We start from the raw sequence: 113414 nt of genomic DNA on the forward strand, positions 1-113414 counted from the left end.
ACACCCCTGGACTGCACAAGCCGCGCACATTGCTCGGGCAGCGCCTCAACGACCTGGTTCGTGACACGTACTCCGAGGTCGACGTCATCTGCCTGTGCATCCCGGCCGACGAGGCCATCGGGCCCGGAGACCGCTGGATCGTGCAGCAGATCCGTCAGATGGCGCCCAAGACCAAGCTGGTCGGCATCGTCACCAAGATCGACAAGGTCAGCCGCGACGCCGTCGGAAAGCAGTTGCTTGCGCTGTCCACCTTGCTCGGTCCCGAATCCGAGGTCGTTCCGGTGTCCGCGAAGTCGGGCGAACAGGTCGAGATCCTGGTCGACGTCCTCGCCGGTCTGATGGACGAGGGCCCGGCCTTCTACCCGGACGGTGAATTGACGGACGAGCCCGAAGAGGTGCTCATGGCCGAACTCATCCGTGAGGCTGCGCTCGAGGGTCTCGGTGAGGAATTGCCGCACTCCCTGGCCGTGGTGATCGAGGAGGTCATCCCGCGCGAAGGACGCACCGAGAAGCAGGGCGAGATGCTGGACGTCCATGCGTTGCTCTACGTCGAGCGGCCCAGCCAGAAGGGCATCGTCATCGGTAAGGGCGGAGCGCGTCTGCGGGAAGTCGGTACCAGTGCGCGCCTGCAGATCGAGAAGCTGCTCGGTGTGCGGATCTTCCTGGAGTTGCACGTCAAGGTCGCCAAGGACTGGCAGCGCGACCCGAAGCAGCTCGGCCGGCTGGGCTTCTAGGGCCTCCGGCCCCGTGAGCGGTTAGGGAGTCCAGGGACTGCCTAACCACTCACAGGGGCCGGAGGACCCTGAGGATCGCCGCGCCGATGTCCTGCTCGTCGACGCCGGTGGCCAGGCGTCGGAGTTGGAGTCCAGTGATGACGGCAACGAGAGTCGATGCAATCGATTCGGGATCCGGTACGCCGAGTGCCGTCAGAATCGTGACGGTCAAATCGTCGTAGGCGGCAAAGCATTCGACCGCCACTTCATGGAGTTCGTGGTCGCGGCCGGCGGCGATGTACATCTCGAACGGCGCGATCCGCTCGGCCGAGAACGAAAGATCTCGCGTCACCTTCTCAGCTATTGCCGCGGCATCCTCGACGCTGAGACCTTTGTCGCGGTACTCCTCGGCCAAGGCGCGCAGGCGCGTCGTCTCGTCTGTCACGAAACGAGACAGAGCAGCGCGGAGCATGTCCGACTGGCTCGCGAAGTGATACGTGATCGATCCGAGTGAGACGCCGGCCTGCGCGGCGATGCGCCGGTTGCTCACACCCGGGATGCCGTCGGTACCGACGACGTGCAGAACGGCGTCGAGTATTCGCTCGCGAACGTCCCGGTTACTCATCGGGTCACCACCACGGCTCGGGTCGGACCTGATCCCAACGCAGGACCGATTCCAATTGTGAAGCGAGGGAGACCAACAGAGGTTCGGTGTTCTCGTTGCCCATCAACTGCGCACCGATGGGCAGGCCGGCCTTGCTGAATCCGGCCGGCACGTTGACCGAGGGCCAGCCGAGGACGTTCCACGGCCACGCGTACGGGCAGGCGCCGGTCATGACCTTGTCAGTGTCCCAACCACCGATGCCGTCGATCGCGGTCGCCATGATCGGTGGAGTTGCCGTCGTGGGTGCCAGGACGACGTCGTAGGTGTCGAAGATCGCTCCGATCCGCTTTCGCATCCGCGGTTCGGCCGCGCGGGCCGCGCGCAGTGGCGCACCACGAAGTAGCTTGCCGTTCTGTGCATTTCCGCGTGTTCGGGCATCGACCAGTGTCGGGTCGGGAACGCGTCCGAGCCAGTCGTGGACCCCGACGAGTGAGCGGGGCAGAAAGTTCAGGCCGAAGATCAGGCCGTATGCGGGATCGTCGACGACGACGTGGTGTCCGAGTTCCCGCAGCGTGTCGGCGATCGAATGCACGGCCAGGCACACTTCCGGGTCCAGCTTCACAGGAGTGGCGGTGAACGGATTACGAAGGGAAAGAGCGATTTTCAGCTTTCCGGGGTCGCGTCCCACCGCGTCGCTGACGGTGACCGGTGTCGGCTTGTGGAGATCGCCGTCGTGGTTGCCGGCAGCGACGTCGAGCAGCAGTGCCGCGTCGGCGACGGTGCGAGCGAGCGGGCCGTTGACCGTCAGGCCGTAGAAGGCTTCGGCGTCGGGCCAGGTGGAGATGCGCCCGCGCTGCGGCTTGATTCCGACGAGGTTGGTCCAGGCCGCGGGGATTCGGATGGAACCGGCTCCGTCGGAACCGATTCCGGCGCTGACCAATCCGGCAGCGACGGCCGCCGCGGTGCCGCCCGACGATCCGCCTGGAGTGTGGTGACGCGACCACGGATTGCGCGTGTAACCGAAGGCTGAACCGCTCGTGAGCGGCCACTGGCCCAGTTCCGGGCTGTTGGTCTTGCCCACGATCACTGCGCCGGCGTCGCGGAGGCGTCGAACCATCTCCGAGTCCTCGGTCTTGGCCGGGAAATCGCCAGGGCAACCGAAGGCGGTGGGTTCGCCGGTGATGTCGACGTCGTCCTTCACTGCGATCGGCACGCCGAGAAGAGGTAGGCGCTCGCCGAGTGCGAGACGCCTGTCGGCCTCGGCAGCTTCTTCGAGTGCCTTCTCGCGCCGCACGATCTTGAACGCATTGAGGTGAGGCTGAGTGGCCTCGATCCGGCTCAGCGTTGCCTCCGTGGCCGCGACGGACGAGGTAGCACCCGAAGCCAGACTCGCAACCTGGTCGACAAGGCCGGGGGCGAGATCGTGGTCGGTTCGAGAAGTCATCAGGTTCCCTTCGCAAAACTGTTCGTTCGAACGAACAGTAACTTGTTTCAGTATCAGCGAACTTGGGTTCCGCGTCAAGATCGCGTCAAGACGCCAGGTCAGTGCGTAAGTGGATCGTCAGAGACACGGAATCGGCCTCTCTGGAGGTCGAAGCTGAGAGAGCGCATCCGGTCGAGGGCGACCGAGCGTCATGGCTGCGATGCACAGCAGCACGGCAAAAGATTTCGAAGAGGGAAGCTCATGGCCGATCTGGCCTACGTTGCTCTGATTCTCGGTGGTTTTCTCGTGTGCGCGCTGGTGCTGCGCGCCCTACAGGCGAGCGCTCCCAAATGACGGTTGCCGGTGTGGTCAGCGTGGTTCTGATCGCCGTCGCCGCGGCATTGGTCATTTATCTACTCGTTGCACTCGTAGATCCTGAGAGGTTCTGATGTCGCCCGCTCTTGCAGCCGGCCTGCAGATCGCTTTTGTCCTCGCCGTTCTGGCAATTGCCTACGTTCCGGTGGGCGACTACATGGCACGCGTTTACACGTCGACGCGAGATCTGCGGGTCGAGAGTGTGATCTACCGCGTCGGCCGGATCGACTCGCGGGCCGAGCAGACGTGGTACGGCTACGCCGCAAGCGTTCTCGGATTCTCGTTGGCGAGCGCATTGTTCTTGTACTTTCTCCAACGGATTCAGGGTGTACTACCGCTGAGTGACGGACTGTCCGGCGTCAGCCCTGCCGTTGCCTTCAACACCGCGATTTCCTTTGTGGCGAACACGAACTGGCAGTCGTACACGCCGGAAACGACGATGAGCAACTTCGTTCAGCCCGTCGGCCTGGCGGTGCAGAACTTCGTCTCTGCCGCAGTCGGGATGGCGGTGGCCATCGCATTGGTTCGTGGCTTCATTCGGGTTGCCCGGGGCGGCGAAATCGGCAACTTCTGGGTCGATCTGACGCGTGGTTCTCTGCGCATCCTCCTCCCGTTCTCCTTCGTGATCGCCCTGATCCTGTTGAGCCAGGGAGTGATCCAGTCGTTCCACAGCGGTTTCGCCTCCACCGGCCTCGACGGCAATGCGGTGACCAATGCACTAGCTCCCGTCGCGTCCCAGGAAGCGATCAAGGAACTCGGCACGAACGGCGGCGGGATCTTGGCTGCCAACTCGGCGCACCCGTTCGAGAACCCCACCCCGCTGAGCAATATCGTCGAGATTCTGGCGATCCTGTTGATTCCGGTCTGCCTCACACGAACATTCGGAACTCTCGTCGGTGATCGTAGGCAAGGCCTCACCCTGCTCGCAGTGATGGGAATCCTGTGGAGCGGACTGCTCGCGGTGACGCTCGCTGCCGAATCCGGCGCACGCGGTGTTGCCGCCACAGCAGCTGGTTCGATGATGGAGGGCAAGGAAGTTCGCTTCGGAATCCCCGGATCGGCATTGTTCGCGGTGGCGACTACGGGAACGTCGACGGGTGCGGTGAACTCGGCCCACGACAGCATGTCGCCCCTCGGCGGCGGCGCGGTCCTGCTCAACATGTTGCTCGGCGAAATCGCGCCGGGCGGAGTCGGAACCGGCCTCTACGGGATTCTTGTGCTGGCGCTGATCGCAGTGTTCGTCGGCGGACTGTTGGTCGGTCGCACGCCCGAATACCTCGGCAAGAAGTTGGGTCGTCGCGAGATAACCCTTGCGGCGCTGTCGATCCTGGTCATGCCCGCACTGGTCCTGATCGGTACCGCCATCACCGTGATCCTCGGTTCGACCACCGGTTATCAAGGCAACGGGGGAGATCCGGGCACGCCGGGATCGATCCACGGGTTCAGCGAGGTGCTCTACGCTTTCGCTTCCGCCTCGAACAACAACGGCAGCGCGTTCGGCGGTCTGACCGTCACCAGCGACTGGTTCCAGTCGTCTCTCGGAATCTGCATGCTTCTGGGCCGATTCCTGCCCATCATCTTCGTTCTCGCTCTGGCCGGTGCGCTGGCCTCTCAGAAGAAGGTGGCGCCGACGGCCGGCACCCTCCCCACATCCGGTCCGATGTTCACCGGCCTGTTGACCGGAACCGTCGTTCTTGTTGCTGCACTTACATTCTTCCCGGCCCTCGCGCTGGGCCCGCTAGCGGAGGCTCTTCAATGACCGTGCGTATCAGTGAGAAACCCGTGGTAGCGCAAGACGCTGCCGGCAAGGTTGATCCAGGGCAGTCCCGTCAAGTACACGCAGGCGTATTCAACCCGCGGCAGATGATCACCGCGTTGCCGGGGGCCGTACGCAAACTCGATCCACGCCACTTGGCGCGTAACCCGGTCATGTTCGTGGTGTTCGTCGGTTCCGTCATCACCACCGTCATGGCGATCGCCGATCCCTCGGTGTTCTCATGGGTGATCACCCTGTGGCTCTGGTTCACGGTGATCTTCGCGAACCTAGCCGAATCCGTGGCCGAAGGGCGAGGCAAGGCTCAGGCGGCCAGCCTGCGCAAGGTCAAGCAGGACACCACAGCACATCGGATCACGATGAGCGGCGCGATCGAATCGGTTTCCGGCACCGAACTGGTGGTCGGCGACCGGGTGATCGTGGTTGCCGGCGAGGTCATCCCCGGCGACGGCGACGTGGTCGAAGGTATTGCCTCCGTGGATGAATCGGCGATCACCGGTGAATCCGCCCCGGTAGTCCGTGAATCTGGTGGCGACCGCTGCGCCGTCACCGGTGGTACGACGGTTCTCTCCGACCGGATCGTCGTGGAAATCACCGCAGCCCCGGGCAGTTCGTTCGTGGACCGGATGATCGCGCTCGTCGAAGGCGCCTCGCGTCAGAAGACACCCAACGAGATTGCGCTCAACATCCTGCTCGCGTCGTTGACGGTCATCTTCCTCCTCGCCGTCGTAGCCATCGGCCCGATGGGCTTGTACGCGGGGCACGAGCAGGATCCGATCAAGCTGATCGCACTCCTCGTCTGCCTGATCCCGACGACCATCGGAGCGCTGCTCTCGGCGATCGGTATCGCGGGCATGGACCGCCTCGTCCAGCGCAACGTTCTCGCGATGTCGGGGCGTGCCGTGGAAGCTGCGGGCGACATCGACACCCTGTTGATGGACAAGACCGGAACCATCACCTTCGGCAACCGCCGGGCGACCGCGCTCCACCCGGCACCCGGCGTATCCGCCGACGATCTTGCTGCGGCAGCGCGCTTGTCGAGCCTGGCTGACGGAACTCCCGAGGGACGGAGCATCGTCGAGTTGTGCGCAGCAGAGTTCTCTCTCGCGGCCGAACCGACGCTCGACGAGGAACGCGCCGAGTTCGTTCCCTTCACGGCACAAACGCGGATGAGCGGACTCGACCACTCCGGACGCCAAATCCGAAAGGGTGCAGCAGATGCGGTGATGAACTGGGTCGTCAGTGGCGGTGGACATGCAGAGACCGCGGTGACCGATACCGTGAACGACATCGCCGAAGCCGGCGGAACACCACTGGTAGTTGCCGTCAAGCACGGTGAGAGCACCTCGATCCTCGGCGTGATCGCGTTGTCCGACGTCGTCAAGCCGGGAATGGCTGACAGGTTCGCCGAACTCCGGGCGATGGGTATTCGCACGATCATGATCACCGGCGACAATCCGTTGACCGCGAAGGCGATTGCCGATGAGGCGGGCGTCGACGACTTCATGGCGGAGGCCACCCCGGAAGACAAACTGGCCCTGATCCGGAAGGAGCAGGAAGGCGGACGTCTCGTCGCGATGACCGGTGACGGGACCAATGATGCGCCCGCCCTTGCCCAGGCGGATGTCGGGGTCGCGATGAACACGGGAACCTCGGCAGCCAAAGAGGCCGGGAACATGGTCGATCTCGATTCCGATCCCACCAAGTTGATCGAGGTAGTGGAAATCGGCAAGCAATTGCTGATCACCCGCGGCGCCTTGACCACATTCTCGTTGGCGAACGACCTGGCGAAGTACTTCGCAATCCTGCCGGCATTGTTCAGCGGCATCTACCCGCAGCTGGACGCGTTGAACATCATGCGGCTCGCCACCCCCGAATCGGCGATCGTCTCGGCCGTGATCTTCAACGCCTTGGTGATCATCGGGTTGATTCCGTTGGCACTCAAGGGTGTTCGATACCGACCGTCGACAGCATCGCAGTTGCTCGGACGTAACCTGCTCGTCTACGGTCTCGGCGGTGTGATCACACCGTTCGTCGGTATCTGGTTGATCGATCTCGTCGTGCGTTTGATTCCTGGAATTGGGTGACCTGACATGCGTTTCACTATCGGTTTTGCCAAACAGGTGTGGGCGGGTTTGCTCGTATTACTTGCACTCACGGTCGTTCTCGGTGTGATCTATCCCGCCGCGGTGTGGGGGGTCAGCCGGATCAGCTCCGGATCTGCCGAAGGCTCACCGGTCACTGATGCCGCCGGTTGCGTGGTCGGCAGTGCCTGGGTGGGTGTTGATCCGCAGGTTGCCGAAGGGCAGCAGGACCCGTTCTTCCACAACCGCGTTGTCGGATCCGTTTCGGACGAGGATCCTTTTGCCACCGGTGATCCCGCTGCGGCACTGCCGTCCAACCAGGGGCCGAGCAGCGAGATTCTGGCCGGATTCATCATCGAGCGCCGGGCGGCCATCGCGGCACGTGAGGGCGTCGACCCGGCATCGGTTCCCGTCGACGCAGTCACCGGTTCGGGCTCGGGTATCGATCCCCACATCAGTCCGGCGTACGCCGAGCTGCAGGTCGCGAGGGTGGCGGCGAACAACGGCATCTCGGAAGACCAGGTGCGGGACTTGGTGGCTGAGCACACCGACGGTCGGCAACTCGGATTTCTCGGAGCCGAGCGAGTCAACGTCCTGGAATTGAACCTGGCACTCGGATTGACGGCACCTACGTGTGCTGCGCCGACGACTGGTGGATGATTGTCACGTGAGTTCTTCGGAGAAGGTCGGTCAATCTTTCGGTAGGGCACGCAAACGCGGTGAATTGCGTATCTACCTCGGCGCTGCCCCCGGCGTCGGAAAGACCTTCGCGATGCTCGGTGAGGCTCATCGACGTCGAGATCGTGGCTGTGACGTGGTCGCGGCCGTTGTGGAGACACACGGCCGCGCCCGCACGGCGGCGCAGATCGGTGACCTCGAGATCATTCCGCCGAAGCTGGTGGACTATCGCGGAACACGGATGCCGGAACTGGACGTCGAGGCCGTGTTGGCTCGGCGGCCGGCCCTTGTCCTCGTGGACGAGTTGGCACACACCAACACGCCGGGGAGTAAGAATCACAAGCGCTGGCAGGACGTGCAGGAACTGCTCGAAGCCGGGATCGACGTCCTGTCCACGGTCAACGTGCAACACCTCGAAAGCCTCAACGACGTTGTCGCGCACATCACCGGCGTGGTTCAGCAGGAGACGGTTCCGGACGCGATAGTGCGTAGTGCGGCGCAGGTCGAGCTGGTCGACATCACTCCGGAGGCGCTGCGCCGCAGACTTTCTCACGGCAACGTATATTCGCCGGAGCGTGTCGATGCGGCATTGGGTAACTACTTCAGACGCGGAAACCTCACGGCGCTACGCGAACTGGCTCTACTGTGGGTGGCCGATCAGGTGGACGCCGCCCTGGCGAAGTACCGGGCCGAGAACAAGATCACCGATACCTGGGAGGCTCGCGAGCGTGTCGTCGTTGCCGTGACCGGGGGACCGGAGTCGGAAACGCTGGTACGACGCGCATCCCGTATCGCGTCGAAATCGAGTGCCGAGCTGATGGTGGTCCACGTCGTGCGCGGTGACGGACTCACCGGCGTCTCGGCCCCGGAAATGGGCAAGGTGCGCGCGTTGGCCGTCGGGGTCGGCGCCACGCTTCACACCGTTGTCGGTGACGACGTACCGTCGACGCTTCTCGAATTCGCCCGCGAGGAGAACGCCACACAGTTGGTTCTGGGAACGTCTCGACGTTCTCGGCTGGCGCGCATCCTCGACGAGGGGATCGGCGCCGCGGTGGTTCAGCAGTCCGGCGGCATCGACGTTCACATGGTCACCCATGAGGAAACGACCGTCCGTCGGCGGATCTCGTTGTTCGGCCGATCCGAGTACCGCTTGCTGTCGTGGATTGCGGCAGTGGTGGTTCCGACGGCCGCAGCCGGACTCATGGGTCTGATCGACCGGATCTCCGGTGTGCAGGGCGAAAATGCGTTGTTCTTCGTGGTGGTGGTTCTGGTCGCGCTGCTCGGTGGTGTCGGGCCGGCAATGCTGTCTGCTCTGTTATCGGGACTGCTGCTCAATTACTTCTTCACCGACCCGAGGTACAGCTTCACGATCGCCGAACCCGACAACTTCATCACGACGGTGGTGCTGCTGATAGTGGCTGTGGCAGTGGCCGTTCTGGTGGACGCTGCCGCCAAAAAAGCTCGGGAAGCGAAGCGCGCTTCGGAGGAAGCGGAACTTCTGACACTGTTTGCGGGGTCGGTTCTCCGCGGTGCTGACCTGTCCACGCTGCTCGAGAAAGCTCGTGAAATCTACCGTCAACGTGGGGTTTCGGTGGTGCATCATGAGGATGGCGTAGTCGCGGCCGTGGGTGCAGAACCGCCGGCACGTGAAGCTGACGCGGATTCCGTGTGCGAGGTAAACGACGGCGAATACGCACTGATGCTGTCGGGGCCGGAGTTGAGTGCGCGTGATCGTCGGGTGTTGACCGTTGTCGCGCACCAGGCGGTCGGCATGATCCGTCAGGACAAGCTCACGGTCGAAGCGAGCAAGGCGGCTGCATTGACCGAGGCTGATCAACTGCGCCGAGCATTGCTTTCGGCTGTGAGCCATGACCTTCGGACACCGCTTGCCGGCGTGAAGGCTGCTGTGTCGAGCTTGCGCAGCGACGACATCGAGTTCTCACCTGAGGACACGGCAGAACTACTGGCCACCATCGAGGAGTCTGCGGATCAGTTGACCGCGCTGGTCGGCAACCTTCTTGATTCGTCCAGACTGGCTGCGGGAGTGGTCAAGCCGACGTTGCGGGCGGTGTACCTCGACGAAGTTGTTCACCGGGCGTTGCTTGGATTAGGCATCGGCGGCCGGTCGGACTCCCGGTCCCACAGTGTGATCGTCGACGTGGGTACTGTTGCCGTGCAAGCCGATCAGGGTTTGCTCGAGAGAGTGATCGCCAACCTCGTCGACAACGCATTGCGGTACGGCGGCACAACACCGGTGCGAGTGGGAGCAGCACGCGTCGGAGACCGCACCGTCATCACCGTCGCAGATACCGGCCCCGGTGTACCCCGTGGTGAAGCCGAATCGATGTTCGAGCCGTTCCAGCGGATGGGAGATCGCGACAACACCGGCGGAGTGGGCCTCGGGCTGTCCGTGGTTCGTGGATTTGTCGACGCGATGGGCGGAACGGTCAGTGCCACCGACACTCCGGGCGGTGGGTTGACGATGATGGTCGAACTGGCCGGTGCAGGAACGAATGGAAGCGAGTCATGAGCCGGATACTGGTTGTCGACGACGAACCGCAGATCTTGCGGGCACTACGCATCAACCTCACTGTGCGTGGATATGACGTGGTGACGGCGTCCACCGGAGCAGGGGCCCTGCGCGCTGCAGCGGAACGGCCGCCGGACGTGGTGATTCTCGATCTCGGACTGCCGGACATGGACGGCACCGAAGTACTTGCAGGCCTGCGTGGCTGGTGCACGGCGCCGGTCATCGTGCTGTCGGCGCGCACCGACTCCGCGGACAAGGTCGAGGCCCTCGATGCCGGTGCCGACGATTACGTCACCAAGCCCTTCGGGATGGACGAGTTTCTGGCCCGCGTGCGCGCAGCGGCGAGGCGTGGAACCTCGGCGGCCGACACCTCGGAACCGTCGGTCGAGACCGCGTCGTTCACGGTGGACTTGGCTGCCAAAACGGTCAGTCGGCGCGGTGAACAGGTGCACCTGACTCCGACCGAGTGGGGCATGCTCGAGATGCTTGTGCGCAACCGCGGAAAGCTGGTCGGGCAGAAGGAATTGCTTCGGGAGGTGTGGGGACCGGCTTACGACACCGAGACTCACTATCTGCGTGTCTACCTGGCTCAACTTCGTCGCAAGCTCGAGGACGACCCGGCCAACCCCAAGCATCTGATCACCGAGGCGGGGATGGGTTATCGATTCGTGGTGTGAGAAACCAGGTGTGAGAAACCAGGTCAGATCATCACCACCAATTTGCCACGAGCCGTACCGGCTTCCATCTTGGCATGCGCTTGCGCGATGTCCTCGAATGCGAACACCTCGTCGATCGGTACCACCGCCTCGCCTGACGCGACAGCGGAGAGGAAGTCTTGCAGTACGTCGGCAGGCAGGTCGGACGCGTCCCCGCCGTACGAGGTCAATCGCACTCCGCGTGGAATGTAGTCGATCGGATAGAAGTCCTTGACTGTCCACTCGTTGGACAACATGCCCGTGAAACACACGGTCCCGTGAACGCGAGTGGCGCGCAACGTGTCGGGAAGTGTTGGTGTTCCGACTAATTCGAGAGCCAGATCAACACCGTCCGGGAAAATGTCTCGCACCTGGCCTGCCACGGCACCGTCGTCGAGGACAACGTGGTCGACCCCGATCGCGGTCAACGACGACGCTTTGCTCGCATCTCGGGTGGTCGCAAGGACAGTGAGTCCCCACTGCTTCGCCAGGACTGCAGTTGCCATGCCGACCGAGGAGGTTCCTCCCCGGATCAACAAGGATTGACCGGATTTCGCATCCAGTCCCACCGTCAGAGAGCCGTACGACGTCTGCAGCATCTCGGGAACAGCTCCCACTGTCGACCAGTCCAGTTTGCTGGAGAAGGGAACGACCTGGCTGACGGGAACGCATGTGTACTCGGCATATCCGCCGTCGAAGACCCGACCCATCCCGCCCATCATGGCGGCGACCTGCTGCCCTTCGGTCAACTCGCCGCCGGGGCAGTTCACCACTTCGCCGACGGCCTCGATGCCCAGCACCCTCGGGAACGTCACGCCTTCGGCGAGGCCGAGCCTGGTGTGCAATTCGGATCGATTGAGGCCGAAGGCCTTCACACGGACCAGTACCCAGCCGGTGGTAGGCGCGGGTATGGGAATCTCCTTGATCGTCAATGCTTCTGGCGGGCCGGGGGCGTCGAGCACGATTGCGCGCATTGTGTCGGTCATGCTTTCTCCTTGGTGATGAGTGTCAGTCGGCGGTTGGCTTCGCGCAGCGTGGCCAGTGTGGCGCCGAACCGATCGAGAGCCTCGGGCGTCAGCACGGAACCGAGACGGCGTGCCAGTTCGTCGTCGAACGTGGCCTTCGCCCGCTGCAACAGGCCAATGCCGTCGGGGGTCAACGCGATGAGTGAGGATCGTTTGTCGGCGGGATTGGATTGTCGACGGCAGTGCCCCGAGGACTCGATCCGATCCACCAATTTGCTCGTGCCACCGACGGTGATCGCGAGGGCTTCGGCAATGTCGAAGACCCGACAGGAACCTAGCCTGTCGATGATCTGCATCGGCTCGAATCGACTCAGTGGCAGGTCGTGCTCGATTCGGAGTCGCTGGTCGACGGCCGTCCACAGTTCGGTTTCGAAGCGGACGAGGTTGTCGAAGTGACCGCTCAGGTCCGACCCCGTCATGAGCAGACCCCGAACCGATATGCATTCCGTGGAATCATTCTTTCACCGTACGCCCGATTCGTGATCAATTCCATGGAATCTATTTGCGGCCTTTCGTTGTGTCGGTGGCGCATGGGAACATATGTTCGTGTCGCATGAACCGCTGGATCGAGAAACGCCAGGTAATCACCCTGGCGGTGCTCGTTCTGGCGGTAATCATCCTGGGGGTGGTCGACCTACGGGTGACGCAACGATCCTCCATGCGGACCTCGATTCGTTCTACGCATCGGTCGAGCAACGTGACGACCCGACTCTGGCGGGCAGACCGGTCATCGTCGGTGGTGGCGTGGTCCTGGCGGCAAGCTACGAGGCCAAGGCATTCGGGGTTCGAACTGCGATGAGTGGTGGTCAGGCTCGATCACTGTGTCCCCAGGCAATCGTCGTTCCCCCGCGAATGTCGGCGTACTCGCAGGCGAGCAAGGACGTGTTCGACGTCTTTCACGACACGTCGCCGCTGGTCGAAGGAATCTCCATAGACGAGGCCTTTCTCGAGGTCGGCGGGCTGGCCAAAATCGTGGGAAACCCGCTGCAGATCGGGGCCAACCTCAGACGCGACGTGGCCGAGCAGGTCGGACTACCGATCACGGTCGGGATCGCACGCACCAAGTTCCTGGCCAAGGTCGCGAGTGCATTCGCGAAACCCGACGGATTGCTGCGAGTGCCGCCGGAGGGCGAGACCGAATTCCTGCATCCGTTGCCGGTCGAGAAGCTGTGGGGCGTCGGCAAGATCACGGCCCAGAAGTTGCGAAACTTCGACATCGTGACGGTGGGTGACATCGCTCGGCACGACGAATCCTCGATCGTCTCGATTCTCGGGGGCGGCGCCGGTCGCCATCTCTACGCGCTCTCGCACAATCGAGATCCGCGCCCCGTCCGCGCCTATCATGGCCGCAGTTCGATGGGTGCTCAGCATGCGCTTGGTCGCGGATCCCATTCCCGCGCAGAACTCGATGCGTCGTTGATGTCCCTTGTCGATCGTGTCAGTCGACGCATGCGTTCGGCGCAGCGGACGGGGCGCACGGTCACGCTCCGGCTTCGCTTCGCGGATTTCACGCGGGCAACTCGATCTCACACGCTGCGCCGGTCCACCGCCGACACAGCGGAATTGCTGAACGCCTCGATGGTGCTGCTGGACGAAGCGATACCGATGATCGCGGACAAGGGCATCACGTTGATCGGTGTCGCTGTCTCCAACCTGGATCGGGACCGCGCCGAACAACTCGAATTGCCCTTCGACGGTCCAGGATTCGCGGGTCCGGACACTGCCGCCCTCGACTCGGCGATGGACAGCGTCCGGAAGAAGTTCGGCTCGGCGGCTCTCACGAGGGGAGTGCTCCTGGGACGCGATCCGGACCTGTCGGTGCCGCTACTGCCGGACTAGGTGAGGTTTTCTCTCAGAGTCGCTCCCTCGTATTCGCGTCGGAACAACCCACGCGCCTGCAGCACCGGAATCACGTGATCGACAAAATCTTCCAGGCCCTGCGGATACGTCGGCGGCATCAGATTGAAACCGTCGGCACCGCGGCCGTTCAACCAGGATTCCATCTCGTCGGCAATCGACTCCGGTGTGCCGATCATCGTTGCGTGGCCACCACCCGCAGCGAGCGTCCCGAGGAGTTCCCGCACAGTCGGTGCGTCCTTCTCGACGATCCGCAGAATAGTTGCGTAGCGTCCTTGCGGCCCGCTGAATGCTTCGAGTGGAGGCAACGGGGGCACGGGCCCGTCGAGATCCCAGTCCTCGCAATCCTGTCCGGTGAACAACGAGAGTTGGCGTATCGACTGTTCGGTGGGCAGCAGGCGATCAAGTTCGGCCTTCTTGGCCCGTGCCTCGGCGACAGTACTTCCGACGTAGGTGACCAGCCCCGGCATGACGGCGACCGAGTTCGAATCCCGGCCGGCGCGCTCGATTCTCGACTTCACGTCCGCGTAGTAGCTCTGCGCGCTGGGTAGGTCGTAGGCAACCGAATAGATCGCCTCGGCGCGCTGCGCAGCCAGATCGCGACCCTGCTCGGACGCCCCGGCCTGAAACAAAACCGGTCTGCCCTGCGGGGATCGAGGAACCGTCAACGGGCCGTCGACACGAAAATGCTTGCCGTCGTGATCGATGCGAGAAATCTTGCCTGCGTCGGCAAAACGTCCCGCCCGGTCGAGGATCAGCGCGTCTTCCGACCACGAATCCCACAATGCGAGGGCCACTTCGACAAATTCGTCGGCTCGTTCATATCGGGATGCGTGATCGGGCATCGCCTCGAGTCCGTGGTTGCGCGCCTCCTGGTCGAACATCGAGGTCACGACGTTCCATCCGGCCCGTCCGCCGCTGATGTGGTCGAGCGATGCCAAAAGTCGTGCCGCGTGGAATGGCGTGTAAAAGGTCGTGGAGATGGTGGTGACCAGGCCGACGTTCGCCGTCGCTCGTGCCATGGCAGTCAACGCGGTGATCGGTTCGAGAAACCACGACGCACCAGACTCGGGTTCTCGAACACTGTGACCGTCAGCGAAGAAAACGGCGTCCAGCTTGCCGCGTTCGGCGATCTGGGCGAGCGACTCGTAATACGTGATGTCACCGAGACTTTCGACCGGTGAGTCGCGGTGTCGCCACGCCGCACTGTGATGCCCGCAACCGAGTAGGAACGCACCTATCCGTAGCTGTGCGCCCATCAGTTCTTGACGAGTCCGCCGTCGACAACCAGATTCTGGCCGGTCACGGCCCGCGACCATGGGGAGGCGAAAAAGAGTGCAGCGTCGGCAAATTCGTCCGGCGTCGTGACTCGGCGCAGGGGAGTGCTTGCCGCGATCATGTCGAACACTGCTTCCGGTGTCGCGGCACTCGCATCGGTGGTGCGGAGCAAGCCGCCGGAGACCATGTTGACTGTGATCCCGTCCGGACCGAGGTCGGCGGACAGCGTCCGTGTCAGTGCCAACAGTGCGGCCTTGGCAGCGGTGTAGTCGTGGCACGGAACTACCGGATTCTGGACCAGATTGGTTCCGACAGTGATGATTCGGCCGAAGCCGAGTTCGCGCATGCCTGGTAGTCCTGCCTGGGTGGTATTGAGTGTTCCGGCAACAGCTCCGCGTAGTTGAGAGTCGAAGTCGGCCCAGGTGATCGTGTCCGCGTTCGGCCGGGCATCGCCGTTGAACGAGAAGTCGACCAGTGCATTGTCGACCACGGTCGAGATCGGTGCGTCGAATCTCTCGCGTGCAGCGGAGAACAACTGGTCGACGGAACTGCGGTCCGTCACGTCCGCCTGGACTGCGAAGGTGCGATCCTCACCCAGTTCGGCGACCAGGGCCTCGGCGGCATCGCGGCTCTTGTTGTAGTTCACGATTACGCGGGCGCCCGAGCGGAAGAATGCTCGGCTCAGTGCGGCGCCGAGCCCGCGGGCGCCACCGGTGATCAGAACGATCTGCTCGTCGAGGTTCAATGCGCGCTGAAATTGCTGTTCGGTCATGTCGACATCCCTCCGCCAGTGCTAACTGGTCAGGTTCATCGGGTCTGATCTCAGCCGACTTTTTCGGCACCCCGTGTCACCGTCCATCAGACCACGTGAGGTGAATCGTCCTGAACGCCGGGTGTGCAGTAACGGTCGGCGCGATGAGTTTTCGATCGCTCGGGAGTCGTAATTGCAAGCGAAGTGGCAACAGGCCGCTCGCCTTCGCCCCAGGAGAATCCGATGACCACCCAGCCCGTCCACAACGAAACTGTTTCCGGTAACGCCACGACGACGACACCTTCGGCCACGGCTCGCAAGGTCGGATACGTCCTGAGTGGGCTGTTCGTCGTTTTCATGCTCTTCGACGGCATCATTCACATTCTCAACCTTCAGACCGTCAAGGACGCCTCCGCCGAACTTGGGTTGCCGGACTCGCTGGCATTGACGGCCGGGGTGGTGCAACTGATCTGCCTTGCGCTGTACGTGATTCCGCGAACGTCGATACTCGGCGCGATTCTGCTCACCGGTTACCTGGGCGGAGCCGTGTTGACCAACCTTCGAGCGGAACAGCCTCTGCTGAGCGCGACATTGTTTGCCGTCTACACCGGAATCGTCATGTGGGCGGGTCTGTATCTCCGAGACGAGAAGGTTCGCGAGATCATCCCGGTGCGGCGGGCCTGAAATCAGGCCCCTGAAGGGGTTGCGTGGGACGCGGTGTCCCATTATGTTTGACCTCATTCAAGTCCGTCGACTCCAATCGACGGACTGGCCGTGAGGAGACACCGATGGCTCGGTCAGCGTCGATCGAAGTGGAAAAGCCGTACCGCCAGGTACTGCAGACTTTGTCCGAGGGCTCAGTTGCCCGCAGTTTCGATCCCTATCTCGACATCGACTGGGATTCACCAGAGTTCGCGATCGATCCGCATGATCCGAGGTGGGTACTCTCATCCGTGTCGGATCCGCTCGGAGCGACGCAGTGGTACCAGGACCAGTCGTTGGAGCGTCGAATCGCCATGGGAATGTGGCGTCAGGCGAATGTGACCAAGGTGGGTTCGGCATTCGAGAGCATCTTGATCCGGGGAATGCTGCAATACATCATGGCGCTACCCAACCAGTCGCCTGAGTTCCGGTACTGCCTGCATGAGATGACCGAAGAGTGCAATCACATCCAGATGTTCCAAGAGCTCGTCAACCGTATGGACATCGACGTACCGGGTATGCGTCCGATGTTCCGGCGGCTGTCGCCGATCATCGGAGTGCTGGGAGCAAAGTTCCCGGTCATCTTCTTCATCGGCATTCTGGCTGGTGAAGAACCGATCGACCACTTCCAGAAGGATCTCATCCGCGAGGGTAAGGACACGCCGCCGGCGATGCTCCGCACCATGGAGATTCACATCGCCGAAGAAGCGAGACACATCTCGTTTGCTCACGAGTTCCTGCGCAATCACGTCCCCAGACTCAGTCGTACGAGTCGAGCCATCACATCGGTCGCCTTCCCCGGCACGATGCGTTGGCTTGCGGGCGAAATCATGTCACCGCCAAAGGAATTCGCCGAAGAATTCGGAATCCCGGACGAGGTGATGAAGAGCGCCTTCTGGGGGAGCCCACATTCACGCCGCATCCTGGGTAATTACTTCGGTGAAATGCGAGCCCTGGCAGACGAACTCGGATTGATGAATCCGGTGTCGAAGCGTGCGTGGCGAAAGCTGCGCATCGACGGCGACTACGCCCGCTACCGCGGCGAGCCGAAGCGTTCCGACAAGACCCGGATCTAGTCCGGCCGCGAAGTTCCTCCGTCGGAGGACACCAGTTCGGCTATGAGCGTGGACAATTCGACATGGGGATCGATCTGTAGCCCGCTCGAGCGTGCAACGCCGTCGAACATGTACCAGGTGTATTTCGCGAGGTCGGCGACGATCTCTTCGCGGCTCGGTTTCGGATCGGTGCTTCGGACCCAGTGGGTGAGCGTGCCCTCGACCATTGTCACCACTGCGAACGGTAGTGAATCGAAGGGTGAGGAGTCGATCCCCACGGATCGACCGACTTCGGTGATAGTGGTGCGGGCCGAGTCGGCGATTGTCGCCTTCAAGCTGCTGATCGCGTCGATGCTCTCGTCGTCGTAGTCGGTGGGGCCGGTACCCATGAACTCGTGAATCCGCGGATGCTCGGTGATCCACTCGGCGACGGCGCTGATGGTTCGGGTCAGGATCTGGTCGAGAGTGCCTACCGAAATGCTCATCGACGCATCCAGGGCCGCCGCAAATTGGCCGAGCACAAACGCTCGGACTCGTCGATCGAGGTCGTCTCGGCCGCTGAATTGTCGGTACACCACCGACTTGGCGAGGCCGGCACGGTCGGCGATCTGCTGGACGGACACCTCGGCACCTGCCGCGCGCTCTTCGATCAGTTCGACAGCCGAGGTGAGTATCCGTTTCTGACGCTCGGAGTTGTGTCGCTCCCACCGCGCTTCGCGACCGGTCAACTCTGCAGTGACAGGTTGCGCAATTGCGTCGCTCGGCATCGGGCCAGTCTATCCGGACGGACCCGCCGTATTTCCGACTTGTCATCGGGCGCGGCATCGGGATCGGTCGTCGGTACAACGTGGGACACTGGTCGAGTGAGGTTGTATCGAGACACGGCGGTGGTGCTGCGCCTGCACAAACTGGGCGAAGCCGACCACATCGTCACGTTGCTCACCCGTCAGTTCGGGTTGGTACGTGCCGTGGCCAAAGGTGTCCGCCGGACCACCTCCAAATTCGGTGCCAGACTCGAACCGTTTGCTCACATCGACGTGCAACTACTTCCGGGCAAGAATCTCGACATCATCACTCAGGTGCAGACGGTCGATGCCTTCGCCACTGACATCGTCGACGACTACAGCCGGTACACCACGGCCTGCGCCGTACTCGAAACTGCCGAGCGGTTGGCCGGCGAGGAACGCGCGCCGGCCCCGCAGCTCCAGCGATTGACGGTGGGAGCACTGCGTGCGATCGCCGAGCAAGCGCGGCCGGTCGAGTTCGTGCTCGACGCGTTCTTGTTGCGAGCCATGGGCTATGCGGGTTGGGCGCCTGCCCTCGAAGAGTGCGCCCGCTGCAGCGCTCCGGGACCGCACCGTGCATTTCATGTCGCCGCAGGCGGAGCCGTCTGTACCTACTGCCGCCCGGCGGGTGCTGCGACGCCGTCGCCCGGAGTGCTCGACTTGATGGAAGCCCTGCTCCGAGGGGAGTGGGAGGGCACCGATTCGGCGCCCGCGACGCTGCGGACGCAAGCCAGCGGACTGGTCGCGGCACACCTGCAGTGGCATCTCGAGCGTCAATTGCGGACGTTGCCGCTGATCGAGCGTTCGAGGCCGCATGCAGCCGTCGAGGTCGACTTGTCCGTGAGGCAGGATGGAACCCGTGATTCGACGACGCGAACCGCGAACTCCGCTTGATCCTGCTGCTGAACGGGTGATCCGGCCACCGGACCCACATCCGTCCGGGGCGACCCCGCCGATCCTGCAAACCGAACTCATCCCGCGCCACGTCGCGTTGGTGATGGACGGCAACGGACGGTGGGCACAGGAGCGCGGTCTGCCGCGAACCGCCGGGCACGAACGCGGTGAAGCGGTCTTGATGGACACGGTGTGCGGGTGCATCGAGATGGGTGTCGAGTGGCTCTCCGCCTACGCATTCTCCACCGAGAACTGGAAGCGCAGTCCCGACGAGGTTCGATTCCTGATGGGCTTCAACCGTGACGTCATCCGCCGCCGACGCGACGAGATGAACGAAATGGGTGTGCGTGTTCGCTGGGCCGGTCGTAAGCCGCGCCTGTGGGCCAGTGTGATCAAGGAACTCGAGATCGCCGAAGAACTGACCAAGAACAACACAGTCATGAACTTGACCATGTGTGTGAATTACGGCGGGCGGGCCGAAATTGCCGATGCGGTAAAGGAAATCGCGAAGCGTGTCGCGGCCGGTGAGATCAATCCGGACAAGATCACCGAGGCGACGGTTGCCAAGTACCTCGACGAACCCGACATGCCCGACGTCGATCTCTTCCTGCGTCCGTCGGGGGAACAGCGGACGTCCAATTTCTTGATCTGGCAATCCGCCTACGCCGAAATGGTGTACCAGGAGAAGCTGTTTCCCGATTTCGACCGCCGCGATCTCTGGGCCGCCTGCGTCGAATACGCCTCACGCGACCGTAGATTCGGTGGCGTCAAATGACAGGGGAGAACATGACCGACACCACCGACGAAGCAGCCCGCCTACAAGAACGCGCGGCCGCCTCGCTGGCGCATTTCGTGACGGTCGATGTGGCTGCGGACGGCTCGCTTGGTTTCCAGTACTCCGGCGCGCTGTGCTCGATCCAGGCGATGAATTTGTCCGAGGGGCTGGACGTGCTGTCCATGACGTGTGTCCTCGCGTGGGACCGACCGGTCAGCGCGGCACTGCATCGCAAGGTGGCCGAGCGGAACCGGACCATCCAATTCGGTTCGATCGCGGTATTCGGCCACGGCAGTCTGGCGGACGTGATCCTGCGATACACGTTCCCGGCGGCCGGACTGGACGACGAGGCACTGACCACGATGTTGCTACTCGCGCTGACCGGCGCCGATACCGCGCGTCAGGGTTTGATTCCCTGACGCTGTCAGCTGTCAGCCGGCGGCGCAGTCGCGGCAGGTGCCGAAGATCTCGACGGTGTGACTCACTTCGGTGAAACCGTTGTCCTCGGCGATGGTCTGTGACCACTGCTCGACCGTCGGGCCCTCGACCTCGACGGTGAATCCGCAGTTGCGGCACACCAGATGATGGTGGTGTCCGGAGGAGCAGCGTCGGTAGACGGACTCACCTGTGTCGGTGCGCAGGACGTCGATGGTTCCGGCGTCGGACAGTGCCTGCAGCGTTCGGTAGACGGTGGTCAGGCCGATGCCTTCACCGCGCTTGCGCAGTTCGTCGTGCAGTTCCTGTGCCGACTTGAATTCGTCGATGTCGTCGAGCAGGGCGGAGATGGCGCTGCGCTGTTTCGTGGAACGAACGCCGACGGTGGCCGGTCCACGTTTCGAGGTCGTACTGCCCGGGGTGTTCATGCGGTGGAATCTCATCCTTCTTCGGCGTGGGCGACAGCGTCGACGACGATGTGTGCGAGGTGATCGTCGACGAGTCGATAGAGAACTTCTCGTCCGTTGCGTTCGCCGCGGACGACGCCCGCTGCTTTGAGAACGCGCAAATGCTGGCTGATGAGTGGCTGAGTGACACCGAGAGCGCCGACGAGTTCGTGAACGCAGCGCTCCGACTCGTGGAGCTGAAGCACGATCGCGATGCGAACGGGTGCAGCCAGCGCCCGCAGAATTTCGCCGGCGGCCGCCAAAGTTTCCTTGGGCGGCACGGGCGCGGGGGGTGCGGCTTCGAACGGGTCGTGCGTGTGTCCGAGGTCGGAATGATCATGGCTTTTGTGGAGATCGCCGGTATCCGCAATGCTCACAGCGAGGCTCCTTCGAGGGGTAGATCATGATGTCCGGGCATAGCCATCTCACCACATTATTGCAAATCACTTTCATTTTGATATGCACAAGTATGCATGTCAACCTTGGACGGAAGTGCGTGGCAGCCGCCAGATAGGCTGATGGTGCGAAAAGCGCACGAAAATCATGCATCTATTACCCAGATGGAGAGCAATCGAGTGGCACCCAAGTCCAAGATCGAAGCCGTTGTCAATCTCGCCAAGCGGCGAGGCCTGGTCTACCCGTGCGGTGAGATCTACGGCGGTACCAAGTCCGCATGGGACTACGGCCCATTGGGTGTCGAGCTCAAGGAGAACATCAAGCGTCAGTGGTGGCGCAACATGGTCACCAGCCGCGAGGACGTCGTCGGCCTCGACTCCTCGGTGATCCTGCCCCGCGAGGTGTGGGTCGCATCCGGTCACGTCGGTGTCTTCAACGACCCGCTCGTCGAGTGCCTCAACTGTCACAAGCGTCACCGTCAGGATCACCTGCAGGAGGCGTACGCGGAGAAGAAGAAGCTCGACAACCCGGACGACGTCTCGATGGATGTCATCGGTTGCCCCGATTGCGGCACCGTCGGCCAGTGGACCGAGCCGCGCGACTTCAACATGATGCTCAAGACGTACCTCGGCCCTGTCGAGAGCGAAGAGGGCATGCACTACCTTCGCCCCGAGACCGCACAGGGCATCTTCGTCAACTTCGCCAACGTGCTGACCACCTCGCGGAAGAAGCCGCCGTTCGGCATCGGTCAGATCGGCAAGAGCTTCCGTAACGAGATCACCCCGGGCAACTTCATATTCCGCACCCGCGAGTTCGAGCAGATGGAGATGGAATTCTTCGTCAAGCCGGGCGAGGACGAGCAGTGGCATCAGTACTGGATCGACTACCGCCTGGACTGGTACACCGGCCTCGGCATCAACAAGGACAACCTGCGGCTGTACGAGCATGCGCCGGAAAAGCTTTCGCACTACTCGAAGGGCACGACCGACATCGAGTACCGCTTCCACTTCCAGGGCAGCGAATGGGGCGAGCTCGAAGGTATCGCGAACCGTACCGACTTCGATCTCTCGACGCACTCCAAGCACTCGGGCACCGAGCTGAACTACTACGACCAGACGACGGGCGAGCGGTACACGCCGTACGTCATCGAGCCGGCGGCAGGTCTCACGCGTTCGCTGATGGCCTTCCTGGTCGACGCGTACACCGAGGACGAGGCACCCAACTCCAAGGGCGGCGTCGACAAGCGCACGGTGCTGCGACTGGATCGTCGACTCGCTCCCGTCAAGGCCGCAGTGCTGCCGCTCTCGCGCAATGCGGATCTGACGCCGAAGGCAAAAGATCTTGCGGCGCAGTTGCGTCAGAACTGGAACGTCGAGTTCGACGACGCCGGTGCCATCGGTCGTCGTTACCGTCGCCAGGACGAGATCGGCACACCGTTCTGCATCACGGTCGACTTCGACACTCTCGAAGATCAGGCTGTGACGGTGCGTGAGCGTGACTCCATGGCGCAGGAACGCGTCGCCCTCGATCAGGTGGAAAGCTACCTGGCTGCGCGGCTGATCGGTTCCTGATTCGTTCGAAGCTGACGGGCGGTTCTTCTCATTCGAGAAGGACCGCCCGTTTTCTCTTTCCATGGTGGATCTTCAGGCGCAGGATCGAAGTTATGAGAAAACTCAGCGTGACCAACAGCGTGACTCTCGACGGTGTCATGCAGGCACCTGGCGGGCCGGACGAAGATCGTCGTGGCGGATTCGAGCACGGTGGATGGGCGGCACCCTTCAACGATTCCGTCATGGCACAGAAAATGGGGGAGGGGATGGCGAAGAAATCAGAGTTGCTCTTCGGACGCCGAACCTATGAGAACTTCGCCTCGTACTGGCCGTTTCAGACGGACAATCCGTTTACCGAGGTGCTCGACAACACGCAGAAGTACGTAGCGTCAAGGACTTTGGGTGAACCGCTGCCGTGGAAGAACTCGACTGTGTTGAAAGGCGATGCCGCCGACGCGGTCGCCGCACTGAAGGAAAGCGATGGCCCGGATCTGGTGATTCTGGGCAGTGGCGACCTGATCACGTCATTGGCCGAACGGCGTCTCGTCGACACCTACACTCTGCTGATTCATCCGCTGGTTCTCGGAACCGGGCGCAGATTGTTCCCCGACGGTGCTGCGCTCGCTCAGTTCACCCTCACCGAAAGTGTTCCTACGACAACAGGCGTCATCATCGCGACGTATCAGGTGAGTTGAATACATCAGGGAACTCGCCGAAATGCTGCTTCTGCCAGCGCTGGGTTCTGACGGCTTGCACACTGGTCGGCGTGACCCAGGGCGGATAGACCCGGATAGCGCGCTTGCCGCCCGAGAAGTTCGTCGACACGATGTCGTGTTCGACGAGAGTTTCGGTGGGAAAGACGAAGTGACCCAGATGTTCTTCGTCGTAGACCTTCACCACAAACAGCGCGACGCCGTCGCTGGTGTCGAAGGGGCGGATGGGCCCGGCCTCGGAACGGCGCCACAGGGTGACGAACTGACCGAGCTTGGTCGGCGTCGTCTTGGCGGTTCGATAGACGGAGGGAAGGCCGTTGACGGTCAGCGTGTGAGCGCTGTATTCAGCACCCTCGGACTCGGGAATCGGTGTGGACCAGGTAAATCCGTCGGCGTTCATCGGCACCGATGATGCCACGGACCACCGACAGCCTTCGTGGCGAAGGCTGTCGGTTGTAGACGCACTTCAGGCCGTAGGTACCTTGTCGAGAAACCCGAGGACAAGCGTCACCCGGCCGTCGTCGTCGCGTTCGAGTACGTCGAACCCGTCGATCAGTGACTCGGCCCCCGCCGGGCCGAGAGCCCAACCGAATCGAGCCTGTCGGTGGTGCGCGTCCACCGGCCCGATGAGGGTGAAGTGCATGCCCGGAAATTGTTGCTGCACAGCGTTGATCATCGCGTCGATCTGATCGTGTCCGGTGACGTCCGCGAGCGGATCGGTGTAGCGGCCGCCGGGTGCGAACAATTGCTCGATCCGTGCTCTACGGGCGGTGGTATCTGTTTCGTTCCACATGTCGATATAGGCGTCGGCGATTGCGTCGAAGTCGCTCATGGTCGCTCCCTTGATCAGTTCCGGTGGTGAACATCCGGCGGTCTCGCCGGCTGAGACCACTGTTCCTCCGAAACTGCTTCGGGTCGATTACCTCCGAGGTCATGGTCTCGGCTACCTCGGGTCGCTAACTTGAAAGAATGACCTTCGAGACGATGGACGTTGGCACCGAACTCAAGCGGTGGCGGGAGCGGCGAAGGCTCACTCAGTTGGGCCTCTCGGCAGCGGCAGGAGTGTCGACCAGGCACCTGAGCTTCATCGAAACCGGCCGCTCCAAACCCAGCCGGGACATGATCCTTCACCTGTCCGAATGCCTGGATGTTCCTCTACGGCAACAGAATACGCTTCTGCTGGCAAGTGGCCACTCGCCGGAGTACTCGCAAAAATCGTTGGCGGAAGCGCCGATGTCAGCGGTGAGCGAGGCCATCGATCGCATCATCGACGCGCATGACCCTTATCCGGCCGTGGTGGTCGATCAGCAATGGGAGATGATCGCCGGGAACCAGGCCGTGAGAATCCTGACCGAGGGGGCCGCTGAATTCCTCCTGGAACCACCGGTGAACGTATTGCGTTTGAGCTTGCATCCCGAGGGCATGGCGCCGCGGATCGTGAACCTCGCGCAGTGGCGGACCCACCTGCTCGCCAGGTTGGCGCGGGAAGTGGAGGTCAGTGCGGATGCGCAGTTGGCGTCGCTGCTCGACGAGTTGCGCACCTATCCGAGCGGCGGAGACTGGCACGACGACCGCGCGAATTCCCTGCTGGTTCCGTTGCGCGTACGCGCGGGCGATACCGAATTGGCGATGTTCAGCACCACCACCGTGTTCGGTACGCCGCGCGACGTCACGCTTGCAGAGATCGCGATTGAGTCGTTCTACCCGTCGGACACGCAGACCGCCGATTATTTTCGATCAGCCGCGCAGGTCAGAGAGACTTCTTGCCGAACTTGAGCTTCCACGGCACCAGAGCGGACTCCAACTGAACCGAGAGGCTCATCTTGGAGACACCTTCGGTGCGTTCCTCGAAGCGGATTGGCGTTTCGGCGATCTTCATGCCGCGCTGAACAACTCGGTAGTTCATCTCGACCTGGAATGCGTAGCCGTTGCTCTGCACCGATTCGACGTCGATGTCGCGCAAGGTCTTTGCATGCCACGCCTTGAAGCCTGCAGTTGCATCCTTGACGTGCAGTCGCAGAATAGCGTTGACGTAGAAGTTCGCCCAGGCGGACAAAGCCTTGCGATGCCACGGCCAGTCGCCGGCAACTGCGCCACCCTCGACGTAACGGGAGCCGAGAACGACTGCCGCATCGGTCGTGGTGAGGATCTCGATCATGGCGGGGATCGCTTCGGACGGATGGGAGAGATCCGCGTCCATCTGAATGACGATGTCGGCGTTCTCCGCCAGAGCCCGGCTCATGCCCGCGACGTAAGCACGGCCGAGTCCGTCCTTGACCGTGCGGTGAAGCACTCCGACCGGGATGGGTCCATCGATACCCAACTTGTCCGCAACCTCGCCCGTGCCATCGGGGGAGTTGTCATCCACCACGAGGACGTGCAGGTTCGGGATCTTCAACGCGGCGAGGCGATCGACGAGCTTTGGCAGGTTCTCACGCTCGTTGTATGTAGGTACAACGACGGTTATCTGCGGGGCGACGCTTTCCATAACACCTTCGTATGATCTGTGATCCCGACTTGCCGGATGAAGCGTACGACGAGTGCGGTCGTGAACAAAGTAGGGATTTTACTACCTCGACAGGATCCGTCAGAACCGGCCGCCGCCGCCTCGACTGGTTCGGCCGCCGCCGCCACCGCCGAAACCACCGCCGCCGCCACCGCGACCTGAGCGTCCACTGCTGCTCGGTCCGCCGTACGAGCGGGGCCCGCCGCCACCTCGCAGAATGCTGTTGATCAGGATGCCGCCGAGGATCGCTCCCGTCGCATCGCCGCCGCCACCGCGGGGTCGTTGGTTTGCTTCCCAGGTGTTGACGTCGTTCTGCGCGGCGCGAAGTGAGTGCGTCGCCAAGGTGGTCGCGGCCTGGGCGTGTTGCAGTGCCTTCGACGGATCCGAAGCCTGCAATTGCTGGGCCGCCTGCAGGTGCCGCTGAGCCTCCGCGTAGCGAGTGCGCGCCTCCGCCCCGATCGCGCCGCGCCTGGTTCCGAGGAAGTCGCCTGCAGCGGTCACCTGAGCCTGTGCGGCCAGAATGTCCTGGGCGAGGCGCTGCTGTGCACGTTCGAGCTGCTGCTTCTGCTCCTGAGCGTCGGCAAGCAGCGCGTCGAGTTGGGCGTCGGCCGCGACGATCTGGTTGAAGGCTGTCAGCGGATCGCTGTCCTTCGACGTCTGAGCATTCGCCAACGCTGCCTGGGCTGCGGCCTTCGCGTCCGCCAACTTCTGCCCGCCCTGCGCCAGGTAAGCGTCCGCAGCAGTGATGCCCTGCTGGACGTCGTCCATCGCGGACGGAAGAGTCGCGATGGCGTTTCGGATGTCGTCGGCGGCGTGATCGACGCCGTCGAGCAGTTTGCGTGCCTGATCGAGAGCCGCTTCGGCAGTGCGAATCGCGGTGACGGCAGCGCCTTGCTTACCGGCCGGCAGCGCGGTGGCATCGCGGCCTTCCTCGATCGACTTCTCGGCGAGCGTCAGGCGTTCGCTGGCCATCGTGACGTTGTTCACGACAGATGCCAGCGTCGGCGCGGGGAACTGATCCTTCAATTTGGTCAGAATTGCCTCGGATTCGGGCAAGCGCACGCTGAGAGAAACAACACTCTGCGTCAACGCATCGAGACGTGCGGGGGCGTTGATGAGAAGGTCGCGAAGCCCGTCGAACTCCTCGACGCGAGCTTCGAGTTCTTGGTCGGCTCGACCGCACGAGGAAATGATGTCGATCAGCATCTGGCGGCGTTGATCGGGAGTTTCCGGGATGGCGTCGTCGAGTCGCTGCCTGATCGCGAAGGCTTCGGCGAGGGTGGCCTTGGCCTTGTCGAATGCTGCCGAGAAGGGTGCGACGGCGGAATCTCCGAACTCGCTGCGGGCCAGATCGAGCTCCTCCTGGCTGCCGGCGATCGCGTTGTCCGTCTCGACGAGGATCTCCTTCGCGCGTTCGTCGAGCGTCGGCAGCGGGAGTGCGTTGAGGCTGGCGATGTCGTCGGGGGAGATGTTCTTCGCGGCTTCGACGCTTGCCTTGTTCTTGTCGTTCTTGCGCTTACGTGAGTACAGGACCACGCCGCCCGTCCCGACCACCACAGCGCCGCCCGCGATGAGGAGTGTTCCGACTCCCATTCCGCCGCTCGTGTTGTTCGCGTCGCCGAGTGCTCCAGCTGCAGCAATTGCCGCGCCGGTCCAATCATCCTCGGCAAGAGCCGGTTCCACCGCGTCGGAATTGATCGATTCGATGTCGGAATCCGTGATGTTGCTCAGCTCAGCGGGGACGTCGAGGTAGTAAGCACGCTCCGCCGTGGCAACTGCAAGCAGGACGGACTTGGTACTCAGCGTCGACTTCGTGGCTGTCTGCTGTGCCCACGCCTGGCCACCCAGGTTGTTGAAATCGGGGACGAACGCGACCCACAGATCGATCTGGTGGTCCTCGCTGAGTTGATCGATCGCGGCTTGTATGTCGCTGCGTTGCCCGGCGTCGAGAACCCCGGAGGTGTCGGTGATGTGATTCGGCAACACCATCGGGGCGTCTGCCGAGGCGAGCGCAGGACTGAAGACGAGCGCCAGCAAAGCGAAAATCGCCGCGACGGCGGCGGCGCTTCCCCGACGGCGAACGGGTCGGGTGATTGTCCGACTCTGCTCTACCGAGGACAACTGCGCGAAGTGTGGTGCGAGGGCCATGACGCAAATCTATCCGTTGTGGCGCGTCGGCATCGGAGGTGATCGCCGCGAACTGGCAGAATTGCGGGAGTGAAACCTGCTTTCGGTAACCGCCCCCACGACCCATCACCCTCACGGGCGGGCGGCTTCGGGGCAGGATTGGCTCGCTGGACGCGCCGACTGATCGCCGGTGCCGTGTTGATGGCCGTGGTTCTGGTCGGGGGTACTGCGTTCCGGGTGTGGCAGGTGGCGCGCATCGACGACACGCGGCCGGCCGACGCGATAGTCGTTCTGGGCGCGGCTCAGTATTCCGGCACTCCGTCGTCCGTCTTCGAGGCCCGACTCGAGCAGGCGTACAAGCTGTACAAGCGCGGAGTGGCGCCGCAGATCATCACCGTCGGCGGTAAACAAGAAGGTGACGAGTACACCGAAGCGGCGTCGGGAAAGATGTATCTGACCGATCGCGGAATTCCGTCGAGTGCGATCACCGCAGTGGAGACCGGTTCGGACACACTTCTCAGTATCGACGCGGTGAGCGCCGAGATGTCCTCGCAGGGAATCAATTCCGCTGTCCTGGTCAGTGACCCGTGGCACTCCTTGCGAACGCGGACGATGGCCCGCGACACAGGACTCCAGGCGTGGACCGCACCTACTCGTCAGGGCCCGGCTGTCTTCACCCGCGAATCCCAGTTGCACGGAATCGCTCGCGAAACCGGCGCGCTGCTCTGGTATCAGCTCACGCACTTCTCCGCAGACTTCCCCTACACGGCAGGGCAATAGCGACCATGACAGCTCACACCACCTACGGAGGCGGCACCTACTCCGAACACGACCTCGAACGTCGTGTCGTCGAGGCGCCGAAGCGAGCGGGGTTGCCGGGTTCGCAGATCGCAGCGGCGCAGCATCGTTCGGACTTCTCGCGAGATCGGGCGCGTGTCCAACACTCCGCGGCTTTGCGGCGCTTGGCCGACAAGACCCAGGTTGTCGGCCCGCGCGACGGTGACACACCTCGCACGCGGTTGACGCACTCGATGGAGGTCGCACAGATCGGGCGAGGGATCGCCGACGGACTCGGTTGCGATCCGGACCTGGTGGACCTCGCCGGTCTCGCGCACGACATCGGGCACCCGCCGTACGGTCACAACGGCGAGAAGGCCCTGGACGAAGTCGCCAAGGACTGCGGAGGTTTCGAGGGCAACGCGCAGAATCTGCGGATATTGACCAGCCTCGAACCCAAGATCCTGCGCCCCGACGGTCTGAGTGCCGGCCTCAATCTCACCAGGGCATCACTCGACGCAGCCATCAAGTACCCCTGGACCCGGCCGCAGCCCGGCGCGAAGTTCGGGGCATACGACGACGACGCAGAGGTGCTCGCCTGGGTTCGAGACGGGGCGCCCGAGCGTCGGCAATGCCTGGAAGCTCAGGTCATGGACTGGGCCGACGACATCGCGTATTCCGTGCACGATGTGGAGGACGGGGTGATCGCAGGCCGTATCGACCTTCGCTCGCTTGCCGATCCGTCCGAGCAGCGCGCACTGGCAGAACTGGGGGCCTCCGAGTTTCGGGGATTGGTAGTCGACGATCTGATCGACGCCGCTCAACGGTTGTCCGAACTCCCCGTCGTACGCGGGGTCGGAAGTTTCGACGGCACACTCGGAAGTTCCGTCGCGTTGAAGAATCTCACGAGTGAATTGGTGGGTCGCTTCGCTACCGCGGCGATCGCCAGCACCCGGCTGACACACGGTGACCGACCCCTCTCGCGGTATCAAGCCGACCTCGACATACCCGAGGCCGTCGCATCCGAGGTGGCGTTGCTCAAGACCGTGGCGCTGTACTACGTGATGTCCGACGCCGGACACAAGGCGCGTCAGGATCGGCAGCGTGATCGTGTTCATCGCGTCGCGGAATGGCTGCTGGCGACTGCGCCGGCCGGGCTCGATCCGATCCTGCTGCCCGCGTGGGAACGCGCCGCGGACGACGGTGCTCGGGTCCGGGTAGTGGTGGATCAGATCGCGTCGTACACGGAGAGTCGGCTGGAACGGGTGGACAAAGCGAGCCTGGGCGCGCAGGCCAGCTGGGGCTGAGCCGCTTACGCCTTCAGCAGGTCATCCGCGTCGACGGGTCGGTAGTGGTATCGAGCCACTTGCCGTAAGCGTCGCCGCCTGCTGCGCGAACGTCCTTGCAGATCTTCGACTCGGTGTTCCCGGATTCGCGATACACCGTGTAGATCGCCGTCCCCGAATCGGAGACTTGACGCAGTGACGGGCAGGACTGGTCTGTGCGTAGGTATTTCGAGCCGGGGAACGCGTCGAGGTAGTTCTGGATCTCGCTGGCGTACGTTGCCGGATCGGTGGCATTGGCCAACACCACGATTCCGGTTCCTTTGCACGAGGGGACGGTGATCGGCTTGCTGACCCCGAGGTCGCCATTTCTCGCGGACGGGTTCGACGCCCGGGTGGTCGTGGTCGCCTGCAGTCCGGCGGTGGGTAGCGGCTCGAGCTTGGGCGTTCTGGCCGGCTCCTGAGTGGGTGCCGGTGCCGACGTGGAGATGGAAGCTGCTGCAGTGGTGGGTGATTCGGGTCCCGAGTTCCCCAGCATTACCCAGGCCGCCGTGCCTCCTGCGGCCAGAACGAGTGCAACTCCAGCCGCACCGATCGCGATCGGGGCTCGGTTTCGCTTGGTCTTTGTCGCGATGTGCGTGTAGTTCCCGTGAGCGGGATTCGCCGTGGTGTAGATGGGCGGCCCGACGATCGTGGGGTGCAATCCGCCGGCGGAACCGGGGGTGTCGGTCGTCGAGAGGGCCTGCCGCGCTTGGAGTGCGAGCGCTCCCGTAGTCGGATAGCGGTGTGCGGGATCCTTTGCCATGCCGCGAGCCACGATGGCGTCAAAACCTTGCGGGAGCGACGGAACTGTCAGTGTGGGGCGTGGCGGCGGAGCGTTCAGGTGCGAATTGACCAGATTCTCGATGCTTGTGGTGTTGAAAGGTGTTGTTCCGGTGAGTGATTGGTAGAGGACACAAGCCAGGGAATAGACATCCGCTGCGGCCGTCGGCGTTTCGATTCCGAACCGCTCCGGCGCCATGTACGCATAGGAACCGACTGCGCTTCCCTCGGTGGTGATCTTCGTGTCCGTCTGTGAGTATGCGATTCCGAAGTCGACGAGGTAGGCGAAGCCGTTGTTCGTGAGAATGATGTTGTCTGGTTTGACGTCGCGATGGATGAGCCCGCGGGCATGTGCGGCGTCCAACGCCGAGGCGATTTGCGAGACGATGTCGACGGCTCGTACAGGCGTGAGTCGGCCGAATTCGGCCAACTCGGCGCGCAACGTATGACCTTCGACCAAACGCATGTCGATGAAGAGGACTCCGTCGATCTCGCCCCAGTCGTGTACCGGGATCACGTGCGGTTCGTTCAAGGCGGCGGTGGTGCGAGATTCTCGGCGGAAACGAGCCTGGAATGACGGGTCGGCCGCAAGTTCGCGATGGAGCAACTTGAGTGCGACCAGGCGATCCTTCGAGGTGTCGTACGCCTCGTACACTTCACCCATTCCGCCTCGGCCGAGGAGGCGACGCAACTCGTACACGCCGAATCGGGTTCCTGATCGCCCTTCGTGCGAGCTCGAGGCGTTTTCAGTCATCGTCGGTCCCATCGCTGCGGTGCAGAGTCGGCCATCAACATATCGTTGTCAGGAGGTGCCGGGGGACCGCCTAGACTGATGTACGTGGCGGGCCGAATTTCTGACAGAGACATCGCGGCCATTCGCGAACGCACTCGCATCGAGGACATCGTCGGTGAATACGTTTCACTCAAGCGTGCCGGTGGCGATTCGATCAAAGGTCTGTGTCCCTTTCACGACGAGAAGTCGCCGTCGTTCCACGTGCGACCCAACCACGGCCTCTACCACTGCTTTGGCTGCGGTGAGGGCGGGGACGTGTACTCGTTCCTGCAGAAGATGGATCACATCAGCTTTGTCGAGGCTGTCGAGCAGTTGGCGGATCGGCTCAGCTACACGATTTCGTACGAGGGTGGTGGGCCGTCCGTTCAGCGCGATCGCGGCACTCGTGCACGCTTGATCGCAGCAAACGCGGCGGCTCAGGAGTTCTACGCCGCTCGTCTGCGCGAACCCGATGCCCAGGCGGCTCGCGACTACCTCACCGAGAGAAACTTCGACGGTGCCGCAGCACTGCAGTTCGGGTGTGGATACGCGCCCGAAGGTTGGGACACTCTCACAAAACACTTGATGTCCAAGGGCTTCGAATTCAAGGAACTCGAAGCAGCCGGGCTGTCCAAAGAGGGGCGACGAGGTCCGATCGACCGGTTCCATCGCCGTCTTCTGTGGCCGATCCGCAGCGTCGCCGGTGACGTCATCGGCTTCGGTGCCCGCAAGCTTTTCGACGACGACACCATGCCGGGTAAGTACGTCAACACGCCGGAAACGATCCTCTACAAGAAGTCTCAGGTCCTGTTCGGCTTGGACCTCGCCAAGCGCGACATCGCCAAGGGGCACCAGGCGGTAGTCGTCGAGGGCTACACCGACGTCATGGCGATGCACTTGGCCGGCGTCAAGACCGCCGTCGCTTCGTGTGGAACCGCCTTCGGTGAGGAGCACCTTGCGATGCTCCGCCGACTCCTGATGGACGACAGCTACTTTCGCGGTGAGATCATCTACACCTTCGACGGTGATGCCGCAGGGCAGGCCGCTGCGATGAAGGCGTTCGAGGGTGATCAGAAGATGGCCGGGCAGACGTTCGTCGCCGTCGCGCCCGACGGAATGGACCCGTGCGATCTGCGTCTGAAGTCTGGTGACGCCGCCGTTCGCGACCTCGTGGCACGGCGCACTCCGATGTTCGAGTTCGTGGTGAAGTCCATCCTCACCGAACACGATCTGGAGACCGCTGAAGGTCGCGTCGAGGCACTGCGTCGTACCGTCCCCGTCGTTGCGCAGATCAAGGAATCAACTCTGCGCGACAGCTATGCGAATCTGTTGTGCGGATGGGTCGGTTGGGACGATCTTCCGTCGGTTCGACGACGAGTGCGTGACGAAGCTCGCAAACGGGCGTCGACGCGCGGATCTTCGCCGGCGCCCAAGCGTCGTCAGGTTGTCGAGGCACCTGCTGCCGATGCGCTCGCGCTGCCGATCGGAATTTCCAGGCCCCGGCCCAACGATCCGGCGCTCTCGACGCAGCGAGCTGTCCTCAAGGCCGCATTGCAGCACCCTGGCATCGCCGGCAGTGTCTTCGACTCGTTGCCTCCCGAGACATTCACCCACCCCGCCTACGTTGTCATCAGACAGGCAATGGCTGACGCCGGTGGAACGAGCAAGGGGCTCGGTGGCGCCGAGTGGATCGAAGTCGTCACCAAGGGCGTCGAGGACATGACGGTGGCCTCGGTTGTATCTGAGCTGGCCGTCGAACCGATGCCGTGCGACGAAGACACGGTTCCGCGCTACATCAACGGAGTGCTCGCACGACTGCAGGAAGCGTGGGTGGGCGAGCAGGTTGCCGACCTCAAATCCAAGCTTCAGCGCGTTTCACCTGCTGCGGCCCCCGAGGAATACAACTCACTGTTCGGAGACCTCGTGGCGCTGGAGCAGTATCGCCGACAGCTGCGTGAGCAGGCTGTCGGCGACCAAAGCGTCTGACCTAGCGGTTTTTCTTCAACTGGTCGTGGGGGACCAGAATCGTGGTCTCCTCGTTGATCGGCTTCATCGGCTCGAGCTTGGGCTGAGTACTCAGTGAGTCGGCCAGCTTCTGCCGTGACGCGTCCAACACCTTCTTGGTGGCCGGACTAGTGGCCACCGCCTTCGCGGCCCGGCTGATCTGCTCGTATCGTGCGCGGCCCGCTTTGGTTCCCAGGACGTACCCAGCTGCAACACCGATCAACAAACGCATCATTCCTGCTTCCCTCCAGCACCGATCGTCCTGACTCCATCCTGCCTGATGACTCGCTGGGCAGGCGATTTGGTACTTCGGTGGAGGATTCGCTACAGTTTCTCAGGCAACGCCGGAACGGGCGAAGCGAGCAAGACAATCCCCTGTAGCTCAATTGGCAGAGCTTCCGACTGTTAATCGGACGGTTGCTGGTTCGAGTCCAGCCGGGGGAGCAGCAAAGCCCCTCACCTGAGAAATCGGGTGGGGGGCTTTCTTGTATTCGTCTGACCTAGTGCGCTCGCAGCAGGTCCACCGATCGAAGTGCCGATTCGACGTCTGCCGCCTTGTTTGCTTGTTCTGCGCGAATTCCCAGCCGTCGAGCGCTGAGGACGTTCACCAGGTTGTCGTCGACGAAGAAGGTCTGCTGTGGACGCGCATCGAGAAACTCCAGCGCAGCCAGGAAGGCCGCAGGGTCGGGTTTGGTAGCTCCGAGCATGCAGGAGAAAACATGCTCGTCGATTGCCACTGGAGTTACAACACTTTCGATGGCGGCCAACAGGACAGGCCCATTGTCGTTTTCAGTGACGCCGATGGCCGCTGCACCCGTGAACGCGACGCGTAGATATTGGCGACAGATACACCAAAGCCCGACGCAAGTGTCTGCGTCGGGCTTTCGGTGGAACCGTCGAACTGTTTGACGGGTGCGCTTACTTCGCTGCGCGATCCGACGGCTCGAACAGCCGGATGATGTGGCTGGGGTTGATGTAATAGACACCATTCGGAGAATTGAGGACGAGAGTGTCTTCGGTGAAATCGGTGACGGTGCCGTTCAGCTTCGCGCCGTCGGACATGATGATCCGGATCGTGGCCTTCGAGTTCTTGAATTCGGTCAGTGCAAGCTTCATGTGGTGATCCTGTTCCGTGGGGTGTGCACTCCCACGGTATCGGCTCATCGCTCCTGTGCCGACCAACCTTGGAAGACTCGACTCGAAAGAGTGCAACGCGTCACCGCCTGCCCGATTGTGATCCGCGTCGGATGTGCCGGTAACATTCGGATTCGCCGCGATGCATCGCATCCGGATGGGGCGGTAGCTCAGTCGGTTAGAGCCGTGGACTCATAATCCATTGGTCGCGGGTTCGAGCCCCGCCCGCCCCACGTTCAGGTGCCGTGAGCCCGCGGGTCAGCCCCAATGATTTTTGTCGAAGATCATGCTGCAGACGATCGCCACGGCGACTAGTGCGCAAAGTGCAATCACCAGGACAGTTGCCCACACGTTGTTGGGATTGAATCGCCTGGCAATGCGCCTGCGATTGCGTCTGAGTCGAGCGTTCGTGGTCACACAAGGAATCGTCGCATCATGATCGTCGATCGCAGATGAGGTGAAAGTCTCGGATCCAGATGACCAATTTCCCGACAGTGTCGGATGTGCAACGCTTCTGGACGTGACCGAGACAGCGACCACTCGGAAGACGAAGGAAAAGCAGGTACCTATCCAGGTATTTCAGCGTATGTGCTCAACCAGCCGAAGTGTCACGCTCTAGATGTACTTACGCACGGCGATCGAAGGTGATTTCGACGATCGAACTCAGGGGTCACTGAACAATTGTCTGTACCTGCCGGCGCGAGCCCGGCCCACAGGTGACGACGATGCGTTCCAGTGACCCCCTGAGCGTCGACGCACGCTGGTTAAGCAGACAGCTGGCAAGAAACCATCTTCGCCTGGTGTAAGTGCAGGCAGTCGAGCCGACCCCCGCGGCTCGACTGCCCCCAACACGCGATGTGGGGTCCGAATGGCGGCGCCGAATTGGCGATTGGGGCGCCCGTCTGCGAACCGAATGTCAGTGAATGTAGAAGTTCTCGGAATTTCATTGGGAGACAGTAGGTTTGTTTGATCCCCAGGTTGAGGGAGTCTGGGGATCGCCTACCTGTGATTGGGGCACTCACGAACTGTGACGGAAAGGTCCGCTCCCGGATATTAGATTTACGGTGCGTCCGAACTGGCCGGAGATACTTGACGTGGAGTTTCCGGCGCCGACGTTCTACCGATATCGGGCCTTCTGCCCAGGACTCGCTTGGTGACCCATACAGCAGGCGCCGACAGGAACGGCAGATACACGAAGATATAGCTGTCGAACTCGATGCCCAACGCGAGATAAACCCCAAGGTGAAACCCGAGTAAGACGACGATCCCGATTCTGAACAAGACAGGGAAGAGCACGGCAACGATCAACCAGCCTTCAGCGAAGACAGTGGCGTAGTCGAGTGCCTTCCATAGCCACTCCGAATGGATGTCGAATAGTTCGTGGGTCAGCGGACCGAGCTTGGTGGGGTCAGCGACGTCTCGTGCAACGTAGCCCCGGGTTGCCTGCAATTCGGGGTTCAGCCAGCCGGACGCAGCTTTGGGTAGTGCCGCTGTAAACAGGGCGTAGGCGACCGTCACTGCCCAGATGAGCATGGGCAGTCCGCGGGTTTGAAGTGCTTTGCGTTGTGTGCGTGAACGTCGTGCGTCGAGGGACCATGCGGCGCCCCATCCAGCGGCTGCCATGGCCACCGGCAAGATTTCGAAAAGAATGAAGTGGTCGACCTTGCCGAAGGAATTGACCAACCCGCTGCCGGTCATGAGCGTGAGGGGCATTGCGATGGACGCGGCCGTCGTTCGATATCCGACCAAGATGGCGATCGCCAGGATGAATCGGGCGACTTCGAGTCCGACGAGGAAGTTCTCGGAGGGTGGTGACGACAGCAGGAAGAACGGACCGGATTGCGGATGAAACAGAATCGAGGGAACCTCGCCCGCCCACGTGTAGTCGATGGGAAACGCGATCACATATAGCGCGAAGAGAATTCGAATGACAGCGAGGAACCTCGCATCCCCGCGGTACGCCTCGCACAACTGATCGATGTGGTCGCGCAGGAACAACAGAGTTCCCGCACGGGCACTCATAGATCAACCCTTGTCGTTTCGCACGGGTCAGTTGACGCATCGGTTCCGTCGGTGATGTCGATAATTGTTTTGCGCCAGCAGAACTCGATACTGTCCGGGATGGCACCACTTCCGACTTCGACGCTGCGGTTTCGGAGCCATTCGACCAATTCAGGGTCCGCGGTTCGGGTGTTTCGGTCGCCTGCCCCGCTGGGGCGGAACGCATAATCGAGTGATGCTCTCGCGGATGAGTAGCGAATATCGCCGGCGAGATCCACTGGGTTGGGACTGATCGTGGATCCGTCGGTGTAATGGAGAGTGATATCCAAGCCACTTCCACTGAACTCGCCGTCTGCATTGGGCACGCCACCGAAGCTGGGCATGCGAATTGTCGGGTACGACTCAGGGCGGACACCGAACGAGTAGGCGCCTTGCACGAGGAGTACGACTGCGAGTGCTGCGATCGCGATCAGTCGCCGATTGCTGCGCTTTGCTTCTGTTTCCGGCATGTCGACGTTCTTCCTGGCACCTGGTGCCGGTTTCTTCGAATGAGAAAAATAGAGGGGATTGCCGAGCGAGGGGACTGGGTGTTGTCGCGCGTCCGTGCAGATGTGCCGAAAGTAGTTGAAGTGTCGACGAAATATAGCTGCGCGATTGCCGCTTGTCGCAGTGTTGATTTGAAAATGGACTTTGGTCCGTCGAATGGGGGACAGTGTGCCCTGAATGCTTTGCCGCGCCTTAACTTCCAGCAAGCTTGGCCCCAGTCTGCTGTGAGAGCGGGATTTCACTCCTTCGTCGATGGCCGATTCAAGCGGAACGACAGATGCTTGACACTCGCTCAGAGGCAACATGATTCGACCCCGTATGTTTACGGGGTGACCAAACCCAACAAGCGAACTGTCGCCGTCATCGGTGCCATGGTTTTCACCGTCGTAGCGGTGATCGTAGGATTTGCGTACGAGCAATCCCGAGACAGTCGGGCAACTGCCTCTGTGTCGCAGCCTGACAGTTCGGCGCCGGCGCTGAATGCCCCTACCGACGACTTCGACACGGTCGCAATTTTGGGGGACTCGTACTCGATTCCGAACACGACGGGAGATCATTGGCCGGCGCTGCTCGCCTTCGATCGTCGCTGGTACCTGGCAGATTTTGCGAGCGGTGGCACCGGCTACGTCCAGGGAAACGAGGAAAAAGGCAAGCTACCGTTCGGTGCGAAAATTGATCAGGTCGTTGCGGTGAATCCCGAGGTCGTCATCATCGCCGGCGGTCGGAACGATGTTTCGTACCCGCTCGAGGTGCGAGATGCGACTCGGGAGTTGTATGCGCAGCTACGAGATCGGCTTCCTCACGCCAAGGTTGTCGTCATCGGCCCCATCATGGACAACCGGCCTCCATCCGAGACCGCTGTCAATGTCAACGATCGAATCCGTTCCGCCGCTGAGCAGTACAAGCTGCCTTTCATTGATGCGCTCGCCGAGAACTGGCTGTCGGACCCGACGTTACTCAAGGAAGACGGCATGCATCCCACGCCGGCAGGTCAAAGGCTCATGTTCGAGAAGATCAGCGAGCACCTTCACTCGCTCGGTCTCTAGCTCTGAAGGAAAGCGAAGAGGACCCCGCAGGCGCGGGGTCCTCTTTTTCGTGAAAAGTATTGTCGGACTTAGGTCATCAGTAGCGAGGACTTTGGGTGCAGTCTTGGCTGGCCGGCTGCCTCACACGATGATGGAAAAGTTCGGGTAAGAAAGCTCTCGCGGGCTGTGTCGCCGCCCCTATCCGCGTTGCGGCTTGTGTGCATCGCAGTTCACCGCAGGTGATGCACGCGCGGCGATATCTACGCTGGGAGCTCGTCGGCGGAATGTCGTTCTTGTGCCTTGCCGGTGGCTCGACCATCACTGCAGCCTGAACGGAGATGGCAGGGATGGCGTAGATCATGTCGACAAGTTGGCCACCCTTGATGTTCTGCGCCACCCGTGATCAAACCGGGCAATCGGAACAAAGTGCTTGTCGAAGAGTTACAGTTGATGTTAATATGTAACGATAAGTCGCAAATGAACAGCGGCTTCGAAGTCGCGCTACCGGAAGCCGATGGGCGCCGGGGGAGATTGGTCTGCTGTCGATGCGCGACGCCGTTGGGTGGCACAGATCAAGGCTCTGCGAGTTGCTCCCGGTCGCACCCCTGATCAACCTGACAGACCAACGTAACGGAGAACGTACTGTGACAATCAAGAACTCGATCGCGCCTGGTGTCATAGCCGATCATGGAAACAGGTTGTTCGGCAACACTATTCGATCAGCTGAAGGTGAGGAACTCGTCCAGCGGCTGAATGCCATGTTCGAGCGAGCGAACAGCACAGGTCAGGTGGTGAATCAACGAGAACTCTCGACCGTGCTTTCTGTGCGGAGATCCGAGGGTTCCCCGGGCGACCGGTCGATTCCGGCGCCTGACAGGCTGATGCGTGCGACCGAGGGACTCTCGTACGAATCCCTCTCCTTGTTGATTTGTGCGGCCAAGCATTTGCTGCGTTCGGAAGGCGTACATGTCGACTCGGCGCCCTTCACCTGAAGGAACGACGAGACCAGTTGAAGCCTCGGCCAGCGTCGCGTCACAGGATCTTTGACGTTGAACTGAAAGCTCTGGGGAATTTCAAGTGACCGGCCGTCGCAGACGAACGAAAATTTGTCACCAACGGAATGGCGTTGATACGTCGCTGTCCGGAATTCCGTTGTGCGAGGGGCGAACCAGACGTCCAGTGTTGCTCAACCGCAGGATCCTGATTCTGCCTTCTCGAATGCCTCCTCGATGCGCTGACGCCCCTCAGCGTCGAATCCCCTCCAGTCGCGGTATGGTCCGCTCATGTATTCGCGGACTCGATCGATCGGTGACGCGGAATCGCTAGGAGTACGTCCCAATTCTTCGGCCAATCCGAGTATCGACTGGCAGATCTTTTCGACGGAGTCTGGTACTTCGAGCCTTCGGACCCACGTTCCGCCCGTTTCGGTTGTTGTCGTTGCGGTGTCGGGTTGCTGCACTGTCTGCGACCCGCAGCCCGCAATCAACAAGCCGGCAGCGAGAGTGGACAAGGCGAGCGAAGAGCGCATGTTACGAATCAAACCAGATGCCGCAAACGATGATGGAAATACGGACCAACATTCGCCCCGGGCACTCGAATGAAGTGAATTGACGACCACCGCCTGCTCTTGCTGTTGCGCGGCTCGGGTGCGCCCACTTCCGCGCCACACGCGGAGAGCGTCAGCACGAAGGTAACCGAAATACCGAGCACGATTCGCTTCATCTGCCGATCGAAGCAGACTGACCCCGCCCTGGCGGACTATTCTCGATCCATGCCGATCACCCCGGATACAAAGAACTGGACCTGGGTCCTCGAACGCCCATGCGGCGAGTGCGGGTTTGATTCGTCCGCTGTGGCGTTCGCGGATGTTCCAGATCTTGTGCGTAGCAATGCCATCTCGTGGGCCGAGGTACTGGAGCGCGAGAATGTGACGGAGCGACAGGACAGCGAAACATGGTCAGCGCTGGAGTATTCCGCCCACGTACGCGACGTGTTCCGGATCTTCAAGGTGCGGTTGGAACAGATGCTCGAATTCGACGATCCGCGATTCGAGAACTGGGATCAAGACGCAACAGCCGAGGCCGAGCGGTACAACGACCAAGATCCGGCAACGGTGGCATCGGAATTGTCCGACGCCGCGGCGGAAGTCGCGAACGCCTTCGAAACCGTGCCAGAGGGTAGCCGCCAACGACGGGGTCTCCGCAGTGACGGATCGGCGTTCACAGTCGAATCGTTGGCGGCCTACTTCATTCACGATCCGATCCATCACCTGCACGACGTCTCGGCGTAGTCAGAGCCCGCGAACCTCCTCGAGGGTTCTTCTGGCTCCGACGGAGTGCAACGAGTCGAGGGTCTTTCGGAAGCTTGCGACAAATCTGCGATCGTCCACGAGATCGCCGAACACTTGTCGGTACCCGATGAAGGCCAACGGGTCGCTCGACTGTTTCTGGGCGAGCGGCACCAGAGTGTCCGACAGCTGATCGACGACGGTGATGGGATCTCCGTTCTCGTCTGTGCCCTCGGCGTAGCGGGCCCAGCTGGCGACAATTGCGGTGGACAGGTTGATCGACCCGCCGGTGTCGAGTTGGGTCCGGATGACGGGTAACAGCCACTTGGGAATTCGATCGGACGACTCGGCGCACAGACGTGCAATCGTGTCGCGGACCTGGGGGTTCGAGAATCGTTCGATGAGGGTCTTCTTGTACTGATCGAGGTCGACGCCGGGTACCGGATCAAGGGTCGGCGTCGCTTCCAGATTCATGTAGTCGAGCAGGAACCCTGACAAGAGTTCGTCCTGGCATGCCTCGTGGACCAGGCGGTATCCGGCAAGGTAGCCGAAGTACGCGATGCCTTGATGGCTGGCATTGAGAAGGCGCAGTTTCATCAGTTCGTACGGGCGAACATCCGGCACGAGATTGACGCCGGCATTCCCCAGAGGTGGCCTGCCTGAGGTGAACTCGTCCTCGAGGAACCACGCGGTGAACGGCTCAGCTGCGACCGGCCACTGATCGTCCACGCCAAACGTCTCGGCGATCTCGGTGGTCACCTCGGCTGTCGTGACGGGTGTGATCCGGTCGACCATGGAGTTGGGGAAGGCGCCGTTCTCGTCGATCCACTCCGCAAGTTCGGGATCCTTCAGAGCGGCGAACGCTCCGACAGCCGTCCTTGCGACCGATCCGTTGCCTTCGATGTTGTCGCAACTCATGATCGTGAACGGGGTGAGGCCCCGGTCGCGACGGAGTGCGAGTGCCGCACAAATCAGACCGAAGGTGGTGCGGGGGAGTGTTCCCGGCTCGAGATCGTGCATCACATCGGGATGGGACGCGTCGAACTCGCCCGTAGTGTGCGAGATGTTGTATCCGCCCTCGGTGATGGTGAGAGATACGATTTTCGTCGATTCGGATGCCATCTTTTCGATCACCGCCTCCGGATCGTCGGGCGCGAACAAGTACTCGACGATCGACCCGATGACCCGGCCCTGGAGGGTTCCGTCAGCATGCTTGAGCGCCAGCGTGTAGAGGCCGTCCTGCGCGCGGAGTGCGTCTTTCATTCGCTTATCCGACGGCATCACTCCCACTCCGCAGATTCCCCAGTCGAAGGCTTCACCTCGTCGCAGGAGGGTATCGATGTACATGGCCTGGTGTGCACGGTGAAAGCCTCCGACACCGAAATGCACTATGCCGGTGGTGACTTTGCTCCGGTCGTAGTTCGGCACTTCGAGTTCAGCATCGAAGTCGAGCAAGGTGTTCGTATTGAGTTCCATGAAAGTTCTAGTCTCCTTCGGCGACGATGACTACGGCTTTGATGCTGCCGGGAATGCGATCGGCCACCAGGGCCTCTTGCGATCGTTCGAGTGAAAAGCGTGCTGTGACCATCGAATCCAGATCGACGCGCCCGGCAGCGACCAGTGCGGCGGCGATCGGCCACGTGTTGGCGTACCGGAACACTCCGGTGAGCATCAGTTCGCGATTCTGAATGATCGGGACCGGCAACGGTATCTCGTCGGCACCCATTCCGACCAGAACGACGGTCCCAGCGGGCCGAACTGCGTGAATCCCGTCGATCACTGCGGCCGTGGCACCCGAGGCGTCGATGAACGCATCGACGGCCAGCGAGCGTACGTCGCTTTCACGAGGATCAACGACGGTTGTTGCGCCGAATTTCAGTGCCACATCACGCCGGGCCGCATCGATGTCCGAGACGATGACTTCCGTCGCGCCGAATGCCTTGGCCACCTGCGTCGTCACGATTCCTACCGGGCCGGCGCCGGCGATCAACACACGAGAGCCGGCAGTGATTCCCGCTTTCTGGGCTGAGGCGATCCCTACGGAGAGTGGCTCGAACAGCGCAGCTGCCTCGTAGGACACGGAATCTGCGATGGGATGGGCGAAGTCGGCACCGATCGTGACGTAGTCGGTCAGTGCACCGTCGATCGGCGGCGTCGCGAAGAACTCCATATGAGGGCAGAGGTTGTATCTGCCTGCCTTGGATTCGGGACTTGTCGGATCGGGCTTCTGAGGCTCGATGGAGACGCGCTGCCCGATGCGTCTTGGGTCGACGCCGTCACCGACTGCGGCGATGCGTCCAGATGCTTCGTGTCCGAGAACGAGCGGTGAGTTGACTACGTAAGGGCCGATGCGACCTTCGTGAAAGTAGTGCGCGTCCGACCCGCACACGCCCACTGCATGGATGCGAACGAGGACTTCACCCGTCTTCGGGGACGGTCGTGGTCTCTCGACCATCTGCATCTTTCCGGTCTCAACGAGGACATTTGCCCGAATTGTCGCAGGTAGATCGACGGATTCTCCGGAAACTGTTGTGTGGGTCACAACGTAGATGTTAGCTTAATGAGCATAAGAACATCTAGTGAGCATCTGCTCACGATCAAGAAACTTTGAACCTGATACACAAGGAGACCGTGTGAACCAGTCGGCTCAGCCCGCAGGACTCAAGTCGTCGAAGTTGCCGGCTTCCGAGGATGTGCGGCTCGCCTTGCGGGCAGCGACCATGTATCACCTCGAAGGCGCTACTCAGGCGGAGATTGCAGCGAAGTTGGGCGTCTCGCGGCCTACGGCCGGGCGGCTGTTGGCCAGGGCGCGGACGCAAGGTTTGGTCAGGGTCGAGATTATGGTGCCGCCGGAGCTCGAAGGTTCGGTGAACACGGAGTTGGAATCGAAACTGGAGAAGCACTTCGGGTTGGCCGAAGTTTTGATTGTGCCCGAAGCAAATTCGGACTCGGACGATCCGGACTTCGACGCGCTCGGCCGACGAGCAGCGGAAGTTCTGGTTCGTCGTCTGCAGCCGTCGAGCGTTCTCGGGTTTACCTGGGGTCCGGAAACCGTTGCGGTAGCAGGATCTTTGCCAGACAAGGCGGCGAAGTGCTCGGCTGTGGTACAACTTGACGGCTCCATGACGGTGACCGACTACCAAACCGGTGTCGACTTCACCATCGGCCGATGTGCACAACAGTTGCAGGCCAATCCTATTCGCCTCAATGCTCCGCTATATGCCGACCCGGCGACTGTGGAGTCGATGCGAAACGACTCGGTCATCTCGAAGGCGCTGCAAGCCGGAACTGATTCCGACATCATGGTTTTCGGAGTTGGTGCCGTCTCGACTGCCACGACCTTGTTTGCCGGTAGCTTCGTCGACTCGACCATGCTGGACGAGTTGGAAAGTCGAGGCGCTGTCGGTGAAATCGGCGGCCGTTTCTACACGATCGACGGCAATCCAGTGGAGGGGCCACTGCCTGAGCGAACGGTCTCCGTATCGCTCGACGCAGTGAAATCCTGCGATCAGACGATTCTGATTTCGGGGGGAACACACAAACGCCAGGCCGTTCTGGGCGCATTGCGCGGAGGTTTGGCAAACGTACTCGTCACCGACGTCGAGTGCGCCCAGTGGCTGCTCGAAGGCTAGCGATCTCACGAGTTTCGCTGTCCGAGCGCGCGACTGACACGCAAGTGTGAAGGAAGGTAATCCGTGAAAACAGGAAGACGAGTGTGGGGCGCTGCCGCGGCGGCGCTCTGCCTCCTGGTGTCGGGATGTGCGGGCGCTGGTGCGCTCGGTGGTTCCGGCGAACGAACAGTCACCATCGCGATGGTGTCGAATTCGCAGATGCAGGACGCCATCAAACTGGCGCCGGCTTTCGAAGCCGAGAACCCTGGCATCGACCTCAAATTCGTCAGCCTTTCCGAGAACCAGGCGCGCGCCAAGATCACAGCGTCGACGGCAACCGGCGGCGGTGAGTTCGACGTCGTGATGATCAGCAACTACGAGACACCTCAGTGGGCCGCCAACGGTTGGCTCACGAACCTGTCCGAGTATGCAGACAAGACGCCCGGTTATGACGAGGACGACTTCATACCGTCGATCAAGACTTCTCTGTCATACGAGGACAGTATGTTCGCGGTCCCGTTCTACGGGGAGTCGTCGTTCCTGATGTACCGCAAGGATCTGTTCGATCAGGCGGGGATAACAGTTCCCGAAGACCCGACGTGGCAAGAAGTTGCAGGTTGGGCAGCGCAGTTCGACAACCCGGATGCCAAGATGGCGGGAATCTGTTTGCGTGGAAAGCCTGGCTGGGGTGAGGTACTCGCGCCGCTGAACACCGTGATCAACACCTTCGGTGGACGCTGGTACGACGAGAATTGGAATGCGCAGCTGACCAGTCCGCAGGTCGAGGATGCGGTTCAGTTCTACGTGGACACGGTCAAGGAGCACGGTCAGCCGGGCCCTGCCACAAGCGGATTCGGTGAATGTGCAACACAATTCGCGCAAGGCAACACGGCGATGTGGTACGACGCGACGTCGGCTGTGTCGGTTCTCGAGGACCCTGCGTCGTCGAAGGTAGTCGGCAACATCGGATATGCGAAGGCCCCGAAGGTCGAGAAGTCCGATCCTGGTTGGCTCTACACCTGGGCGCTCGGAATCCCGGAGTCGGCAAAGAACAAAGATGACGCCTGGAAGTTCATTTCCTGGATGACGAACAAGGACTACATCCAGAAGGTCGGAACCGAACTCGGCTGGTCGAGAGTTCCTCCGGGAAGTCGCCTATCGACCTACGAGATTCCGGAATATCAAGAGGCCGCACAGGCATTCGGTCCGATCACCCTCGAATCGATCAACAATGCAGATCCGAAGAACCCGACAGTGCAACCGGTTCCGTACACCGGCGTCCAGTTCCTCACCATCCCTGAGTTTCAGGACCTGGGCACTCGCGTCAGCCAGCAGATCAGTGCTGCCATCGCGGGTCAGAAGAGCGTGAAAGAAGCACTCGAACAATCCCAGCAGTATGCCGAGGTGGTCGGCAAGACCTATCAGGAGAACCGATGACTACGGTTGCCGAGCCCAGAACTACGGTGGACGACGCGCCACCGGTCCGTGTCGAAAAGAAGATCTCCCGCGCCGAGGGTTGGCGTCGTAGAGGTCCCCTGTTGCCGGCGTTGATCTTCTCGATCGTCGTCACCCAGATTCCGTTCCTGTTCACCCTCTACTACTCGACGCAGTCGTGGAACCTTGTCCGGCCGGGATCGCGGCACTTCAACGGGTTCGACAACTACATCGAGGTTTTCAAGGACAGTCAGTTTCGGGAAGTCGCGGTCAACACGGTGATCATGATCGTGGGTACGGTCATCGTTTCGGTGATCCTCGGACTCGCGTTGGCACTCCTACTCGACAGAGCCTTCCTCGGTCGCGGGATCGTGCGGACACTGCTGATCACGCCATTTCTCATCACCCCCGTCGCTGGCGCATTGCTCTGGAAGACAACAATGTTCGACCCGGTGTTCGGTATCGTGAACTTTGTCCTCCAGCCTTTCGGTGTCGGCCAGGTCGACTGGGTCAGCAAGTTTCCGCTCGCCGCCGTCATGATCAATCTGATCTGGCAGTGGACGCCTTTCATGATGCTGCTCATTCTGGCCGGCTTGCAGTCCATGCCCCGAGACATCCTCGAAGCCGCACGGGTGGACGGAGCCAAGCCGTTTGCGATGTTCCGCGAACTGACACTGCCGCACCTGCGCCGCTTCATCGAACTCGGTGCAGTTCTGGGTGCGATCTACCTCGTGAACACCTTTGACGCGGTGTACATGATGACGTCGGGCGGGCCAGGCGTGGCCAGCTCGAACCTGCCGTTCTACATCTACCAGCGCGCATTCCTCGGCTTCGACGTAGGTCAAGCTGCGGCGATGGGTGTCGTGACAGTGATCGCGACCATCATCGTCTCGACACTTGCGCTCCGATTGATCTTCAAGAGCTTCACCGGCAACGAGGAGGCGGCGTGATGACTGCCGTAGAGACGACAAGCGCGACGACCGACAAACCCGTCGTCAAGAAAAAGAAGAGCAGTAAGTTCAGTCCGTGGTCGGTCGTGGCGTGGATCGCCGCTCTCGGATTCTTCTTCCCGGTCTTCTGGATGGTCCTGACCGCGTTCAAGACCGAGGCAGACGCCTACACGGACCCGCCGAAGCTGTTCTTCACTCCCACCCTCGAACAGTTCCGTGCCGTCCTCGATTCCGGTCTGGGTACAACGCTGGCGAACTCGGCATTTGCCACCGGAATGTCGACGATTCTTGTTCTGCTACTGGGTGTTCCGGCTGCGTTTGCATTGTCTCTTCGCCCGGTGAAGAAGACCCAGGATGTGCTGTTCTTCTTCATCAGTACCAAGATGCTCCCAGTCGTCGCCGCAATCGTGCCGCTGTACGTGATCGTCAACGACATCGGATTGCTCGACAACATCTGGGCGCTGGTCATCTTGTACACATCGATGAATCTGCCGATCGCAGTGTGGATGATGCGTTCGTTCTTTCTCGAAGTCCCCGGCGAGCTTCTCGAAGCCGCCAGCATGGACGGCGCGAGTTTGTGGACCTCGGTTCGAGAGGTGATCCTCCCGCTGATCTCGCCCGGAATTGCTGCGACTGCGCTGATCTGCGTGATCTTCTCGTGGAACGAATTCTTCTTCGCAGTCAACCTGACAGCTGTTCAAGCGCAGACGATTCCGGTCTTCCTGGTCGGGTTCATCACCGGCGAGGGCCTGTACTGGGCTCGGCTCTCCGCGGCAGCGACCATGGCGGCATTGCCCGTCATCCTGGCCGGTTGGTTCGCCCAGAACAAACTGGTGCGCGGCCTGTCCTTCGGTGCAATCAAATAATTCTCCTCACCCTCTCAGGAGTTCGTCATGGCTGAAATCTCGTACCAGAAAGCGTCTTGCATCTACGAAGGTGCCGGGACCCTCGCTGTAGATTCACTCGATCTTGACATCAAGGACGGGGAGTTCATCGTGCTCGTCGGTCCGTCAGGTTCCGGAAAGTCCACGGCCCTGCGCATGTTGGCAGGGCTCGAGGACATCGATTCCGGTGCGATCACCATCAACGGCAAGGACATGACCGATGTCCCGTCGAAGGATCGCGACATCGCAATGGTCTTCCAGAATTACGCGCTGTACCCCAATAAAACCGTCGGCGAAAACATGGGGTTCGCGTTGAAGATGCGCGGTGTGCCCGTCGAGGAGCGTAAGAAGAAAGTTGCCGAAGCGGCCAAACTGCTTGACCTGACGGAATACCTCGACCGCAAACCGGCCAAGCTTTCCGGTGGTCAACGGCAGCGAGTTGCCATGGGCCGAGCAATCGTTCGTGAACCGCAAGTGTTCTGCATGGACGAGCCGCTCTCCAACCTCGACGCAAAGCTACGCGTCCAGACCCGCACGCAGATCGCGGCGTTGCAGCATCGTCTCGGAACCACCACCGTCTACGTCACGCACGATCAGGTGGAAGCGATGACGATGGGTGATCGCGTGGCAGTGCTCAAGGGCGGCAAGTTGCAACAATTCGCTTCTCCGACCGAACTTTACGATCGGCCGGCCAATGCGTTTGTTGCCGGCTTCATCGGATCTCCAGGTATGAACTTGGTAACGGCGCCGGTCAGTTCGGGTGGGGTGCGTTTCGGCGACGTCGAGGTTCCGCTGGACCGCGAGCAGATGGCGGCAATCGCCGCGGCCGGTCTGGCTTCGGTCACAGTAGGAATTCGGCCCGAGCAATTCCAGGTGGTTGCTGCCGGAGACGGAATCGCAGCTCAGATCGACCTGGTAGAGGAACTGGGCAACGAGTCGTACATCTACGCACACGTGCCTGGAACCGAAGCCGACCCGATCTCGCTCGTTGCACGCACCGGCGGGCGATCGAAGCTGCAGTACGGCCAGACGCTGGGCTTCGAGCGGGTGGACGGTCCTGTTCACCTCTTCGACCCGACTACGGGTGAGCGCGTGGGTAGCTGAATCCCACCACAATCGTGACCTGCTCGGCACCCGAACTCGTTCGTGCCGAGCAGGTCACATCCATCTTCGACTGGTGAGAAGGTTAGGGTCTACCGATGAGTGATACACGCGAACGATCCGTCGTGGTGTGTGGTGAGGGACTGGTTGATCTGGTTCCGGTGGGGGAGAACTTCTCACCCAAGTTGGGCGGTGGACCGTTCAACGTTGCGATCGCGGTGGGTCGACTCGGATCCGACGTGGGATTCGTCTCTCGCTTGTCCACCGACGCGTTCGGAGATCGGATGATCGACTCGCTGGCCGCGTCGAATGTCGACACGACCGGAGTCGAACGTGGGCCCGAGCCGACAACTCTGGCCGTCGTGAACCTTGCAGCGGACGGAGGTGCGCGGTATTCCTTCTACCTCGAGGGAACGGCGGATCGACAGTTCGCGCTGCCGAAACTTCCCTCTGCCCGGGCATTCTCGTTCGGGACGCTGTCGCTGGTGCTCGAGCCCGGGGCCTCCGCTTACGAAGCCATGCTGCACGAAGCACACGCCCGCGGTCGACTCACCATGGTGGACCCCAACATTCGTCCGGCGGTGATCTCGGACCCGGAAGCATATCGAGGACGATTTCGTTCGTGGTTGCCCGCCATCGATATTCTCAAAGTGAGCGACGACGACGCGAAGTGGTTGGGTTCGGTCGACGGCGCCGAGTGGCTCGACGAAGGCGTCGGCGCCGTACTGCTCACCCGTGGCGGTGACGGGTTGCGGTTGATCACCAAGGAACTCGATGTTTCGGTGCCCGCGCCCGCAGTCGACGTCGCGGACACGATCGGTGCGGGCGATACCGTTCACGGAGCCCTGCTGGCCTACCTTGATCGTCACGATGCACTCGACGTCGCCGTTGTGCGCGGGTTCTCCGAGGCAGATTGGTCGGCCGCGTTGACCTTTGCCGCACGCGCGGCAGCCGTCACCGTGTCACGACCAGGGGCGGATCCGCCGTGGTCAAGGGAGTTGGGCCTGCCCGTCTAGCACTGGGGACCACCGCCCTACTGCGAGCGCAGTACGTCGAACTGCCTACCTGTGCACGATGTGCGACGGGGTCGTGTATCGGCACAGTGATACGCATGTCGATATTCCTGTACAAACTCTCGCGACTCGCGTTTCGTCGTCGCTGGGCAATGGTGGGCTTCTGGGTCGTCCTGCTGGTGGCGGGCGGAGTAGGCGCAGCAACGCTGTCCGGTCCGACCGTCAACACATTGTCGATCCCGGGCACAGAATCGCAAGCGGCACAGGACCTTCTGGCTGAACGGTTCCCGGAATCGTCCACCGGCGGAGCCAGTGCTCGCATAGTCTTCGAATCTCCGGCGGGCACGACGCTCGCCGATCCGGCCATTCGACAATCCGTCAGTGAATTGGTCTCTGCGCTCGGGAAGGACCCCGAGGTTGCAGCGGTATCGGATCCGTATGCATCCGGCGGAGTGTCGCCGACTGGGACGATCGGATACATGCAGGTCTCCTATACAGCCGACTCGATGGACTTGCCGGGCAGTTCGAAAGAACTGCTCGAGTCCGCTGTCCACGACGCCTCGGATTCAGGGCTGGCAGTCGATGTTGCCGGCAACGTGCTGATGGAAAGCAGCGCCGAATCGATGGGAGAGGTGATCGGAGTCGCGATCGCCGCGGTGGTGCTGACCGTCACCTTCGGTTCCTTGGTTGCGGCGGGGCTTCCTTTGATCAGCGCGTTGATCGGCATCGGCATCGCGATCTGCACGATCACCATCGCAACTGGTTTCATCGAATTGGGTTCGAGCACAACCGTCCTGGCAATGATGCTGGGGCTCGCCGTGGCGATCGACTATTCGCTGTTCATCGTCTCGCGCTACCGCTCCGAACTACGTGACGGACATGATCCGGAAATTGCTGCGGGCCGCGCAGCGGGGACTGCGGGTTCGGCCGTAGTGTTCGCGGGGTTGACCGTCCTTATCGCACTGGCCGGACTGTTCGTCGTGAACATCCCGTTCCTGACAAGCATGGGTCTGGCTGCAGCATTCGCAGTTGCTGTTGCAGTGGTGATTTCACTGACGCTGCTGCCCGCCACACTCGGATTTGCAGGGTCGCGCGTCCTGAGTCGGTCTGATCGTCGACTGCTGGCGTCCGGCGGTGAACTGACACACCGGAAACAGTCGGAGGGGGCGGGCTCGCGATGGGCCAAGTTCGTGATCCGGCGTCGAGTTCCTGTTTTGCTCGCGTCAGTCCTCGGGTTGGGATTGCTGGCGATCCCCACCTTCGGAATCAACCTGAGTTTGGCGAGCCCACCAGTGCCCGACACAACTGCCGCCAGGGCTACCGACCGACTATCCGAGGGGTTCGGTGCCGGGTTCAGCGGTCCGCTCATGGTGGTCGTCGACGTTGCCGACGCCACCGATCCGGCAGCGGCATTGAGCGGCGCCCAGGAAAAGCTCGGTGCTCTGCCCGACGTAGCGGCAGTGACGCCGCCAGCACTCAATCAGGCCGGCGATACAGCAGTCATCACGGTGGTTCCCTCGAGTGGCCCGGAAACCGAGGCAACAAAGGCGCTCGTCGCAGATATACGTGAGGTCGCCGGATCACTGACCGACGAGACCGGGGCCACGATGTCGGTCACCGGTCAGACAGCGTTGACGATCGACGTCTCGGATCGCCTGGCTGATGCCCTCGTTCCCTACCTCGCATTGGTCGTCGGCCTCGCCTTCATTCTTTTGATGCTGGTGTTCCGCTCGATCTTGGTACCGCTCAAGGCAACTCTCGGATTTCTGCTCTCGATCGGTGCGACGTTCGGTGTGCTGGTCGCGATCTTCCAGTGGGGTTGGTTCGCCGGCATTCTCGGAATCGAAGGCCAAACCGGATCAATTGTGGCGATGTTGCCCATCTTCATGATCGGCATCGTCTTCGGGTTGGCGATGGACTACCAGGTGTTCCTCGTGACCAGAATGCGTGAAGCGTTCGTCCACGGTGACGGACCGGACGAAGCAGTCGTGAAGGGCTTCGACCAGGGCGCGCGAGTCGTCACGGCCGCGGCGCTGATCATGATCGCCGTTTTCGCGGGCTTCATCTTCGGCGGCGACGCCTTCATCATGCAGATCGGACTCGGACTCTCGTTCGCGGTTCTGTTCGACGCCTTCGTGATTCGTATGACCGTCGTACCGGCCGTCATGTCCCTGTTGGGCTCGAAGGCATGGTGGTTCCCCTCATGGCTGGACCGGTTGGTCCCGAACGTCGATGTCGAGGGGGAGCAGTTGACTGCGCTGCTCGCAGATTCGAAGGAATCCAGTGAACCCACGAGCGACAAGTTGTCGGTATGACCCGGATACGGTAGATCGATGACTTCGACATCGACGTGGGGTCGATGGTGTGCGGAACACCCGCGCACCATCGACCTGGCACTGACGATCCTCGTGCTCCTTGCCACGTGGACGGCGCACCGCATCGCGCTCGATGGCAATGACACCCGCGAAGTAACAGTTGTGGGAGTCCTTGTAACAGCGATCGCAGCGGCAACCATCGTATTCCGGAGGCGCTACCCGTTCTCGGCGCTGGCGGTGGCAGTACTTCTCGGCGTATTGATGATTGCACTGTCAGCGCCGCCGAATGCCGGCACAGGTTCCGCGGCGATGGTGTGCCTCTACTACGTTGCCAGCACGAGTGACCGCCGGAGGACCTTCTTCGCAGCGGCGAGCACAGTCAGCTCGCTGATGCTCGTCACAATCTTCCTGGGAGTGGGGAACAATCTCCTGCAGGAGGCACTGGGGTTGTTGGCCTGGTTGCTGATGGCAAGTTTCGCCGGCGCCGAGGTCCGTTCTCGCCGAGCCTATCTGGAGTCCGTCGAGGCGCGCGCGGTGCAAGCGGAAAGAATGCGCGAGGACGAGGCCCGACACCGCGTCGTCGAAGAAAGGATGCGGATTGCGCGAGACCTGCACGACGTTGTCGCGCACCACATTGCCTTGGTCAACCTGCAAGTCGGGGTCGCGTCGCACTTGATCGGGAAAGACCCCGAGAAGGCGACGACTGCACTACGCGGAGTGGAGGAAACGTCCAAGGCGGCACTCGATGAAATTCGGGCCACGGTCGGAGTTCTCCGTGACGCTCAGGACGGTGATCGCTCGATGAAACCGGCTCCGGGGCTTTCGGATCTACCGGCACTGGTGGATCAATTCGTCAGTGCGGGAATGGAAATCGAAGTGCGCGCAGTGGGTTCGCTGCGCCCTCTCGGGCCAGCAGTAGACCTCACGGCGTACCGAATTATCCAGGAAGCACTCGTGAATGCGAGCAAGCATGCGTTGCCAGGGGCCGTCACCGTGTCGTTGTCGTACGAAGCCGAGGTTCTGGTGCTGTCGGTCGAAAACTCCGGAACGGCAGTGCCTTCGACGTCACCGCCCGGGTACGGACTGCTGGGAATGAAGGAGAGGGCACAGGCAATGGGAGGCGAGGTCTCAGCAGGATTCCGCGCGGACGGGGGATTTCGTGTGGACGCCCAACTGCCGCTGGTCTCGGTCTCCAGCGGTTCGGAGCGTGAGGAGTCGTGAGTATTCGGGTGGTAGTGGCAGACGATCAGGCGCTCTTCCGTCAAACGCTTGCGCTGCTGATCGGTTCGGAAGACGACATGGAGGTGGTCGCCGAGGCGGCAGACGGAGAGCAGGCATTCCAGGCGGCGCTCGAGCACCGACCCGACGTTGTTCTGATGGACATTCGCATGCCGGGCACCAGCGGAGTCGAAGCGACCGCCATGATCGCCGATCATCCGGATTTGACCGACGTACACGTACTGATCCTGACGACCTTCGAAGTGGATGAACATGTGGCACAGGCGATCCGGGCGGGAGCGAGCGGCTTCATCGGCAAAGGAATCCGAGCTGAGGATCTACTCGATGCTGTTCGGACGGTCGCAGGTGGGAACTCTTTGTTGTCGCCGATTGCGACCAGCGCGTTGATTTCTCGATTCCTTTCCACTCCTACGCGGGCCGACTCGACTTCTGGGATTTTCGGTCAATTGACACCACGCGAACTCGAAGTAGTAACCCTCGTTGCCCTCGGGATGTCCAACGACGAAATCGCCGCGGAATTGGTGATCAGCGCGGTCACGGCAAAAACCCATGTGAATCGGGCGATGACAAAACTGGATGTCCGCGACCGCGCGCAACTGGTGGTTCTCGCCTATCAATGCGGTGTGGTGATTCCGGGACGCTCGGTGGATTGACTCGAGAAACTCTTGACTCGAACGGGTGTTCGAGTATTATTTGGGGAGGGGATCGGGGGATTCAATGAGTGTCTTGTTGTCGGATGTGGTGTCTGGTTCTGCGGTGGGGTTGCGTGGACGTCTGTGGCGGTTGTCTGCTTCTGAGTTGCGTGCTGCTGCTATCGAGGCGAGTGCGGAGATTCTTCGTCTCGAGGCTGTGCGGGTGGCGGTGGTGGACGAGTTGTCGTTGCGGCCGGATGATCAGGTGATTGCCAGCCGCGGGGTGGGTTGCTGGTTGGCGGCGAACACGATGCTGCAGGTTCGGGACGGGAAGAAGATCGCCGCGTTGGGTGCGGCGCTTCGGCCATTTCCGGCGGTGGCGGCTCGGTTCGATGTCGGGGACTGCTCGTTCGAGCACGCGGTGTTGATCGTGGCGTTCTGCGAATCACCGCCGAAGGGCATGCCGGAGGAGGCGCTCCCTCGCTGTATCGATTTGTTGTTGGCTGCTGCCTCGGGGGTGGAGGCGACAACGACGAAGGTGCGGAATGTGATCGCGACTTTGGAGCGAGTGTTCGAATCGGATGAGATTCCGCCCGCCGAGGATGTGGATCGGAACGAGTTGCGGATCGCGTCGACGTTGAATGGTCGGGTGGTGGTGCGCGGCGATTTCGACGCCCTCACCGGTGAAATGCTGCTCTCCGCCCTGTCGAATCTGACGATGCCGACCCCGGCACCCGATGGAACCCCGGATACCCGGTCGGCAGCGAAGCGGACCGCGGACGGGTTCACGGAACTGATCCGGCGTTACCTGGACTGCGCCAAAACCGGCGCCGATGGTGGGCAGCGGCCGCACGTGAACGTGCACATCAACGCCCGCGATCTCGCTGAGCATCGGGACTGCGCCGCAACACCCGCTGCTCCTGATGGTGGAGCGGCTGTGTCGGATCTCGATGTCGGACATATGCCGTGGCTCGGACCACTCTCGGTCTCGCAGACCAGACTCCTCGGGTGTGATTGTTTCCTCTCCACTGTCCTGCTCGATGATCACGGGGCTCCGCTCGATGCGAAACCCGGGAAACGGTTGGTCACCGCGGAGCAGCGAGTGGCGTTGATCGCCCGCGACAGAGGCTGCGCGTTCCCCGGCTGCACATGTGTTCCCGCGTGGACCGATGCGCACCACATTCGGCACTGGGCCAACGGTGGCCCGACGGTGATGAACAACCTTGTCCTGCTGTGCCGTTCGCATCACCGGTTGATGCACCGCAAATCCGGGTTCGTCGGAAAATGGGTGATCCGCATCGGCGTCGACAACAAACCGTGGTTCATCCCGCCGCCCTCGATCGATCCGCAGCAGCACCCGCGGCCGGCGAACACCACATTCAAAACCTGAGGGGGCAAATCTCAGATGCACCAGAACGTGCCCAGGCCTGTCTCGGACCCGCTGCTCTGTGTCCGACCGATTGGTGGGAGGTGGAGTCGAATGGGTGCGTGCTTTCGGGGTGGCTCTACTTTCGGGTGCCCGTGTGGCCTGTCCCACTCAGTGGGTCATTCTTTCGTCGTCGCCAAGCCGGTTGTGCCAGGTCATTTGGACGTCTGACCTGCAGTTCAAAATCTTTCGTTAGAACACGTTCCAATTTCGCGGATTTGTGGCTATGGTCACAGAGATAGATGCGGGTGTGCGAATGAAAGGGTGAAGTGACGTGAAGACCAAGGGTGCAATCCTGTGGGGCCTCAATGAGAAGTGGTCCGTCGAGGAGATCGAGATCGGCGAGCCGGTAGCCGGCGAAGTTCAAATTCGCATGGAAGCGGCCGGAATGTGCCACTCCGATCACCACATCGTCACCGGCGCGACCCCGATGCCGTCGTTCCCGGTCATGGGCGGGCACGAGGGTTCGGGCGTCATCACCAAGCTCGGCCCTGAGGTCAAGGGACTGGAGGTCGGCGACCACGTCGTTCTGTCCTTCATTCCGGCTTGTGGAACCTGTCCGGCATGTTCGGCCGGACATCAGAATCTTTGTGACCTCGGGATGGGCCTCCTCAGCGGCCAGGCCATCAGCGACGGCACGTACCGGATCCAGGCTCGCGGCGAAAACGTGATCCCGATGTGCCTGCTAGGGACGTTCTCGCCCTACATGGTCGTGAACCAGTCGTCAGTGGTGAAGATCGACAAGGACATTCCGTTCGAGGTTGCTGCACTCGTCGGTTGCGGCGTCCCGACCGGTTGGGGATCGGCAACCCACATCGCCGATGTGAAGCCCGGCGAAGACGTTGTGATCATGGGCGTCGGCGGCGTCGGTATCAGTGCGCTACAGGGTGCGGTTGCATCGGGCGCTCGGTACATCTTTGCCATCGACCCCGTGCCGTGGAAGCGTGAGCAGGCTCTGAAGTTCGGCGCAACGCACGCTTTCGAAAGCGCTGCCGCTGCCATTCAGCCGATCATCGACGCCACGTACGGACGCATGGCGCAGAAGACGATCATCACCGTCGGCGAAATGAAGGGTGAGTACGTCGAAGAAGCCATGATTCTGACGGCAAAGGCTGGTCGTTGTGTTGTCACTGCAATGGGGCACCTGACGGACATGGATGTGAAGCTGAACCTGTTCCTGATGTCGATGCTTCAGAAGGACCTTCAGGGCAACATTTTCGGCGGTGGCAACGCTCGCCAGGACGTGCCTAACCTCCTCGCGATGTACAAGGCAGGCAAGCTGAACCTCGACGACATGGTCACTCGGACCTACACGCTCGAAGGCGTGAACGACGGGTACCAGGACATGTTGGATGGCAAGAACATCCGCGGCGTCATCCGCTACACCGAAGCTGACTGGTGATCGAAAGCGCAACTCTTGTGCCAGTAGTCTGATCGGGTGCCCAGTACTCACAGTCTCGACGTAATCCAGCAGTGGCCGGTCGACAATGCGGCAGCGGTCGTCCTCTCCGGGAATAATCCGGGTGAGGGCGACCGCATTCGTGGTTTCAGCGGCGACCAGTCGCATGTTTTCCCCCTGGCTTCGGTGACAAAACTGTTGTGCGCCTACGCGATTCTGGTGGCGGCGGAGGAAGGGGCGGTCGAGTTGGATGGGCCGGCCGGGCCTGAGGGGTCGACCGTTCGTCATCTCCTCGCACATGCTTCCGGGTTGGCATTCGCCGAACGTGTTGTTCAGGCGCCGGTGGCGTCGAAGCGGATCTACTCGAGTGCGGGATTCGAGGTGCTTGCCGAGTTGGTTTCCCGGGAGACCGAGATCGAGTTTGCCGACTATCTTGCCGAGGCGGTGTTCGCGCCGTTGGGGATGACCAGCGCGACTCTTGTCGGTCCTGCCGGTCACGGTGCACAGGCATCGGCAGACGACTTGGCCAAGTTCGCGGCTGAACTGCTCTCGCCGACCCTGATCTCGACGCAGACGTTCGCAGAGGCGACAACCGTGCAGTTCCCGGGGCTCAACGGAATTCTTCCGGGTTACGGCTCTCAGCGCCCCAACGACTGGGGACTCGGATTCGAAATTCGCGGCGACAAGCGTCCGCATTGGACAGGTCTCGAGAACTCGGCCGCAACTTTCGGTCATTTCGGCCAGTCCGGGACGTTCCTGTGGGTCGATCCCACGATCGATACTGCGTGCGTCGTGCTTACCGATCGCGACTTCGGTGATTGGGCCAAGCCTTTGTGGACTGAATTGTCAGATGGCGTAGTCGGTGAAGTTTCGCGATAGAGCACAAATTTCTCTCCTTCCACTGGCGCAACACGGGTAACACAAGGCACACTGTTCAATCGAGCGTGCTGCACGAACTCGACAGAGGTCGTTGGGGAAGACGTCCCTCGTCGAAGCAGGAGGCTCGAGTGCGCGAAATGAATCAATTCGCGGACGTGACGACTGGTGTGGTTTACATCCACTCGTCGCCCGCGGCGCTGTGCCCGCACGTGGATTGGGCTTTGTCCGCCACGTTGGACAGCCCTGCCAAGCTCAGATGGACCTCACAGCCTGCCTACGACGGACTTCTGCGTGCGACGACGGACTGGACAGGTCCCGTGGGAACCTGTGCCCGCCTGGTCGATTCGCTACGGGCGTGGCCGATGTTGCGCTTCGAGGTCACCGAGGACCCGAGCCACGGCGTCGACGGCGAACGGTACAGCCATGTGCCCGGTCTGGGCTTGTGGCGCGGATCCACCAGTGCGAACGGTGATGTCGTCGTTGGGGAGATGAAACTGCGGTCCATCATGAATTCCGGTGGAGACATCGCCGCGGAGATCGATCGGGCGATAGGCGCACCGTGGGACGAGGAACTCGAACCCTTCCGGAGTTCAGGCGAAGGCGCCGAAGTGACATGGCTGCGAAGGCGTGTCAGCTGATTCGGGTCCATCCTGAAACTCGGGGCGACCCTTTAGCTGGAATGACACAGACGTGCAGACAAAGACTTGAATGACAAAGGTGGGCCCCGCCGTATCGGCGAGGCCCACCTTGCTGTCCAGGGTTGTCAGAGCGGAATGTTCTTGTGGCGCGCACGGACAGATGGTGCAGACGCGAGCGCAGCGGTGACGATGCTGCGAGTCTTCGCCGGGTCGATTTCCTCGTCGACGACGCCGATTTCGACAGCGCGGTCGACGCCGCCTGCGATCGCCTCGTGTTCGGCAGCGAGACGGTCGTGCAATGCTTCACGCTCGTCGTCCGGTGCCGCAGCGAGAGCCCGCTTGTGCAGGATGCCGACAGCAGCCTTCGCCCCCATCACGGCGACTTCGGAGTTGGGCCAAGCGAAAACGGCCGTGGCTCCCAGTGCTCGCGAGTTCATTGCGATGTATGCGCCGCCGTAGATCTTTCGAGTGACGACGGTGACGCGGGGGACAGTCGCCTCGGCGAAGGCGTGAAGTAACTTCGCGCCGCGCCGAACCACGCCCTCCCACTCCATTGACACGCCAGGCAGATACCCGGGAACATCGACGACGACCACGAGCGGCACGCCGAATGCGTTGCACAGTCGCACGAATCGAGCGGCCTTCTCTGCACTTTCGGAGTTCAGGCACCCCCCGAGTCGCAGTGGGTTGTTCGCGATGACGCCAACGGTACGTCCGGCCATCCGGCCGAAACCGGTGACGATGCTCCGCGCGTAATTGCCTTGCAGTTCTTCGAAGCTCGACTCGCCTTCGACGTTGTCGAGCATTTCGTGAACGATGGGACGAACGTCGTATGCACGTTTTGCGGACGCAGGCATCATGGCGCGCAGATCGCTGTCGCCGAGTTCCGCTGCCCGCTGATCGAATTCGCCCTGCTCGCACATCATCGAGACCAGGCGGCGTGCGCGGTGCAATGCGTCGGCCTCGTCGTGTGCGGCGATGTGCGCGACACCCGACTTCTTGGTGTGTGTGTCCGGACCGCCGAGTGACACCATGTCGACCTGTTCACCGGTGACGCTGCGAACTACGTCTGGGCCGGTGACGAACACTCGGCCTTCCGGCGCCATGATCACGACATCGGTGAGGGCTGGACCGTACGCGGCTCCACCAGCGGCAAAGCCGAGCACGACGGAAATTTGAGGTATGAGACCCGACGCACGGACCATGGCCTCGAAGACCAGTCCGACTGCGTGGAGTGCTTCGACGCCTTCAGCCAGACGCGCGCCACCGGAGTGCCAGAGACCCACGATGGGGGACTCTTCCTCGATGGCGGTATCGATGGCTTTGACGAGGTGTTTGCAACCGTCGACGCCCATTGCGCCGCCCATGACGGTGGCATCGGAGCAGTATGCGATGGTGCGGACGCCGTCGATGTTTCCGGACGCAGCGAGCACGCCGGACTTGTCACGGGCGTGGAGCGGCACTGTTGTGCCGGGGTCGAACAGATTTTCCAGGCGCGCAAGAGGATCGCGCGGGTCTGTCGATGATTCGGACTTTGTCACGGGGGCCAGGATGGTCATCGCGTCCTCCTTCAGTACGAGCCTTGGGTGGAACGAAAGGTCGGTGTTGTCCGCGGGTGACGTTGTGTTGCAACGACACCCGCGGACAGGTGCAAACCGCGGTTCGGGCTAGGCCCGACCGAAGGCGAGCGCGACATTGTGCCCACCGAAACCGAACGAGTTGTTCAGTGCGAAATCGAAAGAGCCGGTTCGGGGTTCACCCTTGACGACATCGAGATCGATTTCTGGATCCTGGCTGTCAACATTGAGCGTGGGCGGGATGATCCCGTCACGCACCGCCAGAACCGTGAGGACTGATTCGAGGGCGCCGACAGCGCCGATCGAGTGTCCCAGCGCGGATTTCGGGCCGTACACCGCAGCGTGATTGCCGACCGCTGCGTTGATTGCCTTTGCCTCTGCGATGTCACCGATCGGCGTCGCAGTGGCGTGGGCGTTGATGTGCTTGATGTCGGACTTCGTCAGTCCGGCCATCTCGATTGCTCGGGTCATGGCTCGCGCCGCGCCCAGGCCTTCCGGATGCGGTGCCACGATGTGGTACCCGTCCGAAGTGATTCCGGAACCGAGCAGGCGGGCATGAATGGTGGCCCCGCGTGCCTTTGCGTGTTCCTCGGTTTCGAGGATCATCAGTGCGCCGGCTTCGCCGAAGACAAATCCGTCGCGGTCCTTGTCGAAAGGACGTGAAGCTGCGGCCGGATTGTCGTTGTTGGTGCTCATTGCACGCATCATGGCGAAGCTCGCGATCGGAACCGCGTCGATGAAGCTCTCGACTCCACCAGCTACAACCATGTCCGCGTCACCCATGACAAGCATGCGGTGAGCGTGAGCAATTGCCTCGGAACCCGACGAACATGCCGAGACCGGGGTGATGACGCCGCCGCGGGCCCCGAGTTCGAGCCCCACCGTTGCGGCCGGTCCGTTGGGCATGACCATCTGCACCGAGAACGGGGACACCTTGCGGTATCCGCCGCCACGGAGCTTGTCGACGGCGTCGATGAGCGTGTCGCCGCCGCCGAGTCCGGTGCCGATGACAACCGCGAGGCGGTCCTGATCGACTTCGGGACTGCCGGCGTTGCTCCAGACCGTGCGACTCAACGTGAGGGCAAGGCGTTCCACCCAGCTCATCCGTCGAATTTCGACGCGGGACAAGCCCTCGTCTGGTGAAACCTTCAGGTGCCCGCCGATGCGAATGGGAAGGTCGAACTCGTCGATGAACGGGTCATCGAGGATTCCGATGCCGCTTTCGCCGGCGAGTAGCGCCTTCCACGTGCCATCCACATCACCAGCCACCGAGGTCGACGTCGCGAGGCTCGTGACGACGATGTCGGGGAATTTCCCTTTGCGGGTAGAAGCGGAAGTCACGGTCGGCTCACTCTGCGTTCTTGGCTTCGGCGCCTTCGGCTTCGAGCTTCTGGATGTACGCGACGATGTCGCCGACGGTGCGCAGGCCTGCGAGATCCTCGTCGGGGACCTTCACACCGTACTTGTCTTCGGTCTGAACAGCGATCTCGACCATGGACAGGGAGTCGATATCGAGGTCGTCCACGAAGGACTTGTCAACGGTGACCTCGGAAGGCTCGATACCGGTGACCTCCTCCACGATCTGGCCGAGTTCCGCGATGATTTCTTCCTGAGTGTGGGCCACTGGTGTGGCTCCCTTCTTGATCGATTGAGGTGGGGTGAAACGTCCGGCCGCCGTTCGGGCTGATCGGCCGGGTGGGCGTCCGAGCTAGGTCAGCTCGGACAGTGCGGAGATATCCTCCGGGTTCTTGAGGGCCACCGTCGGTGTGCCACGCATTTCGCGCTTGGCAATTCCGACGAGGGTTCCGGCCGGCGGGAGTTCCACGATCGCGCTGACTTCTGCTGTCCGCAACGACGCGGAGCAGAGGTCCCAACGAACGGGGCGGGTTACCTGCACGGCAAGTTTGGTGAGGGCGTCGGCGCCCGAGGAGACGGGTGCGCCATCCGAGTTGGAAAGCAGCGTGCGCGTCGGATCGGACGGGGTGATCTTGGCGGCAGCAGCTGCGACGGCATCCTGTGCAGGTGCCATGAATCGGGTGTGGAAAGCGCCGGCGACGGGCAGTGCGCGGACTCGGGCCTTTTCGGGTGCGTTTGCTGCGAGTTCTTCGAGCGCGGTGAGCAGTCCGGCAGCCACGATCTGGCCGGCAGCATTGCGGTTGGCCGCTTCCAATCCGAGTTCTTCGAGTCGTGCGAGCACTTCGGCTTCGTCGCCACCGAGAACGGCTGACATGCCGGTGGGCTCGAGCGCGCAAGCCTTGGCCATCTCGGCACCGCGGAGGGCGGCAAGTGCGACCGCGTCGTCAGCGGAAATAACACCGGCGACCGCAGCAGCGGCAAGTTCACCCACTGAATGGCCGGCAGCGATGACGTCGGCGCCGAGGAGCCCACGCGATTCGATTTCCTCGTACGCCAGCAGAGCAGCGGCAACGACGAGGGGCTGGGTTACCGAGGTGTCGGTGATTTCTTCTGCAGTCGCGGTCGTGCCGAGTCGGACGAGGTCAAGGCCAGCCGCCTTCGACCACACTTCGAGGCGGTCTTGCGCTCCGGGCAGTGCCAGCCATGGGCTGAGCATGCCGGGTGTCTGAGAGCCCTGTCCCGGGGCGAGCAACGAAATCACTTATTAAGAGAACACCGCCGCGAGTGACCTGCGAGATGTCGGTCGCGATGAACTCTGGCGAAGTGTTTTGTAGGGTTCCCACAAAATCCCACGTCGCGCCCGGCCATCGAAATTGGACGCTCCGGGGTTACAGGTTTGTTTGTCCGGATGTTAAAGATGTGACTGAAGTAACCGAATTGTTCGATTTGAGATCGATTTGTGTCAATCGGCCCACGGTAGCGGCGATCCGTAGTACGTATGCGTCGCGTGGATTCGTAGGATCCCGGCCGGTAACTTCCGCGATTCGCTTCAAGCGGTACCGAACGGTATTTGGATGAACAAACAGAAGACGTGCACAAGTCTCAACCGCACCTCCACAGTCGAGATAACTGTCTAAAGTATCGGTCAAGACTGTGCCGGATTCCGCTAAAGGTGCGACAAGGAAATCGCGAAGAGCCTTTACGGCGGCGTCGTCTCCCAGTAGTGCCCGTTCCGGGAGTAGTTCAGTCGCGAAAACGGGACGAGGTGCGCCGCGCCACCCGGCGACGGCCTTGATTCCCGCGAGAGCTTCGGACGCACTGAAGTGTGCTGCGCTCAACGAGGGCGTTGTCGGGCCGATCACCACCGGCTCGTCGGCGAAACTCATGAGCAGGTCTTGAAGGAATTGGCTGCCTTCCGTCTTACTGCTCAGCTCACCGCTGACGATCATCACCAGTCGCGGACCCTGCACCACGGCGAGAACGGCGCGCCCGTGCGCGGCGGCAGTCGCGTGGACGGTGCCGGCAACCGAGACCCGCTCGTCCGGCGGGGGAGACCCGACGATGACGGTGGCCGGCGCGGTGGCGTCCCAGTTCAAGGTGGCTGCGCGGGAGAGCATGTCCGAGCCGGTGTCTCCCTGCACGACGGCGTCGACGACGAGCGCTTCCAGCCGCGTGTCCAGGGCGCCTCGCGACTCGGCGGCGCTTGCGTACACCGTCGCTGCTGCGAAACCGAGTTCACGCCCGTAGCGCAGGACGGCTTCCGTCAGCGCGATCAGCTGCTGATCGTTGCGGGCGAGAGCGGGAAGCCATTTCTCGAAGAACTCCATCGCCACCCGGACCATGTCGACGGTCTGGCGCAGCGTGAGCTGTCGAGCAAGATCCTGAGGGATGACCGGAAACGACTCGTATCCGAAGCTGATCTCCGAGTCGAGTTGCCGCAGCCATTCCAGGAAGTTCACCACCGACGTCTGCACCAAGAGTTGAACGTCGGCACGTTGCGACGCGTCGAGACTGTCGAAGAACGGAAGCTGCTCCTCCATCACGGTCACGGCCTCGGTGGAGAGCCGACCGGAGAACTGTTTGACGCGGCGGAGCAAGGCTTCTGGAAGTGGATCGCGAACCTGACGACGGCGGGCGAGTACAGCCTGCAACCCGGACGACTGTGGTCGAGTGCGGCGTACGCCCTCTTCGGGTTTCTCGGGATCAGGTTCGGGCATGAGAAAAACCTACGCCCATCGCCGCAGCGGATGTCGAGATGACACCCGCGGCGATGGGCGTAGGTCTGTTTTCGATCGCTGGGACTGTTGTCCTACGACTTAGGCGCTACCGGTGTCCCCGGTCTGCTCGGGAGCAGCATTCACGTCGTCGATGCGGTATCGGCTCGCTGCTTCGACGGCCTTCGACCGCTCGATCGATCCTTCCTTCGCCAAACCGATCAGCACGGCAACGACGATGGATTCGGCATCGACGTTGAAGTAACGACGCGCAGCGGTGCGGGTGTCGGAGAAGCCGAACCCGTCCGTGCCGAGCGTGGTGTAGTCGCCGGGAACCCACTGACGGATCTGGTCCGAGACCGCCCGCATCCAGTCCGAAGCCGCGACGACAGGGCCTTGGGCCGAGGACAACGCCGTGGTGACGAAGGGAACCGGAGCATCCTCGGACGGATTGAGCAGCGCCTGACGCTCGCATTCGACGCCTTCGCGGCGCAGCTCACCCCAGGACGTGACCGACCAGACGTCGGCCGAGACGCCCCATTCGTCGGCGAGCAGCTTCTGCGCACGCAGACCCTCGGGCATCGCGACACCGGAGACGAGGATCTGTGCCTTCGGGCCGGCTGCTTCGGACGTCTTGTAGAGGTAGATGCCCTTGAGCAAGCCCTCGACGTCGAGACCTTCGGGCTCGGCCGGCTGAACGTACGGCTCGTTGTAGATGGTCAGGTAGTAGAAGATGTTCTCGCCACCGAAACCGTCGACGCCCTCGGTGCCGCCGTACATGCGGCGCAAGCCGTCCTTGACGATGTGCGCCAACTCGTACGAGAACGCGGCGTCGTACGTGACAGCGGCCGGGTTGGTCGATGCCAGGAGCAGCGAGTGTCCGTCGGCGTGCTGGAGACCTTCACCGGTCAGAGTGGTACGACCGGCGGTCGCGCCGAGAACGAATCCGCGAGCCATCTGGTCGGCGGCCGCCCACAGGCCGTCGCCGGTGCGCTGGAAACCGAACATCGAGTAGAAGATGTACAGCGGAATCATCGGTTCACCGTGGGTGGCGTAGGACGTGCCGACTGCGGTGAACGATGCCGTCGAACCGGCCTCGTTGATGCCCTCGTGCAGGATCTGGCCGATCGGGCTCTCCTTGTAGGCGAGCATGAGTTCGGCGTCGACGGAGGTGTAGAGCTGTCCGTTGCGGTTGTAGATCTTCAGCGACGGGAACCACGAGTCCATACCGAACGTACGGGCCTCGTCCGGAATGATCGGCACGATCCGCTTGCCGATCTCCTTGTCGCGCAACAGTTCCTTGAGGATGCGCACGATCGCCATGGTGGTGGCGACTTCCTGCTTGCCCGAGCCCTTGCGGATGACGTCGTACGTCTTGTCCTCGGGGAGCTTGAGCGGAGCAGCGTCGGTGTTGCGGGAAGGCAGGAACCCGCCGAGTGCTTTACGACGGTCGAGCATGTACTTGATCTCGGGAGCGTCCGCGCCCGGGTGGTAGTACGGAGGCAGGTACGGATCCTTCTCGAGCTCGGCATCCGAGATCGGGATGTGCTGCATGTCGCGGAACGCCTTGAGATCGTCCAGCGTCAGCTTCTTCATCTGGTGTGTGGCGTTGCGGCCCTCGAAGTGCTTACCCAGCGTGTAGCCCTTGATGGTGTGCGCCAGGATGACCGTCGGCTGGCCCTTGTGTGCCATGGCCGCTGCGTAGGCGGCGTGGACCTTGCGGTAGTCGTGGCCACCGCGCTTGAGGTTCCAGATTTCCTGGTCTGTGAGGTCCTTGACCAGTTCCTTGGTACGGGGGTCACGTCCGAAGAAGTGATCGCGTACGAACGCGCCGTCGTTGGCCTTGTACGTCTGGTAGTCACCGTCCGGCGTCACGTTCATCAGGTTGACGAGTGCGCCGTCGCGATCGGCGTGCAGCAGCGCATCCCACTCGCGACCCCAGACGACCTTGATGACGTTCCAGCCGGCACCGCGGAAGAACGATTCCAGTTCCTGGATGATCTTTCCGTTGCCGCGGACCGGGCCGTCGAGGCGTTGGAGGTTGCAGTTCACGACGAACGTGAGGTTGTCGAGGCCTTCGGTTGCCGCGACGTGAGCGAGGCCGCGTGATTCGGGCTCGTCCATTTCGCCGTCGCCGAGGAACGCCCACACGTGCTGATCGGTGGTGTCCTTGATGCCGCGGTCGTTGAGGTAGTGGTTGAACCGGGCCTGGTAGATGGCGTTCATCGGGCCGAGGCCCATCGAGACCGTCGGGAACTCCCAGAAGTCGGGAAGCAGCCGTGGGTGCGGGTAGGACGGCAGTGCGCCGCCGAAGTCGGCGTGGGACTTCTCCTGGCGGAATCCGTCGAGCTGTTCCGCGGGGATGCGGCCCTCGAGGAAGGCGCGGGCGTAGATGCCGGGGGAGGCGTGACCCTGGATGAAGATGTGGTCGCCACCGCCCGGGTGGTCCTTGCCGCGGAAGAAGTGGTTGAAGCCGACCTCGTACAACGCTGCCGAGGATGCGTAGGTGGAGATGTGACCGCCGACGCCGACGCCCGGTCGCTGCGCGCGGTGGACCATGATCGCGGCGTTCCAACGGATCCAGGCGCGATAGCGGCGCTCGACCTCTTCGTCGCCGGGGAACCACGGCTCGTTTTCGGTCGGAATCGTGTTGACGTAGTCGGTCGAGGTAAGCGCGGGGAGTGCGACGTGCTTCTCACCGGCGCGTTCGAGCATGCGGAGCATGAGGTAGCGGGCACGCGTGGGTCCGGATCGATCCAGAAGTCCGTCGAATGATTCGAGCCATTCGGTGGTCTCGTCCGGATCGATGTCCGGCAGGTACGACGCAACACCTTCGCGAATGACGCGAACGCGACCGTCGGTTCCCCCCGGCGTGTTCGACGCGGGCGAACCCGACTCGCCGGCGGCGCCGGAATCGGCGTTCTGCCCGGACGCGGGACCCTGGATCAGGTCAGACAACGTGTGCTCCTCATTGGTTTGGGGACGCGTGGTGGGGCGTCCTTACATAGGTGATCGAGGCCTTGTTAGGTCCGACGCACTTCCATCGTGAATATGGCGCGTACCTCATCTTTCACCATCCCGGTCGGTCCGGCACACCTCGCCTCTGGTTACTCTCGGGTAGCGTTTTTCGGCGTGACGCAGGGGTGTGATGGTTCCCCGTAGTCACAGGCTTGGGGGATCGATCGGAACGTATGAAGGGGTGGGAAAAAATAAACAAAGAAATCAATTACGGCAGGGTCGGGGCGTGGGTCTCGGTCGGATCGATCGCAGTGGGACTGTCGGTGATCGTGGGATGTTCGGCGGCGGTGACCGGATCGGCAGTACCCAATGAAGCGCACGTGGCTGCATACCAATCCGAGGTGAGTATTTCGATGGCCGCCGCGTCCTCGTCGAAAGCGGCGGCAGATGCGGCAGAGGCAGCTTTCGCGATCTGTGAGGAAGCGGTCTCTCGATCGAAAAACGACGTGGTCGCGTTCAATGCCTACGTCGACGCCGGAAATCATGGTGAGACCGACCTGAGAGCCGAAGCAAGCGCTGCTGCTTCGTCGGCCAGGGACACCGCCTCGTGGTTCGACTCGGTCGCGAGTGAACTTCCGGCGCAACTTTCCGGACTGTTCGACGAATTGGCCGCGAACCTACGTTCATCTGCAGTCGTGATCGAGAGTGATCATTCGGCGGATGAAATCAATTCGATCAGCGATACGAGCAATTCGATTCGCAAGTCGATCTTCGATGAATGTGGATCCCTGTGACCTGCGGTAATCCGCAGGCGTAAGGTTCGCCGTGTGTCAGAAGACGATCTTTGGTGAAAGTTTTCGGCGTGGTCGGCTTGCGCTAACGCCTCAGACCATGTTCGCTTTCCCTAATTGATCGTCAAACGGTAGGTGTGCGGGGTCGCCACACACCATCAACAAAAGGAGGACCCCACCGTGGTCGCCGCGGCGGATGCCCAGAACTACGCTCAGAAACTCGGGATTACCACTGACATGGTGGTGCAGGAACTGGGCTGGGATGAGGATACCGACGACGGCATTCGTGCCGCGGTTGAGGAAACCATCGGCGGGGAAATGCTCGACGAGGATTCCGACGAGGTCATCGACGTTGTGCTGCTGTGGTGGCGCGACGAGGACGGTGACCTGGTGGATGCCTTGATGGATGCCATCGGGCCCCTCGCCGACGAAGGCTTCGTGTGGGTTCTCACTCCCAAGACCGGTCTCGACGGACATGTCGAGCCCAGCGAGATTGCCGAATCGGCGCCGACTGCCGGCTTGACGCAGACATCGGCAGCCAACCTCGGTGACTGGTCGGGAAGTCGACTGGTTCAGCCGAAGGCTCGTCCGGCCAACAAGCGCTGACCCGGCCCTTTCCGCACTTTCCCAAGGAATTGCACATGCCTCTCGAAGTTGGTGCCCAGGCACCGGATTTCACCTTGAAGGACCAGAACAACCAGGAAGTCTCGCTCGCAGATTTCCGCGGTAAGAAGAATGTTCTGCTGGTCTTCTATCCGTTGGCCTTCACCGGGACTTGTCAGGGGGAACTCTGCAAGGTCCGTGACGAGCTTCCGAAGTTCGAGAACGACGACACTGCCATTCTCGCGATTTCTGTCGGTGCTTCGCCGACTCACAAGATCTGGTCAGCTGAGCAGGGATACACATTTCCCTTGCTGTCGGACTTCTGGCCGCACGGTGAAGTCGCTCAGAAGTACGAGGTGTTCAACGACAAGTTGGGCTTCGCGAATCGTGGCACCTTTGTCATCGACAAAGACGGAGTCATTCGTTTTGCCGAGATGAACGGCCCCGGAGAAGCCCGTGACCACGGACTTTGGGCAAACGCGCTTGCCGCGCTAGAGTCTTAGAGCACTCCCGGTGAGGGTCTCACCGGGAGTTCGGGCGTGTAGCTCAGTGGTAGAGCTCTGGTTTTACACACCAGCGGTCGGGGGTTCGAAACCCTCCGCGCCCACCAAAGAATTCAAACCCCGATCTGCTTGTTGACGCAGATCGGGGTTTTTTCATTTTCGGCAACGAATTGTCCGCAATACGCCATTCTGGACGCATGTCCAGTTCTGTGATCGAAGTAGCCGTCGACCCGACGCGCGTGCATCCCACCCGTCCGCACATACATATCGCCGAGATGCCCAGTCTCAGTGTTGCGTTGTTCCCGGGGCAGACGATCCGGGTTCGTTCCCAAAGCGACGCACTGGCGACCGGGATTGCCCGAGTCTGGGAAATCAACCGAATGCACCGCTTGATCTACCTGACGATCGACTGGGACGGGTAGAGATCGGCTCGGGCAGACATGTGACGGTTGGCCAGAGAACGAGCGTCGCTGCTACAACTACGCTCGTGCAGATTTCGGTTCGTTCGTCCCAATCTCGATTCAATGCGCGAGCTGCCGGGCTTCTCCTCGGCTTCGTTGCGGATCGGGCATTCGCCGATCCGGGGCGGTTCCATCCGGTTGCCGGCTTCGGAACCGCGGCTATCGCGCTGCAGAAGATGTCCTACCGGGACTCGCGCGCGGCCGGAACACTTCATGTTGCCGTGCTCTTGGCCGGCACCGCAGGACTTGGCCTCACAGCCGAAGCAGCGTCGCGCCGGGCCGGTTGGGTGGCCGTGACGGGTACGACGGCGATAGCTACCTGGGCCGTGCTCGGCGGGACGTCGCTTGCACGCACCGGCATCGACATGGCCGCTCGATTGGAGGCGTCACAGGTCGACGGCGACCTGACGACAGCGCGTGAGCTACTTCCTTCACTCTGCGGACGCGATCCCTCGGTGCTGGGCGAGGAGGGCCTCACGCGTGCAGCACTGGAGTCGGTTGCCGAGAACACCTCGGATGCAACCGTCGGCGCAGTGTTCTGGGGTGCAATTGCGGGCGTGCCGGGTCTGTTCGTCTACCGCGCTGCCAACACACTCGACGCGATGATCGGCTACCGCTCCGAGAAGTACCTCAGATTCGGGTGGGCTGCGGCGAGGTTCGACGACCTGGTCAACATCGTCCCGGCTCGGCTGACCGGCGCGCTGACGGCTGCGTGTGCACCGGTGGTGGGCGGCTCGGTTCAGGAATCACTGGCAGCGTGGAAACGCGACGCAGCGGCTCATCCAAGCCCCAATGCGGGCGTCGCGGAAGCGTCGGCGGCAGGGGCGTTGGGCATTTCGTTGGGTGGTCGGACCGAGTACGCGCACGGGGTGGAGATGCGTCCCGTCCTCGGCCGCGGGCCTGTCCCGACGCCGAACGATCTGCGCCGCGCGGCGAGGCTTTCGTCGGCGGTGCAGATCAGTGCAGCTGTGGTGTCAGCGGGTATTGCCGTATCGATCGGCAAGTTTGGCTTCCTGCGCCGTGAGCGGCACTGATTCCGGCTCCGGCTTCTTGCGACGGCTGAAGGTACGAGCCGGTTCGGCGGGGGGTGCGGCAGGCGCGGACACTGCCGCTTCCGGGGTCGTCTCGGCAGCGGCGTCGTCGGCTGCGAAGCCGTCCACAGCTGCTTGAGCTGCCTTTTCCTTGCGACGTTCGCGCCACTCGGCGCGAATGAAGTAAGCCAGACCGAGCGGCGCCATGATGCCGAACGCCAGCCATTGGAACCCGTAAGAGAGGTAGGGGCCCGCGTCGAGTTGGGGGAGCGGGATCGTGCCGAGACCGCCGGGCTGGTCGGGTTCGAGTTGGATGTACGCGTCGATCAGGTCCGTTCCGATGAACTCGCCGATCGGCTGTGCGTCGATGGAGTAGACCTGCTTCGCGCCGTCCTCGAACATCGGAACTCGGCCGGGAGCAGTGCCTTCCGACAGGCGCACACGGCCGTTGAGAGTGACCGGATCGGTCGGCGGCGCAGCGATGGGCGGTGCCTCGGCTCCGTTGATCGGCCGAACGTATCCGCGATTGACGAGGATCGTGCGGCCGTCGTCCAGGCGGAAAGGCGTCAGGATCTCGTACGACGGCGCGCCCTCGATGGACTGCAGTCGGACGAGGATATCCGCGTCGGGCAGATAGGTACCGGCCGCGGTGATGTTTCGCCATTCGTCGTCCGGTGCGATCGTCGAATCGGCGATGACATCACCGATCGGCACGGTCTCCGCGTTGATCGAGTTCGAGATCAGATCATTGCGGTGCTCGGTCTTCGTGTTCTTGCCGAGTTGCCACGGAGCGAGCACGGTGAAGCACAGGTAGGCGAAGAGCCCGACCACAGCTGCCAGTACCAACCAACCGGGCCGCAACAGGAATTTCAGTCTTCGCACACGTCCACGGTATCCGTTGCCCGAACGGGAGTGAATTTTGATCCGGGTTCAGGCTCGCTCGCGGATCCAGTCGAGTATGTCGGGAATGGCCGCTTCGATCTGGTCTCGAACCAGTTCGAAGTCCTCCTGATCCCCGTAGTACGGGTCCGGAACCGATTCTCCGTCCGCCTCGGGGTCGAACGATCGCAGTAGGCGCCGACGCTCGGTGGGCACGCCGAGATGAGCAAGCTCACGTTCGTGCCCGGTGTCGAGGGCGACGACAAGATCGGCGGCGAGATGATCTGCATTGACCTGCGCGGCGCTGTGGCCCGTCGGATATCCGGCCGCTCGGAGCACGACGTTGGTCCGCTCGTCGGCCTCGCTACCGGTGTGAAACCCCTCGGTACCGGCGCTGCTGACACGCACGCGGTCGGCGAGGCCTTCACGGCCCAGATGCGCGAGCAAGATCTTTTCGGCCATCGGTGACCGGCAGATATTGCCGGTGCACACAAACGTCACGTGGAGTGGTTCAGTCACGTGGAGTGGTTCAGAGGCGGCCATCGAGAAGTCCTCCCAGTTCGGATGCCGACGATACGGAGCGAAACGCTTGCCGCGCTTCCTCGGCGGAACCGTAGCCCCATTCGACGACGACGGTGGGGATGCCGTACTTCGCGGCGCCGAGCACGTCGTGATCACGATCGCCGATCATGAGTACGTCGGGGGTTCCGCCGTCGGCGGCGAGGACGGGAGTGATCCCGAGTGAAGTCAGCGAGTGCGCGATCACATCGGGTTTCGCCCGACGAGTTCCGTCGTCACTTGCGCCGCCGATGAACTCGAAGTGCTCGGCCAGGCCGAAATGCTCGAGGATGCGAATGGCGAATCGCTCCGACTTCGAGGTGGCGACGGCCAGTCGGGTGCCGCTCGCGCGAGCCTTACCAAGGACGACGTCCATACCCTCGTACACCGAGTTCTCCTGCCACCCGGTCGCGTCGTAACGCTCGATGTACGCGGCGATCGCCCGATCCACGTCCGCCGGGGCCATGCCGAGTGACCTGAAGGTATCGACCATCGGCGGGCCGATCACCGATGCCAACATCGCTTCCGTCGGCTCCGGATGGCCGACAGTTGCCAACGCATGTCGGAAGCCGCCGTGAATGCCGGGAGCGGAATCGGTGATGGTTCCGTCCAGATCGAACAGAACTACAGGAAAACGGTCGAGGGGTGGTGTCGTCACGGCATTCATTGTCCCGGACGGCAGGGGTGATGTCCGCGCACGGTGCTCGACCGTAGGCTGACCGGGTGAGTACCGGAACGGTTGACCTGGAGAGCTTGCGACATCACGGCGATGTCGAAGTGGAGCCCGGGTTACTCGATTTTGCCGTCAACGTTCAAGGCTCCGGCCCACCGGAGTGGTTGCGGGATCGGCTGGCCGCAGGGCTGTCGACGCTCGGTTCGTACCCGTCGGCTGCAGCGGAACTGAAAGCCCGCGAAACCGTCGCGCAGCGGCACGGGCGCCGGCCCGAAGAGGTGTTGTTGCTCTCGGGCGGTGCCGAGGGATTCGCGATGCTGCCGCGCCTGGGCTCTCGGTCGGCAGCGCTGATCCATCCGTCCTTCACCGAGCCGGAACTGGCGCTGCGAGAGGCCGGTGTACCGGTGACGCGGGTGATTCTGGAGCCGCCTTTCGCGCTTCGGGCCGCGCAGGTACCAGAATCCGCGGACCTTGTCGTTCTGGGCAATCCGACCAATCCGACGTCCGTTCTTCACCCCAAGGCCGATGTGTTGGCATTGCGTCGGCCGGGCCGGATCCTGGTGGTGGACGAGGCCTTCGGCGACGCGATCCCCGGCGAAGCGGAGAGCATCGCAGGTGTCGAGTCGGCGGATGTACTGGTGCTTCGGAGCCTGACCAAGACGTGGGCACTGGCGGGATTGCGGTGTGGGTACGCGATCGGCTCTCCGGATCTTCTCGCTCGACTGGCTCACGGCCGAGCCCACTGGCCATTGGGCAGTCTGCAGATCGAGGCCATCACGGCGTGCTGCGAACCGTTCGCGGTCGAGCAGTCGAGGATCAAAGCCGAAGCGATTGCGGCAGACCGCCAAGACATGTCCCGGCGACTGACCGAGATCGGGATTGCCGTGCACGAACCCGCTGCGGGGCCGTTCGTGCTCGTCGACGTCCGCGACGGCGCCTCGATGCGAGAGCACCTGCGTGCCCGCGGTATCGCCGTCCGCCGGTGCGACACCTTTCCCGGACTCGGGCCCGATCAGTTGCGCGTTGCCGTCCGTCCAGCCGAGCAGGTCTCGGTACTGATCGAAGCGATGAAGGAGATCTTGTGAGCGGCCCAACTCTTGCGGACGTCATAACCGTGCTGGAATCTGCTTATCCGCCCGCCCTGGCGGAATCGTGGGATTCGGTCGGTCTGGTCTGCGGCGATCCTGCGGACGCGGTGACGAGAGTGGTTTTCGCGGTGGATCCGACCGAGGCAGTGGTCGACGACGCCATCGCCTCCGGTGCCGACCTTCTGGTCGTTCACCATCCACTTCTGCTGCGTGGGGTGGACACCGTCGGTGCTCACACACCCAAAGGTGCGTTGGTCCACAAGCTCATCAAGGCGGGGTGCGCACTGTTCTCGGCGCACACCAATGCGGACTCCGCCGACCCCGGAGTGTCCGACGCGTTGGCGCAGGCCCTGGGCCTGACCGTGCTGCGCCCGATCGAACCCAAGCCGACGCAGCCGCTCGACAAGTGGGTCGTCATGGTTCCGGTGGAGAATGCATCGGCCGTGCAGGATGCACTTTTCGAGGCAGGGGCTGGGCGGATCGGTGACTACAGCCAGTGCAGTTGGACGGTCACCGGTACGGGTCAGTTCTTGCCAGCCGACGGTGCGAATCCGACGATCGGGACTGTCGGCGCTGTGGAGCAGGTTCGCGAGGATCGTGTGGAAGTGATTGCCCCACGCGGAAAGCGAAGTGCGGTGCTGGGCGCATTGCGTGCCGCCCACCCGTACGAGGAACCAGCCTTCGATGTCTTCGAACTCGCAGCGTTCCCCAGTTCGCTCGGTCTGGGGCGCGTGGGTGAGCTCGAGCACCCCGAAACATTGCGAGAGTTCACGGCGCGAGTGGCGCGCTCACTGCCCTCGACCGAGTGGGGTGTTCGCGCTGCCGGAGATCCGGACGCGACCGTTCGTACCGTGGCGGTGTGCGGCGGTTCCGGCGACTCGTATCTGGACGTGGTGGCGGCGCTGGGCGCCGACGTCTACGTCACTGCGGACCTGCGGCATCATCCCGCGGACGAGCATCTTCGTGCCGGTGGCCCGGCACTGGTCGATGTCGCCCATTGGGCTAGTGAATACCCGTGGTGTGCGCAGGCGAAATCGGTGCTCGACGCCGCGTTTGCCGACAATCCGGGGTGGGAAAGCCGGGTTTCGACAATTCGCACCGATCCGTGGTGTTTGAGTGCGCATTAGTGCAGCGCTCTGCAAGGTACGGTTGCACGAACAATTCAAGAGCAGTTCTTCGAGAGCCGTCCTTCGCGAGCACTGCCGACATCGGACTTACAGCAGGAGTTATACAGCGTGAACGTCGAACCACAGGTGCAATCCAAGCTTCTCGACCTCGCCGGGGTGGATGCTGAGCTCACTCGGATCACCCACCGACGCGGAGCGCTTCCCGAGCAGCAGGAAGTCGAACGTCTCGAGGCCGAGCGAATCAGCCGTAAAGATGCGTCCGTAGCCGTCGAAATTCAGATCGACGACATTGATCGCGACATTCGCAAGCTCGAAGGCGAGGTCGACGCGGTTCGTCAGCGCGAGGATCGTGACCGCACTCTGTTGCAGAGTGGGTCGGTCGGGGCGAAGCAGCTCACCGAACTCGAACACGAACTCGGCAGCCTGGTCAGGCGTCAGGGGCTCCTCGAGGACGAGTTGCTCGAAGTGATGGAGCAGCGTGAGGCGTTGCAGGCCGATCACGATCATGCCGGTGCCCAGCTGTCCCAGGCCGAAGAAGAGCTGATCGACGCCAAGCGTCGCCGCGACGACGCCGTCGCCGATCTGGACAAGGCGCAAGAGCGTTGCGCCGCCGATCGTGAACGACTTGTCGGTGAATTCCCCGCCGATTTCCTTGCTGTCTACGAGAAGCAGCGCACCCTGGGCGGACCGGGCGCGGCGCTTCTGCAGGCACGCCGATGTGGCGCTTGCCGGATCGAGATCGACCGCGGCGAGATCTCCCGAATCGCCGCGACACCGGCCGACGTCGTCGTTCGTTGCCCAGAGTGCAATGCAATCATGGTGCGTACCAAGGAGTCCGGTCTGTGACTCCCACGCAGGTCATCGTCGAGGCCGACGGTGGATCACGCGGCAACCCTGGCCCGGCCGGCTACGGCGCCGTGGTCTTCGACTCCACCCGCTCGGTGTTGGCCGAACGCAAGGAAAGCATCGGAATTGCGACCAACAACGTCGCCGAGTACCGCGGGCTGATCGCAGGGTTGACCGCTGCCGGTGAACTCGGAGCGTCGACGGTCGACGTCCGTATGGACTCCAAGCTGGTCGTCGAGCAGATGTCCGGGCGCTGGAAGGTCAAGCACCCGGACATGATTCCGCTGCAGCGACGCGCAGCCGAGTTGGCGACGCAGTTCTCGCGAGTGACCTACACGTGGATTCCGCGCGGCGAGAATTCTCATGCCGATCGTCTTGCCAACGAGGCGATGGACGCTGCTGCCGGCATCGAAACCGCGACCCCCGCACCAGCTGCACCCGCCGCGCCGTCAGAAGAGACGTCGGAACCGCAGATCGCCGGCTCTCCGGGATGGATCGCCACCACCGGCAAGCCGACACGAATGTTGTTGCTACGTCACGGACAGACGGCGATGTCGGTCGATCGCCGCTACTCCGGACGCGGCAATCCCGAGCTCACGGAATTGGGCCGCGCGCAGGCCGCCGGCGCGGCTGCACGCTTCGGGAACCGCGGCGGTATCGACGCCATCGTCTGCTCACCCCTCGGCAGAACCCGTGAGACGGCAGAGGCATCGGCCCGCGTGCTCGGTCTTCCCGTCGTCGAGCACAAAGGTTTGATCGAAACTGATTTCGGCGACTGGGACGGACTCACCTTCCGCGAGGCAGCCGAGCGCGATCCGGACCTGCATCGCGAATGGCTCTCGGACACTTCGGTGCGCCCACCCGGCGGCGAGAGTTTCGACGAGGTACGAGAACGAGTCGTCGCCGCGCGCGACGACCTGATCTCGACCTACGGCGGCGCGACGCTGTTGGTCGTTTCTCACGTCACCCCGATCAAGACGTTGGTGCAACTGGCCCTCGATGCCGGGCCGTCGTTGCTGTACCGGTTGCATCTGGATCTGGCGTCGCTGAGTATCACCGAGTTCTATCCAGACGGGGGAGCCTCGGTCCGGTTGGTCAACGACACGTCACATCTTCGCTGAAAATGCCCCGACTGCTGATCATCCGTTGATCAGATCACCAACCACAGGGCGCTCACGGCGGCGAGCAGCGTCAGTGGCGTCGTGATGACCCCGAGCAGAGTGAACGTCGCCAGCGTGGGCGGTGCGCCCGCGCTGGTGGCAACTCGTCGCCAGAGCATTGTCGCGAGAGAGCCCACGTAGGTGAGGTTGGGCCCGAGGTTGACGCCGATCAACATCGCGAGCACCAGGCCAGGAGGTGCTCCCGTCCCGAGCGCCGCGATCATCAGCAAGGTTGCCGGCAGGTTATTGACGAGGTTGGACGCGAGCGCAGCGACCACGGCGACGAATAGCAGTGATCCGTAGCTGGTGTCGCCTGGCAGGATCTGCGCAATCCATTCTCCCACCGGCCCGTTCGCGACTCCGGCGACGATGATCCCGAGAACCAGGACGAACGCGCAGAACCAGAGGTCGGCAGCGTAGAGCATCTTGGCGGCGGTCGTACGGTGCCGAGCCAGAGCGATCGCTCCCAGAACACTCGCACCCACCACAGCGATCCAGGCGGGTTCGATCCCGAAGAAACCCGAAACCGCGAAACCGACAAGCGTCAGTCCGATCACCGCCAGCGGCAGACTCGGCGCAGGCGAGGAAGTTTTACTTGCCGGTGGCTCTGTGTTTTCCGAGCGGACGAGTTCGGAACGGAAGAACAGTCGGAAGATCAGATATTCGACAGCGATCGTCACGACCCACGGCAACGCCATCAACGCGGTGAAGTGCAAGAACGTCAAACCTGTTGCAGCAAAAGCGATGAGGTTGGTCAGGTTCGACACAGGCAGGAGCGTCGACGCCGAGTTCGACAGGTGCGCACTGGCATACGAATGGGGCCGCGGACTTGCTCCGATGGATCGTGCGGCGGCGATCACTGCGGGTGTCAGAAGTACGACGGTGGCGTCGAGGCTCAGGACCGCCGTGGTCAGGGCAGCCGCGCCGAATACGTAAATCAGCAACCGGTGCGGATCGGCGAGGGATTTTTGCTGCAGGATCTGGCTGACCCAGCGAAAGACGCCGAGAGCGTCCGCGGCATGAGCGAGAACCAGCACGGCAACCAGGAAGACGACGGTGGGTGCCATGCTCGTCAGTTCTTCGCGGGCTTCGTCGAGAGTGACGACACCGGTCAGGAGAACGACGACAGCTGCCGGCCCGGCGATGACGATCTCGGGAAGCCCACGTGGACGCACTATCGCGAAGACGAGGACGACGGCGACGAGCAGGATCGGTAGAAGAGTCACGCGCTGGTGCTCCGTGTCGGGGCAAGCGTCATTTGAGCAGTTTGTAGAGCGTGTTCAGGTTTCGGGTTGTGGTGAACGCCTTGAACTTCGGTTTTCCGGTGTTCCTGCCGAACGCGCTCTTGACGGTCTGCCCCTTCTCGACCTCCCAGTACAGGACTCCGTCGCCGGCCACCACGCGTTCGACCGAGGCATCGAGTTGCGCTGCCGCAGCACTCAATTCCTCGAGGATTTCCGGCTCGGAGGCAACCATCGCGTAAGCATGCCAACCCTCGCGTTCTCGGTCGAACGGGTAGTTGTCCACGATCGCTTGCAGTGTCGGAATGTCGAGGACGAATACCCAAGCCTCGTAGCCGAACTCGCGGGCGAGGGCGGATTCGATCTGTTTCTTCAGCGACGAGATGTCGGTGCTCGGACTGTCGAACAGAACGTTGCCCGAGGCCAGGACGGTTTTCACGCCTTGGAATCCGAGGTCGCCGAAGACTCTCGCGAGGTCCGCCATCTTGATGTTGATGCCGCCCACGTTGATACCGCGTAGCAGGGCCACGTACCGAGTCATAAGGTGACCATAGTGCCGGCCACCGACAGGCGCCCGGTAGCATACGGGGGCGGACGAGTTGGCCGGGCGGCCGCGGCTTCTGGAACCAGCGTGTACCACGCACAGGCCTGGGGCCGAGGAAAGTCCGGACTCCACAGAGCAGGGCGGTTGTTAACGGCAACCCGAGGCAACTCGCGGGACAGTGCCACAGAAAACAGACCGCCTGCCTTTCGAGGCAGGTAAGGGTGAAACGGTGCGGTAAGAGCGCACCAGCACCTCGGGTGACCGGGGTGGCTAGGTAAACCCCGCCCGGAGCAAGGTTGAAGGTCGCATCGCTCGCGGTGCGGCTGCGCAGGTGTTCGAGGGCTGCTCGCCCGAGCCTGCGGGTGAACCGCTCGAGGCACCCGGCGACGGTGTGCCCAGATGGATGGTCGCCACTCGGCACTTCGGTGCCGCAGGACAGGATCCGGCTTACACGCCGACTCGTCCGCCCGTGATCTGCACAGTGAGAAAAAGAAGACCCCCACCGGATCGGCGGGGGTCTTCTTTTGTTCGAAAAGCTGTCAGACAGGCTTGATGACCAGCAGCGTAGCCCAGTACGTTGCCGCGTCATGGCCCATGAGCGGGAGGAGGTAATCGTAAAGAATTGCGGACATGCGCACTCCATTTTCTGTTCGTAGCTTGTGTTGGGCATTCAAGCAGAACTCACCGTTCGAATGTCCGGTTCTCACCTGCCAGGCCAAGTAGAAAGAATATCAGTCTCACAGCGATCTACAAGCTTCTATCTCACTCTGATGTCACACTGTGGATATGACTGATGAAGATCGACTCTGGTACTTCGACGTGTCCGACGGTTCCGTCACGCAGGGAAAGGGCGCGTCCTCGTTGACGAGGATGGGGCCGTACCCTGATCGGGACTCTGCCGAGCATGCATTGAAGATCGCTGCCGAACGCAACAAAGCCGCCGATCGGGCAGACGAAGACTGGAACAACTGAGACTTGGAACAACTGAGACTTGGAACAACTGAGACCGGTACAGCTGCTACACCGGCCCGAACCGATCATGGAGGATGCGTGCCCGCAAGTCGAATGATGGTGCAGGGAATCGACTTCGGAGTGGTTCGGGCGGAGTTCGACTTGCCGGGAGCATTCTCGGCCGCGGCGCAGGCCGAGGCCGAGAATGCCGTGGATCGTTTCGGTGCCGGGCGTGTCGACGAAACGGGTATCGCCTTCGTGACCATCGACCCTCCCGGATCGATGGACCTCGACCAGGCAGTGCACATCGAGAAGACCTCGACCGGGTACGTCGTGCACTACGCGATCGCCGACGTCGCGGCGGTGGTGACGCCGGGCGGTGCGCTCGACGTCGAAACCCGCAAGCGTGGCCAAACCTTCTATCTCCCGGACGGTTCCGTTCCGCTGCATCCTCGGGCGTTGTCGGAGGGATCGGCGAGTCTGCTGCCGGACGTGGTTCGCCCCGCCGCACTGTGGCGTATCGAGTTGGACGCCCAGGCCGAGCCCACGTCATGGCAGGTGAGACGCGCTCTGGTGAAATCGGTGGCGCGTCTGGATTATTCGACCGTGCAACGTGACGCCGACGCGGGCACCTTGCATCCGTCGATCGCCGCACTACCGGAATTCGGACGATTGCGCAGTGCCTCGGCGGTTGCCAGGGGCGCCATCGAGCTGAAACTGCCCGAGCAGTCAGTGGTTCGGGATCAGCCAGAGGACGAGTCCTCGGCTCGCTGGCGGATCGAGCTCGAGCCACGCACCGAAGCGGACGACTGGAACGCAGAAGTGTCGCTGCTGACCGGGATGTGTGCCGGCCGCATGATGATCGACGCAGGTATCGGGCTGCTTCGCACGCTGCCGCCGGCCGAGGAGTCCGCGGTTCGCACCCTGCGGAGAACTGCAGTGGCGCTGGGTATCACGTGGCCGGAGGGTCGAAGCGTCGGGCAGATTCTTGCCGGACTCGATTCCAACGAGCCGTCGACGATGGCGCTGATGTCGGTTGCGCCGTCGTTGCTGCGCGGCGCAGACTACGCGGCCTTCGACGGCCAGCTACCGGAGTTGACGGTGCATGCGGGGATCGGAGCGCCCTACGCTCATGTGACGGCTCCACTGCGCCGGCTGTCCGATCGCTTCAGCACCGAGGTGTGTCTGGCGATCACAGCTGGTACGCCGGTACCGGAATGGGTGCGCACCGCCCTTCCCGAGTTGCCCGACATCATGAGTGGGTCCGACTCACTGGCGAACAAGGTCGACCGCGCGTGCATCGATCTCACCGAGTCCACGCTGCTCGACGGTCGGGTCGGCGAGGTCTTCGACGCGGTGGTGATGCGCGCCAAGGACGGAAAGCGCTCGGCGGAAGTGTTTGTCCCGTCGGTCGCAGTGATTGCGAAATGCGTCGGAACGCCCGATGACGGTGAGCGCGCAAAGGTGCGACTCACCGCCGTCGATACTATCAAACGGACGGTGGAATTCACGTTCCCGGCGTAGGGCGCTACCGGTACGAATCGGTGGCTTCCACCAAGTGATGTGCGATGCCGGGCTCCATCGCGGAGTGTCCCGCGTCGTCGACGATCACAAGCTTGGATTCGGGCCACGCCTTGTGCAGCGCCCAGGCGCTGGTGGCGGGGCAGACGACGTCGTAGCGGCCCTGGACGATCGTCCCCGGAATGCCGTGCAGGGCGGAGCTTTTGCGTAGGAGCTGACCCTCGTCGAAGAATCCGCCGTTGACGAAGTAGTGGTTCTCGATACGAGCGAAGGCCAAGGCGAACCTGGTCTCGGAGTTCTGTTCGATCTTGTCCGCCTGGGGGTACAGGTAGCTCGTCGATCCTTCCCAGGCCGACCAGGCGATCGCTGCCCGGGCCGCGACGTCGGGGTCTTCGGAATGGAGCAGTTGGTGATAGACCGCGACGAGGTCTTCGCCGCGCTGCGCCTCGGGTACCGGTTCGAGGAATTTGTCCCAGCGCTCCGGGAAGATGTTTCCCGCGCCGCCGTTGTAGTACCAGTCGATCTCGCTACGACGCAGGAGAAAGATCCCGCGCAGAACCAGTTCCGTGACGCGCGTGGGAAACGTTTCGGCGTAGGCGATGGAAAGCGTGGAACCCCAGGACCCCCCGAATACCATCCACTTGTCGATCGAGAGATGTTCGCGCAGGGCTTCGATGTCGGCCAGCAGCTTGTCCGTGGTGTTCACCGACAGGTCGGCGCCGTCGGCAACGTGCGGGGTGGATCGTCCGCAGCCGCGCTGGTCGAGTAGAACGATGCGGTATGCGGCCGGATCGAAGAACTGGCGTACCGCCGGTTGTGCACCGCCACCGGGGCCACCGTGCAGGAACACCACCGGCTTGCCGTCCGGATTTCCGCTGACTTCCCAGTACATGCTCTGGCCGTCACCGACGTCGAGGAAGCCGGTGACAAAGGGTTCGATCGGGGGATAGAGACTCCGCAGAGCCGACGGCGGTGCTGACGTTTCGCTCATCAGAAGCCCACCAGCCCGGAGGCGAGATCGGGGATCTCGAGTGCGGAAATCGCGCCGCCCCGGACGTCCGGGCACGCGGCCGAGGTTGCCGCGTCGATGCTTTCGCGGTTCTGGGCGAGATCGAGCAGGTTGATGCCGTTCTGCGTCGCCCACGTGATGACGATCGTGTTCAGTCCGCCCTTGCCGAGCGTCGGGGTGACGGTCCGCCAGTTCTGCAGCTGCCCTTCCATATCCGAACACAACTGCTGGACCTGAGCGTCGGTGAACGTCGAACCGGACGCGGAGGTTGTTGCCGGCGCCGTCTTGGTCGAACTCGCGGGCGTAGTGCTGCTGGGCGCGGGAGAGTTGGTGGACCCTCCCGCGCATCCGCTCAGCACCGTGACGAGAGCTGCCGCACCGACTACAGCTGCGGCAGTAGAACTTCGACGGTTACCGATCATTGAACGCACCCCTGGCTGGTTGAGAGACAGGCGGCGTTCGCCGGTCTCGGATCAGAAACTGTGTTCTGCGGCCGGGAAAGCGCCAGTGCGAACTTCTGATGCATAGGCGGCGGCTGCGGAACGCAGTTCGTCACCGACGTTACCGAAACGCTTGACGAACTTGGCTGTCTTACCGCTTGTGTAACCCGCCATGTCCTGCCAGACGAGTACCTGAGCGTCGCATTCGGAACCGGCCCCGATGCCGACGGTGGGGATGGTGAGTTTGCGGCTGACCTGGCCCGCAATCTCGGCCGGAACCATTTCCATGACGACGGAGAACGCCCCGGCTTCCTGGACTGCAATGGCGTCCGCCACAAGTTGCTCGGCCGCGTCGCCGCGACCCTGGACGCGGAATCCGCCGAGCGAGTTCACGCTCTGCGGGGTGAATCCGACGTGAGCCATGACGGGGATGCCGGCCGAGGTGATAGCCGCGATCTGCTTGCTCATCCGCTCGCCGCCCTCGAGTTTGACGGCGTGCGCGAGGCCTTCCTTCATGAACCGTGTCGCAGTCGCAAGGGCCTGCTCGGCGGAACCCTCGTAGGTGCCGAAGGGGAGGTCGGCGACGACGAGTGCGTGCGGGGCGCCGCGAACCACGCCACGCACGAGCGGGAGCAGTTCGTCGACGGTGATCGGCACGGTGGTGTCGTAGCCGTAGACGACGTTGGCGGCAGAGTCGCCGACGAGCAGCACCGGGATGCCTGCGTCTTCGAAGATGCGTGCCGTGGAGTAGTCGTAAGCGGTGAGCATCGACCAGCGTTCGCCGTTCTGCTTCATCTCGGCGAGGTGGTGAATGCGCGTCTTACGCTTCGGTGCATCAGTAGAGCTTGCAGTGGGTACAGAACCATAGAGAGGTGTTTCGGACATCGTTGTCCCTTTCTGGCCTCGAGGCCCTGAGCGTTGATCGCCTTCGGGTCCCCGGGTGTGGGTGATGACGTGTTCAGTCTGCCACCGGACATCGCCGACACGAATAGTTGACGGGGTGCAATGGGTCACATCACCGCGTGCCTGTCAGTTAGGCGCCGAACCGAGGCGAACCGCTGGCTACCGAGGTTTCCTGGCACCATCAATGGCATGTCGAAGTTCGTTCGCCTCTCCGGTGCCCTCGCCGGAAGCGCAGCAGTGCTCGTGTTGGTTGTCGGTTGCACCAGTTCGGAAGGCACGCCCGAATCAGTGGAACCTGCTGGCTCTGCCGCGTCCGCGGTGCCGTCCGGCCTCAAGAATTTCTACGAGCAGACGCTCGACTGGGGTTCGTGCGACCAATTTGTCGAAGAAGGAACTGCGCCGCTGGGGCGTGGGGTCGACTGCGCCGAGGTGAGCGTTCCCGTCGACTACGCGAATCCGAACGGCGACACCGCGAAGGTGGTGATCTCGCGTTCGAAGGCAACCGGCGACCGCATCGGCTCACTGTTGCTGAACCCCGGCGGGCCGGGTGGGTCCGGGCTGTCGATGGCGACATCGGGTTCGGGCACCGAACTGCAGGAACGTTTCGACATGATCGGCTTCGATCCGCGGGGGATCGGGGCATCGACCCCGCAGGTTCGGTGTTTGACGCCGGAGGAGACCGACGCGGAGCGTGCGGAGGTCAACGTCGACATGACGCCGGAGGGCATCGCTCTCGCCGAGGCGGACAGCAAGGACTACGCCGCCAAGTGCGCTGAGCGGACCGGTACGGAGTTCCTCGCTCATGTCGGTACCTACGAGGTGGTGCGAGATATGGACGTCATTCGGGGCGTTCTCGGCGATCCGAAGATGAACTACCTCGGGTTCTCGTACGGGACCCGGCTCGGATCCACGTACGCGGAAACCTTTCCGCAGAACGTCCGAGCGATGGTCCTCGACGGCGCGCTCGACCCCGAGCAGGATCCGGTCGACGAAGTGGTCTTGCAGGGGCAGGGCTTCCAAGGCGCGTTCGACGCCTTTGTCGCCGACTGTGTCTCGCGAACGGATTGCCCGCTGGGTGATGATCCGGCGCAGGCGCAGGCACGCTTTCAGGCACTCGTCGATCCGTTGATCGAGAAGCCGGCACAGACCACCGATCCGCGCGGGCTGAGTTATTCCGACGCGATCACGGGCGTGCAGCAGGCTCTGTATTCGCCACAGTTGTGGACGCCGCTGCGTGGGGGTCTGTCGAGTCTGGCCGACGGACGCGGCGACTCGCTGCTCAATCTCGCCGACATGTACGAAGGCCGTGAGGATGACGGCAGCTACTCCAACATCAACGACGCGTTCAACGCCATTCGCTGCGTGGACGATCCGGCAACCACCGACCGCGCCGAGGCCGGCGAATCCGACACTCGGTACCGCGAGGCGGCGCCGTTCCTCGACGACGGCCGCGGGACGGGTCAAGCGCCGCTCGACCTGTGCGCGTTCTGGCCCGTTCCGGCTACCGGCAGCCCCCACGCGCTCGACCCCCAGGCGCTCGCCGATGCCGGCCTGCCTCAGTTGGTCGTCGTCTCCACGACGCAGGATCCGGCAACGCCGTATCAGGCCGGAGTGGATCTCGCCAAGCAGTTGGGCGCTGCCCTGATCACGTTCGACGGAACCCAACACACGGTTGTTCTGGACGGAAACTCCTGCGTCGACGATGCCGTCGTCGACTACTTCGTTGACTTGAAGGCACCGGAAGAGGGTCTGACATGTTAACCGGCGCGACGCCGTACGCTGCGCCTATTCGATGGTGACCAATCACTCTGTTAACCGGGACCACTGATGTAACACAGATTTAACGTGGCTTGCTTAGTCTCGCGTGCATGGATCGCCAAAAAGAATTCGTGCTTCGTACCCTGGAAGAGCGCGACATTCGGTTTGTCCGCTTGTGGTTCACCGATGTTCTCGGGTACCTCAAATCGGTGGCGATCGCCCCCGCCGAACTCGAAGGCGCCTTCGAGGAGGGAATCGGATTCGACGGTTCCGCCATCGAGGGATTCTCACGAGTCTCCGAAGCCGACACCGTCGCTCGGCCCGACGCCTCGACATTCCAGATCCTGCCGTGGGCCCACAAGGACGGTGCGCAACATTCCGCGCGCATGTTCTGCGACATCACGATGCCCGACGGTTCGCCGTCGTGGGCCGATCCGCGCCACGTACTGCGTCGCCAGTTGAGCAAGGCCAGCGACTTGGGCTTCAGCTGCTATGTCCACCCGGAAATCGAGTTCTTCCTTCTGGAGAACGGCCCGATCGACGGCACTCCGCCGATCCCGGCCGACTCGGGCGGATACTTCGACCAGGCCGTGCACGATTCGGCTCCGAATTTCCGCCGCCACGCCATCGACGCACTCGAGTCGATGGGCATCTCGGTCGAGTTCAGCCACCACGAGGCCGCGCCGGGTCAGCAGGAGATCGATCTGCGCTACGCCGACGCACTCTCGATGGCCGACAACGTCATGACGTTCCGATACGTCGTGAAGGAGGTCGCGATCGGTGAAGGCGTCCGGGCGAGCTTCATGCCCAAGCCGTTCAGTGATCAGGCCGGCTCCGCGATGCACACCCACATGAGCCTGTTCGAGGGCGACACGAACGCCTTCCACAATCCTGACGATCCGATGCAGCTCTCCGAGACCGGCAAGGCGTTCATCGCCGGCATCCTCGAGCACGCCAACGAGATCAGTGCGGTCACGAACCAGTGGGTCAACTCGTACAAGCGACTCGTCCACGGGGGAGAGGCACCCACTGCTGCGTCGTGGGGCCCGTCGAACCGATCGGCTCTCATTCGCGTCCCGATGTACACGCCCAACAAGGCGTCCTCGCGCCGCGTCGAGATCCGAAGCCCAGACTCGGCCTGCAACCCGTACCTGACTTTCGCGGTCCTGCTTGCTGCCGGTCTTCGCGGCATCGAGAAGGGCTACACCTTGCCGCCCGAGGCAGAAGACGACGTGTGGTCGTTGACCTCCGCCGAGCGCCGCGCCATGGGTTACAAGGAACTGCCGAGCAACTTGGACAGCGCTCTGCGCGAGATGGAGAAGTCGGAACTGGTGGCCGAAGCACTCGGCGAACACGTCTTCGATTTCTTCCTGCGCAACAAGCGTCGTGAGTGGGAGGAATACCGCAGCCACGTGACGCCGTTCGAGCTCAAGACCTACCTCGGTCTGTGACGGTGAAACCGCCCGCTGCGAGATCAGCAGTTCCAGGACCGGGTCGACTCGGGCTGGTCGAGCCCACCGCTGCCGACGAGTTGCGTCAGCTCGGTTGGGTCGACGCCGAGAGCATCGAACTCTTGTGGTCGCTTTCGCGTGCCGCGAATGCCGACCTCGCTCTGCGCACCCTTGTGCGGATCAAGGACGGGCTCGACGGCGGGTGGCGCGAACTCGATCAGGCATTGCGCAAGGACAAAAGCCTGCGAGGCCGCTTGTTCGCACTCGTGGGTGCGTCGTCGGCCTTCGGCGATCACCTGGCCGCGGATCCGATCGGCTGGAAATTGCTCGACGGAACCGCTCTGCCGACCAAGGACGAGGTCACCGCAGCGTTGCTCGAGGCCGTGGGCGCCACCCTCGACGAGGGCGCTACCGAAGGCTCACTGACCTACCGCGCCACCCTGACCGGGCCGGAAGCTGTTGTTGCTCTGCGTAAGAGCTACAAGGACCAGCTGATTCTGCTGGCTGCGGCTGATCTTGCGGCGACCGTCGAGAACGAACCAGTAGTGCCCTATCAGACTGTGGGTCACCAGCTTTCCGATCTCGCGGACGCTGCCCTGACCGCCGCACTGGCGGTGGCTATCGCAACGGTGTGCCCCGAGGGAAGTTGTCCGATCCGGCTCGCCGTGATCGCCATGGGCAAATGTGGTGCGCGCGAGCTGAACTACGTCTCCGACGTGGACGTCGTGTTCGTCGCCGAACCGGCCGATGCGACGGCCAGCCGCGTTGCCGGTGAGATGATGCGTATCGGTACCTCCGCATTCTTCGAGGTCGATGCTGCGCTCCGGCCCGAAGGCAAGCGCGGAGAACTGGTTCGCTCCCTCGAATCCCACATCACGTACTACAAGCGCTGGGCCAAGACCTGGGAGTTCCAGGCACTGCTCAAGGCTCGTCCGATGACCGGCGACATGGAGCTCGGTCGCCAGTACTCCGAGGCGATGAGCCCGATGGTGTGGATCGCCTCCGAGCGCGAGGACTTCGTCCCCGAAGTCCAGGCCATGCGTCGACGCGTCGAGGAAATGGTTCCCCCCGAACTTCGTGAGCGTGAACTCAAACTCGGCCGCGGAAGTTTGCGCGACGTCGAATTCGCCGTCCAACTCCTGCAATTGGTGCACGGGCGCGCCGACAGTTCGTTGCATGTCCAGAGCACCGTCGATGCACTGACCGCATTGGCGGCGGGTGGATACGTCGGCCGCGACGACGCCGCCAACCTGACTGCGTCGTACGAATTCCTGCGTCTGCTCGAGCACCGTCTGCAGTTGCAGAAGCTCAAGCGCACACACACCCTGCCGCCGCCGGACGACGAGGAAGCGCTGCGTTGGCTGGCCCGCGCCGCGCACATGCGACCCGATGGTCGTCTGGATTCGCTGGGAGTCCTGCGCGCCGAGATCAAGCGGAATTCGCATCGGATTCGCCGCCTGCACGCCAAGTTGTTCTACCGCCCGCTTCTCGAATCGGTGGCGCGGATGGACAAGGAAGCACTGGTCCTGGGACCAGAAGCCGCGGTTCGGCAGTTGGCCGCTCTGGGTTACACGGCGCCCGAGCATGCTCTCGGACATCTGACTGCACTGACGAGTGGCGCTTCACGCAAGGGTCGCATTCAAGCGCTCCTGTTGCCGACTCTGCTCGAATCACTCGCGGACACACCGGATCCCGATGCAGGTCTGCTCGCTTACCGCAGGCTCTCGGACGCGCTCGTCGACCAGACGTGGTTCCTGCGCCTGCTCCGCGACGAGGCTGCGGTGGCCGAGCGTCTGATGACCGTGCTGGGCTCGTCGGCGTACCTACCCGACCTGCTCATCAAGGCTCCCGACGTGATTCGCTTGTTCGCGGATTCGCCGAGTGGACCGCGCCTTGTCGAGCCGAAGCCCGAGGACGTCGCTCGCGGAATACTCACCGCCTCCGGCCGACACAGTGATCCCAATCGTGCTGTTGCCGCGGCCCGCTCGCTGCGGCGACACGAACTTGCGCGCATCGCTTCGGCCGACATCCTCGGCATGCTCGATGTTCCCGCCGTCTGCAAGGCGCTGTCCTCCGTGTGGGCCGCGGTGCTCAATGCATCGCTCTCCGCGGTGATCAAGGCCAGCGTCACCGAACTCGGGACCGAGGCGCCGGCCAGTTTCTCCGTCATCGGCATGGGCCGACTCGGCGGCGGCGAACTCGGCTATGGATCCGATGCGGACGTGCTGTTCGTGTGCGAACCCCGCGAGGGCGTCGACGAGACCGTTGCGGTCAAGTGGGCCAACAGCATTGCCGACAAGGTGCGCAAGCTTCTCGGGGCACCGAGCACGGATCCTCCGCTCGAAGTCGACACCGGATTGCGTCCGGAAGGCCGCAACGGACCGATGGTTCGCACGCTCGAGTCGTACGACGCGTACTACGCGAAGTGGGCTCAGGCGTGGGAGATTCAAGCGCTGCTTCGTGCGCACCCGGTTGCCGGTGATCCTGAACTGGGACTGCGGTTCCTGCACATGATCGACAAGACGCGCTACCCCGAAGGCGGCGTCAGTGACGCGGCGGTGCGCGAGATCCGGCGCATCAAGGCGCGCGTCGATTCCGAAAGGCTTCCTCGCGGAGCCGATCCGGCGACGCACACCAAACTGGGTCGCGGTGGCTTGGCCGACATCGAGTGGACTGTGCAATTGCTGCAGCTGCGCCACGCGGACAAGATCGAGTCGCTGCACAACACGTCGACGCTCGAGACTCTCGACGCCATCGGCGCCGCGGAACTGCTCAGCGAAGGCGACGTCGAACTGCTGCGTGACGCCTGGATCACCGCGACGAAGGCACGCAACTGCCTCGTTCTGGTGCGAGGCAAGCCGACCGATCAGCTTCCCGGCCCGGGCCGTGTTCTCGCGGCGGTGGCGCAGGTCGCTGGATACGGCGACGACGCAGGGGAGTTCCTCGACAACTACCTGCGCATCACACGACGGGCAAAAGCTGTGGTGGAGAGGGTCTTCGGCGGGGAGTAGCGTTTTCGCTCAGTCCTGCCGAACCGGCGCGTTAGCGGCGAACTTGCGGACTTCGGTGTCTTGCCACACGTGGGCGGGAACGCCGCCGCCGAGTAGCTCGCGCGCGAGCGCGGGTTGCCCGCCGATCGGAACGTCGCTACCGGCGATGATCATGTTGCCGTAGCGACGGCCCTTGAGCATCGCGGGATCGGCGATGATCGCCATGTGTTCGAACTGCGCACCGATCGTTGCGGCTTCACTGCGCGCGCCCTGAAGATCCGGGGTGTCGCCGCAGTTGACGATGTAGATACCGCCCGGTGCCAGCACGTGTCGTACGTGGGTGGTGAATTGCGCTGTTGTCAGCGGAGTCGGAGTTGTGTTGCCGGCAAAGACATCTCGAATCACGACGTCTCGGGTGGACTCGGTGAGAGTTTCGGTGACGGCGCGGGCTTCACCGACACGAATGCGCAGCAGCGGTGCGCGCGGTAGGTCGAACCAATCGCGCACCAGTTCGGCCAGGGCGCCGTCGATTTCGACAACCACCTGACGCGCGTCGGGGTAGGTGGCGGCGAAGTACCTGGCCATGGAGCAGGCTCCGCCGCCGAGATGCAGAACCCGCAGACGCTCGGTCTTGTCACGTTCGGAATCGACCAGATGCGCGATCCACCGCATGTACTCGAAATCGAGCACCGTCGGATCTGCGACGTTCACGTGGGAACTGGGCACTCCGTTGATCTGGATGATCCAGCTGTCGTCGGAGTACTGGTCGCGGACAAGTTCGCACGTCCCGGTATCGATCGGAAAAGTACCGGCGACGGGACCGGACTCGCCTCGCTCGGGAGTGCCGCTGCGAGTTCTTGTCTTGCGAGTTCCCTTGGCCACTGTGTTGATACTAGCCGTGCGCGTTTCCGGTAACGCCGAGTACCAAAAAGGCGCACGGACCGGCGGTATTCTCGAGTAGTTTCAGGCACACTCGTAGGTGGAGTGTGATCGGCGACACAAATGCCGGCGCGTTCTTTCGTCGTCCGTGCATCACGAAGAATTTCGAGGAGTGCAGGTGAAGGTCAAGGCAGCGGTAGTCAAGGCGCCAGGTCAGGCATGGGAGATCGAAGAGGTCGAGCTGGGGGACCCGGTCTCGGGTGAGGTACAGGTCCGACTCGCCGCATCGGGGCTGTGCCATTCGGACGAACATTTGCGTACGGGCGCCAGCCCGCTGCCCTTCTACCCGGCCTTGGGCGGGCACGAAGGCGCCGGAGTGGTGACGAAGGTCGGCCCGGGTGTCGCGAGCGTCGAAGAAGGCGACCACGTGGTTCTCGCCTTCATCCCGGCGTGCGGACGTTGTCCGTCTTGCGCGAAGGGTCTGCAGAACATCTGCGACGAGGGAGCCGGCCTGTTGACCGGGCAGGCGATCTCCGACAAGACGTACCGCGTCACCCTCAACGACGAGCCGGTCATCCAGATGTGCCTGCTCGGAACATTTTCGCCGTACGTGACCGTCAACGAGGCGTCGGTGATCAAGATCGAGAAGGACATCCCGCTCGACAAGGCGGCCTTGCTCGGCTGCGGTGTTGCCACCGGTTGGGGATCGGCCACCGCGATCGGTGGAGCCAAGGTCGGTGACACGGTGGTGGTCGTCGGCGTCGGCGGCGTCGGAATCAACTCGGTGCAGGGTGCGGCGTCAGCCGGAGCACGATTTGTGATCGCGATCGATCCCGTCGAGTTCAAGCGTGACAAGGCAAAGGAATTCGGCGCCACACACACGTTTGCCTCCCTCGAGGAAGCGCTACCGGTGATCGGCGAGATCACCTGGGGCAAGATGGCCGACGTCACCGTGATCACCGTGGGCGAGATTCACGGCGACATCATTCAGCCCGCGCTCAGCGCGACGGGCAAGGGCGGGCAGGTCGTGGTCGTCGGAATGGGGCACTACGCGGATTCGCAGGTGACGCTCAGCCTCTTCGAGCTGACCCTTCTACAGAAGCGTTTGCAGGGAGCCATCTTCGGCGGGGTAGGACCACGGTCCCAGATTCCCAAGTTGCTCGATCACTACCGAAGCGGCGCACTCAAACTCGACGAGTTGGTGACCAAGACCTACAAGCTCGAGGAGATCAACGAGGGTTACGCCGACATGCTCGAGGGAAAGAACCTGCGCGGAATGATCGTCTACACGGAGGACGATTACTGATCGTTCCCCCTCTGCCTGAAGGGTCCGGCCCGACACCACACTTCGTGGTGTCGGGCCGGAGTCTTCTGCCCCCATACAGATTTCTGTCGATCGATGAGTCGACTGCCCCGATAGTGGGCACTCGCAGAGTGAGGAAACCGGGCACCGCGTCCGGACCTCAGTCCACGACTCGACAGAGAAGAGCAGAACATGCCCTACATCACCACTTCCGACGGAACCGAGATCTACTACACCGAGCACGGGGTCGGCCGGCCGATCGTCCTCAGCCACGGGTGGCCGCTGAGTTCTGACGCGTGGCAGGTCGAGATGAAGCTGTTCGCCGACGCCGGATACCGGACCATCGCGCACGATCGTCGAGGGCACGGTCGCTCGTCGAAGACGTACACCGGCAACGACATGGATACATATGCCAAGGACCTGGCTGAGCTGATCGACACACTCGACCTGAAAGACCTGATCGTGGTGGGACATTCGACCGGCGGCGGGGAAGTGGTCCGTTACGCGGCGCAGCACGGCAAAGGGCGTGTGGCCAAGGTGATCACCGCCGGCGCCGTTCCGCCGATCATGGTCAAGTCGGACGGCAACCCCGAAGGCACACCGATCGAGGTGTTCGACGGCATTCGTGAGGGAGTTCTGCGAGATCGATCGCAGTTCTACAAGGATCTCAGCGAGAGCTTCTACGGCGCGAACCGCGAAGGGGCCGACGTCTCGCAAGGGGCGAAGGACGACTTCTGGCGACAGGGGATGTTGGTCAACCTCGCCGCGGCCTACGACTGCGTCAAGGCATTCTCGGAGACGGATCAGACCTCCGATCTCGAAGCCATCGACGTTCCGTTCCTCATCGCTCAGGGCGACGACGATCAGATCGTGCCGATCGGCGCAGCGGCGGAGAAGGCGATCAAGCTGGTGAAGAAGGGCACGCTGAAGGTGTATCCGGGCGCACCGCACGGAATTTACGGCTCGTATCAGCAGACCCTGGACCGGGACATCCTTGCCTTCATCGAGGACTGACGTCAGCGATTCGGAAGGATAAGAGTCGAAAGGATCAAAGGCCATGTCCACACACGTTGCCTCGCTGCGCGATGGTCCCAGTGTCTTCGAGAACGAACTCGGATCGATCTCGCAACTCGACACGAGTTCGTTGCCGATCCTGTCCGGTCTGTCGATCAAACGAATTGTTCTCGGCCCCGGCGCGATCCGCGAACCACAATGGAACGTCAACGCGAACCAGATCGCCTACGTCACCAGCGGAACCGTGCTCGTCTCGATGTTGGGCAATGCCGACGAGTTCGCCAGTTTCGTGGTGCGAACGGGGCAGATGTATCACGTCGAATCCGGCGCGATTTATCACATCGAGACTGTCGGAGAGGAGGAGGCGGAGATCATCGCTGCCCTGCGTACTTCACTCCCGCAGCACTTTTCGTTGCAGAGTAGCGTCAGCGCAATGTCGAACGCGGTGCTCGGCAATACCTACGACCTCGCCGCGTCAGCCTTCGACGTCTTCGGTAGGGCCGATGCGTCCCAGATAGTTCGGCGGGACGGCGCCGCCGTCGTTCCCGATACCGCCGGCTTTCCCAACGCGCATCTCTTCGATCTCGACGGCCAGATCGCGCCCCTCGCATACCCGTACGGACAGGCGGAAGTGGCACGCAAGCAGTATTGGGCGGCGCTGGAGGATCTTTCGATGTACTCGTTGACTATTCGCGAGAGTGGAATGCGTGAGCCACACTGGCATCCCGTCACTGCCGAAATGGGATACGTGCATCGTGGTCACGGGCGGATGACGGTCCTCGATCCGGACGGTTCGCTCGACACCTACCTACTAGAGCCCGGTCAGGTGTATTTCGTTCCGCGTGCCTACCCCCATCACATCGAGGTTCTAGGTGACGAGGACATCAACTTCCTCATCTTCTTCGACCAGCCGACGCCGGGCGACATAGGCTACCGTGCAACGGCTTCCGCGTTCTCGCGCGGCGTTCTCTCGGCCTCGTTCGGTGTTCCGGAACGCGATCTGCCGCAATTTCCTTTCACGCCGGTCGATCCGCTCATTGTCTCGCGTAACAATCCGATCGACCGCCAGCACTGACCGGCAAGGACGCCCATCATGACCGACTCGCTGATCGTGACCGATCACGGTACGACGCTCGACTTCACGTACGAAGATGCTCTGCACTATCACGGGCCGCAGGCACCGGGAGGCGTGGCGCATGCCTACAAAGTCCTCGAGCGCGCACTCGGTGTGCTCGGCGGGGAAGGCTCCGTCGAGCGTCGCGAGCTGGTCGTCACCACCGCACACGGCGGACCAGGAGTGCGCGACGCGTTCGAGTTGGTCACGCGCGCAGTGACCGAAGGGCGGTACACCGTCGACAGTTCCCTGGCCCGGCCTGAACGAGGAAATGCGCTCGCACTGTATGTCTTTCGGGTCGGCTATCGCGGCGCGAGCGCCACGCTGACTGTTCGGGAGGGATTTGTCGTCGACGAGTTGATCACTCTCTCCCGCAAGACTGACCGGACAGCCGAAGACGAGTCACGGCTGACAGTGCTCAAACAGGAGATGGCGGACCGAGTGATGTCGAGCCCGGCCGAGAGCGTGTACGACGTCGAGATCGGCACGCTCCCCGCCTGACTGACGGCGGCATAGGCGTCGGTATGCAGAACTCTGGGCTGTCTGGAGTCAGCGGCTGGCGAACATCCTTATCCGCTGGTCGCGACTGCGCTCGAGATGGTTGCGCATGTGGCCACGCGCGGACGATTCGTCCCTGGCGCGGATGGCATTCAGGATCTCTTGATGTTCCGAATTGAGCAGGTCCGGTTCGCCGTAGTTCGACGGCGGGCCGCTGTCGTAGATTCGCAATTGGGTGGTGAGGCGGATCAGCAGTGAGGTGATCGTGGAATTGTGGGCGGCCTGCCAGAGGGCCTCATGAAACTTGAAGTTCCCGGAACGCACCTCGGTGCCTTCGGTTGCAGTGCAGCAGAACTCGTGTAATCCGTCCAGGCGAGCAAGGTCGAGATCGCTGTGGCGTAGTGCCGCGGCGCCTGCCGCTTCCGATTCGAGGGCTACCCGCGCCGCGTAGATCTCGATGACGTCCTCGGGTGTGCCGGAACGGACACGAAAACCGCGAGCGGCTCGTTCGAGTAGTCCGTCGTGTGCGAGCCAGTTGAGTGCTTCCCGGATCGGGGTGCGGGATGCGCCGTACGATTCGCACAATTGAGTCTCGTGCAGCGGAGCGCCCTGGGGGAACTTGCCTGCCAGGATGTCGGCTCGCAGGCGCAGGTACTGCCGCGACGTCTGATCGGACCGGCCGAGCGCAGCCTCCGGTATCAGCAGATCGGTGGTGCTCGTATCGGCGTCGAGATCCATGTGTCCCCATTCCTGTGCATGCAAGTAGAGCGCGTTCGATTATGCCATCGACGACGAGTGAGTACTTGCGTATACGCTAGTACTCATTTAGGTTCGTGCTTGTTCGTTTCCGAGGGAGAGGGTCCGAAGTGGCTGGAGAGACCGCGTCGCCGCTGGTGAGTGCCGCTGAACTCGACGTGATGCTGCGTGAGGGAGGCGTCGCCGTGCTCGACGCGACGGTTCATTTTCCTCCCGCGCGATTTGACGGAGACTACCGCCCGGAATCCGGGTACGGCGGCTGGGTCTCCTCGCACATCCCGGGTTCGCGACATGTCGACCTCATGGACGTCTTCTCCGAAAGGGAAGCGGCGCTGCATTTCACACGCCCGCCAACGGAGCAGTTGGTTTCCGATCTCCAATCCAGTGGTATCGAGCCGGGCGAGACTATCGTGATCTACGACCAGGGATCGACCACCTGGGCATCACGGCTCTGGTGGGTGTTTCGCAACGCCGGCATCGAAGCAAGAGTTCTCGACGGTGGCCTCGCCGAATGGACTCGACGCGGCTTCGCGCTCGTGAGCGGCGACGACGAAACCCACACGTCGGCGTCGACGCGTTGGAGCGTGACGGATCTGGGTCTGTGGGTCGATTTACCTCGCGTTGCGTCGCTGTCCAGCGGACGCGAAGCCGGAACGCTGGTGTGCGCTCTCGCGCCTGAGCAGTACGAGGGAACCGAGAAGACGCGATACTCGCGACGCGGACACATTCCGTCAAGCGTGAATCTGTCCGCGAAGAGTCTTCTCGAGTCCGACTCCCGGATGCTTCCGGTCGAGAAAGTCTTGTCGAAATCGGCCGACGTTCTACCAACCGCCACCGGCCCTGTCGTGATCTATTGCGGTGGCGGAGTTTCGGCGTGTTTGACCGCACTTGCGCTGATCCGCAGCGGCCACGCGGACGTCAAAGTCTACGACGGTTCGTTGGAGGAATGGACTGCAGATCCGGTTTTGCCGATGGTTGTCGGCAGTGAGCCCGGTGGCGCGAATCCGGATGTGCGATGTCCGCGGTCCTGAATCGCCGCAGTCCCCAAATACCTCCCGTCCTGAAGGAATTCTTATGTCTGACAATGTCTCTGTCGAAACCGTCGCGTCGGCGATCGACGCACTCCGCGATCAGGTACCGCTCGTCCAGTCGCTGACGAACATCGTTTCGGCGAACTTCTTGACCAATGTTCTGCTCGCTGCCGGCGCAAGCAACGCTCACATCGACAACGTTCATGAAGCGGGTGGGTTCGCTGCCGTCGCCGGGGGAGTGCTCGTCAACCTCGGAACGCCGGACGACGGGACAGCCGAAGCCTTCCTGATTGCCGCAGAAGCGGCCCGAACTGCCAGTACGCCATGGGTTTTGGATCCAGTCGGTGTCGGCGGACTACCCTGGCGGAGCGGTATCGCTGTGGATCTGCTGCGCTTTCACCCCAGCGCCATCCGCGGGAACGCATCGGAGATCATCGCTCTGGCCGGACTCGGCGGTGACACCCGCGGCGTCGACAGTGCCTCCGACTCCGCCGACGCAGTGCCCGCCGCTCTGTCACTTCTGAAGCATGCGGATGCCGTGTCGGCATCGGGCCCGGTCGACTACATCGTCGGCCGCGATGGTGGCGGCGACGTTCGGGGCATCCGAGTCTCCGGTGGCAGCGCTCTGTTGCCGCGCGTGACCAGTACCGGTTGCTCTCTGGGAGGCCTGGTCGCTGCCTACCTCGCCGTTACGCCGACCGCGCTGGACGGATTGGTTGCCGCGCATACGCATGTTGCCGTGGCATCGGAGATCGCCGAGGAAAATGCCTCAGGTCCTGGTTCTTTCGCGGTCGCGTACCTCGACGCGCTCTACAACGTGAATGCGGACACCATCCGCTCACGTGCCCGAATCGAATCGTTCGACCTGCCGGCTGGAGTGCAGAACTGATGGGCTTCAAGACATTTTGGTATCTCACCCAGGCCGACGGGGACTACCCGTGGAGCCCCGGTGGGCTGTTCCCCGTGGACGGGGCCAGGCAGATCGAGCTCGCGAAGACCATCGACGACGGCGGATTCGAAGGTGCGCTTGTTGCCACCTGGCCGAACGATCCGTTCATTTCGGCGACGTGGGCGGCAGCGCACACCACGCGCATGAAGTTCCTTGTCGCCGTCTACGCGAACATGACGCCGGCGCGACTGCTGGCGGAGAAGGCATTGACTTTCGACGCCTTCAGCGGTGGCCGACTGTTGATCAACTCGGTCAACGGACGCGAAAACATCCTGACCAAGTACGACATGAACGTGCCCCACGACGAGCGTTACGAGTTGGGGGAGCAGTACTGGGCGGACTTCCGCCGCATCTACGCCGAAGGCACGGAGTCGAACTTTCCCAACACACCACTGCGTATCGATGCGCCCGCTGGGCATCAGGTTCCGCTGTGGGGTACCGGTGATTCGCCTGCAGGCCTGGCGAATTCAGGCAAGGTGCTCGACACCTATCTGGCGATGTTGCGCGAGACTTCGTTCATCGAAGACAAATTCTCTGCCGCACGGGCGGCGGCGGAGGCAGCCGGGCGCGAGTTCACCGACTTCGGTGCGCTGACCGGGGTGATCGTTCGCCCCACCAAGGCGCAGGCGCACGACCGGTTCCGTTCGTTGTTCGAGAAGACGGGCGTCGAGCAGATCGCTCATGTCTTGGACAACGCAGTGCGTCGTCGTACTCAGGGGAAGCAAGACCTCAAGACTTTCACCGCTCGCGACGCACAGCGGCAGGGCTGGGCGGACAAGATTGCTTCCGGCCGACTTCCGGAACCGGAGGAGTTGTACGTCGGTGACGGGCTGTACGCGGGTATCACAGCGTGGTCGCCTCTCGACATCTTCGGCACCGGGTCATCGGCGGTGTACTACGTCGGCGATCCGGATTCGATCACGGACTCGGTACGCACGCTTCGCGGCCGAACCGGTTTGACTGCACTGATCCTGGCAGGTTGGCCGCTGATCGAGGAAGCGAAGTGGGTTGCGGAGCATCTTGTTCCGCGATTCGACGAACTCAGCTGACTTCGCGCCGCAAGACAGTGGTACCGAGACCCAAAGTGTCGCGGAGAAATGCTGCGGCAGTGCCGATTTCATCGGCAGTGCAGTCGAGAAGGATCTTGACTTCCACGTCCTTCTTGTCGATGTCGGCAATAACGGCCATGGCAACAACGCCGTTGCCGACGGCAGAGCCTCGGAACAGATCGATCCCGTCGCCGTCCGCGCTGACGGTCCCGTCGAGATAGCCGTAATCGAGCGGATAAATCGCAGCGGGGTAACGCGGGTGTGCCGACCCTCGGGGGCGATCGATCACGACAGTTGACGTGGCAGCCAGGTGATCGAGGGCGGAGAACAGGTCTTCGCTCATCGTTATCGGTGCTCGCGCAGTAGCTGAGTCGGTGTCAGGCCTGTCAGCGCTCGCGTATCGCGCGCGAGGTGGGCTTGGTCGGCGTAGCCGGCGCGACCGGCCAGCGACGACAGCGTGAGATTTGCATCGCGGCTGAGAGTCAACACGTCCTGGATACGTTGCACTTTCTGAATCATTTTGGGGGACAGCCCGATCGACGACGTGATCGAGCGTCGAAAATGACGTTCGGAAACACCGAGGTCTGCGGCGATCTCTCGTATCGGCGTCGAAGGGGAGGAGATGAGCGCGGAGTAACCACGCTCGATTCCGTGGTCGGGTTCCAGTCCGCGCCACAACTGGCCCAGTAGGTGAGCGTCGACTGCCTCGTGGCTAAGGGCGTCGGCAAGTACCCGCGCTTGTCTGGAAGTGAGGATGTCGTCGAAGGCGATCTTCGAATCCTGCACCGCGTCGGCCGCTGTGCCGAGCAGGCTCCGCAGAGCCGGCGGATTGATCCGGATGCCCCACATGGTTGTACCGGCGGCGACCGAAACCAGATCGGCACCGGTGGCAGGTCCGACGAGCCACGACTTTCCGGTGCTGTCGACGATGAAGTCTGCGCAGAGATCGGGAAGAATCCGCTTTGCTTCCGTGGGCGCATGGGGGTCGGTAGCGCTTTTCCACGTGCAACTGAAGAGGCCGGCCGAACCTGTGATCCGAGTCTCGACATAGGTGTGGCCGTTTTGTTCAAGACTCGACGCTACCGTCCGACTACCGTCAAGAGCGAGGGTGTCAGTGCCGGTCATCAGATCATCGTCACACACTCGCCGATCACTTCTCGACCCGAAACAGGAGAAATACCGTGTCCGTCTCTCCGAGACTCGATCTCGTCGGAATCGTCACCAACGATCTCGCGCGTTCCCTCGCGTTCTACCGAACCCTCGGGCTCGACATTCCGGAAACACCCGCTGACGCTCCACACGTGGAGTTCACTTTCGACAGTGGGCTTCGGCTGGCCTGGGACGCGCTGTCCACCATCGCGAGCTTCGATCCTGACTTCGTCGTCGGGGAAGGTCGACACCCCGTCGCTTTGGCCTTCGATTTCGAGACTCCCGCCGCAGTCGACGAGGCGTATCAGCGCATGACAGCCGACTTCCCCGGGCACAAAGAGCCATTTGATGCCGTGTGGGGCCAGCGTTACGCCGTTCTTCTCGATCCCGACGGCAATACCGTGGATCTCTTTGCCGCGCTCTGATTTCGAACGACGCAGGCCCCGACCGAAATTCGGTCGGGGCCTGCGATTGTCGGTGATCGAGTCGTTGTCAGTTCACCAAGCGTTGAGGGTGTCGAGGATCTGGCCTCGGGCTTTCCACAGTTCCGCGCCCCAGTACGGCCACGAGTGAGTGCCGTTGGCCGGGAAGCTGTACGTTGCCGGAATTCCCAGGGAGTTCATGCGCAGCTGGAATGCCCGTGAGTTCATCAGGGCAAGGGCTTCGAGGCCGATGGCGCTACCGGTATTCACGAAGTCGACGGGACGACGAGGTTGATCGAACTGCCCGGGTAGGCCGCTCGCGGCGGAGATGTACAGAGAGAGCCCAGCCAGCTCGGGTGCAAACACGAAGGGGTCGTTGCGGAGCCAAGCGGGGTTCCATGGCGGTCCCCACATGGCATCGACATTGAAGGACCCTGCGCTGACCATGGCCACGCGGATTGCTTCACGCATGCCTGGAGCTGAGATGTTGAGGTATCCCGAGAGCGATCCGGCGAACTTGAACTGATCGCGGTGATAGGCGGCGAGCGTCAGTGCCGCGCTGCCACCCATGGACAATCCGAGCACACCGTTGTTGGTTCGGGAGACGCCGCGCGATTCCAGATAGGCGGGAAGTTCCTGGGTGAGGAAGGTTTCCCATTTGTACGTGACCGGCTGGCGATTCAAATTGCTGTTCGCATACCAGTCGGAGTAAAAGCTGGACTGCCCGCCGACCGGCATGACCAGTGTGACGTTGTCGCCGCGATACTGCTCGAGAGCGTTGGTCTCGAAACTCCATGCGTTTCGGTCGTCGCGTGCTCGTAGACCGTCGAGAAGATAGAGCGCCGCGTTGCCGCCGCGCGAAGCCCACTGGATCTGAACCTTGATCGGCCCCATCGAGGAGTCGACGAACACTTCCTCGTATCCACCGGCCGGGGCGGTGCGCGCGGGCGCTGCGGTCGCTACTGATCCGCTGATCAGGCCTGCGGTCAGGGGGAGTGCGAGTGCTGTCGCGGCGAGGCCGAGGATCCGACGCTTGATTCGTTTCGAAATGCGGTTTCTCGAAATATCTGGGTTCTTCGCCAAATCTGTGTGAGCCTCGTGCATGTATTACTCCCGCCCCAAAAGGTGCTTGCACACCGAAATCCGACCGAGCCCCCCGAGGCACGGAATTCCTGATGACACTAAGTGGTCTGTATTGACGTCGACGGCTCCGTTACCGTTTCGTTATCAAACTGGTCTGATTTAGGTAGTGCCGTCATGCGTCGTCGACCGGAGGTTGCGCGTCGATTTGCCACCCTCCACGAATCAGGTGTTCACGTACCCGGGCGACGTCCGATTCGTGCGGAATATCGTCGGTGACCTTGGTGATGAGGACGCCGATGTCGATCGGATCGACCGAACCGGGAAAGTCGATCGGATCGACCGAACCGGGAAAGTCGATCGGATCGACCGAACCGTGAAAGTCGATCGGATCGACCGGAACCGGAAAGTCGGCGACGAGATCGTCGGCAAGAACGGCGATCTCGTCGTCGGACAGCTGTCGCCGGAGCAGTGCCATCAAAGGGACGTAGTCCTGCTCCGGCACGCCGTTCGGATACCCGGCACGGAGCCAGCCGAGTATCGAAGCCAGAAGTGGTGGAAGACTCAACGAATCGAGCTTCAGTCGTTGTCGAGATCAGCGAGGGGCCACCCGGCGGCGGCCAGGACGGAGGCAACGCGCGCGATGTCCTCGTCCGAGGGAGTCTGGCTCGTGAGATCGGCGATCTGAGCGCTGATCTCGTCGCTAGAGATCACCTGGTCGCTGTTGACGTCGCTCAGTTCTGCGAGTGCAGCGCCGATGGCAATGTCTCGAATTTGCGCGTCCGAGAGCTTGCGTCGTAGCAATGCGACCAGCGGAATGCGGTCCTTGGGCGGTATGCCTTCGGGGTAGCCGGCGCGAAGCCATTCCAGAATGGATTGAGGAAGGGATGGAGTCGGTGCAGTCACGGTGATGTCTTTCCGCTCGTGAGGGCGCACGGGATCAGAAGATCTCGATGCCGAATGTGTGGCTGAGGAAGCCCTGCATGATGAAGAGGATTCCGGTGACGATCGCGATGAGCACTACCGCGAAGCACACCACTGCGCCTGCCACGGCCAACGGACTGCGAGCCGCGACGGCAGTGCTCCCGCCGCCACTGCCACGTTGCCCGGCGTCGAGGGACTTCAGGCCGATTGCGAAGATCGCCGGAAGTCCGGCGCCAAGCAGGAGGCCGACAAGCATGACCTGCCAGAGCGAGTCGACGGTGTTTTTCAAGATATCCATGTCGATTCCCTCTTTCAGGCTTTGACGTCGGTGGTGACGCGGGCGTCCGGACCGGGGACCTCTGCAGGCACCAGGCCGCCGTCCCACTCGGCGTTGACATTGCTCGGATCGATGGGCTCCTTGCGGGAGCGCAGGTACATCCAACCGGCCAATGCGATGAGCACAGCGAAGACGACCAGGACACCGGGCAGGCCGCCGACGATGTTGGCCAGTCCCCAGCACAGAGCGCCGACGATCGCAGCGGACGGGAGAGTGATCAACCAGGCGACCGCCATACGTCCGGCGACGCCCCAACGAACCTCGGCGCCCTTGCGTCCCAGACCGGTTCCCATGATGGAACCCGTCGCCACATGGGTGGTCGAGAGTGGAAGACCGAGGTGGCTGGAGGTGAGAATGATGGCAGCAGAAGATGCTTCGGCCGCCATGCCCTGCGGCGCGGCGATCTCGACCAGGCCCTTGCCGAGTGTGCGGATGACTCGCCACCCGCCGAGGTAGGTTCCGGCAGCGATCGCGAGTGCGCAGGTGAGCTTGACCCAGAACGGCATGTCCGCGTCGGCGGAGATGGTTCCATGGGCGACCAAGGCGAGGAAGATGACGCCCATTGTCTTCTGAGCGTCGTTGGTGCCGTGGGCGAGGGAAACGAGTGAAGCCGAACCGATCTGGCCGAGTCGGAAACCCTTGTCCTTGGTTTCCTCACCGACGTTGGAGGTGATGCGGTAGATGAGCCAGGTTCCGGCCGCTGCAACCAAGCCGGCTACGACGGGAGCGAGAACTGCGGGGATGACAACCTTGCTGAGCACGCCGCTCCAGGCGACACCGCTCATTCCGAGGGACGCGATGGCGGCGCCGATCAGGCCGCCGAACAGTGCGTGTGAGGAACTCGAGGGGATGCCGAGCAACCACGTTGCCAGGTTCCAGATGATGCCGCCGACAAGGCCGGCGAAGACGATGGTGAGCAGCGCTTGGCCACCCACATTTCCGAGGTTCACCACGCCCTTGACCACGGTGGCAGCAACCTCTACCGAGAGAAAAGCTCCGACCAGGTTCAAGGAAGCAGACAGAGCGACTGCCACCTTGGGCTTGAGGGCGCCGGTTGCAATCGACGTGGCCATAGCGTTGCCAGTGTCATGAAAACCGTTGGTGAAGTCGAACCCCAGAGCGGTTACGACGACGACGAGGAGAACGATGAGTTCCGCATTCACGAGAAGTCATGTTCCAACACCTGCGGGCCACAAATCGACCTGAGACGTGGTCGTTCCGCGACATTTCCATCACTCGGCACCTGTTGTTCATCTTCGTCCGGATAATTGTCCGTTTCGAAACGCGTGAGGCATAGAAAATTCATTCGTGTGCATGGTCGTGGAGTTTGTGGAGGCATGCGCCAATTGCCGGACGGACGTATCGGGTTCTGGACTTCCTCGAAATCGGGTAAGGCCAAGCGGCTGCGGAACAACCCACGCGTCACCGTCGTGCCGTGCAACAACCACGGAAAGGTTGCCGACGGCTCTTCGCCGGTTGCCGGGACCGCTCACTTGGTGAGCGGCGGACCTGAATTCGACGAGATCCGCAGCAAAGTGAAAGCGAAATACGGTGTGATGGTGCCTATTTCGAAATCCTTCAACACCCTCGGTCACATCGGTAATGGTCCGTTCCCGTACGGCGACAACGGCGTGATCATTTCCGTCGATGCGTAGTCGGGATTGCGCAGCGGAGTAGCCTGAAAGTATGGAACCCACGACCGGGCGCCTCTGCCTGACGGTTCCACGAATCCTCCGTTAAGGAGCCTCGTCATGGCGCACATCAGCACTCTCGACTATGCAATGGAAGCGCCGCAGCGCCATGTCGGGCAACCTTTCCCGTCGCCGACGCGGACTCCGCGGTTCCTGCTTCGTGGTCAAGGCGCCGTCAAGGCATCGGTAGACGGCGCGTGGTTCCCATGGACCACCAACGTCACGGCGGAGCTTCACGATCTGATATCCGCACTTTCGCTGAGGTTGGGGCCGATCGCGCGGGTTGCGTTCGACTGGAACACGATCAGCAGCGCGCAGCGTCGTATCGACGAGGTCGACGGACTGGAAGTGCGGGGTCCGTACCCTGGCCAGCCTCACGATTTGATGTATCTCGACGACATCTATGGTCGTCAACTCGTTCTGATGATGATTCCGCCGTACACGGATCCGGACCGTGCGTACGAGATCATGCGGCGGTTGGTTGATCCTGGCCGTAGCGAAACCTATCGGGTGCAGTGAGATCTTTTCTAGCGTGCGGGGTCGAATCTTTCGATTCCTGAACATGCGTCCAGTTTGTCTGGTTTGATGGTTCTCGTAACCACAATCTCAGGCGCATTCCTTCAGGTCAGCGCTTGGGCGCGGCAGCTTGACTCCCTGCCGTGTCGTCGGTCCGGCATGTCCACCACCCTCCCACTGTGCGTGAGCGCCGGATCGAATGAAGCCCCGCCCTCCCCACGGGGGTGGGGCTTCTACTTTGTACGGGCTGACCGGCGTTCGCATCGCCGAATCCGCCGGGTCGTTTGGAAGTTCGGGACGCCCTGGTCCGTAGCATCGCCACTGTGAACATTTCTCTACTCGGTGCGGCGGGGCTTCAGGACTGCGCCGACAGTGGAATGGACTGTATGGACGGATTTGGGGCGTTCGTTCTTCTGTACGTCGGCGGATTCACTCTCGCCTTGATATGGATTTCCGTGTGCCTTGTCGGAACAGCCGATGTGGTTTCCGTGTCCCGGCGAATTGGTGTGTGGCGAGCAGTCGCCTTCTTTTTCGGGATTTGGCTTGTGCCCATCGCCGGGTTGAGTGCATGGCTTGTTTTCCGACGCTCTCGTTAATTCGCGAAAGTGGAGTCGGAGAGGTAGACGCGCTTCCGGAGCCCGGTAACTTGTTGGATCAGAGGCGATTTGAAGTGTGGCGAGAGGCTCTTGTCGATGCAGCAGGCGACAACGTCCATCCAGGCCATGCCGGAACTGGTTGGGCCTGGGCCGACTGGCAGTGGGTGGTCGGGACCGCCCGCTACGGCCGAGGGGATCTGCTCGGCATCGACGAACTCGGTTACATGGAACTCGACAAACGAGGCGCCGAGCTGCTTTTTCAGGTGTTGACCGAACGGGAGGAAAAGAACTCCGTCGCCATCGCCTCCAACGCATCGTTCTCCGGCTGGACGACAGCATTCACCGACCCACGACCTTGCGCCGCCATCGTGGATCGGCTCACCTTGCGGCGGCAACATCATCGAAACCGCCACCGACTCTTACCGACTCGTCCACATCCGAGCTCAGCAATCCGCTTGATACACACACAAGGTGGGTCCGGATCAAGCCTCCTACCGGACTTGAATGAGACTGACATTTTCACTGAGACCGCACCTAGCCTTGAAACTATGTGGCATCCTGCCGTTCCAGCCAGTTCAAGATCGCTTGGTTGGTCTCTTCGGGTCTTTCTTGCTGGATCCAGTGACCGCAGTCGAGATTGACTACTTCCACATTGGGCACGAACTCTGTCAGGTTCTCAGCCCTCGCGATCGCGTCACGGTCGCCGTAGATCATGAGTGCGGACTGTTGGATAATCGGGTCCACCTCCGCCAGCAAACGCCAGTTGCGGTCAAGGTTCCTGTACCAGTTCACACTGCCCGTGAATCCTGTCGATTCGAAGGCGGAGACGAAAACGGCCAATTCGCTATCGCTCATCAGAGGCTCACCGAGTGGTGTCTCTGCTCTGGCGAGATCGATCAGCGCCATACCCGGCTGAGGCTCCCTGAGGGGTTCGTTCTTCCGGTACAGGTTGCGGAGGAACCGGAATGTGTTGTCTTCGAACACCGCGTCCGCGACGCCCGGCTGTCGATTGAAATGGACGAAGTAGAAATCACCGCCAAGCACGGCTTCCATGAACTCAATCCAGGGCTGCTCTCCGCGATCCTGGTAGGGCAGGCTCAGGTTGATCACTTTGTTTACCCGGTCCGGGTGCAACAGGGTCAGGCCCCACACGACAAAGGCACCCCAATCGTGACCGACAAAGGTGGCATCTTCGTAGCCGTAGTGATCGAGAAGTGCGATGAGATCACCCGCCAAATGTTCAATGTCATAGTCCGTCACTTCGGTCGGACGTGATGAATTCCCGTAGCCGCGCTGGTTCGGGACGATGACGTGGTAGCCCGCCTCGACAAGGGCGGGCACCTGGTATCGCCAGGAATAGGCGTGCTCTGGCCATCCGTGACACAACACGATGGGTTTCCCGGCATTGTGTCGCCCTGCTTCGAAGACTTCGAGTTCCACGCCGTTGACTTGGATGAGGACGGGCCTGGGGAAGTCGGATGGGTTCACGGATGCTCCTTTGAGTTGAGTACCGATCTCGTGTCTGGATCGACCGGTTGCTCCGACGATAGGGAGCATCGTGGACACATAAAGTCCTAGATCGCTGGCAATCTGAAGAAATGCGGAACGATCCCACAGGCCGAGCACTGCAATTGCTCTCGCTCCTTCAGACCCATCGCTTCTGGCACTGTGCCGAACTTGCCGCACGACTCGATGTCACGCAGCGGACGGTGCGCCGCGACATCGATCGCCTACGCGACCTCGGTTATCCGGTCGATTCCACGTCCGGAAAGTACGGGGGATACCGACTTGCAACGGGGGCACACGTGCCGCCCCTGATCCTCGACGATGACGAGTCCGTGGCGGTAGCCGTCGGACTGCGCTACGCCGCCGAGGCCGCCATCGGAGGCATCGAAGAAACATCGCTGCGCGCGCTGACCAAGATCGAAGCACTCCTGCCCCATCGACTACGCCGACGTGTGTCGGCACTGCATTCGAGCGTCAGTTCCATGCGGCGGGCAGATGACGACGTCGTCGACCCCGAAGCGCTCAGTGTGCTCGCTGCGGCATGTCGCGACCACGAGCACGTTCGTTTCGACTACCGGCGAGGTGATGGCGAGAGCAGCAGACGGCTCGTCGAGCCGCACCGCCTTGTCACGGCGGGACGTCGTTGGTATCTCGTAGCATGGGACCACCATCGTTCGGATTGGCGAACATTTCGACTGGACCGGCTCTCGGAGCCCTGGCTGGCAGGCAGTCATTTCACGCCACGCGAGATCCCGGGCGGTGACGCGGCAGGCTTCGTCGCGAGATCAGTCGGCTCGCCACCCCGTCACCACGATGCAAAACTCGCCATCGAAGCTACGTTCGCCGACCTCGAGGGCGTACTCAGATGGATAGACCACACACCGATCGAGGTGGCAGCGGACCGCTGCCTTGTCGAGATCCGCAGCGAAGATCTCGGCAGGCTCGCCATGACGGTTGCGCGCCTTGCGCTCACCGCCCCAGTGGTCGTCATCGAACCAACCGAGCTTGCCGACACCGTCAGTCGGCTCGCCCTTCACCTCAGGGTCTCGCCACCATGACAGTCAGAAGAGGATTGTGCGACAAGACCATTCATGTCCAGGTTGCCGCAGGGGCGTGTGCCCTGCGCAGGCCCCTCGTCTATCGAGACACGTATCCGTTTCCCTCTGAGCTTGGAGAGTAAGTGACCAATTCGAAATCATCGCCACCGGCTTCCGTCCACCCCCGACGTGGAAGTTCGACTACCCGATCATCCACGCCGAGACTCGGGAACAGTGGCGAACTTGGCTGACGGACAATCACACGTCAGGCCGAGGTGTGTGGTTGTGCTCCTGGCGCACCACCACCAGCCGACCACGCTGCCCCTACCCTCAGGCCGTTGAGGAAGCCATCTGCTTTGGTTGGATCGATTCCACCAACACCATCTTCGACGGAGAGCGCAATTTGCAACTGTTCACGCCTCGTAGACGCAAGAGTTCCTGGACCCGTCTCAACCGCGAACGCGCAGCTGATATGGAAGCGCGTGGCCTCATGACCGCTGCTGGTCGCGGTGCAATTGCTGCCGCGAAATCCACTGGTTGGTGGACGATTCTCGACCAAGTCGAAGACCTCGAGGAACCATCTGACTTGCAGGCGGCGCTGGACCTGGACCCGCAAGCGCGAAGCAACTGGGACAGTTTTCCGCCCAGCGCCCGCAAACAGATGCTGTGGTGGATAGTCTGTGCCGCTCGAGACGCAACACGGGCAGGTCGAATCGCCCATATCGTCAACAATGCGGCCATCGGCGAACGTGCTCGCGGCTGATCCGCGATTCGACCGCGTCCGGTATGAAGGCCGGTCATCATCTGTCCGAGGGGTTTCCCTCGGACCGAAACAAGTCCACCCGCCCCGCAGAAGCGGGACGGGTGGACTCGGTACTCGCAGGTCTGACTTACGTCAGGATGCGGATCACACGTCGTAGTAGAGCTCGAACTCGTACGGGTGCGGACGCAGGTTGACCGGAGCGATTTCCTGCTCGCGCTTGAGCGAGATCCAGGTCTCGATCAGGTCGGTGGTGAAGACGCCACCCTCGGTCAGGTACTCGTGATCGGCTTCGAGGCGGTTGATGACCGTCTCGAGGCTGGTCGGAGCCTGCGGGATGTTGCGAGCCTCCTCCGGGGGAAGCTCGTAGAGGTCCTTGTCGACCGGAGCCATCGGCTCGATCTTGTTCTTGATGCCGTCCAGGCCGGCCATCATCTGTGCAGCGAAGTTGAGGTACGGGTTACCCGAGGAGTCGGGTGCGCGGAACTCGAGACGCTTTGCCTTCGGGTTGTTGCCCGTGATCGGGATACGGACAGCTGCCGAGCGGTTGCGCTGGCTGTACACGAGGTTGATGGGGGCTTCGTAGCCCGGCACCAGACGGTGGTACGAGTTGATCGTCGGGTTGGTGAAGGCCAACAGCGACGGAGCGTGGTGCAGGATGCCGCCGATGTAGTGGCGAGCCATGTCCGAGAGGCCCGCGTAGCCGGACTCGTCGTGGAAGAGGGGCTTGCCGTCCTTCCACAGGGACTGGTGGACGTGCATGCCCGAGCCGTTGTCACCGAAGAGCGGCTTCGGCATGAAGGTCGCGGACTTGCCGTGCTGCCAGCAGGTGTTCTTGACGATGTACTTGAACAGCTGCAGGTCGTCAGCCGCTGCGAGCAGCGTGTTGAACTTGTAGTTGATCTCCTGCTGTCCGCCGGTACCGACCTCGTGGTGGCCGCGCTCGAGCTCGAAGCCCGCGTTGGTCAGGTTGGTGGAGATTTCGTCGCGCAGGTCCACGTAGTGGTCGTACGGAGCGACGGGGAAGTAGCCGCCCTTGGCGCGAACCTTGTAGCCGAGGTTCGGGGAGCCGTCGGCGTTGGTCTCTGCGCCGGTGTTCCAGGAACCGGAGATGGAATCCAGCTCGTAGAACGCGGAGTTCATGCCGGAGTCGTAGCGAACCGAGTCGAAGATGTAGAACTCGGCCTCGGCGCCGAAGAATGCGGTGTCCGCGATGCCGGTGCTGACCAAGTACTCCTCGGCCTTGCGGGCAACGTTGCGCGGGTCGCGGCTGTAGGACTCACGGGTGAACGGGTCGTGCACGAAGAAGTTGATGTTGAGGGTCTTCGCCTTGCGGAAGGGGTCGATCTGCGCCGTGGTGACGTCGGGAAGCAACATCATGTCGGACTCGTGGATCGACTGGAATCCGCGGACCGAAGATCCGTCGAATGCGAGGCCGTCCTCGAACACGTCCTGGTTGAAAGCAGACGCCGGGATCGAGAAGTGCTGCTGGACGCCGGGCAGGTCGCTGAACCGAATGTCGACGTACTCGATGTTCTCGTCCGCGATGTACTTGATGACCTCTTCGGCCGTGGTGAACGCCACGCTTGTGCTCCTTAAGTCGCTTCAGCCAAGTGATGTCGGTTGAATCCGTCGAGGCAGACGGTAGGGAGCTGGTGTTGCCCGCTCGTCAACCCTTTGTTTCGGCAGTGTTACGCGTCGCAGCATCCTGGGGATTTCCGAAGTCCATGTGACCGGCCACACAGTTAAAACCCGGCAAATCTGGACTACGGTGCTGCGACGCCTATCCTGGACAGCATGGCACGTATCACCGGAACTTGGCTCTCTGGGCCGCAAGCAGCTTTGCCGAAGAGCACGGACGGCCGTGAGCAGTCGTACCGTGGCGAGTTCCTCGGTTTCCCTCAGGAGGGGCCGGGTTCGCTGGTCGGTTCGGGCCGTCGTATCGCCGCACTGTTGGTGGATTGGGTCATGGCCGTGGGAGTGGCCTCGCTCATCACCGGAGACTTCTTCGACGGTATGACCTCGACTGTCACGCTGATGGTGTGGTTCGCCGTCGGTGTCGTCACCGTGGCGCTGTTCAACTTCACCCCGGGGCAGTTCGTCCTCGGACTTCAGGTCGCGCGAATCGAAGGCCCGATCCGAGTGGGCTTCCTGCGCGCGTTGGGACGTCAGGCGCTGCTGGTGTTCGTCATTCCCGCGACCATCACCGACATCGACGGTCGCGGTATGCAGGACCGCGCGACCGGCACTTTGCTCGTGAAGTCGCGCTGACACAAACTTCTCGAACGAAGAAAGACCCGGGTCCGTATGGGCCCGGGTCTTTCGTTTGCTGTGGGGGAGTGTCAGCGACGACGAATGGTTCGCTGCATTCCCTTCATCTTCGCGCCTCCGGGCATCGGGCCCTTGGGAAGCGCCGCTCCGCCGCCGCGTGCGCTGAGCGCAGCGAGGCGACCTTCGATGTTGTCCATGCGCTTGGTGTCGATGTTGCGGGGCAACTTGTTCAAGTAGCGCTGGAGCTGCGAGAGCGGAACCTGGCCCTCGTCGTTTCCGATGATGATGTCGTAGATCGGGGTGTCGCCGATGAGGCGGGCAGTCTTCTTCTTCTCCTGCGCGAGGAGGCCCTTGACGCGTTGCGGCGAACCCTCGGCGACGAGGATGACACCCGGCCGTCCGACGACGCGGTGAACGGCGTCGAGCTGGGTGGTGCCGGCGACGGCATTCGTGACGCGCCACGCGCCCTGCATGTTGTCGAGCGCCCACGCAGCGGCACCGGCCTGGCCTTCAGCCTTCTTGTACACCGATTTCTGGACGCGGCGACCGAAGATGATGAAGGCGCCGAGGAGACCGAGAACGATGCCGATCGGCAGCAGGAACCACTGAAGGCCCCAGATGAGACCGACCAGGAAGAAGACCAGAGCAGCACCGACGAGGGTGCCGATCATCAGCGGCAGGAGGAGCTTGTCGTCCTTGCGCTGCATCTGGAATGCCTGCCAGAGCTGAGTTCTACGTTCCTTGGAAGCCTGCTTGCGGGCAGCCTTCGCTGCAGCCTTTGCCTCTTTGGTGGGTTTGCCCTTACCGGATTTGCTGCCGTTCGCCATGTACCCAGGATACGTCCATTGCTGTGCGCCTTTACTAACCGCCCGCGGTTAATAAAGGCGCACAGCAAAAAGTGGATCAGCGATTCAGGCGCGCCATGAGTGAGCTGGCTTCCTGGGAAGCGTCTCCGCCCTCGGTCAGATGACGCTGCGCCTCGGGCAGTTCACGGCCGTGATGTGCCATGGCCTGCGCATACAGGCGTCCGGCGCGGTACGACGAGCGAACCAACGGACCGGCCATGACGCCGGCGAAGCCCATCTCTTCTGCAGCCTTGGAGTGTGCGACGAACTCCTCGGGCTTGACCCACCGCTCGACGGGGTGGTGCCGGGGCGAGGGGCGCAGGTACTGGGTGATGGTGAGGATGTCGCAACCGGCGGCGTGGAGATCTGCCATTGCCTCGGTGACCTCTTCAGGGGTTTCGCCCATACCGAGGATCAGGTTGGACTTGGTGACCAGTCCGTAGTCGCGTGCTGCGGTGATGACGTCGAGGCTGCGCTGGTACCGGAATGCCGGACGGATCCGCTTGAAGATGCGGGGGACGGTCTCGAGGTTGTGTGCGAGCACCTCGGGGCGTGAGGCGAAGACCTCGTCGAGCAGTTCGGGCTTGCCGTTGAAGTCCGGAACCAGGTTCTCGACGCCGGTGCCCGGGTTGAGTTCGTGGATCTTGCGGACGGTCTCGGCGTAGAGCCAGGCGCCGCCGTCGGGGAGGTCGTCGCGGGCGACGCCGGTGATCGTGGAGTACCGAAGCCCCATGGCCTGAACGCTTTCCGCGACGCGACGGGGCTCGTCGCGGTCGAGGGCTTCGGGCTTGCCGGTGTCGATCTGGCAGAAGTCGCAGCGGCGTGTGCACTGCTCGCCGCCGATCAGGAACGTGGCTTCGCGGTCTTCCCAGCACTCGTAGATGTTGGGGCAGCCTGCTTCCTCGCAGACGGTGTGCAAACCTTCACGCTTGACCAGGCCCTTGAGCTCCGTGTACTCGGGGCCCATCTTTGCGCGGGTCTTGATCCAGTTGGGTTTGCGTTCGATGGGCGTCTCCGCGTTTCGGATCTCGAGGCGGAGCAGCTTACGTCCTTCTGGGGCGATAGTCACGGGGACGATCCTACGCCCGGTGATTACTGCAACGGGGTTCGGGCGAGCCCGTCAGCTGTACTGAACGGTAGTAAAAGTCGGAGTAGGCGAGGCGCTTTCGAAGGTGACGCGCTCGACGTTCCGTTCGGTGACGGGCATGGTTCCGTCGAGAGCAGCGATCACTGCCTCGGTCACAGCGGGAGTGACTTCGTCCACGGTGACGTCGCGACCGAGTTCGTCCGACAGCGTCGTCACCCCGGCGTCACGGATGCCGCAGGGAATGATGTTGTCGAATCCGGTCAGGACCGAATTGCAGTTCAGGGAGAAGCCGTGCAGTGCCACGCCACGTTGGACGCGCACGCCGATGGCAGAAACCTTGCGCTCGGGCTTCCATTGCCCGTTTGCGAGTTCGGCGGGCAGCCAGACGCCGGAGCGGCCGTCGATGCGCCCGCAATTCAGCCCGAGGTCCGTGCACACCGTGATCAGTGCTTCCTCGATGCGTCGGACATACCGCACCACGTCGATCGGCTCGGCCAGTTTCACGATCGGATATCCGACCAGCTGGCCGGGGCCGTGCCAGGTGATCTTCCCGCCGCGGTCGACGTCGATGACAGGTGTGCCGTCGACGGGACGGTCTTCGGGTTCCGTGCGTCGTCCTGCCGTGTACACCGGCGGGTGTTCGAGGAGCAGTAGCGTGTCCGGTCCGATGTCGTCTGCCCGCGCTGCCGCGAGCTCACGCTGGCGGTCCCACGCGGCGTTGTAGTCAGTCAAACCGAGTTGCTCGACGGCGATCGGCAGTTTCGAGAACCGGGCGGAAACGTCAGCGCTGCTCATGGACGTAGAGATTACGCCCGACTTCGGAATCATCCGAGTGCGGCCGCCAGCGCTTCCCCGATCGTGTTGTGGCGGAAGGAGAATCCCGCCTTTTCCAAGGCCGCGGGAATGGCGCGCTGGCCACCGAGGATGCCACTCTTGGCGAATTCTCCGATCAACGCTTCAAGTGCGAACCCGGGAACGATCCAGGGAGCCGGTCGGTGGACCGCACGGGACATGGCGTCGTTGAACTGGGCGTTGGTGACAGGTGCCGGACCGGTCAGGTTGACGGGACCGGAGATTTCGGAATTCGTGAGCGCGAACTTGATCGCGTCGCACTCGTCCTCGAG

Annotated in this window: 113 protein-coding genes, 3 tRNA genes, 1 other RNA gene, 1 pseudogene and 1 riboswitch (2 of these 119 cut by a window edge); of the genes and pseudogenes, 67 read left to right on the forward strand and 51 right to left on the reverse strand. The window is 62.3% G+C overall.

The annotated features are described in order from the left end of the window. Positions 1 to 734, forward strand: the 3' portion of a protein-coding gene (gene era, locus QMA15_RS05170; RefSeq protein WP_019749018.1) for a GTPase Era. Its footprint begins 184 nt before the window's first position; only the last 734 of its 918 coding nucleotides appear in the window; the start codon falls outside the window, past its left edge; its stop codon occupies positions 732 to 734. Between the two features lie 49 nt (positions 735 to 783). On the opposite strand, the gene QMA15_RS05175 is transcribed toward era, so the two are convergent. After that, complete coding sequence (locus tag QMA15_RS05175; RefSeq protein WP_019749017.1) at positions 784 to 1338, reverse strand: TetR/AcrR family transcriptional regulator; 555 nt, start codon at positions 1336 to 1338, stop codon at positions 784 to 786. A gap of 4 nt (positions 1339 to 1342) precedes the next feature. Beyond that, positions 1343 to 2761: an amidase gene (locus QMA15_RS05180; protein ID WP_279163966.1), complete on the reverse strand. Its 1419-nt coding sequence runs from the start codon at positions 2759 to 2761 to the stop codon at positions 1343 to 1345. A 329-nt stretch (positions 2762 to 3090) separates the two neighbouring features. On the opposite strand from QMA15_RS05180, the gene kdpF reads away from it, so the two are divergent. Genes kdpF through QMA15_RS05210 form a run of 6 tightly spaced genes read left to right on the forward strand, consistent with a single transcriptional unit; the run spans position 3091 to position 10858 of the window. Further along, positions 3091 to 3189, forward strand: coding sequence for a K(+)-transporting ATPase subunit F (kdpF, locus tag QMA15_RS05185; protein ID WP_007731078.1), 99 nt, complete (start codon positions 3091 to 3093; stop codon positions 3187 to 3189). Further along, positions 3189 to 4874 (forward strand): potassium-transporting ATPase subunit KdpA, encoded by a 1686-nt coding sequence (kdpA, locus tag QMA15_RS05190; protein ID WP_020969964.1) that lies wholly within the window; start codon positions 3189 to 3191, stop codon positions 4872 to 4874. Before kdpF ends, kdpA begins: the two co-directional genes overlap by 1 nt. After that, the gene (gene kdpB / locus QMA15_RS05195) at positions 4871 to 6976 is read left to right on the forward strand and encodes a potassium-transporting ATPase subunit KdpB (protein ID WP_279163965.1); all 2106 of its coding nucleotides are present in this window, start codon (positions 4871 to 4873) and stop codon (positions 6974 to 6976) included. The genes kdpA and kdpB overlap by 4 nt, the downstream gene beginning before the upstream one ends. Positions 6977 to 6982: 6 nt before the next feature. Next, positions 6983 to 7633, forward strand: a complete 651-nt coding sequence (locus QMA15_RS05200; RefSeq protein WP_019749013.1) for a potassium-transporting ATPase subunit C — start codon at positions 6983 to 6985, stop codon at positions 7631 to 7633. A gap of 7 nt (positions 7634 to 7640) precedes the next feature. Continuing rightward, positions 7641 to 10181 carry a sensor histidine kinase KdpD gene (locus QMA15_RS05205; RefSeq protein ID WP_020908184.1) on the forward strand — a complete coding sequence of 847 codons (2541 nt, stop codon included), beginning with the start codon at positions 7641 to 7643 and terminating at the stop codon, positions 10179 to 10181. Further along, positions 10178 to 10858, forward strand: coding sequence for a response regulator (locus QMA15_RS05210; protein ID WP_019749011.1), 681 nt, complete (start codon positions 10178 to 10180; stop codon positions 10856 to 10858). Before QMA15_RS05205 ends, QMA15_RS05210 begins: the two co-directional genes overlap by 4 nt. Before the next feature lie 23 nt (positions 10859 to 10881). Here QMA15_RS05210 and QMA15_RS05215 read toward each other — a convergent pair whose 3' ends face one another. Together QMA15_RS05215 and QMA15_RS05220 are read right to left on the reverse strand one after the other, a co-directional pair. Next, the gene (locus QMA15_RS05215) at positions 10882 to 11862 is read right to left on the reverse strand and encodes a zinc-binding alcohol dehydrogenase family protein (RefSeq protein ID WP_279163964.1); all 981 of its coding nucleotides are present in this window, start codon (positions 11860 to 11862) and stop codon (positions 10882 to 10884) included. Beyond that, positions 11859 to 12320: a MarR family transcriptional regulator gene (locus QMA15_RS05220; RefSeq protein ID WP_092763357.1), complete on the reverse strand. Its 462-nt coding sequence runs from the start codon at positions 12318 to 12320 to the stop codon at positions 11859 to 11861. Before QMA15_RS05220 ends, QMA15_RS05215 begins: the two co-directional genes overlap by 4 nt. A gap of 121 nt (positions 12321 to 12441) precedes the next feature. On the opposite strand from QMA15_RS05220, the gene dinB reads away from it, so the two are divergent. Further along, the gene (dinB, locus tag QMA15_RS05225; RefSeq protein ID WP_279163963.1) at positions 12442 to 13740 is read left to right on the forward strand and encodes a DNA polymerase IV; all 1299 of its coding nucleotides are present in this window, start codon (positions 12442 to 12444) and stop codon (positions 13738 to 13740) included. On the opposite strand, the gene QMA15_RS05230 is transcribed toward dinB, so the two are convergent. Continuing rightward, complete coding sequence (locus QMA15_RS05230) at positions 13737 to 15017, reverse strand: LLM class flavin-dependent oxidoreductase (protein WP_019749007.1); 1281 nt, start codon at positions 15015 to 15017, stop codon at positions 13737 to 13739. The two genes, dinB and QMA15_RS05230, sit on opposite strands and share 4 nt — an antisense overlap. Continuing rightward, entirely contained in the window at positions 15017 to 15808 is a 792-nt protein-coding gene (locus QMA15_RS05235; protein ID WP_290283742.1) for a 3-oxoacyl-ACP reductase, read from the reverse strand. The genes QMA15_RS05230 and QMA15_RS05235 overlap by 1 nt, the downstream gene beginning before the upstream one ends. Continuing rightward, positions 15799 to 15892: riboswitch (TPP riboswitch) on the reverse strand. (Overlaps the previous gene by 10 nt.) A gap of 138 nt (positions 15893 to 16030) precedes the next feature. Here QMA15_RS05235 and QMA15_RS05240 point away from each other — a divergent pair. Both QMA15_RS05240 and QMA15_RS05245 read left to right on the forward strand, forming a co-directional pair. Further along, a complete protein-coding gene (locus QMA15_RS05240; protein ID WP_279163962.1) occupies positions 16031 to 16471 on the forward strand; it encodes a DoxX family protein in 441 nt (146 codons plus the stop codon). A 104-nt stretch (positions 16472 to 16575) separates the two neighbouring features. Then, entirely contained in the window at positions 16576 to 17565 is a 990-nt protein-coding gene (locus QMA15_RS05245) for a diiron oxygenase (protein ID WP_019749004.1), read from the forward strand. Here the strand turns inward: QMA15_RS05245 and QMA15_RS05250 are convergent. Then, positions 17562 to 18311 carry a TetR/AcrR family transcriptional regulator gene (locus tag QMA15_RS05250; RefSeq protein WP_007731095.1) on the reverse strand — a complete coding sequence of 250 codons (750 nt, stop codon included), beginning with the start codon at positions 18309 to 18311 and terminating at the stop codon, positions 17562 to 17564. The genes QMA15_RS05245 and QMA15_RS05250 overlap by 4 nt on opposite strands. Positions 18312 to 18407: 96 nt before the next feature. On the opposite strand from QMA15_RS05250, the gene recO reads away from it, so the two are divergent. Genes recO through QMA15_RS05265 form a run of 3 tightly spaced genes read left to right on the forward strand, consistent with a single transcriptional unit; the run spans position 18408 to position 20417 of the window. Beyond that, entirely contained in the window at positions 18408 to 19223 is an 816-nt protein-coding gene (gene recO / locus QMA15_RS05255) for a DNA repair protein RecO (protein WP_019749002.1), read from the forward strand. After that, positions 19189 to 19998, forward strand: a complete 810-nt coding sequence (locus QMA15_RS05260; RefSeq protein WP_029538323.1) for an isoprenyl transferase — start codon at positions 19189 to 19191, stop codon at positions 19996 to 19998. The genes recO and QMA15_RS05260 overlap by 35 nt, the downstream gene beginning before the upstream one ends. Continuing rightward, positions 19995 to 20417, forward strand: coding sequence for a YbjN domain-containing protein (locus QMA15_RS05265; RefSeq protein ID WP_019749000.1), 423 nt, complete (start codon positions 19995 to 19997; stop codon positions 20415 to 20417). The genes QMA15_RS05260 and QMA15_RS05265 overlap by 4 nt, the downstream gene beginning before the upstream one ends. Positions 20418 to 20429: 12 nt before the next feature. Here the strand turns inward: QMA15_RS05265 and QMA15_RS05270 are convergent, their stop codons facing one another. After that, complete coding sequence (locus QMA15_RS05270) at positions 20430 to 20861, reverse strand: Fur family transcriptional regulator (RefSeq protein ID WP_029255635.1); 432 nt, start codon at positions 20859 to 20861, stop codon at positions 20430 to 20432. 11 nt (positions 20862 to 20872) lie between these two features. Then, complete coding sequence (locus tag QMA15_RS05275; protein WP_223257795.1) at positions 20873 to 21160, reverse strand: metalloregulator ArsR/SmtB family transcription factor; 288 nt, start codon at positions 21158 to 21160, stop codon at positions 20873 to 20875. A gap of 294 nt (positions 21161 to 21454) precedes the next feature. Here QMA15_RS05275 and QMA15_RS05280 point away from each other — a divergent pair, with 294 nt between their 5' ends. Together QMA15_RS05280 and QMA15_RS05285 are read left to right on the forward strand one after the other, a co-directional pair. Beyond that, positions 21455 to 22846, forward strand: coding sequence for a glycine--tRNA ligase (locus QMA15_RS05280; protein WP_003944491.1), 1392 nt, complete (start codon positions 21455 to 21457; stop codon positions 22844 to 22846). 92 nt (positions 22847 to 22938) lie between these two features. Then, positions 22939 to 23520: a dihydrofolate reductase family protein gene (locus tag QMA15_RS05285; protein WP_019748997.1), complete on the forward strand. Its 582-nt coding sequence runs from the start codon at positions 22939 to 22941 to the stop codon at positions 23518 to 23520. Here the strand turns inward: QMA15_RS05285 and QMA15_RS05290 are convergent. Both QMA15_RS05290 and QMA15_RS05295 read right to left on the reverse strand, forming a co-directional pair. After that, complete coding sequence (locus QMA15_RS05290) at positions 23495 to 23956, reverse strand: MepB family protein (protein ID WP_021333379.1); 462 nt, start codon at positions 23954 to 23956, stop codon at positions 23495 to 23497. The two genes, QMA15_RS05285 and QMA15_RS05290, sit on opposite strands and share 26 nt — an antisense overlap. A 48-nt stretch (positions 23957 to 24004) precedes the next feature. Further along, positions 24005 to 24370: a nuclear transport factor 2 family protein gene (locus QMA15_RS05295; protein ID WP_024487641.1), complete on the reverse strand. Its 366-nt coding sequence runs from the start codon at positions 24368 to 24370 to the stop codon at positions 24005 to 24007. A 137-nt stretch (positions 24371 to 24507) separates the two neighbouring features. Between QMA15_RS05295 and QMA15_RS05300 the strand changes: the two genes are divergently transcribed. Next, entirely contained in the window at positions 24508 to 25314 is an 807-nt protein-coding gene (locus QMA15_RS05300) for a helix-turn-helix transcriptional regulator (protein WP_019748994.1), read from the forward strand. On the opposite strand, the gene QMA15_RS05305 is transcribed toward QMA15_RS05300, so the two are convergent. Together QMA15_RS05305 and QMA15_RS05310 are read right to left on the reverse strand one after the other, a co-directional pair. Then, the gene (locus QMA15_RS05305) at positions 25289 to 26026 is read right to left on the reverse strand and encodes a polyprenol monophosphomannose synthase (RefSeq protein ID WP_003944487.1); all 738 of its coding nucleotides are present in this window, start codon (positions 26024 to 26026) and stop codon (positions 25289 to 25291) included. The genes QMA15_RS05300 and QMA15_RS05305 overlap by 26 nt on opposite strands. A 99-nt stretch (positions 26027 to 26125) precedes the next feature. Beyond that, positions 26126 to 28192, reverse strand: coding sequence for a TPM domain-containing protein (locus QMA15_RS05310; protein ID WP_021344666.1), 2067 nt, complete (start codon positions 28190 to 28192; stop codon positions 26126 to 26128). 180 nt (positions 28193 to 28372) lie between these two features. Here QMA15_RS05310 and QMA15_RS05315 point away from each other — a divergent pair, with 180 nt between their 5' ends. Continuing rightward, a complete protein-coding gene (locus QMA15_RS05315) occupies positions 28373 to 28951 on the forward strand; it encodes a YdcF family protein (protein ID WP_128638009.1) in 579 nt (192 codons plus the stop codon). Positions 28952 to 28956: 5 nt separating this feature from the next. Continuing rightward, positions 28957 to 30255 (forward strand): deoxyguanosinetriphosphate triphosphohydrolase, encoded by a 1299-nt coding sequence (locus QMA15_RS05320; protein WP_021344665.1) that lies wholly within the window; start codon positions 28957 to 28959, stop codon positions 30253 to 30255. A gap of 13 nt (positions 30256 to 30268) precedes the next feature. Here QMA15_RS05320 and QMA15_RS05325 read toward each other — a convergent pair whose 3' ends face one another. Further along, a complete protein-coding gene (locus QMA15_RS05325) occupies positions 30269 to 31819 on the reverse strand; it encodes a serine/threonine-protein kinase (protein ID WP_099697618.1) in 1551 nt (516 codons plus the stop codon). A 72-nt stretch (positions 31820 to 31891) separates the two neighbouring features. Between QMA15_RS05325 and dnaG the strand changes: the two genes are divergently transcribed. Then, positions 31892 to 33811 (forward strand): DNA primase, encoded by a 1920-nt coding sequence (dnaG, locus tag QMA15_RS05330; RefSeq protein ID WP_003941578.1) that lies wholly within the window; start codon positions 31892 to 31894, stop codon positions 33809 to 33811. 1 nt (position 33812) lies between these two features. Here the strand turns inward: dnaG and QMA15_RS05335 are convergent, their stop codons facing one another. Next, positions 33813 to 34064: a hypothetical protein gene (locus QMA15_RS05335; protein WP_003941570.1), complete on the reverse strand. Its 252-nt coding sequence runs from the start codon at positions 34062 to 34064 to the stop codon at positions 33813 to 33815. Positions 34065 to 34200: 136 nt separating this feature from the next. Here QMA15_RS05335 and QMA15_RS05340 point away from each other — a divergent pair. Then, positions 34201 to 34273, forward strand: a tRNA-Asn gene (locus tag QMA15_RS05340). A gap of 56 nt (positions 34274 to 34329) precedes the next feature. Here QMA15_RS05340 and QMA15_RS32755 read toward each other — a convergent pair. Together QMA15_RS32755 and QMA15_RS05350 are read right to left on the reverse strand one after the other, a co-directional pair. Then, entirely contained in the window at positions 34330 to 34566 is a 237-nt protein-coding gene (locus QMA15_RS32755) for an HAD-IA family hydrolase (RefSeq protein ID WP_341464807.1), read from the reverse strand. Positions 34567 to 34747: 181 nt separating this feature from the next. After that, on the reverse strand, positions 34748 to 34945 hold the full coding sequence (locus QMA15_RS05350; protein ID WP_003941659.1) for a hypothetical protein: 198 nt from the start codon (positions 34943 to 34945) through the stop codon (positions 34748 to 34750). Between the two features lie 177 nt (positions 34946 to 35122). Here QMA15_RS05350 and QMA15_RS05355 point away from each other — a divergent pair. Beyond that, positions 35123 to 35196 (forward strand) — tRNA-Ile (locus QMA15_RS05355). Positions 35197 to 36022: 826 nt separating this feature from the next. On the opposite strand, the gene QMA15_RS05360 is transcribed toward QMA15_RS05355, so the two are convergent. Together QMA15_RS05360 and QMA15_RS05365 are read right to left on the reverse strand one after the other, a co-directional pair. Beyond that, positions 36023 to 36985, reverse strand: a complete 963-nt coding sequence (locus tag QMA15_RS05360) for an HTTM domain-containing protein (protein ID WP_279163961.1) — start codon at positions 36983 to 36985, stop codon at positions 36023 to 36025. Beyond that, positions 36982 to 37473 carry a hypothetical protein gene (locus QMA15_RS05365; RefSeq protein ID WP_279163960.1) on the reverse strand — a complete coding sequence of 164 codons (492 nt, stop codon included), beginning with the start codon at positions 37471 to 37473 and terminating at the stop codon, positions 36982 to 36984. Before QMA15_RS05365 ends, QMA15_RS05360 begins: the two co-directional genes overlap by 4 nt. Positions 37474 to 37839: 366 nt before the next feature. Here QMA15_RS05365 and QMA15_RS05370 point away from each other — a divergent pair, with 366 nt between their 5' ends. Then, positions 37840 to 38556, forward strand: a complete 717-nt coding sequence (locus tag QMA15_RS05370; protein WP_024487644.1) for an SGNH/GDSL hydrolase family protein — start codon at positions 37840 to 37842, stop codon at positions 38554 to 38556. Between the two features lie 623 nt (positions 38557 to 39179). Continuing rightward, positions 39180 to 39527, forward strand: coding sequence for a hypothetical protein (locus QMA15_RS05375; RefSeq protein WP_133727532.1), 348 nt, complete (start codon positions 39180 to 39182; stop codon positions 39525 to 39527). A gap of 194 nt (positions 39528 to 39721) precedes the next feature. Here QMA15_RS05375 and QMA15_RS05380 read toward each other — a convergent pair whose 3' ends face one another. After that, positions 39722 to 40063 carry a hypothetical protein gene (locus tag QMA15_RS05380; protein ID WP_259119345.1) on the reverse strand — a complete coding sequence of 114 codons (342 nt, stop codon included), beginning with the start codon at positions 40061 to 40063 and terminating at the stop codon, positions 39722 to 39724. 243 nt (positions 40064 to 40306) lie between these two features. On the opposite strand from QMA15_RS05380, the gene QMA15_RS05385 reads away from it, so the two are divergent. After that, positions 40307 to 40825, forward strand: coding sequence for a DinB family protein (locus QMA15_RS05385; RefSeq protein WP_279163959.1), 519 nt, complete (start codon positions 40307 to 40309; stop codon positions 40823 to 40825). Here the strand turns inward: QMA15_RS05385 and QMA15_RS05390 are convergent, their stop codons facing one another. After that, entirely contained in the window at positions 40826 to 42298 is a 1473-nt protein-coding gene (locus QMA15_RS05390; RefSeq protein ID WP_279163958.1) for a mannitol dehydrogenase family protein, read from the reverse strand. 7 nt (positions 42299 to 42305) lie between these two features. After that, entirely contained in the window at positions 42306 to 43316 is a 1011-nt protein-coding gene (locus QMA15_RS05395; protein ID WP_031331962.1) for an NAD(P)-dependent alcohol dehydrogenase, read from the reverse strand. A 139-nt stretch (positions 43317 to 43455) separates the two neighbouring features. On the opposite strand from QMA15_RS05395, the gene QMA15_RS05400 reads away from it, so the two are divergent. The 13 genes from QMA15_RS05400 (at position 43456) to QMA15_RS05460 (ending at position 58343) form a co-directional block, all read left to right on the forward strand. After that, positions 43456 to 44454 (forward strand): sugar-binding transcriptional regulator, encoded by a 999-nt coding sequence (locus QMA15_RS05400; protein WP_021334180.1) that lies wholly within the window; start codon positions 43456 to 43458, stop codon positions 44452 to 44454. Between the two features lie 63 nt (positions 44455 to 44517). Beyond that, a complete protein-coding gene (locus tag QMA15_RS05405) occupies positions 44518 to 45870 on the forward strand; it encodes a sugar ABC transporter substrate-binding protein (RefSeq protein ID WP_021334181.1) in 1353 nt (450 codons plus the stop codon). Continuing rightward, positions 45867 to 46817: a sugar ABC transporter permease gene (locus QMA15_RS05410; RefSeq protein ID WP_019748978.1), complete on the forward strand. Its 951-nt coding sequence runs from the start codon at positions 45867 to 45869 to the stop codon at positions 46815 to 46817. Before QMA15_RS05405 ends, QMA15_RS05410 begins: the two co-directional genes overlap by 4 nt. Continuing rightward, positions 46817 to 47683 carry a carbohydrate ABC transporter permease gene (locus QMA15_RS05415; RefSeq protein WP_020969937.1) on the forward strand — a complete coding sequence of 289 codons (867 nt, stop codon included), beginning with the start codon at positions 46817 to 46819 and terminating at the stop codon, positions 47681 to 47683. Before QMA15_RS05410 ends, QMA15_RS05415 begins: the two co-directional genes overlap by 1 nt. Before the next feature lie 27 nt (positions 47684 to 47710). Further along, complete coding sequence (gene ugpC, locus QMA15_RS05420; RefSeq protein WP_279163957.1) at positions 47711 to 48805, forward strand: sn-glycerol-3-phosphate ABC transporter ATP-binding protein UgpC; 1095 nt, start codon at positions 47711 to 47713, stop codon at positions 48803 to 48805. Between the two features lie 95 nt (positions 48806 to 48900). Further along, positions 48901 to 49818 carry a carbohydrate kinase gene (locus tag QMA15_RS05425; protein ID WP_279163956.1) on the forward strand — a complete coding sequence of 306 codons (918 nt, stop codon included), beginning with the start codon at positions 48901 to 48903 and terminating at the stop codon, positions 49816 to 49818. Positions 49819 to 49913: 95 nt separating this feature from the next. Beyond that, positions 49914 to 52130 (forward strand): MMPL family transporter, encoded by a 2217-nt coding sequence (locus tag QMA15_RS05430; RefSeq protein WP_279163955.1) that lies wholly within the window; start codon positions 49914 to 49916, stop codon positions 52128 to 52130. A gap of 18 nt (positions 52131 to 52148) precedes the next feature. Further along, positions 52149 to 53351 carry a sensor histidine kinase gene (locus tag QMA15_RS05435; protein WP_019748973.1) on the forward strand — a complete coding sequence of 401 codons (1203 nt, stop codon included), beginning with the start codon at positions 52149 to 52151 and terminating at the stop codon, positions 53349 to 53351. After that, on the forward strand, positions 53348 to 54022 hold the full coding sequence (locus QMA15_RS05440) for a response regulator transcription factor (RefSeq protein ID WP_195791293.1): 675 nt from the start codon (positions 53348 to 53350) through the stop codon (positions 54020 to 54022). Before QMA15_RS05435 ends, QMA15_RS05440 begins: the two co-directional genes overlap by 4 nt. Positions 54023 to 54086: 64 nt before the next feature. Beyond that, entirely contained in the window at positions 54087 to 55391 is a 1305-nt protein-coding gene (locus QMA15_RS05445) for an HNH endonuclease signature motif containing protein (RefSeq protein WP_290283743.1), read from the forward strand. 310 nt (positions 55392 to 55701) lie between these two features. Then, a complete protein-coding gene (locus QMA15_RS05450; RefSeq protein WP_019748970.1) occupies positions 55702 to 56829 on the forward strand; it encodes an NDMA-dependent alcohol dehydrogenase in 1128 nt (375 codons plus the stop codon). A 36-nt stretch (positions 56830 to 56865) separates the two neighbouring features. Next, on the forward strand, positions 56866 to 57705 hold the full coding sequence (locus tag QMA15_RS05455; protein ID WP_279163953.1) for a serine hydrolase domain-containing protein: 840 nt from the start codon (positions 56866 to 56868) through the stop codon (positions 57703 to 57705). Positions 57706 to 57833: 128 nt separating this feature from the next. After that, the gene (locus QMA15_RS05460; protein WP_003941617.1) at positions 57834 to 58343 is read left to right on the forward strand and encodes a DUF3145 domain-containing protein; all 510 of its coding nucleotides are present in this window, start codon (positions 57834 to 57836) and stop codon (positions 58341 to 58343) included. Between the two features lie 125 nt (positions 58344 to 58468). Here QMA15_RS05460 and QMA15_RS05465 read toward each other — a convergent pair whose 3' ends face one another. From QMA15_RS05465 to aceE, 6 genes are all read right to left on the reverse strand, one after another. Continuing rightward, entirely contained in the window at positions 58469 to 59902 is a 1434-nt protein-coding gene (locus QMA15_RS05465; RefSeq protein ID WP_003941597.1) for a carboxyl transferase domain-containing protein, read from the reverse strand. 108 nt (positions 59903 to 60010) lie between these two features. Next, positions 60011 to 61261 (reverse strand): KasA/KasB family beta-ketoacyl-ACP synthase, encoded by a 1251-nt coding sequence (locus QMA15_RS05470; RefSeq protein WP_003941591.1) that lies wholly within the window; start codon positions 61259 to 61261, stop codon positions 60011 to 60013. A gap of 7 nt (positions 61262 to 61268) precedes the next feature. Further along, positions 61269 to 61544, reverse strand: coding sequence for a meromycolate extension acyl carrier protein AcpM (gene acpM, locus QMA15_RS05475; protein WP_003941649.1), 276 nt, complete (start codon positions 61542 to 61544; stop codon positions 61269 to 61271). 84 nt (positions 61545 to 61628) lie between these two features. Further along, positions 61629 to 62537 carry an ACP S-malonyltransferase gene (locus QMA15_RS05480; RefSeq protein WP_290283744.1) on the reverse strand — a complete coding sequence of 303 codons (909 nt, stop codon included), beginning with the start codon at positions 62535 to 62537 and terminating at the stop codon, positions 61629 to 61631. Positions 62538 to 62664: 127 nt separating this feature from the next. Further along, positions 62665 to 63993, reverse strand: a complete 1329-nt coding sequence (locus tag QMA15_RS05485) for a helix-turn-helix domain-containing protein (RefSeq protein ID WP_019748966.1) — start codon at positions 63991 to 63993, stop codon at positions 62665 to 62667. 99 nt (positions 63994 to 64092) lie between these two features. Next, positions 64093 to 66948 (reverse strand): pyruvate dehydrogenase (acetyl-transferring), homodimeric type, encoded by a 2856-nt coding sequence (gene aceE / locus QMA15_RS05490; protein WP_007735476.1) that lies wholly within the window; start codon positions 66946 to 66948, stop codon positions 64093 to 64095. 380 nt (positions 66949 to 67328) lie between these two features. Here aceE and QMA15_RS05495 point away from each other — a divergent pair, with 380 nt between their 5' ends. From QMA15_RS05495 to QMA15_RS05520, 6 genes are all read left to right on the forward strand, one after another. Continuing rightward, positions 67329 to 67742, forward strand: a complete 414-nt coding sequence (locus QMA15_RS05495; protein WP_223257791.1) for a hypothetical protein — start codon at positions 67329 to 67331, stop codon at positions 67740 to 67742. A gap of 177 nt (positions 67743 to 67919) precedes the next feature. Continuing rightward, positions 67920 to 68345, forward strand: a complete 426-nt coding sequence (locus QMA15_RS05500; RefSeq protein WP_003941575.1) for a DUF3052 domain-containing protein — start codon at positions 67920 to 67922, stop codon at positions 68343 to 68345. A gap of 35 nt (positions 68346 to 68380) precedes the next feature. After that, positions 68381 to 68845, forward strand: a complete 465-nt coding sequence (locus QMA15_RS05505) for a peroxiredoxin (protein ID WP_019748962.1) — start codon at positions 68381 to 68383, stop codon at positions 68843 to 68845. A 32-nt stretch (positions 68846 to 68877) separates the two neighbouring features. Beyond that, a tRNA-Val gene (locus QMA15_RS05510) sits at positions 68878 to 68952 on the forward strand. 90 nt (positions 68953 to 69042) lie between these two features. Then, a complete protein-coding gene (locus tag QMA15_RS05515) occupies positions 69043 to 69267 on the forward strand; it encodes a hypothetical protein (protein ID WP_003941648.1) in 225 nt (74 codons plus the stop codon). A 65-nt stretch (positions 69268 to 69332) separates the two neighbouring features. Next, positions 69333 to 70340, forward strand: a complete 1008-nt coding sequence (locus QMA15_RS05520) for a cobalamin biosynthesis protein (RefSeq protein ID WP_279163952.1) — start codon at positions 69333 to 69335, stop codon at positions 70338 to 70340. Here QMA15_RS05520 and QMA15_RS05525 read toward each other — a convergent pair. The 3 genes from QMA15_RS05525 to QMA15_RS05535 are packed head-to-tail and all read right to left on the reverse strand — an operon-like array spanning position 70281 to position 72441. Next, a complete protein-coding gene (locus QMA15_RS05525) occupies positions 70281 to 71219 on the reverse strand; it encodes an SURF1 family protein (RefSeq protein ID WP_020969922.1) in 939 nt (312 codons plus the stop codon). The two genes, QMA15_RS05520 and QMA15_RS05525, sit on opposite strands and share 60 nt — an antisense overlap. Positions 71220 to 71267: 48 nt before the next feature. After that, on the reverse strand, positions 71268 to 71759 hold the full coding sequence (locus QMA15_RS05530) for a low molecular weight protein-tyrosine-phosphatase (RefSeq protein WP_021334191.1): 492 nt from the start codon (positions 71757 to 71759) through the stop codon (positions 71268 to 71270). Next, the gene (locus tag QMA15_RS05535) at positions 71746 to 72441 is read right to left on the reverse strand and encodes an HAD hydrolase-like protein (protein WP_021334192.1); all 696 of its coding nucleotides are present in this window, start codon (positions 72439 to 72441) and stop codon (positions 71746 to 71748) included. The genes QMA15_RS05530 and QMA15_RS05535 overlap by 14 nt, the downstream gene beginning before the upstream one ends. 56 nt (positions 72442 to 72497) lie before the next feature. Between QMA15_RS05535 and cobC the strand changes: the two genes are divergently transcribed. From cobC to QMA15_RS05555, 4 genes are all read left to right on the forward strand, one after another. After that, positions 72498 to 73532 (forward strand): Rv2231c family pyridoxal phosphate-dependent protein CobC, encoded by a 1035-nt coding sequence (cobC, locus tag QMA15_RS05540; protein WP_290283745.1) that lies wholly within the window; start codon positions 72498 to 72500, stop codon positions 73530 to 73532. After that, positions 73529 to 74662: a Nif3-like dinuclear metal center hexameric protein gene (locus QMA15_RS05545; RefSeq protein WP_021334194.1), complete on the forward strand. Its 1134-nt coding sequence runs from the start codon at positions 73529 to 73531 to the stop codon at positions 74660 to 74662. The genes cobC and QMA15_RS05545 overlap by 4 nt, the downstream gene beginning before the upstream one ends. Before the next feature lie 108 nt (positions 74663 to 74770). Next, positions 74771 to 75508 carry a C4-type zinc ribbon domain-containing protein gene (locus QMA15_RS05550; RefSeq protein ID WP_019748955.1) on the forward strand — a complete coding sequence of 246 codons (738 nt, stop codon included), beginning with the start codon at positions 74771 to 74773 and terminating at the stop codon, positions 75506 to 75508. Then, positions 75505 to 76629: a bifunctional RNase H/acid phosphatase gene (locus tag QMA15_RS05555; protein WP_019748954.1), complete on the forward strand. Its 1125-nt coding sequence runs from the start codon at positions 75505 to 75507 to the stop codon at positions 76627 to 76629. Before QMA15_RS05550 ends, QMA15_RS05555 begins: the two co-directional genes overlap by 4 nt. 29 nt (positions 76630 to 76658) lie before the next feature. Here QMA15_RS05555 and QMA15_RS05560 read toward each other — a convergent pair whose 3' ends face one another. Together QMA15_RS05560 and QMA15_RS05565 are read right to left on the reverse strand one after the other, a co-directional pair. After that, positions 76659 to 77894: an SLC13 family permease gene (locus tag QMA15_RS05560; protein WP_019748953.1), complete on the reverse strand. Its 1236-nt coding sequence runs from the start codon at positions 77892 to 77894 to the stop codon at positions 76659 to 76661. A gap of 28 nt (positions 77895 to 77922) precedes the next feature. Beyond that, complete coding sequence (locus tag QMA15_RS05565; RefSeq protein WP_019748952.1) at positions 77923 to 78450, reverse strand: DUF1697 domain-containing protein; 528 nt, start codon at positions 78448 to 78450, stop codon at positions 77923 to 77925. Between the two features lie 54 nt (positions 78451 to 78504). On the opposite strand from QMA15_RS05565, the gene rnpB reads away from it, so the two are divergent. From rnpB to QMA15_RS05580, 3 genes are all read left to right on the forward strand, one after another. Beyond that, an RNA gene (rnpB, locus tag QMA15_RS05570) (RNase P RNA component class A) lies at positions 78505 to 78919 on the forward strand. Between the two features lie 320 nt (positions 78920 to 79239). Then, complete coding sequence (locus tag QMA15_RS05575) at positions 79240 to 79425, forward strand: hypothetical protein (protein ID WP_007735457.1); 186 nt, start codon at positions 79240 to 79242, stop codon at positions 79423 to 79425. Positions 79426 to 79518: 93 nt separating this feature from the next. Beyond that, positions 79519 to 80928 (forward strand): RNB domain-containing ribonuclease, encoded by a 1410-nt coding sequence (locus QMA15_RS05580; RefSeq protein WP_021334196.1) that lies wholly within the window; start codon positions 79519 to 79521, stop codon positions 80926 to 80928. Positions 80929 to 80932: 4 nt separating this feature from the next. On the opposite strand, the gene pip is transcribed toward QMA15_RS05580, so the two are convergent. From pip to panB, 3 genes are read right to left on the reverse strand one after another with little or no spacing between them, the layout of a single operon-like run. Then, on the reverse strand, positions 80933 to 81916 hold the full coding sequence (gene pip / locus QMA15_RS05585) for a prolyl aminopeptidase (protein ID WP_019748949.1): 984 nt from the start codon (positions 81914 to 81916) through the stop codon (positions 80933 to 80935). After that, on the reverse strand, positions 81916 to 82356 hold the full coding sequence (locus QMA15_RS05590; RefSeq protein ID WP_020969914.1) for a hypothetical protein: 441 nt from the start codon (positions 82354 to 82356) through the stop codon (positions 81916 to 81918). Before QMA15_RS05590 ends, pip begins: the two co-directional genes overlap by 1 nt. A 51-nt stretch (positions 82357 to 82407) precedes the next feature. After that, positions 82408 to 83259: a 3-methyl-2-oxobutanoate hydroxymethyltransferase gene (gene panB / locus QMA15_RS05595; protein ID WP_003941624.1), complete on the reverse strand. Its 852-nt coding sequence runs from the start codon at positions 83257 to 83259 to the stop codon at positions 82408 to 82410. A 207-nt stretch (positions 83260 to 83466) separates the two neighbouring features. Here panB and QMA15_RS05600 point away from each other — a divergent pair, with 207 nt between their 5' ends. From QMA15_RS05600 to QMA15_RS05610, 3 genes are all read left to right on the forward strand, one after another. Continuing rightward, entirely contained in the window at positions 83467 to 85038 is a 1572-nt protein-coding gene (locus QMA15_RS05600) for an alpha/beta hydrolase (protein WP_290283746.1), read from the forward strand. 107 nt (positions 85039 to 85145) lie between these two features. Beyond that, positions 85146 to 86486, forward strand: a complete 1341-nt coding sequence (locus tag QMA15_RS05605) for a glutamine synthetase family protein (RefSeq protein WP_003941637.1) — start codon at positions 85146 to 85148, stop codon at positions 86484 to 86486. After that, complete coding sequence (locus tag QMA15_RS05610) at positions 86483 to 89497, forward strand: bifunctional [glutamine synthetase] adenylyltransferase/[glutamine synthetase]-adenylyl-L-tyrosine phosphorylase (protein ID WP_021334198.1); 3015 nt, start codon at positions 86483 to 86485, stop codon at positions 89495 to 89497. Before QMA15_RS05605 ends, QMA15_RS05610 begins: the two co-directional genes overlap by 4 nt. A gap of 9 nt (positions 89498 to 89506) precedes the next feature. Here the strand turns inward: QMA15_RS05610 and QMA15_RS05615 are convergent, their stop codons facing one another. Beyond that, complete coding sequence (locus QMA15_RS05615) at positions 89507 to 90358, reverse strand: fused MFS/spermidine synthase (RefSeq protein WP_290283747.1); 852 nt, start codon at positions 90356 to 90358, stop codon at positions 89507 to 89509. A gap of 175 nt (positions 90359 to 90533) precedes the next feature. Here QMA15_RS05615 and QMA15_RS05620 point away from each other — a divergent pair, with 175 nt between their 5' ends. The 4 genes from QMA15_RS05620 (at position 90534) to QMA15_RS05635 (ending at position 94287) form a co-directional block, all read left to right on the forward strand. Further along, positions 90534 to 91661: an NDMA-dependent alcohol dehydrogenase gene (locus tag QMA15_RS05620; protein WP_020908136.1), complete on the forward strand. Its 1128-nt coding sequence runs from the start codon at positions 90534 to 90536 to the stop codon at positions 91659 to 91661. A gap of 189 nt (positions 91662 to 91850) precedes the next feature. Then, positions 91851 to 92672, forward strand: coding sequence for an alpha/beta hydrolase (locus tag QMA15_RS05625; protein ID WP_283568435.1), 822 nt, complete (start codon positions 91851 to 91853; stop codon positions 92670 to 92672). A gap of 43 nt (positions 92673 to 92715) precedes the next feature. Then, a complete protein-coding gene (locus QMA15_RS05630) occupies positions 92716 to 93747 on the forward strand; it encodes a cupin domain-containing protein (RefSeq protein ID WP_021334203.1) in 1032 nt (343 codons plus the stop codon). An 18-nt stretch (positions 93748 to 93765) separates the two neighbouring features. Further along, the gene (locus tag QMA15_RS05635) at positions 93766 to 94287 is read left to right on the forward strand and encodes a hypothetical protein (RefSeq protein WP_021334204.1); all 522 of its coding nucleotides are present in this window, start codon (positions 93766 to 93768) and stop codon (positions 94285 to 94287) included. A gap of 48 nt (positions 94288 to 94335) precedes the next feature. Here QMA15_RS05635 and QMA15_RS05640 read toward each other — a convergent pair whose 3' ends face one another. Then, positions 94336 to 95022 carry a GntR family transcriptional regulator gene (locus QMA15_RS05640; RefSeq protein WP_031331966.1) on the reverse strand — a complete coding sequence of 229 codons (687 nt, stop codon included), beginning with the start codon at positions 95020 to 95022 and terminating at the stop codon, positions 94336 to 94338. 128 nt (positions 95023 to 95150) lie between these two features. Here QMA15_RS05640 and QMA15_RS05645 point away from each other — a divergent pair, with 128 nt between their 5' ends. From QMA15_RS05645 to QMA15_RS05655, 3 genes are read left to right on the forward strand one after another with little or no spacing between them, the layout of a single operon-like run. Continuing rightward, positions 95151 to 96071: a rhodanese-like domain-containing protein gene (locus QMA15_RS05645; RefSeq protein ID WP_021334206.1), complete on the forward strand. Its 921-nt coding sequence runs from the start codon at positions 95151 to 95153 to the stop codon at positions 96069 to 96071. 43 nt (positions 96072 to 96114) lie between these two features. After that, positions 96115 to 96960: a hydroxyethylthiazole kinase gene (gene thiM, locus QMA15_RS05650; RefSeq protein WP_021334207.1), complete on the forward strand. Its 846-nt coding sequence runs from the start codon at positions 96115 to 96117 to the stop codon at positions 96958 to 96960. Next, on the forward strand, positions 96960 to 98069 hold the full coding sequence (locus QMA15_RS05655) for an LLM class flavin-dependent oxidoreductase (protein WP_021334208.1): 1110 nt from the start codon (positions 96960 to 96962) through the stop codon (positions 98067 to 98069). The genes thiM and QMA15_RS05655 overlap by 1 nt, the downstream gene beginning before the upstream one ends. Here the strand turns inward: QMA15_RS05655 and QMA15_RS05660 are convergent. Both QMA15_RS05660 and QMA15_RS05665 read right to left on the reverse strand, forming a co-directional pair. Further along, entirely contained in the window at positions 98062 to 98412 is a 351-nt protein-coding gene (locus QMA15_RS05660; RefSeq protein WP_019748936.1) for an inorganic pyrophosphatase, read from the reverse strand. The two genes, QMA15_RS05655 and QMA15_RS05660, sit on opposite strands and share 8 nt — an antisense overlap. A gap of 2 nt (positions 98413 to 98414) precedes the next feature. Next, positions 98415 to 99194 (reverse strand): helix-turn-helix domain-containing protein, encoded by a 780-nt coding sequence (locus QMA15_RS05665; RefSeq protein ID WP_256064314.1) that lies wholly within the window; start codon positions 99192 to 99194, stop codon positions 98415 to 98417. Between the two features lie 56 nt (positions 99195 to 99250). Between QMA15_RS05665 and QMA15_RS05670 the strand changes: the two genes are divergently transcribed. Then, positions 99251 to 99643, forward strand: coding sequence for a VOC family protein (locus QMA15_RS05670; RefSeq protein WP_290283748.1), 393 nt, complete (start codon positions 99251 to 99253; stop codon positions 99641 to 99643). Positions 99644 to 99715: 72 nt separating this feature from the next. On the opposite strand, the gene QMA15_RS05675 is transcribed toward QMA15_RS05670, so the two are convergent. The 5 genes from QMA15_RS05675 to QMA15_RS05695 form a co-directional block, all read right to left on the reverse strand. Continuing rightward, complete coding sequence (locus QMA15_RS05675; protein ID WP_175413854.1) at positions 99716 to 100744, reverse strand: alpha/beta hydrolase family protein; 1029 nt, start codon at positions 100742 to 100744, stop codon at positions 99716 to 99718. Positions 100745 to 100895: 151 nt separating this feature from the next. After that, positions 100896 to 101288, reverse strand: a complete 393-nt coding sequence (locus QMA15_RS05680; protein WP_290283749.1) for a DUF3349 domain-containing protein — start codon at positions 101286 to 101288, stop codon at positions 100896 to 100898. Positions 101289 to 101299: 11 nt separating this feature from the next. Next, entirely contained in the window at positions 101300 to 101626 is a 327-nt protein-coding gene (locus QMA15_RS05685; RefSeq protein WP_020908123.1) for a DUF3349 domain-containing protein, read from the reverse strand. Positions 101627 to 101660: 34 nt separating this feature from the next. Then, entirely contained in the window at positions 101661 to 101942 is a 282-nt protein-coding gene (locus tag QMA15_RS05690; RefSeq protein ID WP_290283750.1) for a hypothetical protein, read from the reverse strand. Positions 101943 to 101956: 14 nt separating this feature from the next. Then, positions 101957 to 103144, reverse strand: a complete 1188-nt coding sequence (locus QMA15_RS05695) for an inorganic phosphate transporter (protein WP_290283751.1) — start codon at positions 103142 to 103144, stop codon at positions 101957 to 101959. A 174-nt stretch (positions 103145 to 103318) separates the two neighbouring features. Here QMA15_RS05695 and QMA15_RS05700 point away from each other — a divergent pair, with 174 nt between their 5' ends. From QMA15_RS05700 to QMA15_RS05710, 3 genes and pseudogenes are all read left to right on the forward strand, one after another. Further along, a complete protein-coding gene (locus tag QMA15_RS05700; protein WP_290283752.1) occupies positions 103319 to 103636 on the forward strand; it encodes a F420-dependent protein in 318 nt (105 codons plus the stop codon). Between the two features lie 96 nt (positions 103637 to 103732). Next, the gene (locus QMA15_RS05705; protein WP_003941615.1) at positions 103733 to 104191 is read left to right on the forward strand and encodes a DUF5994 family protein; all 459 of its coding nucleotides are present in this window, start codon (positions 103733 to 103735) and stop codon (positions 104189 to 104191) included. A 769-nt stretch (positions 104192 to 104960) separates the two neighbouring features. Beyond that, a pseudogene (locus QMA15_RS05710) lies at positions 104961 to 105243 on the forward strand (ATP-binding protein); the annotation flags it as partial. Positions 105244 to 105330: 87 nt separating this feature from the next. Here the strand turns inward: QMA15_RS05710 and QMA15_RS05715 are convergent. Continuing rightward, the gene (locus QMA15_RS05715; RefSeq protein ID WP_290283753.1) at positions 105331 to 106272 is read right to left on the reverse strand and encodes an alpha/beta hydrolase; all 942 of its coding nucleotides are present in this window, start codon (positions 106270 to 106272) and stop codon (positions 105331 to 105333) included. 110 nt (positions 106273 to 106382) lie between these two features. Between QMA15_RS05715 and QMA15_RS05720 the strand changes: the two genes are divergently transcribed. Next, a complete protein-coding gene (locus QMA15_RS05720) occupies positions 106383 to 107348 on the forward strand; it encodes a YafY family protein (RefSeq protein ID WP_070386512.1) in 966 nt (321 codons plus the stop codon). Positions 107349 to 107817: 469 nt separating this feature from the next. Next, positions 107818 to 108090: a YdeI/OmpD-associated family protein gene (locus tag QMA15_RS05725; protein WP_229756959.1), complete on the forward strand. Its 273-nt coding sequence runs from the start codon at positions 107818 to 107820 to the stop codon at positions 108088 to 108090. Positions 108091 to 108234: 144 nt separating this feature from the next. Here QMA15_RS05725 and glnA read toward each other — a convergent pair whose 3' ends face one another. After that, a complete protein-coding gene (gene glnA, locus QMA15_RS05730; protein WP_003941609.1) occupies positions 108235 to 109671 on the reverse strand; it encodes a type I glutamate--ammonia ligase in 1437 nt (478 codons plus the stop codon). Between the two features lie 213 nt (positions 109672 to 109884). Between glnA and QMA15_RS05735 the strand changes: the two genes are divergently transcribed. Next, positions 109885 to 110358: an RDD family protein gene (locus QMA15_RS05735; protein WP_021344607.1), complete on the forward strand. Its 474-nt coding sequence runs from the start codon at positions 109885 to 109887 to the stop codon at positions 110356 to 110358. A gap of 71 nt (positions 110359 to 110429) precedes the next feature. On the opposite strand, the gene QMA15_RS05740 is transcribed toward QMA15_RS05735, so the two are convergent. The 4 genes from QMA15_RS05740 to QMA15_RS05755 all read right to left on the reverse strand — a co-directional run. After that, the gene (locus QMA15_RS05740; protein WP_003941625.1) at positions 110430 to 111185 is read right to left on the reverse strand and encodes a DUF4191 domain-containing protein; all 756 of its coding nucleotides are present in this window, start codon (positions 111183 to 111185) and stop codon (positions 110430 to 110432) included. A gap of 76 nt (positions 111186 to 111261) precedes the next feature. Continuing rightward, entirely contained in the window at positions 111262 to 112272 is a 1011-nt protein-coding gene (lipA, locus tag QMA15_RS05745) for a lipoyl synthase (protein ID WP_003941610.1), read from the reverse strand. A gap of 51 nt (positions 112273 to 112323) precedes the next feature. Continuing rightward, positions 112324 to 113085 (reverse strand): lipoyl(octanoyl) transferase LipB, encoded by a 762-nt coding sequence (gene lipB, locus QMA15_RS05750; protein WP_031331974.1) that lies wholly within the window; start codon positions 113083 to 113085, stop codon positions 112324 to 112326. 29 nt (positions 113086 to 113114) lie between these two features. Then, positions 113115 to 113414, reverse strand: the 3' portion of a protein-coding gene (locus tag QMA15_RS05755; RefSeq protein ID WP_019748921.1) for a TIGR01777 family oxidoreductase. Its footprint extends 588 nt past the window's final position; only the last 300 of its 888 coding nucleotides appear in the window; the start codon falls outside the window, past its right edge; its stop codon occupies positions 113115 to 113117.

The organism is Rhodococcus sp. APC 3903, assembly GCF_030407755.1.
Taxonomy (GTDB): Bacteria; Actinomycetota; Actinomycetes; order Mycobacteriales; family Mycobacteriaceae; genus Rhodococcus_F; species Rhodococcus_F erythropolis.

Bases quoted from the DNA above. Each gene is read 5' to 3' on its own strand.
- QMA15_RS05175 (WP_019749017.1), bottom strand. From the start codon at position 1,338: ATGAGTAACCGGGACGTTCGCGAGCGAATACTCGACGCCGTTCTGCAC.
- QMA15_RS05180 (WP_279163966.1), bottom strand. From the start codon at position 2,761: ATGACTTCTCGAACCGACCACGATCTCGCCCCCGGCCTTGTCGACCAG.
- kdpF (WP_007731078.1), top strand. From the start codon at position 3,091: ATGACGGTTGCCGGTGTGGTCAGCGTGGTTCTGATCGCCGTCGCCGCG.
- kdpA (WP_020969964.1), top strand. From the start codon at position 3,189: ATGTCGCCCGCTCTTGCAGCCGGCCTGCAGATCGCTTTTGTCCTCGCC.
- kdpB (WP_279163965.1), top strand. From the start codon at position 4,871: ATGACCGTGCGTATCAGTGAGAAACCCGTGGTAGCGCAAGACGCTGCC.
- QMA15_RS05200 (WP_019749013.1), top strand. From the start codon at position 6,983: ATGCGTTTCACTATCGGTTTTGCCAAACAGGTGTGGGCGGGTTTGCTC.
- QMA15_RS05210 (WP_019749011.1), top strand. From the start codon at position 10,178: ATGAGCCGGATACTGGTTGTCGACGACGAACCGCAGATCTTGCGGGCA.
- QMA15_RS05215 (WP_279163964.1), bottom strand. From the start codon at position 11,862: ATGACCGACACAATGCGCGCAATCGTGCTCGACGCCCCCGGCCCGCCA.
- QMA15_RS05220 (WP_092763357.1), bottom strand. From the start codon at position 12,320: ATGACGGGGTCGGACCTGAGCGGTCACTTCGACAACCTCGTCCGCTTC.
- dinB (WP_279163963.1), top strand. From the start codon at position 12,442: ATGTTCGTGTCGCATGAACCGCTGGATCGAGAAACGCCAGGTAATCAC.
- QMA15_RS05230 (WP_019749007.1), bottom strand. From the start codon at position 15,017: ATGGGCGCACAGCTACGGATAGGTGCGTTCCTACTCGGTTGCGGGCAT.
- QMA15_RS05235 (WP_290283742.1), bottom strand. From the start codon at position 15,808: ATGACCGAACAGCAATTTCAGCGCGCATTGAACCTCGACGAGCAGATC.
- QMA15_RS05240 (WP_279163962.1), top strand. From the start codon at position 16,031: ATGACCACCCAGCCCGTCCACAACGAAACTGTTTCCGGTAACGCCACG.
- QMA15_RS05245 (WP_019749004.1), top strand. From the start codon at position 16,576: ATGGCTCGGTCAGCGTCGATCGAAGTGGAAAAGCCGTACCGCCAGGTA.
- QMA15_RS05250 (WP_007731095.1), bottom strand. From the start codon at position 18,311: ATGCCGAGCGACGCAATTGCGCAACCTGTCACTGCAGAGTTGACCGGT.
- QMA15_RS05265 (WP_019749000.1), top strand. From the start codon at position 19,995: ATGACAGGGGAGAACATGACCGACACCACCGACGAAGCAGCCCGCCTA.
- QMA15_RS05270 (WP_029255635.1), bottom strand. From the start codon at position 20,861: ATGAACACCCCGGGCAGTACGACCTCGAAACGTGGACCGGCCACCGTC.
- QMA15_RS05285 (WP_019748997.1), top strand. From the start codon at position 22,939: ATGAGAAAACTCAGCGTGACCAACAGCGTGACTCTCGACGGTGTCATG.
- QMA15_RS05295 (WP_024487641.1), bottom strand. From the start codon at position 24,370: ATGAGCGACTTCGACGCAATCGCCGACGCCTATATCGACATGTGGAAC.
- QMA15_RS05300 (WP_019748994.1), top strand. From the start codon at position 24,508: ATGACCTTCGAGACGATGGACGTTGGCACCGAACTCAAGCGGTGGCGG.
- QMA15_RS05305 (WP_003944487.1), bottom strand. From the start codon at position 26,026: ATGGAAAGCGTCGCCCCGCAGATAACCGTCGTTGTACCTACATACAAC.
- QMA15_RS05310 (WP_021344666.1), bottom strand. From the start codon at position 28,192: ATGGCCCTCGCACCACACTTCGCGCAGTTGTCCTCGGTAGAGCAGAGT.
- QMA15_RS05315 (WP_128638009.1), top strand. From the start codon at position 28,373: ATGGCCGTGGTTCTGGTCGGGGGTACTGCGTTCCGGGTGTGGCAGGTG.
- QMA15_RS05320 (WP_021344665.1), top strand. From the start codon at position 28,957: ATGACAGCTCACACCACCTACGGAGGCGGCACCTACTCCGAACACGAC.
- QMA15_RS05325 (WP_099697618.1), bottom strand. From the start codon at position 31,819: ATGGGACCGACGATGACTGAAAACGCCTCGAGCTCGCACGAAGGGCGA.
- QMA15_RS05335 (WP_003941570.1), bottom strand. From the start codon at position 34,064: ATGATGCGTTTGTTGATCGGTGTTGCAGCTGGGTACGTCCTGGGAACC.
- QMA15_RS05350 (WP_003941659.1), bottom strand. From the start codon at position 34,945: ATGAAGCTTGCACTGACCGAATTCAAGAACTCGAAGGCCACGATCCGG.
- QMA15_RS05360 (WP_279163961.1), bottom strand. From the start codon at position 36,985: ATGAGTGCCCGTGCGGGAACTCTGTTGTTCCTGCGCGACCACATCGAT.
- QMA15_RS05365 (WP_279163960.1), bottom strand. From the start codon at position 37,473: ATGCCGGAAACAGAAGCAAAGCGCAGCAATCGGCGACTGATCGCGATC.
- QMA15_RS05380 (WP_259119345.1), bottom strand. From the start codon at position 40,063: ATGCGCTCTTCGCTCGCCTTGTCCACTCTCGCTGCCGGCTTGTTGATT.
- QMA15_RS05385 (WP_279163959.1), top strand. From the start codon at position 40,307: ATGCCGATCACCCCGGATACAAAGAACTGGACCTGGGTCCTCGAACGC.
- QMA15_RS05390 (WP_279163958.1), bottom strand. From the start codon at position 42,298: ATGGAACTCAATACGAACACCTTGCTCGACTTCGATGCTGAACTCGAA.
- QMA15_RS05410 (WP_019748978.1), top strand. From the start codon at position 45,867: ATGACTACGGTTGCCGAGCCCAGAACTACGGTGGACGACGCGCCACCG.
- QMA15_RS05415 (WP_020969937.1), top strand. From the start codon at position 46,817: ATGACTGCCGTAGAGACGACAAGCGCGACGACCGACAAACCCGTCGTC.
- ugpC (WP_279163957.1), top strand. From the start codon at position 47,711: ATGGCTGAAATCTCGTACCAGAAAGCGTCTTGCATCTACGAAGGTGCC.
- QMA15_RS05425 (WP_279163956.1), top strand. From the start codon at position 48,901: ATGAGTGATACACGCGAACGATCCGTCGTGGTGTGTGGTGAGGGACTG.
- QMA15_RS05430 (WP_279163955.1), top strand. From the start codon at position 49,914: ATGTCGATATTCCTGTACAAACTCTCGCGACTCGCGTTTCGTCGTCGC.
- QMA15_RS05435 (WP_019748973.1), top strand. From the start codon at position 52,149: ATGACTTCGACATCGACGTGGGGTCGATGGTGTGCGGAACACCCGCGC.
- QMA15_RS05445 (WP_290283743.1), top strand. From the start codon at position 54,087: ATGAGTGTCTTGTTGTCGGATGTGGTGTCTGGTTCTGCGGTGGGGTTG.
- QMA15_RS05465 (WP_003941597.1), bottom strand. From the start codon at position 59,902: ATGACCATCCTGGCCCCCGTGACAAAGTCCGAATCATCGACAGACCCG.
- QMA15_RS05485 (WP_019748966.1), bottom strand. From the start codon at position 63,993: ATGCCCGAACCTGATCCCGAGAAACCCGAAGAGGGCGTACGCCGCACT.
- QMA15_RS05505 (WP_019748962.1), top strand. From the start codon at position 68,381: ATGCCTCTCGAAGTTGGTGCCCAGGCACCGGATTTCACCTTGAAGGAC.
- QMA15_RS05515 (WP_003941648.1), top strand. From the start codon at position 69,043: ATGTCCAGTTCTGTGATCGAAGTAGCCGTCGACCCGACGCGCGTGCAT.
- QMA15_RS05530 (WP_021334191.1), bottom strand. From the start codon at position 71,759: ATGGCCGCCTCTGAACCACTCCACGTGACTGAACCACTCCACGTGACG.
- QMA15_RS05535 (WP_021334192.1), bottom strand. From the start codon at position 72,441: ATGAATGCCGTGACGACACCACCCCTCGACCGTTTTCCTGTAGTTCTG.
- QMA15_RS05565 (WP_019748952.1), bottom strand. From the start codon at position 78,450: ATGACTCGGTACGTGGCCCTGCTACGCGGTATCAACGTGGGCGGCATC.
- QMA15_RS05575 (WP_007735457.1), top strand. From the start codon at position 79,240: ATGACTGATGAAGATCGACTCTGGTACTTCGACGTGTCCGACGGTTCC.
- QMA15_RS05580 (WP_021334196.1), top strand. From the start codon at position 79,519: ATGATGGTGCAGGGAATCGACTTCGGAGTGGTTCGGGCGGAGTTCGAC.
- pip (WP_019748949.1), bottom strand. From the start codon at position 81,916: ATGAGCGAAACGTCAGCACCGCCGTCGGCTCTGCGGAGTCTCTATCCC.
- QMA15_RS05590 (WP_020969914.1), bottom strand. From the start codon at position 82,356: ATGATCGGTAACCGTCGAAGTTCTACTGCCGCAGCTGTAGTCGGTGCG.
- panB (WP_003941624.1), bottom strand. From the start codon at position 83,259: ATGTCCGAAACACCTCTCTATGGTTCTGTACCCACTGCAAGCTCTACT.
- QMA15_RS05600 (WP_290283746.1), top strand. From the start codon at position 83,467: ATGTCGAAGTTCGTTCGCCTCTCCGGTGCCCTCGCCGGAAGCGCAGCA.
- QMA15_RS05605 (WP_003941637.1), top strand. From the start codon at position 85,146: ATGGATCGCCAAAAAGAATTCGTGCTTCGTACCCTGGAAGAGCGCGAC.
- QMA15_RS05625 (WP_283568435.1), top strand. From the start codon at position 91,851: ATGCCCTACATCACCACTTCCGACGGAACCGAGATCTACTACACCGAG.
- QMA15_RS05630 (WP_021334203.1), top strand. From the start codon at position 92,716: ATGTCCACACACGTTGCCTCGCTGCGCGATGGTCCCAGTGTCTTCGAG.
- QMA15_RS05635 (WP_021334204.1), top strand. From the start codon at position 93,766: ATGACCGACTCGCTGATCGTGACCGATCACGGTACGACGCTCGACTTC.
- QMA15_RS05640 (WP_031331966.1), bottom strand. From the start codon at position 95,022: ATGGATCTCGACGCCGATACGAGCACCACCGATCTGCTGATACCGGAG.
- thiM (WP_021334207.1), top strand. From the start codon at position 96,115: ATGTCTGACAATGTCTCTGTCGAAACCGTCGCGTCGGCGATCGACGCA.
- QMA15_RS05655 (WP_021334208.1), top strand. From the start codon at position 96,960: ATGGGCTTCAAGACATTTTGGTATCTCACCCAGGCCGACGGGGACTAC.
- QMA15_RS05660 (WP_019748936.1), bottom strand. From the start codon at position 98,412: ATGAGCGAAGACCTGTTCTCCGCCCTCGATCACCTGGCTGCCACGTCA.
- QMA15_RS05665 (WP_256064314.1), bottom strand. From the start codon at position 99,194: ATGACCGGCACTGACACCCTCGCTCTTGACGGTAGTCGGACGGTAGCG.
- QMA15_RS05675 (WP_175413854.1), bottom strand. From the start codon at position 100,744: ATGCACGAGGCTCACACAGATTTGGCGAAGAACCCAGATATTTCGAGA.
- QMA15_RS05690 (WP_290283750.1), bottom strand. From the start codon at position 101,942: ATGGATATCTTGAAAAACACCGTCGACTCGCTCTGGCAGGTCATGCTT.
- QMA15_RS05700 (WP_290283752.1), top strand. From the start codon at position 103,319: ATGCGCCAATTGCCGGACGGACGTATCGGGTTCTGGACTTCCTCGAAA.
- QMA15_RS05705 (WP_003941615.1), top strand. From the start codon at position 103,733: ATGGCGCACATCAGCACTCTCGACTATGCAATGGAAGCGCCGCAGCGC.
- QMA15_RS05720 (WP_070386512.1), top strand. From the start codon at position 106,383: ATGCGGAACGATCCCACAGGCCGAGCACTGCAATTGCTCTCGCTCCTT.
- QMA15_RS05725 (WP_229756959.1), top strand. From the start codon at position 107,818: ATGACCGCTGCTGGTCGCGGTGCAATTGCTGCCGCGAAATCCACTGGT.
- QMA15_RS05735 (WP_021344607.1), top strand. From the start codon at position 109,885: ATGGCACGTATCACCGGAACTTGGCTCTCTGGGCCGCAAGCAGCTTTG.
- QMA15_RS05740 (WP_003941625.1), bottom strand. From the start codon at position 111,185: ATGGCGAACGGCAGCAAATCCGGTAAGGGCAAACCCACCAAAGAGGCA.
- lipB (WP_031331974.1), bottom strand. From the start codon at position 113,085: ATGAGCAGCGCTGACGTTTCCGCCCGGTTCTCGAAACTGCCGATCGCC.